83 protein-coding genes (2 of these 83 running past the window's edge) are annotated in these 115,343 nt (G+C 65.8%); 38 read left to right on the top strand and 45 right to left on the bottom strand.

The features are described from left to right. The 3 genes from Spa11_RS20495 to Spa11_RS23120 form a co-directional block, all read right to left on the bottom strand. Positions 1 to 649 carry the 5' portion of a PEP-CTERM sorting domain-containing protein gene (locus tag Spa11_RS20495; protein ID WP_145116277.1) on the bottom strand. It extends 356 nt beyond the left edge of the window, so the window shows 649 of its 1,005 coding nt (coding positions 1–649); the start codon lies at positions 647 to 649; the stop codon falls past the left edge of the window. Positions 650 to 801: 152 nt separating this feature from the next. Further along, the gene (locus Spa11_RS20490; protein WP_145116274.1) at positions 802 to 1,455 is read right to left on the bottom strand and encodes a PEP-CTERM sorting domain-containing protein; all 654 of its coding nucleotides are present in this window, start codon (positions 1,453 to 1,455) and stop codon (positions 802 to 804) included. A gap of 99 nt (positions 1,456 to 1,554) precedes the next feature. Then, positions 1,555 to 3,573 carry a glycoside hydrolase family 30 beta sandwich domain-containing protein gene (locus tag Spa11_RS23120; RefSeq protein WP_197529554.1) on the bottom strand — a complete coding sequence of 673 codons (2,019 nt, stop codon included), beginning with the start codon at positions 3,571 to 3,573 and terminating at the stop codon, positions 1,555 to 1,557. Between the two features lie 375 nt (positions 3,574 to 3,948). On the opposite strand from Spa11_RS23120, the gene Spa11_RS23115 reads away from it, so the two are divergent. The 5 genes from Spa11_RS23115 to Spa11_RS20465 all read left to right on the top strand — a co-directional run bounded on the left by Spa11_RS23115 (position 3,949) and on the right by Spa11_RS20465 (position 14,779). Next, positions 3,949 to 4,467, top strand: a complete 519-nt coding sequence (locus tag Spa11_RS23115) for a sigma-70 family RNA polymerase sigma factor (RefSeq protein ID WP_231933055.1) — start codon at positions 3,949 to 3,951, stop codon at positions 4,465 to 4,467. Beyond that, on the top strand, positions 4,464 to 5,900 hold the full coding sequence (locus Spa11_RS20480) for a FecR domain-containing protein (protein WP_145116271.1): 1,437 nt from the start codon (positions 4,464 to 4,466) through the stop codon (positions 5,898 to 5,900). The genes Spa11_RS23115 and Spa11_RS20480 overlap by 4 nt, the downstream gene beginning before the upstream one ends. 56 nt (positions 5,901 to 5,956) lie before the next feature. Continuing rightward, the gene (locus tag Spa11_RS20475) at positions 5,957 to 8,257 is read left to right on the top strand and encodes a glycoside hydrolase family 31 protein (RefSeq protein ID WP_197529552.1); all 2,301 of its coding nucleotides are present in this window, start codon (positions 5,957 to 5,959) and stop codon (positions 8,255 to 8,257) included. Positions 8,258 to 8,350: 93 nt separating this feature from the next. Continuing rightward, on the top strand, positions 8,351 to 11,152 hold the full coding sequence (locus Spa11_RS20470; protein ID WP_197529551.1) for a glycoside hydrolase family 2 TIM barrel-domain containing protein: 2,802 nt from the start codon (positions 8,351 to 8,353) through the stop codon (positions 11,150 to 11,152). 579 nt (positions 11,153 to 11,731) lie between these two features. Then, positions 11,732 to 14,779: a [protein-PII] uridylyltransferase family protein gene (locus tag Spa11_RS20465; RefSeq protein ID WP_197529550.1), complete on the top strand. Its 3,048-nt coding sequence runs from the start codon at positions 11,732 to 11,734 to the stop codon at positions 14,777 to 14,779. 296 nt (positions 14,780 to 15,075) lie between these two features. On the opposite strand, the gene Spa11_RS20460 is transcribed toward Spa11_RS20465, so the two are convergent. The 3 genes from Spa11_RS20460 to Spa11_RS20450 form a co-directional block, all read right to left on the bottom strand. Then, positions 15,076 to 15,528, bottom strand: a complete 453-nt coding sequence (locus Spa11_RS20460; RefSeq protein ID WP_145116264.1) for a DUF2262 domain-containing protein — start codon at positions 15,526 to 15,528, stop codon at positions 15,076 to 15,078. A 373-nt stretch (positions 15,529 to 15,901) separates the two neighbouring features. Beyond that, positions 15,902 to 16,414, bottom strand: a complete 513-nt coding sequence (locus Spa11_RS20455; protein WP_145116262.1) for a helix-turn-helix domain-containing protein — start codon at positions 16,412 to 16,414, stop codon at positions 15,902 to 15,904. 526 nt (positions 16,415 to 16,940) lie between these two features. After that, positions 16,941 to 18,017 carry a hypothetical protein gene (locus tag Spa11_RS20450; RefSeq protein ID WP_145116259.1) on the bottom strand — a complete coding sequence of 359 codons (1,077 nt, stop codon included), beginning with the start codon at positions 18,015 to 18,017 and terminating at the stop codon, positions 16,941 to 16,943. 301 nt (positions 18,018 to 18,318) lie between these two features. Between Spa11_RS20450 and Spa11_RS20445 the strand changes: the two genes are divergently transcribed. After that, complete coding sequence (locus tag Spa11_RS20445) at positions 18,319 to 19,713, top strand: flavin-containing monooxygenase (protein WP_145116257.1); 1,395 nt, start codon at positions 18,319 to 18,321, stop codon at positions 19,711 to 19,713. Positions 19,714 to 19,793: 80 nt separating this feature from the next. Here the strand turns inward: Spa11_RS20445 and Spa11_RS20440 are convergent, their stop codons facing one another. After that, positions 19,794 to 20,582, bottom strand: a complete 789-nt coding sequence (locus Spa11_RS20440; RefSeq protein ID WP_145116254.1) for an MBL fold metallo-hydrolase — start codon at positions 20,580 to 20,582, stop codon at positions 19,794 to 19,796. A 121-nt stretch (positions 20,583 to 20,703) separates the two neighbouring features. On the opposite strand from Spa11_RS20440, the gene Spa11_RS20435 reads away from it, so the two are divergent. Further along, complete coding sequence (locus Spa11_RS20435) at positions 20,704 to 21,783, top strand: extracellular solute-binding protein (RefSeq protein WP_197529549.1); 1,080 nt, start codon at positions 20,704 to 20,706, stop codon at positions 21,781 to 21,783. Between the two features lie 91 nt (positions 21,784 to 21,874). Here the strand turns inward: Spa11_RS20435 and Spa11_RS20430 are convergent, their stop codons facing one another. From Spa11_RS20430 to Spa11_RS20420, 3 genes are all read right to left on the bottom strand, one after another. Next, positions 21,875 to 23,251, bottom strand: a complete 1,377-nt coding sequence (locus Spa11_RS20430; RefSeq protein ID WP_231933054.1) for a DEAD/DEAH box helicase — start codon at positions 23,249 to 23,251, stop codon at positions 21,875 to 21,877. 536 nt (positions 23,252 to 23,787) lie between these two features. After that, positions 23,788 to 24,036, bottom strand: coding sequence for a hypothetical protein (locus Spa11_RS20425; protein ID WP_197529548.1), 249 nt, complete (start codon positions 24,034 to 24,036; stop codon positions 23,788 to 23,790). A 280-nt stretch (positions 24,037 to 24,316) separates the two neighbouring features. Then, on the bottom strand, positions 24,317 to 25,540 hold the full coding sequence (locus Spa11_RS20420) for an inositol-3-phosphate synthase (RefSeq protein ID WP_197529547.1): 1,224 nt from the start codon (positions 25,538 to 25,540) through the stop codon (positions 24,317 to 24,319). 310 nt (positions 25,541 to 25,850) lie between these two features. Between Spa11_RS20420 and Spa11_RS20415 the strand changes: the two genes are divergently transcribed. Next, entirely contained in the window at positions 25,851 to 27,041 is a 1,191-nt protein-coding gene (locus Spa11_RS20415) for an amino acid aminotransferase (protein ID WP_145116248.1), read from the top strand. Between the two features lie 324 nt (positions 27,042 to 27,365). Here the strand turns inward: Spa11_RS20415 and Spa11_RS20410 are convergent, their stop codons facing one another. The 8 genes from Spa11_RS20410 to fusA all read right to left on the bottom strand — a co-directional run bounded on the left by Spa11_RS20410 (position 27,366) and on the right by fusA (position 37,626). Next, positions 27,366 to 30,398: a hypothetical protein gene (locus tag Spa11_RS20410; protein ID WP_145116246.1), complete on the bottom strand. Its 3,033-nt coding sequence runs from the start codon at positions 30,396 to 30,398 to the stop codon at positions 27,366 to 27,368. Positions 30,399 to 30,490: 92 nt separating this feature from the next. After that, positions 30,491 to 31,429 (bottom strand): ABC transporter ATP-binding protein, encoded by a 939-nt coding sequence (locus Spa11_RS20405; RefSeq protein ID WP_197529546.1) that lies wholly within the window; start codon positions 31,427 to 31,429, stop codon positions 30,491 to 30,493. Positions 31,430 to 31,464: 35 nt separating this feature from the next. Continuing rightward, positions 31,465 to 31,851 carry a GntR family transcriptional regulator gene (locus Spa11_RS20400; RefSeq protein WP_145116240.1) on the bottom strand — a complete coding sequence of 129 codons (387 nt, stop codon included), beginning with the start codon at positions 31,849 to 31,851 and terminating at the stop codon, positions 31,465 to 31,467. A gap of 514 nt (positions 31,852 to 32,365) precedes the next feature. Next, positions 32,366 to 33,229: a hypothetical protein gene (locus Spa11_RS20395; protein WP_145116237.1), complete on the bottom strand. Its 864-nt coding sequence runs from the start codon at positions 33,227 to 33,229 to the stop codon at positions 32,366 to 32,368. After that, the gene (locus tag Spa11_RS20390; protein WP_145116234.1) at positions 33,222 to 33,908 is read right to left on the bottom strand and encodes a hypothetical protein; all 687 of its coding nucleotides are present in this window, start codon (positions 33,906 to 33,908) and stop codon (positions 33,222 to 33,224) included. Before Spa11_RS20390 ends, Spa11_RS20395 begins: the two co-directional genes overlap by 8 nt. 106 nt (positions 33,909 to 34,014) lie before the next feature. After that, the gene (locus tag Spa11_RS23665) at positions 34,015 to 34,725 is read right to left on the bottom strand and encodes a DUF1559 family PulG-like putative transporter (RefSeq protein WP_145116232.1); all 711 of its coding nucleotides are present in this window, start codon (positions 34,723 to 34,725) and stop codon (positions 34,015 to 34,017) included. Between the two features lie 74 nt (positions 34,726 to 34,799). After that, positions 34,800 to 35,432 carry a hypothetical protein gene (locus Spa11_RS20380; protein WP_145116230.1) on the bottom strand — a complete coding sequence of 211 codons (633 nt, stop codon included), beginning with the start codon at positions 35,430 to 35,432 and terminating at the stop codon, positions 34,800 to 34,802. A gap of 127 nt (positions 35,433 to 35,559) precedes the next feature. Next, positions 35,560 to 37,626 carry an elongation factor G gene (gene fusA, locus Spa11_RS20375; protein WP_145116228.1) on the bottom strand — a complete coding sequence of 689 codons (2,067 nt, stop codon included), beginning with the start codon at positions 37,624 to 37,626 and terminating at the stop codon, positions 35,560 to 35,562. A gap of 452 nt (positions 37,627 to 38,078) precedes the next feature. Between fusA and Spa11_RS20370 the strand changes: the two genes are divergently transcribed. The 10 genes from Spa11_RS20370 (at position 38,079) to recQ (ending at position 53,494) form a co-directional block, all read left to right on the top strand. Beyond that, positions 38,079 to 41,675 carry a hypothetical protein gene (locus tag Spa11_RS20370; protein ID WP_145116226.1) on the top strand — a complete coding sequence of 1,199 codons (3,597 nt, stop codon included), beginning with the start codon at positions 38,079 to 38,081 and terminating at the stop codon, positions 41,673 to 41,675. A 71-nt stretch (positions 41,676 to 41,746) separates the two neighbouring features. Next, a complete protein-coding gene (locus tag Spa11_RS20365) occupies positions 41,747 to 43,081 on the top strand; it encodes a hypothetical protein (protein WP_145116224.1) in 1,335 nt (444 codons plus the stop codon). A 267-nt stretch (positions 43,082 to 43,348) separates the two neighbouring features. After that, complete coding sequence (locus tag Spa11_RS20360) at positions 43,349 to 44,620, top strand: serine hydroxymethyltransferase (protein WP_145116221.1); 1,272 nt, start codon at positions 43,349 to 43,351, stop codon at positions 44,618 to 44,620. A 115-nt stretch (positions 44,621 to 44,735) separates the two neighbouring features. Next, positions 44,736 to 45,170: a response regulator gene (locus Spa11_RS20355; protein WP_145116218.1), complete on the top strand. Its 435-nt coding sequence runs from the start codon at positions 44,736 to 44,738 to the stop codon at positions 45,168 to 45,170. 42 nt (positions 45,171 to 45,212) lie between these two features. After that, complete coding sequence (locus Spa11_RS20350) at positions 45,213 to 47,051, top strand: tetratricopeptide repeat protein (protein ID WP_197529545.1); 1,839 nt, start codon at positions 45,213 to 45,215, stop codon at positions 47,049 to 47,051. Beyond that, positions 47,048 to 47,863: an alpha/beta fold hydrolase gene (locus Spa11_RS20345; RefSeq protein WP_145116213.1), complete on the top strand. Its 816-nt coding sequence runs from the start codon at positions 47,048 to 47,050 to the stop codon at positions 47,861 to 47,863. The genes Spa11_RS20350 and Spa11_RS20345 overlap by 4 nt, the downstream gene beginning before the upstream one ends. A 246-nt stretch (positions 47,864 to 48,109) precedes the next feature. Continuing rightward, positions 48,110 to 48,970: a matrixin family metalloprotease gene (locus Spa11_RS20340; protein WP_145116211.1), complete on the top strand. Its 861-nt coding sequence runs from the start codon at positions 48,110 to 48,112 to the stop codon at positions 48,968 to 48,970. 63 nt (positions 48,971 to 49,033) lie between these two features. After that, positions 49,034 to 50,437 carry a PhoPQ-activated pathogenicity-related family protein gene (locus Spa11_RS20335; RefSeq protein WP_145116209.1) on the top strand — a complete coding sequence of 468 codons (1,404 nt, stop codon included), beginning with the start codon at positions 49,034 to 49,036 and terminating at the stop codon, positions 50,435 to 50,437. 173 nt (positions 50,438 to 50,610) lie between these two features. Continuing rightward, a complete protein-coding gene (locus Spa11_RS20330) occupies positions 50,611 to 51,060 on the top strand; it encodes a hypothetical protein (protein WP_145116206.1) in 450 nt (149 codons plus the stop codon). A gap of 214 nt (positions 51,061 to 51,274) precedes the next feature. Further along, positions 51,275 to 53,494, top strand: coding sequence for a DNA helicase RecQ (gene recQ / locus Spa11_RS20325; RefSeq protein WP_231933053.1), 2,220 nt, complete (start codon positions 51,275 to 51,277; stop codon positions 53,492 to 53,494). An 80-nt stretch (positions 53,495 to 53,574) separates the two neighbouring features. On the opposite strand, the gene Spa11_RS20320 is transcribed toward recQ, so the two are convergent. Next, the gene (locus Spa11_RS20320) at positions 53,575 to 54,156 is read right to left on the bottom strand and encodes a Uma2 family endonuclease (RefSeq protein ID WP_145116204.1); all 582 of its coding nucleotides are present in this window, start codon (positions 54,154 to 54,156) and stop codon (positions 53,575 to 53,577) included. Between the two features lie 174 nt (positions 54,157 to 54,330). After that, complete coding sequence (locus Spa11_RS20315) at positions 54,331 to 56,160, bottom strand: mucoidy inhibitor MuiA family protein (protein WP_145116201.1); 1,830 nt, start codon at positions 56,158 to 56,160, stop codon at positions 54,331 to 54,333. Between the two features lie 320 nt (positions 56,161 to 56,480). Between Spa11_RS20315 and guaB the strand changes: the two genes are divergently transcribed. The 3 genes from guaB to Spa11_RS20300 all read left to right on the top strand — a co-directional run bounded on the left by guaB (position 56,481) and on the right by Spa11_RS20300 (position 59,853). Beyond that, positions 56,481 to 57,992 (top strand): IMP dehydrogenase, encoded by a 1,512-nt coding sequence (gene guaB, locus Spa11_RS20310; protein WP_145116198.1) that lies wholly within the window; start codon positions 56,481 to 56,483, stop codon positions 57,990 to 57,992. Next, positions 57,979 to 59,190 carry a hypothetical protein gene (locus tag Spa11_RS20305; protein WP_145116196.1) on the top strand — a complete coding sequence of 404 codons (1,212 nt, stop codon included), beginning with the start codon at positions 57,979 to 57,981 and terminating at the stop codon, positions 59,188 to 59,190. Before guaB ends, Spa11_RS20305 begins: the two co-directional genes overlap by 14 nt. Before the next feature lie 198 nt (positions 59,191 to 59,388). Beyond that, positions 59,389 to 59,853 (top strand): GNAT family N-acetyltransferase, encoded by a 465-nt coding sequence (locus tag Spa11_RS20300; protein WP_145116193.1) that lies wholly within the window; start codon positions 59,389 to 59,391, stop codon positions 59,851 to 59,853. Positions 59,854 to 59,867: 14 nt separating this feature from the next. Here Spa11_RS20300 and Spa11_RS20295 read toward each other — a convergent pair whose 3' ends face one another. From Spa11_RS20295 to Spa11_RS20285, 3 genes are all read right to left on the bottom strand, one after another. Next, entirely contained in the window at positions 59,868 to 60,254 is a 387-nt protein-coding gene (locus Spa11_RS20295; RefSeq protein WP_145116191.1) for a hypothetical protein, read from the bottom strand. Between the two features lie 15 nt (positions 60,255 to 60,269). Continuing rightward, positions 60,270 to 61,457 carry a DUF1559 family PulG-like putative transporter gene (locus Spa11_RS20290; protein ID WP_145117083.1) on the bottom strand — a complete coding sequence of 396 codons (1,188 nt, stop codon included), beginning with the start codon at positions 61,455 to 61,457 and terminating at the stop codon, positions 60,270 to 60,272. Positions 61,458 to 61,609: 152 nt separating this feature from the next. Continuing rightward, positions 61,610 to 62,794, bottom strand: a complete 1,185-nt coding sequence (locus Spa11_RS20285) for a DUF1559 domain-containing protein (protein WP_261342275.1) — start codon at positions 62,792 to 62,794, stop codon at positions 61,610 to 61,612. Between the two features lie 595 nt (positions 62,795 to 63,389). On the opposite strand from Spa11_RS20285, the gene Spa11_RS20280 reads away from it, so the two are divergent. Both Spa11_RS20280 and Spa11_RS20275 read left to right on the top strand, forming a co-directional pair. After that, positions 63,390 to 64,676 carry a PEP-CTERM sorting domain-containing protein gene (locus Spa11_RS20280; RefSeq protein ID WP_145116185.1) on the top strand — a complete coding sequence of 429 codons (1,287 nt, stop codon included), beginning with the start codon at positions 63,390 to 63,392 and terminating at the stop codon, positions 64,674 to 64,676. 171 nt (positions 64,677 to 64,847) lie between these two features. Continuing rightward, positions 64,848 to 65,822, top strand: a complete 975-nt coding sequence (locus Spa11_RS20275; RefSeq protein WP_145116182.1) for a hypothetical protein — start codon at positions 64,848 to 64,850, stop codon at positions 65,820 to 65,822. A 90-nt stretch (positions 65,823 to 65,912) separates the two neighbouring features. On the opposite strand, the gene Spa11_RS20270 is transcribed toward Spa11_RS20275, so the two are convergent. Further along, on the bottom strand, positions 65,913 to 66,632 hold the full coding sequence (locus Spa11_RS20270) for a hypothetical protein (RefSeq protein WP_197529544.1): 720 nt from the start codon (positions 66,630 to 66,632) through the stop codon (positions 65,913 to 65,915). A 389-nt stretch (positions 66,633 to 67,021) separates the two neighbouring features. On the opposite strand from Spa11_RS20270, the gene Spa11_RS20265 reads away from it, so the two are divergent. From Spa11_RS20265 to Spa11_RS20250, 4 genes are all read left to right on the top strand, one after another. Beyond that, on the top strand, positions 67,022 to 67,597 hold the full coding sequence (locus Spa11_RS20265) for a cob(I)yrinic acid a,c-diamide adenosyltransferase (RefSeq protein WP_145116180.1): 576 nt from the start codon (positions 67,022 to 67,024) through the stop codon (positions 67,595 to 67,597). Between the two features lie 110 nt (positions 67,598 to 67,707). After that, positions 67,708 to 68,046, top strand: coding sequence for a P-II family nitrogen regulator (locus tag Spa11_RS20260; RefSeq protein ID WP_145116177.1), 339 nt, complete (start codon positions 67,708 to 67,710; stop codon positions 68,044 to 68,046). Positions 68,047 to 68,109: 63 nt separating this feature from the next. Continuing rightward, a complete protein-coding gene (glnD, locus tag Spa11_RS20255; RefSeq protein WP_145116175.1) occupies positions 68,110 to 70,824 on the top strand; it encodes a [protein-PII] uridylyltransferase in 2,715 nt (904 codons plus the stop codon). An 8-nt stretch (positions 70,825 to 70,832) separates the two neighbouring features. After that, positions 70,833 to 71,579, top strand: a complete 747-nt coding sequence (locus Spa11_RS20250; protein WP_145116173.1) for an ion transporter — start codon at positions 70,833 to 70,835, stop codon at positions 71,577 to 71,579. On the opposite strand, the gene Spa11_RS23660 is transcribed toward Spa11_RS20250, so the two are convergent. Both Spa11_RS23660 and Spa11_RS20240 read right to left on the bottom strand, forming a co-directional pair. Then, positions 71,576 to 71,875 (bottom strand): type II toxin-antitoxin system RelE/ParE family toxin, encoded by a 300-nt coding sequence (locus tag Spa11_RS23660; RefSeq protein ID WP_145116170.1) that lies wholly within the window; start codon positions 71,873 to 71,875, stop codon positions 71,576 to 71,578. The genes Spa11_RS20250 and Spa11_RS23660 overlap by 4 nt on opposite strands. Continuing rightward, positions 71,868 to 72,083 (bottom strand): addiction module protein, encoded by a 216-nt coding sequence (locus Spa11_RS20240; protein WP_145116167.1) that lies wholly within the window; start codon positions 72,081 to 72,083, stop codon positions 71,868 to 71,870. The genes Spa11_RS23660 and Spa11_RS20240 overlap by 8 nt, the downstream gene beginning before the upstream one ends. Before the next feature lie 162 nt (positions 72,084 to 72,245). Between Spa11_RS20240 and aroC the strand changes: the two genes are divergently transcribed. The 7 genes from aroC (at position 72,246) to Spa11_RS20205 (ending at position 81,776) form a co-directional block, all read left to right on the top strand. Next, positions 72,246 to 73,385, top strand: a complete 1,140-nt coding sequence (gene aroC / locus Spa11_RS20235) for a chorismate synthase (RefSeq protein ID WP_145116165.1) — start codon at positions 72,246 to 72,248, stop codon at positions 73,383 to 73,385. 99 nt (positions 73,386 to 73,484) lie between these two features. Beyond that, a complete protein-coding gene (locus Spa11_RS20230; RefSeq protein ID WP_145116162.1) occupies positions 73,485 to 74,660 on the top strand; it encodes a hypothetical protein in 1,176 nt (391 codons plus the stop codon). A gap of 185 nt (positions 74,661 to 74,845) precedes the next feature. Beyond that, a complete protein-coding gene (locus Spa11_RS20225) occupies positions 74,846 to 76,147 on the top strand; it encodes a 2Fe-2S iron-sulfur cluster-binding protein (RefSeq protein WP_145116159.1) in 1,302 nt (433 codons plus the stop codon). Then, on the top strand, positions 76,144 to 77,148 hold the full coding sequence (locus Spa11_RS20220) for a cytochrome c family protein (RefSeq protein WP_197529543.1): 1,005 nt from the start codon (positions 76,144 to 76,146) through the stop codon (positions 77,146 to 77,148). Before Spa11_RS20225 ends, Spa11_RS20220 begins: the two co-directional genes overlap by 4 nt. 143 nt (positions 77,149 to 77,291) lie before the next feature. Then, positions 77,292 to 78,983: a cyclic nucleotide-binding domain-containing protein gene (locus Spa11_RS20215; RefSeq protein ID WP_197529542.1), complete on the top strand. Its 1,692-nt coding sequence runs from the start codon at positions 77,292 to 77,294 to the stop codon at positions 78,981 to 78,983. Between the two features lie 43 nt (positions 78,984 to 79,026). Next, positions 79,027 to 79,812 (top strand): hypothetical protein, encoded by a 786-nt coding sequence (locus Spa11_RS20210; RefSeq protein ID WP_145116152.1) that lies wholly within the window; start codon positions 79,027 to 79,029, stop codon positions 79,810 to 79,812. Then, entirely contained in the window at positions 79,809 to 81,776 is a 1,968-nt protein-coding gene (locus tag Spa11_RS20205) for a hypothetical protein (protein WP_145116149.1), read from the top strand. The genes Spa11_RS20210 and Spa11_RS20205 overlap by 4 nt, the downstream gene beginning before the upstream one ends. Positions 81,777 to 81,858: 82 nt before the next feature. Here Spa11_RS20205 and Spa11_RS20200 read toward each other — a convergent pair whose 3' ends face one another. The 6 genes from Spa11_RS20200 to Spa11_RS23355 all read right to left on the bottom strand — a co-directional run bounded on the left by Spa11_RS20200 (position 81,859) and on the right by Spa11_RS23355 (position 91,558). Beyond that, positions 81,859 to 83,586, bottom strand: a complete 1,728-nt coding sequence (locus Spa11_RS20200) for a hypothetical protein (protein WP_145383388.1) — start codon at positions 83,584 to 83,586, stop codon at positions 81,859 to 81,861. A 164-nt stretch (positions 83,587 to 83,750) separates the two neighbouring features. After that, the gene (locus Spa11_RS20195; protein ID WP_145116144.1) at positions 83,751 to 86,834 is read right to left on the bottom strand and encodes a multiheme c-type cytochrome; all 3,084 of its coding nucleotides are present in this window, start codon (positions 86,832 to 86,834) and stop codon (positions 83,751 to 83,753) included. A gap of 274 nt (positions 86,835 to 87,108) precedes the next feature. Next, entirely contained in the window at positions 87,109 to 87,744 is a 636-nt protein-coding gene (locus Spa11_RS20190; protein ID WP_145116141.1) for a PEP-CTERM sorting domain-containing protein, read from the bottom strand. A 215-nt stretch (positions 87,745 to 87,959) separates the two neighbouring features. After that, on the bottom strand, positions 87,960 to 88,700 hold the full coding sequence (locus Spa11_RS20185; RefSeq protein ID WP_145116139.1) for a hypothetical protein: 741 nt from the start codon (positions 88,698 to 88,700) through the stop codon (positions 87,960 to 87,962). A gap of 674 nt (positions 88,701 to 89,374) precedes the next feature. After that, positions 89,375 to 90,358, bottom strand: a complete 984-nt coding sequence (locus tag Spa11_RS20180; protein WP_145116137.1) for a dockerin type I repeat-containing protein — start codon at positions 90,356 to 90,358, stop codon at positions 89,375 to 89,377. Between the two features lie 924 nt (positions 90,359 to 91,282). Beyond that, positions 91,283 to 91,558 carry a hypothetical protein gene (locus Spa11_RS23355; RefSeq protein ID WP_231933052.1) on the bottom strand — a complete coding sequence of 92 codons (276 nt, stop codon included), beginning with the start codon at positions 91,556 to 91,558 and terminating at the stop codon, positions 91,283 to 91,285. 21 nt (positions 91,559 to 91,579) lie between these two features. Between Spa11_RS23355 and Spa11_RS20175 the strand changes: the two genes are divergently transcribed. Next, a complete protein-coding gene (locus Spa11_RS20175; RefSeq protein ID WP_145116135.1) occupies positions 91,580 to 94,345 on the top strand; it encodes a protein kinase domain-containing protein in 2,766 nt (921 codons plus the stop codon). 169 nt (positions 94,346 to 94,514) lie between these two features. On the opposite strand, the gene Spa11_RS20170 is transcribed toward Spa11_RS20175, so the two are convergent. The 7 genes from Spa11_RS20170 to Spa11_RS20140 form a co-directional block, all read right to left on the bottom strand. Continuing rightward, on the bottom strand, positions 94,515 to 95,561 hold the full coding sequence (locus tag Spa11_RS20170) for a bile acid:sodium symporter (protein ID WP_145116133.1): 1,047 nt from the start codon (positions 95,559 to 95,561) through the stop codon (positions 94,515 to 94,517). Positions 95,562 to 95,683: 122 nt separating this feature from the next. Next, positions 95,684 to 96,436, bottom strand: coding sequence for a DUF480 domain-containing protein (locus Spa11_RS20165; RefSeq protein ID WP_145116130.1), 753 nt, complete (start codon positions 96,434 to 96,436; stop codon positions 95,684 to 95,686). Between the two features lie 302 nt (positions 96,437 to 96,738). Next, positions 96,739 to 98,106, bottom strand: coding sequence for a porin (locus tag Spa11_RS20160; protein ID WP_197529541.1), 1,368 nt, complete (start codon positions 98,104 to 98,106; stop codon positions 96,739 to 96,741). A gap of 293 nt (positions 98,107 to 98,399) precedes the next feature. After that, entirely contained in the window at positions 98,400 to 99,140 is a 741-nt protein-coding gene (locus tag Spa11_RS20155; RefSeq protein ID WP_145116125.1) for a hypothetical protein, read from the bottom strand. 70 nt (positions 99,141 to 99,210) lie between these two features. Next, positions 99,211 to 99,828 (bottom strand): CvpA family protein, encoded by a 618-nt coding sequence (locus tag Spa11_RS20150; RefSeq protein WP_145116123.1) that lies wholly within the window; start codon positions 99,826 to 99,828, stop codon positions 99,211 to 99,213. Positions 99,829 to 99,884: 56 nt separating this feature from the next. After that, positions 99,885 to 101,810 carry an ATPase, T2SS/T4P/T4SS family gene (locus tag Spa11_RS20145; RefSeq protein WP_197529540.1) on the bottom strand — a complete coding sequence of 642 codons (1,926 nt, stop codon included), beginning with the start codon at positions 101,808 to 101,810 and terminating at the stop codon, positions 99,885 to 99,887. Between the two features lie 58 nt (positions 101,811 to 101,868). Beyond that, positions 101,869 to 103,017 carry a type IV pilus twitching motility protein PilT gene (locus Spa11_RS20140; RefSeq protein ID WP_145116117.1) on the bottom strand — a complete coding sequence of 383 codons (1,149 nt, stop codon included), beginning with the start codon at positions 103,015 to 103,017 and terminating at the stop codon, positions 101,869 to 101,871. Between the two features lie 405 nt (positions 103,018 to 103,422). On the opposite strand from Spa11_RS20140, the gene Spa11_RS20135 reads away from it, so the two are divergent. Further along, positions 103,423 to 104,703 carry an FG-GAP repeat protein gene (locus tag Spa11_RS20135; protein ID WP_145116114.1) on the top strand — a complete coding sequence of 427 codons (1,281 nt, stop codon included), beginning with the start codon at positions 103,423 to 103,425 and terminating at the stop codon, positions 104,701 to 104,703. 129 nt (positions 104,704 to 104,832) lie between these two features. Here the strand turns inward: Spa11_RS20135 and pepF are convergent, their stop codons facing one another. The 6 genes from pepF to Spa11_RS20105 form a co-directional block, all read right to left on the bottom strand. After that, complete coding sequence (gene pepF, locus Spa11_RS20130; protein WP_145116112.1) at positions 104,833 to 106,626, bottom strand: oligoendopeptidase F; 1,794 nt, start codon at positions 106,624 to 106,626, stop codon at positions 104,833 to 104,835. Between the two features lie 124 nt (positions 106,627 to 106,750). Next, the gene (locus Spa11_RS20125; protein WP_145116109.1) at positions 106,751 to 107,788 is read right to left on the bottom strand and encodes a beta-ketoacyl-ACP synthase III; all 1,038 of its coding nucleotides are present in this window, start codon (positions 107,786 to 107,788) and stop codon (positions 106,751 to 106,753) included. 274 nt (positions 107,789 to 108,062) lie between these two features. Further along, positions 108,063 to 108,752: a hypothetical protein gene (locus Spa11_RS20120; protein ID WP_197529539.1), complete on the bottom strand. Its 690-nt coding sequence runs from the start codon at positions 108,750 to 108,752 to the stop codon at positions 108,063 to 108,065. Between the two features lie 75 nt (positions 108,753 to 108,827). Next, positions 108,828 to 109,391: an orotate phosphoribosyltransferase gene (gene pyrE / locus Spa11_RS20115; protein WP_145116107.1), complete on the bottom strand. Its 564-nt coding sequence runs from the start codon at positions 109,389 to 109,391 to the stop codon at positions 108,828 to 108,830. A 309-nt stretch (positions 109,392 to 109,700) separates the two neighbouring features. Then, a complete protein-coding gene (locus tag Spa11_RS20110) occupies positions 109,701 to 111,008 on the bottom strand; it encodes a LysM peptidoglycan-binding domain-containing protein (protein ID WP_145116104.1) in 1,308 nt (435 codons plus the stop codon). A gap of 157 nt (positions 111,009 to 111,165) precedes the next feature. Then, positions 111,166 to 111,858 (bottom strand): endonuclease III domain-containing protein, encoded by a 693-nt coding sequence (locus Spa11_RS20105; protein ID WP_145116101.1) that lies wholly within the window; start codon positions 111,856 to 111,858, stop codon positions 111,166 to 111,168. 426 nt (positions 111,859 to 112,284) lie between these two features. On the opposite strand from Spa11_RS20105, the gene Spa11_RS20100 reads away from it, so the two are divergent. Further along, positions 112,285 to 112,956 carry a DUF2617 family protein gene (locus Spa11_RS20100; RefSeq protein WP_145116098.1) on the top strand — a complete coding sequence of 224 codons (672 nt, stop codon included), beginning with the start codon at positions 112,285 to 112,287 and terminating at the stop codon, positions 112,954 to 112,956. Between the two features lie 192 nt (positions 112,957 to 113,148). After that, a protein-coding gene (alaS, locus tag Spa11_RS20095) for an alanine--tRNA ligase (protein ID WP_145116096.1) crosses the window boundary here: on the top strand, positions 113,149 to 115,343 show its 5' portion. It continues 649 nt past the right edge of the window; 2,195 of the gene's 2,844 nt are visible here — the first part of the coding sequence; the start codon lies at positions 113,149 to 113,151; the stop codon falls past the right edge of the window.

Genomic DNA, 115,343 nt, shown 5'->3' with positions numbered 1-115,343 from the left:
GGATCACCACGGTGGCGTTGTCCTGGAACTCGGGCGCTAGGACGCCGGCTTGGGCGGTGACGGGCCCTTCGCCTAGGTTGAAGGTGTTGGTAGTAAACGTGTCGCCGTTGGCGGAGAACTCCAGTTCCTTGATGAAGACATCCGCGCCGCCATCAAAGAGTTCGTCGCCGTTCACGTCGACGTTGTAGGTCGCCTCGTAGTCGGGGTCGAAGATGGCGAACTGCCCCCGCAGCGGCACGGCCGCGGTGGCGCCGATCACCTTGAGGTCGAAGGAGTACTCGTAGTTGGACGGGTTGGTCGATCCCATGACGCCGTCGGCCAGGCGGAACTCGTCGCCGAAGAAGCCCACGAAGTTGCCGATGCCGGCGTACCAATAGTTCACCGCATTGGCGGCGTTGGTGGTGATCGAGTAGCCCTGGGTGCCCTCGGCGCCGCCCGTTTCGGTGATCTCCTCGATAAACTCGACGACTTGCGCGCCTCCGCTGTCGGAGGTGGAGTCGCCGGAGAACGAGAATCCTTTGCTCGCCGGCGCGCCGACGCCGGGGAAATCGTCCTCGTAGTTCACAGAGTAGAGGTTGACGACCTGCGCCGTCGCCGCCGTCGTGAATAGCAGCAGCGCCGATGCGATCGTGAGGGAGCGGTTCAACATGGGTTTGTCGCCTATTTGAGGAGGTCGTGCTGAGTCGTGAAGTGCTCTTGCCTTGTCCGAAGCGTCTACCGGAGGGAAGAGCGACGGCGTGAACCACCCCCACACGCCGTCGTCCCTCGCAACCGGGTTACCGGCAGCCAATCCAGGTCTTGTCAGCGTCGCCGCAGGCGTAGGGCAGCGACTGCGAGAGCCGTCAACATTGCGAGTGACGACGGCTCAGGGACCGGCGTCAGCCGCACGTTATCGACGTACATCGTCCCTCCATCACCGCCGCCGACTTGGAAGATCAACGTTGAGCTCTCCGAGGAAGCCGCAAGCACGGCGCGTTGCGCGGGGGTGATGTTCCATACCAACTGTCCCGAGGCGCCCGGCCCGACAGCGCCGGTGTAGGTGTAGCCGTCGAGCGACGTGTAGCCGAGGTCGGCGTTATTGATGACGGCTGACCATTGTGTTCCGAAGCCGAAGGCGCCCGGAGCCGTGGCGACATCGATCGAGACCTCGGCCGCGGTTGCGAGTTCGGCGGTAAGTGCGGTCGAGTCGGGGCTCACGAGCAGCTGGCCATAGCTGGGGGCGGCACCACCCGTAATGATCGCGGAGTAAGTCCCCTCGGTGACGCCGTCGGTCGTGCTAAAGCCGTTGAACGCGTAGGTGGCGTTCTCGGAGGTGTTGATTGTCCAGCCCTCGGCGTCGTTCTCGAACGACGCCAGTAGGCCGGCCGACGCCGTACCGGAGGCGAACCCAACCAGGGCGAGCCCGAGGGCGATCCGTAAGGCGTGCGATGGTGAGTGGCAAGAAGAGACGTTCATTAGGTGCAACTCGGTGGGTGAAGAGCGGAGGAGTGCAGGAGACTTGATGAGATGAGCGAGACGGCCTAGTGGCCAAAGCTGGATCAATGACGGAATCGGCTAGGGGGATCGAGGGGATCGGGAGCATGCTGGCCGTGATCGGAGGCACGACGCTCGTCGGGCATTGGCGACGAGCGTCGCCTTGAGGATCGCTGTCAGCACCAGGCTGCTCGGCTCGGGCGCCTGCGTGCTCGTTGAGAATGTCTGAGTGGTGGATCCGTAGGCGCCGGCCCAGGCGTTGTACTGGCCGGCGGCGTGCGTGGCGCCGAGGCCGTCACGCCAGACGGTGTAGTCGGCGGCGTCGACAGCGCCGTCGCCGTTGAAGTCGCCGAGCGTGGCGGGGTTGGGCGGGAAGACGTAGACCGCCATCGAACGAGCGGGGACGTTGACGGTGAGCCCGCCGCTGGCGTCGAAGACGCCTTCCTCGAGGTTGAGACCGCCCGTTACGGTGTAGACGGTCGCCTGCGACGCGACGTCGGCGCCCGCGAGCGAGAGCGTGACGCTCGCATCGTCGGAGAGGTCGCGATTGAGCAGCATCACGGCGACGCTGCCGTCGGCTTGCAGCGCGGCGTGAACGCCGATGTCGTTATGTGTGGCGCTGGACTCGACGAACCACTCGCCGGGCTCGATGAGTCGGTCGACCAGCGAGACGCCATAGTAGGCCGACCCGCGGTTAAGCGAGTTGCCGTCGTTGAGGAAGTCTTTGCCGAGCAGCTCGAGGTACTGCACGCTGGTGACGCCCAGCTTGAGCCAGGTGGCGTAGGCGTCGGCGACAAACAGCGACTCCGCCGCATTGGCGACCGACGGCGCCAGCGAGCCGAAGTAGTTGAACTCCGTCACCATGATCTCGGCGTCGGCGATGCCGTGCGCGGCGAGCGAGTCGCGCACGCCGGCGCTTGTGCCCGAGTCTTGAAACGGTGTCGAGCCGTTGATCATCCGCCCGAGCTTCGCCGGGACCTCCGACAGCAGCGTGGCGCCATTCGCGTTCTCGCCGATGTAGGGGTACCAGTGAACCATGACGAAGTCGATCTCGCTGGCCGCGTTGGCGAGGACCTCGTCGTTCCAGAACGGTTCGTTCGAGTTGCGGAAGTTGTTGTTGTTCAGGTCGGCGTACGACCAGCCGTAATCGTCGGGCGGGGTGGCGAGCACGGCGCCGATCTTGATTGTCGGATCGACCGCCCGCATCAGCTGCGCGTACTGGACGACCTCTTGCCCGTAGTGCGCCGGCGAGAGGTTCGGATGGTTCTCACGGGCGGTCCCGTTGTAGGGCACGTCGTAGTCGACGCTGTAGCCGTTGCCGCTGTCGTCGTAGTAGCCCGTGCCGAACGTCTCGTTGCCGATCTCCCAGTGCGTGATGCCGACGGGCTCGGCGCGGTCGATCGCCAGGAACGAATTGAGGCCGTCGTAGACGCCGTCGGCCGACGCCCAGCTCTGGTACTCGGCCGAGGTCGAGGCGCGGAGCCTGGCCCAGTAGCCGGCGGTCTTCCAGTCGTTGCCTTGCTGATCGACACCGAGAACGACGTCGTTGGCTGTGCCGTAGATTGCGGGGTCGGCGTTGGCGTAGGCGACCCAGGCCGCCGCCTCTTGGGGCTGCCCGCCGAAGTCGGGGACGCGCGACTGGCCGTCGACGATCTTCATCGCCGAGCCGTAGTTGACGGTGACGACCGCCTGGGCGTTGTCGGTGCGATCGAGCAGCCGCACGAACGTTGCGAAGTCCGATCCGGGGCCGACGTAGCCGAAGTTGTTGGGTTCCCCCCACCACGGGCTGAGGCCATTGCCCTGGATGCCGTTGCCGGAGCGCGTCACCGACCAATGGAAGACGTCGGCGTAACCCCCGCCGCCGTAACGGAGCGTGGTGACGCCGGCCTCTTCGATCCGCTCATCGAGCGAAGCGTTGGCGAGTTCGTTGTAGTAAGGGGAGGTGTGCATCCCGAGAGCGAGGGGCGAAACGGTCGCGAGCGGTTGGGTCACATCGACCGTCGCGGTGGCGACGATCTGGGCGTCGGCGCGACGGGGCAACAAGCCGGCAGCAGCCAAGGGGATCACGATGGCGGCGAGCCATCGCGTCGGAGCGATCAATACAGCGTTTCCCTGAGGAACCAGCACGGGTGGTTTCGCCCGGCGTTGGGGCCGGGTTTCAGCGGGTGCAAAGTCAAGAATCGACGACGAGGAAGCTGTCACAACGGAGAGCAGCACGCAGATAAGTCCGGCCGCCGTGGCTTGATTCGGGGCGGCGAGGGGGAACCCATGGCTCCCCCTCGACCGTCCCGGACACGACGACTTGCACAGGAATTAAGCCCGAGCCGATCCGATCTGACGAAAAAAATGAGAACCTCGTCAGATTCGCCCCATTTCGGCTCATATAACACGGAGACGGCTCGCGCCGATCACCGCGGCGCCGGGCCGCCCTGCATCTTTTCTCACGCGCTCATCCGCCAGCGGGAGTCGAGCTCATTGGACCGCGATCGACGATTTGTCGACCTGCTGACGTCGCATCAGCGCGACCTGTACGCGTACGTGTACGCCCTGATGGCGGGAGACTCCTCGGCGCCCGACGTGGTCCAAGACGCCAACCTCGATCTCTGGGCCCATAAGGAAGAGTGCGACCTGGAGCGGCCCTTCCTGCCCTGGGCGCTGCGTTTTGCATTCAACCGGGTGCTCGCCTACCGCAAGTCACGCGGCCGCTCGCGGCTCGTCTTCTCGGACGAGTACGTCCAGACGCTAAGCGACGCCCTCACCGAGGAGCCCCTCAGCGCCGATCAGCGCCTGGTCGCGCTCGGCAATTGCCTGGAGCACCTGGGCGAGGACCAGCGGCAGCTCGTCCGTGAACGCTACTCGGTGGGTTCAACGGTGAAGGGGCTCGCCGTCCGCTTCGGCGCCACGCCCGACCAAGTCTCGGCGAAGCTCTACCGTATCCGCAAGTCGCTCGCCGACTGCATCGAACGACGATTGGCGGGGGAGGGACTCCGATGAATCCCGACAACCTCACCGATCGTCTCGAGCCGGAGCGCCCCGAGACGCGGCTCCTGCAACTGCTCGACACGGTCCTCGACGGCTCGTACAGCGAAGCGGACCGCGCCGAGTTCTCCCAGCTGCTCGACGGGCGCCCCGAGTTGACGCCGATGGTGGTCGCGCAACTGCGCACCCACGCGCTGTTGAACTGGAAGCTCGCCCCCTCGACGGTCACGCCGCAAGGCGCCGACGTGGTTCCCGCCGCGGCTGGCGCGGACGGCGCCAGCGAGTTCGTCTGCGAACTGCGTGAACGGGACGAATCGATGGCGGAACGCCCCGCTCGACGGTCGCGCTGGCGTTTCGCCTCGCTCGGGGTCGCGGCGGCGGCGGCGACGCTGCTCATCGCCGGCTTTCTCAGGTCGTCGGCCGGCACGAGTGTCGGCAACGTCGTGGACGCCCAGGCGGTGGTCTTCGCGAGCGCCTCAACGGCGGTCGTGGGCGACCGCGTCGTCGCCGGACGCCTCGAGGTCGAATCGGGCCGCTTCGCGATGGAGTTCGAGAACGGCGTTAAGTTCGAAGTCAGCGGGCCCGCCTCCTGCGAGATCGTCTCGGGGATGCTCGTCAAACTCGACTCGGGTCAAGCGACCGCCGACGTGCCGCGCTGGGCGCGGGGTTTCACCGTCGAGACGCCCGACGTCGAGGTGATCGACCTCGGCACGCGTTTCGGCGTCGCCACCAGCAACGCCGGCAAGACCGACGTGGTCGTCTTCGAGGGCCTGGTGGACCTCAAGTCGTTGCGTTCCACCAAGCGACCGTTTCAGCGGCGCCTCACGCAGGGCGAGGCCGCCCGCATCGACCGCGACGGCGACGTCCAACGCATCTTCCAGGTCCACGGCGAGTCGGTCGGCAACAACTGGTCCACCGCCGACCTCCCCAACCAGCGGGCGATCATCACCGCCGTTTGGGACAACATGTACTCCACCAAGAACATTAGCTACTACCAAGTCTTGACCGGCGGCTTCGGTGAAGACGCGCCGGCTTACGTGGACCACCCGCACCAGTGGAACGGCGCCACGGGCGCGGGCCTTCCCAAGCCGCTGCTGGGCGGCGACTACGTCCGCACGATCAACGACTTCCGTTACTCCGGCGAGCAGGTGATCCATGTCGAGATCGCCCGCGACTCGACGCTCTATATCCTGTTCGACAACCGCACCCCGGCGCCCGACTGGCTCAAAGAGCAGTTCGCCAGCACCTCGCTGCAAGTCGGCCTCGACGAAGACGCTTGGTTCGGCAACCCGACGTTCAGCGTCGATGTCGGCCCCGGCGTCAGCATCGACAACGTCTTCACCGTCTGGAGCCGGCCGTGCAGCGCCGGCGACGTGATGACGCTCGGCTCGATGGGCGTGGGGAGCGAGGCCCGGGCCATGTACGGCATCGTCGCAACGCCCCGCTGATCGCCTGTCGCTCGGCGCCTGAGCGTCGCTGCTTCTCCTTTTGACTTTACGCTCCTGTGAACTCTCTTCGACGTTGTGACGCGGCGCTGCTCGGCGCCGCTTGGTTACTCACTTGCCTGACGCCATGCGCCGCCTCCGCGGGCGAACGGCTCGGCGACATCATCGATGTCGCGGCCGAATTTGCCGACCCCGGCGCGATACACTTCGTCGCCGATTCGCTCGAACGGTTCGACCCGAAGACCGGCGCCGGCGAGGTCCGCTGGAACCGCTACGTGCGGCAGCCAAGCCTTTCATTCAACAAGCTCGACGCGCCGCTCTCGCGCGCCCCATCGACCGAGTTCCCCGGCACGGAGTACGACCGCGACCCGGCGCTGCCCTTTGAAGTGACGTTCGTCAGCGACCGGGCCGTGCGGCTGCGCTTCGCCGCCCGAGCGGCCGAGTTGGGACCGGGTGATTCGCTGATGCTCGACGGCGCGCCGCCGCGTAGCGACGCGTGGAACGTCGAGGAAGACAAAGACAGCGTCACCTACAAAGGTCCCCACGGCGCGCTACGCATCTCACGCAAGCCCTTCCGGCTGACGCTGCTCGACGCCGAGGGGCGGACGCTCACCGAGACCCGCGCCCTCGGCGAGCCCGCGTCGTACTCGGCGCCGCCGGCGTTGTCGTTCATCCGCCGCGAGCGCGACCTGTCGCGTTGCTTCGCGCTAGCGACCTCGCTCACGCACGACGAAGGCATCTACGGGTGCGGCGAATCGTTCACGCGCCTCAACAAGCGTGGCCAACGCGTCGTCGAGTACGTCCGCGACGCGATGGGCGCCCAGTCGCCGCGGATGTACAAGCCGATCCCCTTCTACCTGAGCAGTGGCGGCTACGGCGTCTTCGTCCACACCAGCACGCCAACGACATTCGACTTCGGCCGCGACTTCGACGCCACCAACGTCGCGTATGTCGGCGACGAGACGCTCGACGTGTTCCTGTTCATCGGCGAACCCAAGGAGATCGTCCAAGAGTATACGGCGATCACTGGGCGCAGCCCGCGGCCGCCGCTGTGGTCGTTCGGTCTGTGGATGAGCCGCATCACTTACAAGAGCGAGGCGGAGGTCCGCGACGTCGCCCAGAAGCTGCGCGAGCATCGGATCCCCTGCGACGTGATCCACCTCGACACCGGCTGGTTCGAGACCGACTGGCGCTGCGATTATCAGTTCGCGCCGTCGCGGTTCGACGACCCGGCGAAGATGATCAGCGACCTGCACGACGACGGCTTCCGCGTCTGCCTCTGGCAACTGCCTTATTTCACGGCGAAGAACCCGCTCTTTGCCGAGGCCGCCGAGGCGGGGCTCTTCGTCCGCAACAGCGGCGGCGTCCTGCCGGCCGAGGACGGCGTGCTCGACTTCTCGAATCCCGAAGCCATCGAGTGGTACGAGTCCAAGCTAAAGGGCCTGCTCGACCTCGGGGTCGGCGCCATCAAGGTCGATTTCGGCGAAGACGCTCCGTTGCAGGGGCTCTATGCCTCGGGCCGCACCGGTTGGTACGAACGCAACCTCTACCCCCTGCGGTACAACCGGCTCGTCTCCGACCTGACGCAACATGAAAACGACGAGCGGATCATCTGGGCCCGCAGCGCGTGGGCCGGCAGCCAGCGTTACCCGCTCCACTGGGGTGGCGACGCCGAGAACACTTACTCGGCGATGGCCGCGACGCTCCGCGCGGGGATGTCGCTCGGCCTCTGCGGCTTTACCTATTGGAGCCACGACGCGGGCGGCTTTGTCGAACGCGCGCCGCGCGACCTGTACGCCCGCTGGCTGGCGATGGCGGCGCTCAGCTCGCACACCCGGTGCCACGGCGCCCCGCCGCGCGAGCCATGGGAGTACGACGAGGAGTTCGTCGACCTCTTCCGCAAGACGATCGAGATGCGCTACGAGCTCTTGCCGTACATCACCACACAGGGCGCCGAGGCCGCCTCGACCGGGGCGCCGCTCGTGCGCCCGCTGTTCTACGAGTTCCCCACAGACAGGACGAGCTGGCTTGTCGAGGACCAGTACCTGCTCGGCAAGGACCTGCTCGTGGCGCCGCTTCTCGAGGAATCGATGTCGCGCGACGTTTACCTGCCGCCGGGCGGTTGGATCGACTATCAGACCGGCGAGCGCTACGCGGGCGGCGGCTGGCGACGGCTGAGCGCCGGCGAAGTCCCGATTGTTGTTCTGGCGCGCGAGGGCGCCGTTGTCCCACGAGTGGCGGCCGCGCAAAGCACCGCCGCCATCGACTGGGACAAGGTGGAGCTCGTCCGTTTCGGCGCCGCTGGATCGACCGCCAACACGGTCTTGCCCGACGGCGGCGGAGTCAGCGACGGCCAGTAGAATACAATCGCTAACACCCCCTCTCTTCCACTAGACCTCTCCCACTCGGCAATGCCACATTCGTATCGACGCCGTCTACTAACTGCCGCCGTCGTGGCGATCGCCTTTGGTGTGGGCGTTGACTCCTTCGCTCGGACGATCGACTTCAACCTCGGTTGGCGCTTCAAGCGCGGCGATCATCCCGAAGCGAAGCAACTGGCGTTCGACGACTACTCGTGGGAAGAGGTCAACACGCCGCACGACTGGGCGATCGCCGGGCCCTTCGACGCGAACGAAAAGAGCGGGTACGCCGGCAAGCTCCCTTGGCGTGGCGTCGCCTGGTACCGCAAGTGGATCGCCGTTGATCGCCGCGAAGAAGGCTCGCAGGTCTATCTCGACTTCGACGGCGTCATGGCCTCGCCGAAGGTCTACGTCAACGGCCAGCTGGCCGGCGAATGGGACTACGGCTACACGCCCTTCCGCATCGACATCACGCCCTACGTGAAGTTCGGTCGCGCGAACGTCGTCGCGGTGCGTGTCGATACGACGGGGCACGGCACGCGCTGGTACCCCGGCGCCGGCATCTATCGGAAGGCGTTCTTGACCGTGAGCCCGCCGGTTCACCTCGTCAAGAACGGCACGGCCATCGTCACTTCCGACGTCTCGGCAGAGAAAGCGACCGTCACCATCGACAACGAGATCGAGAACCACCTCGAGTCCGACGAGCCGATCGATCTTGAAGTGACGATCTACGCGCCCGACTGGCAGGAGGTGGCGAAGCGCCGCCTCTCGGAAGTCGCCAAAGCTGGCGCTACGATCGAGGTCTCAACGACGTTGGAGCTGCCGCAACCACAGCTCTGGGACCTCGACTCGCCGACGCTCTACCAAGCGAAGACCTCGCTGTTGGTCGCCGGCAAAGAGGTCGAACGCCGTGACGTGCGGTTCGGCGTGCGGACGATCGAGCTGACGCCCAACGACGGCCTGCTGCTGAACGGTCAGCGTGTCGCCCTCAAGGGCGTCAACCTGCATCACGACCTCGGCCCTTTGGGCGGCGCGTTCAACCGCCGGGCCGCCGAGCGACAGCTCGAGTTCATGCAAGAGATGGGCGCCAACGCCATCCGCACCGCCCACAACCCGCCCGCGGCCGAGCTGCTCGACCTCTGCGACGAGCGCGGCGTCCTGGTGTGGGATGAGCTCTTCGACAAGTGGAACGAGACCGCCGACAAGCGGCCCGACGAACCGTTCGAGCCGTACTACGCCCGTCACGCCGCGGCGCTGGTGCGTCGCGACCGCAACCACCCGAGCGTGTTTGTCTGGTCGATCGGCAACGAGATCGTCGAGGCGCCGCACGACCCGCACGGGCTCACGAAGGAGCGCGTCGCCTTCGCGCGAGAAGCGATCCGCGCCCACGACGCCACCCGCCCCGTCGGCTTGGGCTGCCACATCCCGCACTCGACCGAGACCGGTGTGCTCGACGCCCTCGACTTCACCGGCTGGAACTATCAAGCACGCTACGAACGGGCGCGGAATCGGTACCCCGACAAGCCGATCATCTACAGCGAGACCGCCTCGGCGCTCTCGACGCGCGGCGCCTATCGATTGCCTATCGCCGGGGCGAAGTGCGACTTCCCCGACGCGCCCGTCGTCAACGCCTACGAGTTTTCTTCCGCGGCCTGGGCCGACATCCCCGAGGTCGAGTTCGAGCGCTTGCGCCGCGACGATTACCTGTTGGGCGAGTTCATCTGGACCGGCTTCGACTACCTCGGCGAGCCGACGCCATTCGAGCACGACGCCCGCAGTTCGTACTTCGGCGTCGTCGATCTGGTGGGCCTGCCCAAGGACCGCTACTACCTCTACCGCAGCCTGTGGCGGCCCCACACGCCGACCGTCCACATTGCGCCGCACTGGAACTGGAACGGCCACGAAGGCCAGAACGTGCCGGTGATCGTTTACACCAACGGCGATTCGGCTGAACTGTTCCTCAACGGCAAGTCGCTCGGCGTCCGCCGCAAGGGCGAACGACCATCGACGCCGAAGGACTTGGCCGCCGGCGCAACGCTCGAAGTCGGCGGCGCCAAGCTGACCGAAGCGGCAACATCATCCTCAACGTCCCTCGTTAGCGCTTCGGCTTCCGAGTCGTCCACGTGGTCCATGGTGCAGATCGGCGCCGCGAGTCACGTCCGGTCGATCGCCCTCGACTTCCCGCGCGAGTCGAAGCTGTACGGCTATCGGATCGAGGCGGCGAATGATGACGGCGATTGGCGCGAGGTCGCTTCGCACGTCGCGACGCATGAGCCGGCGTGGGGCGGCGTCAACGAGGCGATCCATCACGTCGATGTCCAGGCGAGCAAGCTGCGTGTCGTCTTCGGCGCTTGCCTCGATAACGTTGAGCCGAAGGTCTCGAGCATCCGGGTGTACGCCGACAAGTACGAGTCGCCCTACTACCTGCCGACGTACGACTACCGTCTGCGCTGGAACGAAGTTGCCTACGAACCGGGCGAGCTACGCGCCGTCGCCTACCAGGAGGGCGAGCCGATCGGCGAGGCCGTCGTCCGCACCGCCGGCGCGCCGGCGAAGCTGGTGCTGACCGCCGACCGCTCCACCCTCACGGCGGACGGACAGGACTTGGCGTTCGTCACGCTCGAGGCGGTTGATGAGCGCGGCACGCCGTGCCCGCTCGCCGACGCGTTGGTCGAGGTCGAAGTCACCGGCGTCGGCAAACTCGCGGCGGCCGCGGGCGGCGACCCGACGTCGATGCGTTCGTTTCAAGACTCGAAGGTCGCGTTGTTCAACGGCAAAGCGGTGGCGATTATCCGGGCCGACCAGGGCCTCGGCGGCGAGGTGACGGTCGAGGCCACCGCTGCGGGCCTGCCAAGCCAATCGATCACCCTCCAGACGCGCCGCCAGAGCCCCTGACGACCGGCGGAGGACCCGTCAGAGGGCCCCGGCGGGAGCGGCCCCGTAACACCCCCGTAGAGCCGCATAGAGGGCCCTTGCGGGCCCTCGCGAGGTGTCCCGGCGTCCACCTCGGCCCAGCCCGGAAACGCGCCCAAAATGGCTCTGAGAGCCTCTGGCGCGGGGGCCCTCTTCCCCGGGTTTTTGCGGCCTTTTTGCTTGCTAATAGCCACGTAGGGTCCGCTGTGCGGACCGTAGTTGGCGGTCGGCAGTCCATCGCAACTCCGCTTCCTAACGCGCGCGGCTCAAGCTAATGGGCGTGGCTCGAGCCGCGCCCGTTAGGAAGCGGAGTTGCAACCGAACTAAGCTCAACACGACGGTCCGCACAGCGGACCCTACCCCCTCTGCTCGCCCCGCGGTCGGCTACCTGCTACGATGACCTGCACGGGCGTTGGCCAGGCGGCCGCCCGGGCTTCTCCGACCGCGACGCACTTTCGATAGGGGCCGTTTCCGCACCCGGCCCGCCGCTTGGCTATGACCGCTTCCGACGCCCCCGTGGCAGCCGCTCTGACTCCCTGGGAACGGATCGCCCGTTCCGGTGTGCCCGACGATCTGGTCGGTCTGATCCAGACGCAATTCAACGTCACCGAGCCGCGTCTCGCCGACCCGACGATGGCCCTGCGGAACCTCGAACGGTTCCTCGCCGGGGCCCGCAACCCGCTCTCGACCGCCGCGCTGTTCGAGCGCGACCGCGACGCGCTGCCGCAACTCTTGCAGCTCCTCTCGTCGAGCCAATACCTCGCCGACCAGCTCGTCCGTGACCAAGAGTGCTACGACCTCGTCCGCATGACCGAGGGCCGTCCCGTCGCGCGCGAGGTTCTCGTCGATGAGCTCGTCAGCGAGGTCGGCGGGCTTACCGACTGGGCCCGCGTCAGCGCCGCCCTGCGTCGCGCGAAGCGGCGCGAAACCACCCGCATCGCTTACGGCGACATCGTCCGCGGCCAGAGCGTCGCGGTCGTCGCCCGGCAGATCTCTTACCTCGCCGACGCGATCCTCGAAGCGGCGCTGGTGTTCTTGGCGGGGCGACTCGAAGAACGCTTCGGCGTGCCGCTGCGGCGCGACGGCGAGCGGGCCCGCTTCTGCGTGCTGGCGATGGGGAAGCTCGGCGGCGTCGAGCTCAATTACTCCAGCGACATCGACCTGGTCTTCCTCTACGAAGAGGAGGGCCAGACCGATCACTCACGCCCGACGACCAACCGTGAGTACTTCGACCGCTTGGCGCGCGACCTCGTGAAGCTCGTCGGCGAGTCGTCCGAGCACGGCAGCTGCTACCGCATCGACATGCGGCTGCGGCCCGAGGGCTCGCGCGGTCCGCTGGTGCAGCCGATCGACGCGATGATCGCCTACTACGACACGCGCGGCCGCACCTGGGAACGCCAGGCGATGATCAAGGCCCGGCCGGTGGCCGGCGACCTGGCGCTGGGCGGGCGATTGCTCAACGTGCTCGAGCCATGGGTCTACCGCCGCTACCTGACGATGGCCGACATCGCCGGCATCAAGTCGCTCAAGCGCCGCATCGAGAGCCTCTCGACCGGCGAAGGGGACGACGCCAGCGACGTCAAGACGGGCCACGGCGGCATCCGCGACATCGAGTTCGTGATCCAGTTCCTGCAACTGCTCAACGGCGGCACGCTCCCCGAAGTGCGCACCGGCACGACGCTCGACGCGATCCAGCGCCTGGAGAAGGCAGGCTGCCTGACGCCGCAGGAGCGCATCCACCTGACGGAGAACTACGAGTTCCTCCGCAAGCTGGAGCACCGCTTGCAGATCGTCTTCGACCTGCAAACGCACACGCTCCCCGAAGACGCCGACGAGCTGCGTAAGGTCGCGGTGCGGATGGGCTTTACGGACAAGAAGGACTTAACGGCGCTCGAGGCGTTCCAGGCCGACTTCCGCCTGCGGACCGAGGTCAACCGCCGCATCCTCGACCACCTGCTTCACGACGCTTTCCACGACGACCATGTCGCCGAGCCGGAGGTCGACCTCGTCAACGACCCGGAGCCGTCGCCCGAAGCGATCGAGGCCGTGCTGGGACGCTACCCGTTCGCCGACAACAAGGCGGCTTACGCCAACCTGATGTCGCTGGCGACCGAGCCGATCCGGTTCCTCTCGCCAAGGCGTTGCCGTCACTTCCTGGCGTCGATCGCGCCGCGGTTGCTATCGGCGATCGCCCAAACGCCCGAGCCCGACGCGACGCTCGTCAACCTCAGCCGCGTCAGCGATTCGCTCGGCGGCAAGGCGGCGCTGTGGGAGCTATTCAGCAGCAACCCCGACTCGCTGCACCTCTACGTGATGCTCTGCGCGGCGTGCCCCTACCTGGCGGATATTCTGACGAGCAACCCGGGCATGATCGACGAGCTGATGGACAGCCTGCTCGTCGGCCGCTTGCCGACGACGGGTCAGCTCGAAGAGAGCCTCGCCGAGTTGACGCGCGGCGCCGAGGACCTCGACCCGATCCTCCACAGCTTCAAGCACGCCCAGCACCTGCGGGTCGGCGTCCGCGACATCCTCGGCAAGGACGACATTCAAGACACGCACGCCGCCTTGGCCGACGTGGCGCAGGTCTGCCTGACGGGCATCGCCGACCGTGAGTACGCCGCGCTGGTGGAGAAGCACGGTTCACCAACGATCGGACCGGTGGAGGAGCCACGCGACGACGAGTCGCCCGCCGCCGCTGAAGAACGGGCCGCGATCGCCGGCCGCGAAGGCGAGCCCGCCGAGGCGATCATCCTGGCGATGGGTAAGCTCGGCGGCCGCGAGCCGAACTACCACTCGGACCTGGACCTCGTCTTCCTCTATGAGGCCGACGGTCCGACGGTCCACCTGCGGCGCGCCCGCCGTGCGATCTCGACCACCAACGGCCACTTCTTCGGCGAGTTAGGACAGCGGATCATCAGCGTCGCCAACCGCCTCGGGCCCTACGGCCGGCTCTACGAGGTGGACGCCCGCCTGCGCCCGACCGGTCGCGGCGGCACCCTGGCGGTGAGCGTCAGGGCGCTGCGTGAGTACTTCGCCAGCGGAGCCGGCCAGTTGTGGGAACGCCTCGCGCTCTGCAAGGCGCGGGTCGTCTTCGGCAGCGAGGACGCGGCAGCCCGCGCGATGGCGGCCGTCAACGAGGCGGCGTACGGCCCCGCGTGGCGTCCCGAGCACGCTGACGAGATCCGCGACATGCGCCGCCGCCTCGAAGCGACCGCCAGCCCGCGGAACCTCAAGCGCGGCGCCGGCGGCACGGTCGATACCGAGTTCCTCGCCCAGATGCTCCAACTCCGCCACGGCGGCGACGACCCCTCGGTCCGCACGCCCAACACGCTCGACGCGCTGACGGCGCTCGAAGCGGGCGGCTACCTCGCCACGGAAGACGCCGACTTCTTCCGCCGCAGCTATCGTTTGGAACGCAGCGTCGAGTCCCGCATCCGCCTGATGAACTCCGCCGGCCGCCACGAGTTCCCCGACGACGAGCGCGAGCAACGCAAACTCGCCTACCTGCTCGGCTACGCCAGCGCCAAGGCGATGGTGAACGAAGTCGAAGACTGCCGCCAAGAAACGCGAGCCAGATTCGACCGCCTCTTCGAAGCAGCACGTAAGTAGGGTCCGCTGTGCGGACCGCACGACCGACTCTCCGAACTATGCGATCTTGCACAGAGTTAGCCGGGGTGCCATGCCCACACGCGGAGCGGATGGGCATGCTGGGGATCGGTCGGAGTCCGTATCTGATTCACATGCTCATCCCCTTCGGGTGTGAGCATGGCACCCGGCCAAGAAGCGACCGTTGTAGTTTAACGACAAAGTTCACGAGGCGGGCGCGTGTGACCTTGACTTCAAGACCGGCAGTGCCGCCCGCTCGCGTGCAACGCTTGGTTCGCCGGGGCGCGGACTCGGAGCCGTCAACCTGCCAAGCCGACTTCGGAAATCGTGTAGTCCTTGCGGAATCGAAGCTCGATCCAATGGCCGGCAAACATGTCATCATCGGCCCAGTAGAAGAACCCACTGCCATCAATATCGCGAGTGAGTGAATTCGGCGTTACCCGCTGAACAAACTCGCCGCGTTTCATGGGGGCGGGCGCGTCCTCTGGAGCCCAGGTGTCATTGTAAGGTTCAAGCAGCTCCTCCGCGATTCGCTCGCGGCAGACTGATTCAGAACGCCGAGCCCATTCCAGCATCTCGACGGCGGATCGTAGCAGCTCGTCGATATTGTGTGTTGGTTCGAGATCCATCCGAGTCGTGATGCCCAAGTTTATCGGGTATCCAGGGCGGAGTTCGACCTTTCCTTCCCAGCAGGACAGGTTAGCGGACCATGTGAGTTTGCCGAGAACCGAATGGGTGATGTCCGAGGCCATTCAAGAACTCCGCCGACGGACTTGGTTATAGGAAGTCTCTGCCTATCACCTGTAGACCGCAAATGTGCGGCCTGACGCTCAGGCTGGGAATCTCCGCAATTGAAATCATAGCTGAGGGTTGCGCGGTTGTCGCCCCATTCACTGCGTGAAAAGCTGCCCCTACCTAGCGCTCATGGAGACCCAACGCGCGTCGGTTGTCACAACCTCTGTCGGATTCGGGAGCTCCGAAAACGCGTCGGCTTCATCGTTCGATGCAGCCTAATGTTCAGCGAAGCGAAGCCTGCACTCGGGTTTTGATCCAAACACTTCCGGCTCTATGCTCTTGTGAGACTTAAGAGTTCCGGCTCGTTGAGAGCGGTCCGCACAGCGGACACTACCGGGCGGTCGCTCTTTCGTACAACGCATCGATCACGACGCGTAACGCCTCGGCTTCGCGGCTCTCGAGCACGATCCGGGCGCGGTCGATGGTTTGGCGGTTGGCGTTCATGAGCTCCGCCGCCATGCGAACGCCGTGGGGTGTAAGCGCGCCTCCGGCGCCGACGCGGCTCGCTAGCTCGCCGAAGTCGCTGGGGGTCCAGTCGTCGAAGAGGTCAGGCGCGGCCTCGACCGCTTCTTCGATCGCCGGGTTGGTGGCGGCGTCGAACTCGGCCCGCGCCGCCGACTCGTCGCCGGCGAACAGTTCGTCGGGCGTCACGCCGAGACCCTCAGCCAACTTTTGCAGGGTCTTGGCGTGCGGGCGTTTGGCGGCCCGCAGGACGCCGCGGAGCGTGCGGGCATCGAGGCCGGTCGCTTCGCAGACCTCTTCGTAGGTGAGCCCGTCGCGCGCCATCAGCCGACGCACGTTGTGCGCGACGATCGACCAGCGGCTGGCGGCGGGGAGGGCCATGCGGGGCGTCCGGGCAAGATGGGGTGTGTACGAGTATACACACCGCCAAACCCCGATGGCGAGCCACTGCCTGTAGGAGGGGTCTCCAGACCCCGATTACGGTCGCCAGGTGGAATCGGTAAGCAGTTGCAAGGCGAGCCGGGAGCGTCACAGGATTATGCAATGGCTAGCAGTTCAAGGTTGGGCAGTAGAAGAAGCGTTAGCGCGTTGTGTCCCCCTCCTTCTTCAGAGGGAGGGGCTAGGGGAGGGTGCAGAAGCGGGTACCAGGGTTCCAACCCCCTCCCCTAGCCCCTCCCCCGAAAGCGGTGGAGGGGGACACAAGGCGCTTACGCTTCTTGGATTTAACCACCGACCATACTTCGCGCCGCTAGCCCTTGCATAATCCTGGTCAGCGACCGGAGAGTGACGTGAGTACCCGCTTCACTCCGGTCGCTGACGCTCCCGGCTCGCCTCCTAGATGTCGTCGCTTATCACCCTAATCGCGTGGTGCGCTTAAGCGGGGGCTGGAGACCCCTCCTACAGAGTTTCACTCTGGGTAGAAAAGCCCGCGCAGGGCGTGCACGAGGCCCAGGACCTCGGGCTCGGTGTCCGCCGGGCTATCTCCCAGCGGCGCCAGGAGCCACCGCCCCTCGGGCCAGCGGACCGCCATCACCCGCGCGCAGTCCTCTAGCAGCTGGTAGACCCGCGCGCGGGTCACGTTGAGGCGTTCGGCCTGGGCCTTCACCGTCGGCGCGGGTTGGTCGAGACCCAGGCGCTCGGCGACCAGCTCGGTCATCGGCTCACCCAGGTCGCGGTCGATCTGTCGCACCAGCGGCCGGGCGACGTGCTCACGCACGTCGGCGACCGTCAGCCTGTCGGGCCGCCGCCCGTGCGCGATGATCCAGCGGCTCACTTCGGGGACGAACCGCGCCGTCAGGTCGAGTTGGAGGTCCTCGTGCAGCACGGCCGTCGAGACGGCCTCGTAGACGGCGCCGAAGACCTCGATGATCGCGTTGACGCGTTTTTCCCCGTGGGTCTTCAGCGAGCGGATGTCGCTCAGCGAACGGGCGGCGTAGTCCGATAGCGGCGTTTCCCAGATGACGGTCGGCAGCGGCCGCAGCGACGGCGCGACGCGCCCGAGCGCGTGCCCTCCGAAGCCGGCCTGGACGATCGCGTCGCACCACTCACGCCACACCGCGTCGGAGACGGCCCCCGGCTCGGCGCCCACGCCACGGCGTTGCGCCGGTTCGCTGAGTTTCAGGTCGTTCGGCATGCCGAACGGCTTGTCGGCCGACTCGGACTTGATTGCGCGGCGCAGCAGATCGAAGAATCCAAGGATCTTCTTCTGCCCCACGCCGGGCGTTTGCATTAAGTCTTCGAGTGGCTGCGCGAGCAAGTCACGCAGCGTGCGGCCGAGGAAGGCGATCGGCAACCGGCGGTCGGTCGGCAGCACCCAGAACGACAGCGGTTGGTCGAGCCGGCCATCCTGCGGCCCCGAGATGAGCGCGCGGCGCAGGCGCTCGTAAGTCCCTTCGAGCCGGTAGCGCTCGGCCAGCAGGCTGCTGCGGCGTGGTGGCGGGGGATTCGTTTCTTGCGGAGAGGCTTCCGGCGCTTTCCTGGCCATAGACGCGACGTTCCTCCGGCTTCTTGCCCTAGCCCCTCTCTCGATCCCACCACCGCAACCAGGAGAAAGGCCCAGCTCAGAATGCCGGTGCGAGAAGTGGCGGCCTGTCCCGTGCCGCCCGTGCCCAAGCATTCGGTCCGCACGGGTGAAAGTCAACGTTGAGCGCCGCCATTCGCGGCAGTTGGCGCCGCGCGGACGGCAACACGGCGCGATAACATAAGCGGGGTAAGTTAGGCGCCGCCCGCGATGAGCGCGCGGCGCCGCGTTGGTCCCCGTTGCTTCCGTGTTTCATTAAGACTCGATGCCTGTCCCTGCCGCGACCGCTGAGCCCGTCTCCCTCTCCGTCAATGAGACCGTGGAAGACCGCAAGGACCGCGTCTGCGTTATCGGCGCGGGCACGTCGGGCCTGGCGATGGTGAAGAACTTGCGCGAGGCGGGCGTGAAGGTCGATTGCCTCGAGCGCGAGGCGGACCTGGGCGGCAACTGGAACATCCAGCTGCCGTGCAGCCGTGTGATGGCGTCGACGCACCTGATCTCGTCGAAGAAGCAGACGGAGTACCTCGACCACCCAATGCCGGAGGACTGGCCCGAGTTTCCGAGCCAGCGCCTCGTGTTGGATTACCTGCGCAGCTACGCCGACCGTTTTGGCCTGCGCGAGAACATCGAGTTCGGCGCCGGAGTGCGGCGCGTCACCCGCTCGGAGGGGGCCTCTTCATCTCCAGACGGCTGGCTCGTTGAACTCGAGTCGGGCCAGCGTCGTCGCTACGGGCGTCTGGTGATCGCTAATGGGCACAACTGGGACCATGCGTTTCCGGCCTGGAGTGGCCGCGTCGATGCGTCGGCCCCCTTCGAGGGGGTTGAGCTCCACTCGGGGGAGTACAAGTCGCCCAACGCTATCGCCGGCAAGCGCGTGCTCGTCGTCGGCGGCGGCAACAGCGGCTGCGACATCGCGGTAGAGTGCTCGCTGCACGCCGCCGCGACGCGGTTGTCACTCCGCCGCGGCTACCACTTTCTCCCGAAGTTTTATCGCGGCCTGCCGATCGACGCGGTCGGGGAGAAGCTCCTGCGGTGGCGTCTGCCGCTCGGCCTCCGCCGTCTCCTCGCGCGGGCGATCATCTACCTAGTGCAGGGGCCGCGGCACGGCACGGGACTGCCGCGGCCGGATCACAAGTTGTTCGAGACGCATCCGACGATCAACTCGCAACTGATCTACCAACTCCGCCACGGCGACCTCGAGGTGCGGCCCGATGTCGAACGCCTGACATCCAGCGGCGTTCGCTACGTCGATGGCAACGAAGAGGCCTTTGACGCGATCGTCTACGCAACGGGCTATCGGCTCTCGTTCCCGTTCATCGACAACGCCGACCTCAACTGGCGTGACGGCCGACCGCGGCTGCATCTGAACCTGTTCCACCCCGAGTGTGACGACCTGTTCGTGCTCGGCATGATCCAACCCGACAGCGGGCAGTGGGGCCTCGTGGACCGCCAGGCGCGGCTCGTGACGCAGTTCCTCTTGGCGAGTGAAGCCGGCGCCCCCGCCGCAAAGTCTTTCCGCCAGCAGAAACGCGCCGCCGACAGCGCCGGGCCGATCCGCTACCTCGACACGCCACGGCATCGGTTGGAGGTCGAGCACTTCAGCTACGGTCGGAGGCTTGACCGTGAGTGGCGGCGGTTGCGGCGAGCGATTCGGCAATGAACGGCGAGCCGGGAGCGTCAGCGACCGGAGTGAAGTTGGCGCCCGCTTCACTCCGGGCGCTGACGCTTACGGCTCGCCTTCTACCGAGAGATCGTCATCACCATCCCGTCGCAGCCGTACTCCGCCGTCGGAAAGACCTCCCGCGCTTCGGCCAGCGCCCGCGCCTCGTCCGCCTCGCTTGCGCGCGGGTTGAAGTGCATCATCACGAGTCGTTTCGCCCCGGCGGCGACGGCCGTTCGCGCCGCGGCGGCGGCGGTGCAGTGGCCCGAGTCGTGGGCCAGCTCGGCCTGCGACGCGTCGAAGTACGCCTCGTGCAAGAGCAGGTCGACGCCGCGGATCGCTTCGATCGCCGCTTCGCCAATCGGGCGGGTGTCAGTGACGTAGCCGATGGACACGCCGTCGTGATCGATCCGCAAGCCGACGGAGCCACCGGGGTGATCGAGCTCGAAGGTCGTTAGCCTCGCGCCGCTGGCGAGCGTTAGTGATTCGCTCAACGTCTCGTATCTCGTGACCGGCGAGATCGGAAACAACGCCGGCGCTAAGAGGTGCTCCCGCACCGCGGCGAGCGTTTCGGGCGTCGCATGAACGACGGTCTCGACAGGTTCACTGCCGCGATGGAGCCAGAACAGGTACGTCAGGCCGACGATGTGGTCGATGTGTCCGTGCGTCAGCACCACGTCGAGACGATTGGACGTGAGGGCCTCGGCGCGCTGGTGCAGCCGGAACGCCCCGGTGCCGGCGTCGAGCACGAGGCCCAGCTCCGGCAAGAACACGCACGCGGTGTGGCGGCGTTCGGTCGGGTGGTAGCCGCCCGAGCCGAGCAGCTCGACACGCAGCACGGAGCGGTTTGGGGCGGCTAGCGCGGTCATGCGGCGAGGGGTGTGGCTGTCCCGCGGGGCGGTGGGCGGGCTATGTTTGTCGATCGGAGTCTATCGAAATCGGCGGCGGCAAGCCGCGCCGAAAACTAGCAGAATCGCCGTGGATGGTTCAATGAAGGGTCGCACGCTTGCCGGTTGGATGACGCTCCTCCTCGCTGTCGCTTCGGGCTGCGCCCCGGAGGTCCCCAAACAGGTCGTCGTCTACACGGCCACCAGCGCGGAAGTCGCCAAGCCGATCTTCGCCGCGTTCACCCGGCAGACCGGCATTGAGGTCATTCCCCGGTACGAGACGGGCGCCGGCAGCCTGGTCCGTTCCCTTGAAGCCGAGCGCGACGAACCCCAGGCCGACGTGTACTGGAACGACGAGCTGCTGCAAACCCTGCGGCTCAAGCAGGACGGGCTGCTCCGTCAGCAACCGCTGGCGGCGGACGCCAAGTACGACGCCGCCTACCGCTCGCCGGACTACGACTGGCGCGCCTTTGCCGCCCGGGCGCGGGTGATCATCGTCAACAAGAACCTCGTGAAGGAGCCCCGCTGGCCGAAGTCCATCGAGGAGCTGACCGACCCGCAGTGGTACGACAAGGCGGGCGTCGCCAAGCCGCTCGCCGGGCCGTCGGCGGCGCATGCCGCGGCGTTGTTCAGCGCTTGGGGCGAAGAGAGGGCGAAGAAGTTCTACACCGGCGTGAAGAAGAACTGCCGGATCGTGTCCGACGGCAACCGCGTCGCCCAGGACGTGGCGAGCGGCGCGCTATCGTTCGGCCTCACCAATTCCGACGACGCGATGGTCGTCAAAGAAGGCGGTGCGCCCGTCGAGATTATCTACCCCGACCAGCCGAAGGCTGAAGGCGCTAATGACCAGGCCAGTGACCAGGCGGCCCGTGACCAGGGTGGCGGCGCCACCGGCACGCTCTTCATTCCCAACACGGTGGCGATGATCGAGGGCTCTCCCAATCCCGAAGCGGGCCATGCGATGGCGGAGTTTCTGCTCACGTCGCTGGTCGAGTGCCGCCTGGTAATTGGCCCCACCGCGCAGATCCCATTGAGCCGCGACAGCAAGTCGGACAATGCGTGCCGTTGCCGGGTCAAAACACCCGACGAGGTGAAGGCGATGGCGGTCGATTGGAACGCCGCCGCCGCGGGGTGGGACGACGCCTCGCAGTGGTTGGCGGAGGAGTTCGGCGCGGCACGATAAACGCCCAACTACGCAAATAGCCCCCGGTCAATGACCGGGGGCTAAATGAGGCGGCGCGTTTTCAATCGCGATTGTGCTTACTACCCGCGGTTTACAACCCGCGGCGGTGCTTCGTCCGCCCGCGGCGACCAAACGGCGCGGGCTTCGGCGCGGCGGTTTCGGCGGGCGTTTCGGCGGCTTCCGCTTCTTCGTTCGCCTCGGACTGCACGCCGGCTCCGAAGAATTTGACGGCCGCTGCCGCGCGTTTCTCGGCGGGCCGTGCGGCCTCGAAGCCCTCGATCTTGTCCTCGATCAACACCTTGTTGATGAGCATCTCAATCCGGGTGAGCTCTTCACCTTCTTCACGGGTCACGAACGTGTAGGCGACGCCCTCGCGGCCCATCCGGCCGGTGCGGCCGACGCGGTGGACGTAGTCGTCCGACGACTGGGGGATGTCGTAGTTGATGATGTGCGAGATGCTGGTGACGTCGATGCCGCGGCCGACGACGTCGGTCGCAACGAGCAGGGTGATCTCCTCGGCGCGGAAGGCCTTCATCACGCTGTCGCGGGCGCCCTGCGGCAGGTCGCCGTGGATACAGCCGACCCCTTTCCGCTTCTTGCTCAGCCGCTCGTGGATCTTGTCGCAGCCTCGCTTGGTGCGGCAGAAGACGATTGTCTGCGACGGGTTTTCGCGCTCCAGCAACCGATTGAGCAGATCGAACTTGCGGTCGCCATCGACCGTGAAGAAGTGCTGCTCGATCATGTCAACCGATTTCGACTTCGGCGAGAAGTCGAGCATCGTCGGCTCGTGCATGTAGCGCTCGGCGAGCCGCTTGACGGGCGGCGCCACCGTCGCCGAGAGCAGCAGTGTCTGCCGCCTGTCGGGGCACTGGCGGAGGATCTTCTCGATGTCGGGGCGGAAACCGATGTCGAGCATCCGGTCCGCCTCGTCGAGCACGACGACCCGCAGCGACTTCAGGTCGATGGTCCGCCGACCGATGTGGTCGAGCACCCGGCCCGGCGTGCCAATCACCACGTCGGCGCCGCGCTCGAGCTTGGAGATCTGCGCCTTGATCGGCTTGCCGCCGTAGACGGCGACGCAGCGCACCTTACGTTCGCCGCAGAGCCGTTGGAACTCGCCGGTGACCTGGACGGCCAATTCGCGCGTCGGCACGAGGACGATCGCCTGGGGCGGCGCGCCTTTGCCGCGGTCTTCCATCGTCTCGAGGATCGGGATCGCGAACGACGCCGTCTTGCCGGTGCCGGTGCGGGCTTGGCCGAGCACGTCGCGGCCGCTGAGAGCGACCGGGATTACGCCGGCCTGGACCGGCGAGGGCGTCTCGTAGCCAATCGAGTCGAGCGTCGCCAGCATCGACTCCGAGAGACCAAGCTCATCGAACCGTGCGGTTACGGTGGGCTCGGTGGCGGAGGGATCGAGTTCGAAAGTGTCGTTATCGGTGAGTGTGTCTTCCAATTGAGCTGTCGCCACGGGTTCCTGCTATGCGGGGGGTCCTTGCGCGACGATTCTCTCGCTGCCTGCCAAATGGGGGCAGACGCTAGAAAAAAGCGGCAAACGAATGTGGGGGGGGAGGTTCTGCGTCCAACCACCGCCCCACGTCGGAGAACCGCGTCCAACGCCAGAAGGGCCCAGACAACGCAACCCGCGAGAGCGGCAACCTACAAAACTCACGCTCAGAAAAGCCTATGTAGGCCTTCTAAGTGGTTAAATAATAATCACTAGAGGCGTGAGAAGCAACGCCGCTAGGGCTGACGCCCGAGGGTCGGGGCTGAGGATCTGAGGGGCTAAGGGGCTAAGGGGCTGCGCTGCCAGCCGCTTTCGCATGCAGCGCTTTCCCTCAGCCCCTCGACCCCTAACCCCTCGCGTCAGCGCAGACAGCCGGCCGAGAGCCCGCGAAGGGGCCCCCGGCCGGACTGGTCGGATCGTCCTTGACCTCGCGCGACGCCTCCGCGCCGCGTGGATCAATCTGGCCGTTTGGATCGGTCCGTCGTTCGGACCTTCCGCGATCAGGCCTTCTTCGCGGTCGTCGGCTTCTTGGCGGCCTTCTTCTTGGTCGACTTCTTAGCGGCCTTCTTCTTCGGTGCGGCGGCCTTCTTGGTGGCGGCCTTCTTCTTGGTCGACTTCTTGGCGGCCTTCTTCTTCGGCGCGGCGGCCTTCTTGGTGGCGGCCTTCTTCTTGGTCGACTTCTTGGCGGCCTTCTTCGGCGCGGCCTTCTTGGCGACCTTCTTCTTCGCGGTCTTCTTAGGAGCAGCCATCGTAATTGAACTCCATCCCTGGCGGCGCCCAGTGGGTACTACGCCGCGCCCTCCGGGCGCGCTCTCATGTAAATGAGGGTGCGGCGTCTTCCATGTTGTCGGCGGACGACGTGAATTGCTTCACAGCCGTAGACCGCCAGGTTTGCGCGCATTCAATCAATTGACCTTGCTAGCCGTCAAGATGAATTGCAGCAATTCTACCACAGCGGGCAAGGCTAGCGACGGAAGGAGAGGCTAGAGTTTAGAGGACAGAGGCGAGGGAAAGCGCGCGGCTCGCCGCTTAGCGTGTGGCCCATTCAATGAGAGTTTGCGTCTCTTCAACAAACCCGCGCGGCGCGGCGCCGAGGGGGCTCTTGAAGAACGCCGCCAACGCGCCGATCGCGCCCTTCTCTTGGCGCCGTAGCGCGAGGTCCATCAGTCGTACGAGGTCGATCACCAGCGGCGCGGCGAGGGCCGAGTCGCAGCCCTGCCACGTGAACTGCAGAGTCATCGGAACCCCTAGAAATCCGCGGAAATGCACGTGGTCCCACGCCGTCTTCCAGTCGCCAAGGCTATCGATCGACTCGATCGAAACGTGGCTCTGCGGCGCCTCGCCGAGCAGTGAAGCGAGCAGCTGTTCCTTGCTCTGGACCTTCGCCTTCTTGTGGTCGAGGTCGGCCAACACGGCGCCGTCGCGATTGCCTAAGAGGTTATGCCCGACCCAACTATCGACGTGCAGATGACGCGCTGCGAACATCGGCGCGAGGGTCGACTTGAGGAGCGTCTCGCCCGTCTTTCCATCCGCGCCGCAGTGGGGCAAACCGGCGCGAAAAAATATTTTCTCGATTGCCTGACAATTCGCTCCGCGGGACGGCGTGAAGTTCACCAAGGCCGCGCCCGCCTCGACCGCGCCGAGCGCGTAGAGCGAACTCGCGCGCAGCGGGCAGCGCGCCGCGTCATCGCCTAACGGGCTGTCGCTCAAAGGATCGTCCAGCAGCGCGTCGAGCGCCTCGATCTCGGTCGGCAGTGACGCCTCATCAACGGGCGGCTCGGTCGAGGCGACGAGCACCATCACCACACGTTTCAAGTCATGCGCAGCGCGGAACGCGCGCAGGTCGGTGGCTACTTTTTGGACAGCCTCGCGCGGCGTCGCGCACGCGGCGACGTGCTCGGCGTCGGCGAACGTCTCGATAGCCCTGCCGCTCCGCACGAGCACACCCGGACGGATGCTAGCATCGACCGCCGCCAATTCGTCCGCGTAGCGCTCCGCCGCACCGACGGGAATAACGCGGCCTTTTTCCAGCTCCCGGGCCGATTCGACGAGCGTCCCGCCGCGGACCTCATGCCCGCCCAAGACAATCTGATCCCACGCCGGCAGATCGACGCCCGCCAGGGCAGCGGTCTCGGTCACCAAGCCATAAGCCGGCGCGTCGCCCCGCCGCAACGCCGCCAGGCCGACGGCGACCGTCGTCGCCACGCCCCCCCGGGCGCCAATGAGCCACACGCCCGTCTTCCCGTCCGCCATCGATTTCCCTTTTTCAATTTAGCCGCAGATGAACGCAGATGGACGCGGATGTCGTCCCGCCGGAGGCCAATATAGATCAGGTGAGCGGCAGGCCATTCAGATGGATAAGGCAAATAGAAGGAGGTCGGCGTCTCGATCACCCATCCGCTTCTATCTGCGTTCATCCGCGGCTTCCTTCCCCGCCGCTACCGACGAACCGGCCGTGGAACTAAAGTGTCGGGTTTCCGACCTTCCGCGCCGAGCCAGCCGTAGACAGGCCCTCTGACGCTCCCAGACGCCCTCCTATCGCCCCCGCTGCCAGGCCCCTCCCATGTTCGAGTCGATCGAAGCCGCCCCTGTTGACCCCATCCTCGGCCTCACCGACGCCTTCAAGGCCGAGACGCGGCCCGGGAAGATCAACCTCGGCGTCGGCGTCTATCAGGACGAGCACGGCGTCACGCCGGTCCTGCCGTCGGTCATCGAGGCGACGCGGCGTGTCACCGCCAGCGAGAAGACCAAGTCCTACCTCCCGATCCCCGGCGCCCCCGAGTACGGCGCCGCGGTGCAGCTGCTGATGCTCGGCAACGGGCACGAGGTCCTGGTCTCGAACCGGGCGAGCACCTCCCACACTCCCGGCGGCACCGGCGCGCTGCGGGTCGTCGGCGATTTCCTCAAGCAGAACTTCCCCGGCGCCACGATCTGGATGACCGACCCGACCTGGGCCAACCATCCGGCCATCTTCGCCGCGGCGGGCGTAAAGACCGGGACGCTTCCCTACTTCGACGCGGCGACCAACGGCTTGGCGTTCGAAGCCTTCCTCGACGCGCTGAAGAAGCTCCCCGCCGGCGACGCGGTGCTGCTGCACGGCTGTTGCCACAACCCGACGGGCATCGACCCCACGATCGAGCAGTGGCGTCAGATCGCCGCGGTGCTGGCCGAGCGGAAGGTGCTGCCGGTGCTCGACTTCGCCTACCAAGGCTTCGGCGACGGCGTCGAAGAGGACGCCGCCGGCCTGCGCGAGTTCTGCACGCCCGGCGCCGAGCTGATCATCTGCAGTTCGTTCTCGAAGAATTTCGGTCTGTACCGCGAGCGTGTCGGCGCCGTGACGTTCGTCTCGCAGGACGCCGAGCGCCGCGCGATCGTGCAGAGCCAGGTGAATCGGGTCATCCGCACGATCTATTCGAACCCGCCCGCCCACGGCGCCGCCTTGGTGACGACGATCCTAGCCGACGCCGACCTTAAGAAGCAGTGGCTGGGCGAACTAGAGCACATGCGCAACCGCATCAACGGCATGCGGACGCTGCTCGTCGAGAAGCTCGTGGAGCATGGCGCGAAGGCCGACTACTCGTTCATCCAACAGCAGCGCGGCATGTTCTCGTTCAGCGGCCTGTCGAAAGAACAAGTCGCCAAGCTCCGCGAACACGACGCGATCTACCTGGTCGGCTCCGGCCGCATCAACGTCGCGGGCATCACGCCGACGAATGTCGACGCGCTAGCGAAGGCGATCGTGTCGGTGCTCTAAGAGTAGCGTAAGCGCGCTGCATCCCCCTCCCTTCCAGGGAGGCAAATTTTCCGGAGAAGCAGGGGGGGAGGGTTAAACGTCTCCCCCTGCGAACGGATTGTTTACCGATCCTTTCTTCGATGCGCTCTTGCTAAGAGCGTGGCAACGCACTGTTGAATCGAAACCCTCCCCAAAAAAGGGAGGGGAATAAGTAGCCACCGTCTCTTCAAGTTCAAGGAACCGGACGCTAACGCGTGCCGGCTGATCCCGACGGCGTGCGTTATCAGTCGCGGGGCCTTAGCCCCCGGTTTGCCTCGGCATAGCTTTCACCACATCGCAGGCGGCTCACTTCGGCGCCGGCATCCAGAACGCGCCCGTCGGCCAGAAGTAGATTTCCTCAACGGGTTGCAGGGACATGACCGTTGCGGTCGGGCGGTTGTCGTCGGAGACACCCCCTGCACCGGGTTTACCGACCCGCGCCTGGCGTTTGACGGGCGCCGCCAAGGCACCGCCGCCGCACCACAGCGCCGGTATCCCGATCGGTGCAATCTGCTTTACGATCTCGCCTCGATACTCTTCAGCAAGCGGCAAATCGAATCCGTCCGGCTTCCAGCCGAACGGCTCGCCCGTGTACGGGTCGCGAATCTCTTCACGGCCCAAGTAGGACCCGACGAGCGGTTCCAGGCTCTCGGGATACTCGTCGTGTTCGAGGTGATAAGCAATCAGCGCAAGCCGCACGCGCTCGGCGCGGCGCCAAGCGACGCCGGCCATCCAACGTCGCAACGCGTCGGAGAGCACGTGTTGGTTGTTGAACACCTGACTCACGAGTCGACTTGTCCGCGCGCTGGCGATCGTCGTTAGGTCCCCGAAGTAGTAGGCGCCATGCTGGGGCACGTCGGGCGCCAGAACGCCGACGAGTTGAGCGTCGTCGATGGAATAGCGCTGAAGCCAGTTCAGGGCGGGCTTGTTCGACGTCAGGGCGCGCATCCCTTCGCCGAGATACGCCGCGTCGTACGCGGCCAGCAGGTCGAGCGCCTGCAGCGCCCGTTCGCGCTCGAAGTCGAGCGACTCGTTGGCGAGGTAAGCGAGCCACTGATCGACCCGAGGTCTCGGATCGGTGCCTTGAAGAAACTGCGGGCTCGCTTCGCCGTTGATGATCGCCTGCGCCTGATAGCGATCGTTCATCAAGTGCCCGATCGGCCCCACCGACATCGCCTCGGCTTCACGTAGCCCACGGATCGCTTTGCCGATACGCTCGGGAGTTTGGCCTTCTTCGTTCGCCCAATCGACAAACTCGTCGGCCAGGTAAACAGAGAAAGACCCCTCATGTAGCAGGCCCAGGTTCTCTCCCCCCTGTATCGAAACTCGCCGGCAAGCAAGGAGCCGCTCGAGCCGGCCGTCGAGGTCGATGGGTTCCTCGGCGTCGGTCGAATCCATCAGTGCAATCTTCTGCAAGTCGCCGCCGTGCCCCGACATCAAGCGGCATCGGACCCGGCTTAGACGCAGGAACGCGTCGAGGGCGTCGCCATCCAGTCTTCCGTGAGCGGGCCGGATAACGGTTCTAAGGCCAAAGTCGAAAGCCGGCTCCTCATCACCCTCATCTTCAACCTCGTCGAAAGCGACTTCCTCAGCTTCCAGCCGAGCATAGGCGTCCGCTACCTCCTTGCCTTTCCGCATCTCCTCCTGCGTTTGGCTCACAAGCTCGTCAAACCTCACACCGCTCCTTACGTGCCAAGAGCCGACTTGAGGGGGTACGCTCTCAACCCGGACCTCCGGGTGCATGAGAACTAGGCCACTGGTCGCGATGAGCGGCGTCGGCCTGTTGACTTGCGCGAGCCGTTCCGCCGGCACGATGGGGAGCAAGCAGGCGGCTGGCGCCAATAGCGCCGCGACCGGCGCCGCCCAGCGCCACCAGCCGCGGCGGTCGAACATCCAGTCGCTGACGCGCAGCCAAGCCGCGAGCAGCGCTCCGATGGCGAGCGGCAGGAGAAATGCCAGTGGCGGCAACTCCCACGCCAGGACCACACTGGACCAACCCAAGACCACAATTGAAGCGACGAGCGCCAGCATCGCGGCGATGACGTCGCTCCGCAGGGCGAGCGAGAAGAACTGCCCGTAGGCGTACGCCGTCAGCACCGCCGTAGCGGCGACGATGGCAAGTTGCTTGCCATCGATGAGTCCTTGCACGACTCGTAGAAAATCGACGCCGGCCGTAGTTGAGTACTGGTAGACAAAGTCGATCCTGCCCGGGACGCCGACCATGAACAACCAAACGCCAAGGAACACGGCGACCAGCAAGGCGGTGAACAGCCCAAGGATCGCCAAGCCGACGAGGTTCCGCGCCAGCCACAGCATACGCGGCCGGCCGGCGTGCTCGGCGAGGAAACGGTAGGCGTCGCGACGTTGGTCGGCGCGGAAGACCACCGCCCCCAGCAGCGCCGGCGCGAAGAGGAGCCCGACGCCGGAGAAGAACCGCCACGTGCGGTTGGCCTCGAGAAGCCCTTCCGGAATGAGGACGGATATGAACGTCAAGAACAACCCCAGCAGCATCGCCACAACGCCCGTCGCCCAAGACTGTCGCAGCGTCTGCCAGAAGTACCGCCCGAAGAGCCCCCATCCGAGCGAAGGCAGCCAATGTCGCCGGCGACTTGGCCCCTCAACATCCGCGGCGACGACCGCCCGGCGTCTCCGCAGCGGCGCCGGCCAACCCGACACGAGCCAACCGGCGACAAGCATTCCAACTCCCGCCAGCGCCAATCGCGCCGGCGCCGCAGCGTCGAGGCCAGCGGGCGTAAATCCCCGCACACTGGGGATGGTGGCGAAGATCCCCAGCTGGAGGCTCACTGAACCAAGCGCAATGCCAAGCACCGCTGCGACGAGTGGATTCGGGCAGGCGAGCGACGCCACGAGGCTCCACACGAACGCTTCCAGCAGAAAGAGCGACACCCGCGGCGCCATATTCACTGGTATCTGCTGCGAGTCGGCAATGTCACCACCGATCACGAAGGCAAGTAGCAACAGCGCGAGCGTGCAGAGCGGGATGATGACGGAGGCTGAACCGATCTTACCAATCGTCATCGCCAAAACATTGCGCGGCAGCCGCTCAAGGAGTTCCGCCGTCCCTTCTTCCTTCTCGACCGAGAAGAGCGTGGCGGCCGCCGCGACGGCGAGCATCATCCCGGCGCCAACGGCGATCACCGACAAGGGGTCGGCCGGATCGACACTACGGGGCGTGAACCACCATACGAGCAGCATCAACCCCATCGCGAGCACTGAGACGCCGGCCGCCAACACGCTCAATCGTCGGCACTCCTTCCAGAAGAAGCGCTTCGCGAGCCGCAGAGTGTTGGGGGCGCCGAGGGCGGTGGCGGTGGGCATCGTCGCCTCGCGGAATGCTTGGAAATGGTTGAGCGTGGAGCGACAATTGTGGGAGGCGTCTGGAGACGCCTCCCACAGACAAGATTAGTGGTTCAGCTAACGGGTAGCGGTTTGCGCTCGGCGGACTCTCCCGGCGCGGATGGCCCGTTCGATTGCAGGTACGCGACGAACAACTCTTCCAGCGACGGCGTCCGGGTGTCGACGGCGACGATCGCCTCGCTTTCGGCGAGCGACGACAGCGAGTCGTGATCGGCGACGCCGCGCAAGAGGACCTGCCATTGCTTGCCGCGGCGGCGGCTGAGGAGCACTTCTCCGGGCAGCTCGGGGAGGACGCCGCTGCTGCCGTGCATGGTGATCGTCGCTTCGACCGACGTGCGTTTGAGTTCGTCGAGCCGCTCGCACGCCAAGACTTGTCCCGCGCGCAAGATCGCGACGCGGTCGGCGACGCGCTCGACCTCTCCAATGAGGTGGCTGCACAGCAGCACGGTGCGGCCCTCGGCGGCGATATCGACCATGCTTTCGAGGAACTCGCGCCGCACTAAGGTGTCGAGTCCCGAAGTCGGTTCGTCGAGCACCAGCAGCTCGGGCTGATGCCCCATCGCCAGGGCCAGCGCGACCTTCGCGCGCATGCCTTTGGACATGTGCTTGATCTTCCGCTTCAGCGGCACGCGGTAGAAGTCGAGCAGGTTGCGGTAATGCTGCTCGAAGCCGTCGGCGTAGAAGCCCGCGGTGAACCAGCCGATCTCGGCGGCCGTCATCCACTCGTACAGCGTGGGCCGTTCGGGGACGTAGCCGATGCGCTGGCGGATGGCGTCGCCCTCCTTTCGGCTCGACAAGCCGAGCACCGTCAGCCGGCCGGCGTCGGGCGTTTCGAGCCCCAACAGCATCCGCACGAGCGTCGTCTTGCCGGCGCCGTTCTCACCGAGGAGTGCAAAGACGCTGCTCCGCGGCACGTTGAGCGACACGTCATCGACGGCCGTGTGGCGGCCGAAACGTTTGGTGACCCCTTCGATCTGGATCGCGGCGTTCACTGAAAGTCTCCGACGGGGTTCAGCGATGAAAGGGGTTATTGAGGAGGGGCGATCTTGTCGAGTTCACCGAGGACAAGGTCACGGGCCTCGTGGGGCGGCAGGCCCGCGTCGAGCGTTTCACGCAGCATGCTGCGGACACGTTCACGCAGCAACGACCGTCGCTGCGACTGGCAAGCGCGACGCGCGCCGGCGCAGACGACCAAGCCGATGCCCGGCGCCGGTTCGACGACGCCCTGCGTCTGCAGCTCGCGGTACGCGCGGGCGACGGTGTTCGGGTTGACGGCGATTTCTTTGGCGAGCTCGCGGACGCTCGGCACGAGGTCCCCGGTCGTCAGCACGCCGTCGGCGACCGCGAACGCCACCTGCCGGGCGATCTGGTCGTAGACGGGGACGCCGTTCGACGCGTTGACCTGGACGAACACGTCAGGAGTCGCCGGGGATGAGAAGGCCTGTGAACTAGTGTGCTACCACGGTAGTACACCAAAGCCTGAGGCGATGTCAAGCGAATCGCGCCACGATTATCTAACGAAAGAAAGGCGAGCCGGGAGCGTCAGCGACCGGAGGGAAGCGAGTACCCGGCGTCCCTCCGGTCGCTGACGCTCCCGGCTCGCCCTTGTCTCGCTTCAGGGTCTCAATCGCTCGGCTGCAAGAACCGGACGCTAAGGCGTGCCGGCTGATTCTTACCGGCGGCGCGACATCAGCCGCGGGGCCTTAGCCCCCGGTTCACCCTTCGCAACTCTCGCGCGCCAAAGGGCCCTAGGAGCCCCAAAAAGGGCCCCTGCGGCCCGCCTTGGAGTGTCCGGGTGTCCACCTGCGGCGAGGGGCAGAAACGCCGGGAAGGGGCCTCTACGGCCTCCTGCGGCGATGCGGCGGTTTTGCCCTTGTTTTACAGGGGTTTGAGCCTCGTAGGGTCCGCTGTGCGTCCGTGGTTAGCGGCTAGAAGCCAGAGGGTGTCTTCAGAGTGAGAGGGCGCACCTTACGCCCAACTAAGGTCCGCACAGCGGACCCTACTAACAGGACGCCAACTAGAAGCGTTGTCGCCGGCTCTGGCACGCTCACCGCGACTGCCGATAGGTGGTCACGCCACAATGTGTAATCGGCCGCATCGACGACGCCATCGCCGTTGCCGTCGGCGGATCGATCAGGGCCCGTCGCGCCATAGCTTTGCGACCAGAGATCGTAGTCGAGCGGATCGACGTTGCCGCTGTCGTCGAAGTCTCCTGGCAACGCGAAATCGAACGTCACCTCGGCCGCACCGTACGTGATGAGCGGAACTCCCGTCGTGTCGTCGCCCAGATAGACGCGGTAGGACGCCCAATGCCGCTGCGTCGTGAAGTCGGTGACGGCGTAGTAGTTGTGCGACATTCGCCCGCTCCACTTCCACCGCGTTGAGGACTGTGCCGTGCCCAGGATGGGGGCGAAGCCGTGCGCATCGATCGGCGCTTGATAGACTTCCAGCCCGGGTGAAGAGGCAAGCGTCTCGACCCAGATCGCCGATCCGCTGGGAAGATTGATGAAGCCGCCCGCGTTCCACCCGTATTGGGCGTTGTAGCCTTTGCCGTTAAGCATCGAGTACGGCGCGGCCGGGTCGAACTCATCCCCCTCCAGCAACGGCCTGAGCCGCGGGGTCACGACCGACTCATCGATCTGAACCACGAGCGAGCCCGCTTGGAAGAAGACATCGGCGTGCTTCATCGCGCTGGTTGTGCCGGGCGACCCGCCCCCAAGCTGGGGCGTAACCAAGGCCGCCCCGGCCGAAGCCGGGGCGACCAGAAGAACGATCCATCTTGCGTTACGCACGGCGACCTCCAATGCGAAGCGTCGCGCTAGTCAGAGCGATCATGCCCAGAGCGATCGTTGTTGGCTCGGGCACAGGCGTCGCCAGGAAGGTCCAGGTTGTCGTCGCCGATCCATAGAGGGGCGCGCCCATCGTGTCGGTAGGTTCAACGCCGGTCAGCTCGTCCGCTAGGTAAACCCGGTACGAGGCCTCGTACCGGGAGAGCGTGGGGTTGGCGACCGCATAGACGTTGTGCGTCATCATCCCGTTCCACCGCAGCGGCTCGCCATTCTCAAAGATCGGGGCGTAGGTCGGTTGGTCCACCATCGACTCGCGGCTGCGGTCGTAGGCTTTCAGCCCGGGCGTCGCGGAGGTCTGTTCGACGAAGACGGCTAGGCTCGAAGGCGGCGCCCAGATCGAGGCTGGTGTCCAGGCGTACTGGAAGTTGTAGGCCTTTCCTTCGAGCACCGACCACGGAGCCGATGGGTCAAAGGAATCGCCTTCATCGAGCGGTCGCAGCACGGGCGTGGGGACCGTCTCGTCGAGGTGGATCGAAAGCGACGAGCCATCGAAGTCGATGTCGGCGTGCTTCATGCCCGCCTGCATCATCGTGACCTGGGCCCCGCCCATTTGAGGTTGGACGATCGCCCCTTGCGTGGCGGTCGCGAGCGCAAGTGCGAATAGGGTCAGCGTGTATTTCATCGTTAGCCATTGGTTGTTAAGGAAAAAAACGGAGCCTCCATTCAGCCCTGTGGTATTGATCTGGGGCCAAGTGACGGCGTCGCGTTAGAGTTGATGAGCCGATCGACTACGGCTTCCCGGCGGCGCCGGGATTCCAACGGTCGATCTCATCGGCAAGGTCGAAGGTCGACTCGAACTCAGCGGTAGTGACATGACCGTCGACCCATAGGTAATTGCTCACGCCGGCGTGCCGACGAGGTGCGATTTCGGGTTCGCCCCCGGTGAGCCAGAAATGAGCCATCAGGTGGTCCTGTGCGCCATCAACCTCGGCGAAGAGCACCGTCCGACTCGTGGACGGAACGTTCTTCAGCCGCTTGTAAGTCGGTCCTTTCTCGTTCCACGGGAGGCCCAGCGCGGACTGGGTCTCGTAGGCTTCCAGTTCGAACCAGACGTTCTTGCCGTAACTCCACGCCGGATACCCAACGCGGATGTCCTCGGGGCAGCGGTAGACGCTGTCGACGAGGCCCGCGGGGTAGCTCTCGCGTTCGGGGTTGAAAGTTGGGTCGAGCGTCGCCGCAAGCGACCATGCCCACGGCGCTTCGCCGACGGCGTTGGCCGAGTGCGAACTGCGTGGGAATTGGCCGTCATGGATGTCGAGGTGCAGATGCACAGCGACCCCCAGCTCACGGAGCTGGTGGAGGCATTGTGATCGCCGCGCCGCGCCTCGGGCCGCCTGCACTGCTGGAAGCAGCAAGGCGATCAGGATCCCGATGACAGCGACGACAACCAGCAACTCGACCAGCGTGAAGCCGACCCGGCCGTCCTGCTTGCGCAGCATGGAGAGTCCTCCAGCGGGAGGAAGGTTGAGATAAAATCACTAGCCGCTTGCGGCTTGGCGATGTACGAACTAGCTCACACCAGCCATCGAGGCGGTGGGGCGTCCGGCTCCAGAGTCCACGAGCGCCAGAGCGGCGCGGGAGCGTCGGCGACGTACTCGGTCGCCTCGCAGGTCACCAGTTGCGGGCCGCCAAGAATCGGCGCCTCGCCAAACAGCATCATCACGTCGGCAATGCCTTGGCACGCCATCGCCTTGAGAATCGCCACCCCCGGCGCTGGCCGCTCACGCACCGGCGCCGCTTGCGGCTTAGTGGCACAACAGCTCTTCGCCTTACGGCAACAAGGCGGCAGATGCGAGTCGTCAGCCGCCTCATCGACCGGTATCTGCACAACGAACCGCAGGCCGCCGCGCCACTGGCTCACATCGAGCCCGGCGTGCTGGGCGACGTCGAGCGCGAACTCCGGCGGACGCACCCCCTCACGGCGGGCCCAGTCGAGCCGCTGGGCCATCGTGTGGCAGCAGCACGCGCTCCAGCAGTGTTCCGCCGTCCCGCAGCCACAGGGGCACGATTCGCAGGGGAAACGCTGGTCTTCGGCAACCGCCGGCCGCGTGTACACCGACAACCACGCTAGCGGCAACGGCGCGCCGCTCGCCACGACCACCGTGTAGGCGGCGAGCAGAGCGGCGATGACGCGGCGGGAACGCATAGGGGGAAGAGCATAGCCCAACCCCCGGACGGTTCCCACCGCGACGAATCGCCACGCGCGTCTAGTTAGCCCCCGGTCAATGACCGGGGGCTAACTGCGGAACTCGGCATCCATCGGAGAGATTCGCTCATTGCTCCCCGTTGTGCGGCCTAAACGACGCGATCACCTCCGCTTGCACGTTCGGCGGCGCCGCTTCGTCGTGGCTGTAGTCCATTGTGAAGGCGCCGGCGCCGGCGGTGAGGCTCTTGAGCCGCGTCGCGTACTCGCGCAGCTCGCCCAGCGGGGCGTGAGCGCGGACCATGCAGGCGTGGTCCGAGACGGCCGAGTCGTTGACCCGGCCGCGGTGCGTCGAGAGGTCGCTGGTGATGTCGCCTAAGTAACGGCTCGGCGCCGTGACCTCGACCTCGACGAACGGCTCCAACAGCGCGGGCGCCGCCTTCCGCACCGCTTCGACGAACGCCTTGCGGCCCGCGGTGATGAAGGCGATCTCTTTGCTGTCGACGTCGTGGTGCTTGCCGTCATAGACCTCGACGCGCACGCCGATCATCGGGTAGCCCGCGACGACGCCCTCGTCGAGCGCTTGGCGGACCCCCTTTTCGATCGCCGGCATGAACTGTTTGGGGATCGAGCCGCCCACCGTTGAGTTCACGAACTCAAAGCCCGTGGGGTGGTCCACCGGCAGCGGCGTGACCCGCAAGTAAACCTCGCCGAACTGCCCCGCGCCGCCCGTCTGCTTCTTGTGGCGGCAGTGGCCCTCGGCGTGCGAGGTGATCGTCTCCTTGTAAGCCACCTTCGGCGGGGCCGTCAGCAGCTCGATGCCGTAGTGCGACTGGAGCTTTTCGAGCACCACCCGCAGGTGCAACTCGCCGAGCCCGCGCAGCACCGTCTCGCCCGTCGCGGCGATACGCTCCATGACGAAGCACGGGTCTTCTTCTTGGAGCTTCGCCATGGCCGCGGAGAACCTCGACTCGTCGGCGTGGCTCTTTAGTTCGACGGCGAGGCCGTACATCGGTTTGGGCAGCGGCAATGGCACGAGGTGCGGCGGGTCCTCGGGCGTCGCGCCGTCGTGCAGCACGGCGTCGAAGTGGACGTCGTCGATCTTAGCGATGGCGCCGATCTCGCCGGGCCCGATCGCGTCGACTTCCCAGTGCTCCTTGCCCTGCAGACGCATCGGCCGCCCGATGCGGTGTGGCTTACGGTCGGCGTTGACGTACAGTTCGGTCCTAGCGCGGACGGTTCCCTGATGGACGCGGAACACGCACAGCTTGCCGAGGTGCGGGTCGGTCGTGACGCGGAAGACGTGGGCAAGCACCGGCTTGTCGGCGTCGAACTCGGTGGTGAAGGACTCCTCGCCACGCACGAACGGCCGCGGGTTCCCCTCCAGCGGGCTGGGGAGCAGCGACGCGGTGAAGTGCAGCAGCTTGTCGATCCCCGCGCCGGTCTTCGCCGACGCGAAGACGATCGGCACGAGCTGCCCGTCGCGCAGCGCCTTCTCGAACGCGTCGTGCACCGCCGCGGGATCGAGCCCCTCGGCGCCGACTTCGAGATAACGCTCCATTAACGCCTCATCGACGACGATCACTTGCTCGACGATATCGACATGCGCGGCCTCGGCAGAGCCGAAGGCAGTCGCATCGTGCGCGTCGGTCTCAAACACGTCGATGACATCCGAGCAATCGGGTCCCGGCAGATTGATCGGCACGCAGATCGCGCCGAAGGCGTCGCGCAGCTGCGCGACCAAGACCTCGAGATCGACTTCGGGAACGTCGATCTTGTTAATGAGGATCGCGCGCGGCAGGTTGCGCTCGGTGGCGACGCGCATCAGCCGGCGCGTCTCACTCTCGATCCCCTTGGTCGCGTCGATGACGACGACGACCGACTCCACCGCAGGGAAGCAACCGATCGAATGGCCGACAAAGTCCGAGAGGCCCGGGGTGTCGATCACGCAGACGTGGTGCCCCTCGTGGTCGAAGTGGATAACGCTGGGTTGCAACGAGTGGTGATGGTGGTGTTCCTCGGCCGTGTAGTCCGAGACCGTGTTCTCGTGCTCGATGTCGCCGAGTCGCGTCGTCACGCCGGCGTGGTAGAGGAGTCGTTCACAGAGGGAAGTTTTGCCCGCCCCCGAGTGCCCGCACAAAAGGAAGGTGCGGATCGACTCGGGGGCGGGCAACTGGTCGCCGTTGGGAACGTTCATCGCAGAGACCTCCGTCTAGACAGGAAGAGTGGTCGCCAAGGGCGACGCGGCTCGACCGATGCGGAGGAGTGATGGATGTGGGCGCTCTTTCGCAGCGATCGAGCCGACCGCCCACCTAGGTGGATGATAGCTGACTTGTAACAGGGAATGAAACAGCTACGCCCCGGCGAAAGCAGGAGCGTGGCGATTGGTCGCAGGGCGACGGCGTGGAACGCGTCTGCCCGGGGCTTTCCGAGGGCTACCGCCCTCGGCTGAGGCGCCTCCGGGTGGTTGACCAAGCGCGGTGCGTCTGAGCCGCCGGCGGTAGCCCTCGGAGGAGTACCGATCCCCGCCCGCTATCACCAACGACATCGCTGTCGGATCGGCGCTGGCGGGTCGGCATGGTCTCGAACGTCGCGATCGCCGTACAATCGCGGGGTCCCCCTCGGCATTGCCCACACCGCCCAAGCTCTATGCCTCGCCGACCCGCCCCCGAGCCCGCCGCCCCGCGCCGTCGCCGCTGGCTCGTGATCGCCGTTGTGGGGCTCGTGTTGGCGACGCTCGCTGGCCCAACGCTGCTCAGCTTCACGCCGATCCCGCTCTCGTTCATCGCGGGCGCCCTCCCAGCCGAAGCCGGCAGGCTCGGCGCACGCTCGGCGAGTCTGTCTTGGATGGGCCCCGTCGCCGTCGGCGGCATTGAGCTCCGCGACCCGCAAGGCAACGTCATCTTCGCCGCTGACCGCGTCGAACTCGCCGGCGGCCTGCTCGGCCTTACGGGGGGCAAGTCGGCGCCGCTCAACGTCCGCGTCGAGAACCCGCGCGTCGATCTCGCCATCGGACCGAGCGGCACGAACTTCGACACGGTGATTCAGTCGCTGCAGAAGAACGACCCCGACGACGACGCCGACCCCAACGACCAATCGCCGAGCGTGCAACGGCCGCTCAACATCCATGTCATCGGCGCCGCCGCGCGGATCACCGACGTGACCACCCGCGCGCAGTGGGTCGTCGATGACGTGAACCTCAACCTCGTTGATCCCGCGCGCGGCATCGACGCGATCGAGCTGACCGCCGCGGGCAAGCTGTCGGCCGTCACCGCGCCCGGCGCCGCCGCGCCGCCGCGCGGCGAGTTCAGCGTGCGGCTCGGCGAAGCGGCCGAGGGGGGCCGGCTGGCGCGCGTGCAAGTGAAGGGCGTTCCGCTGTCGCTCGTCGATCCGTTCCTCCAACGCGCCGACCCTACGGCCGCCATCACCGGCTGGATCAGCCTCGACGGCGACGCCGCTTGGCAGCCTAAGCCCGGCGCGCTGGCCAGCAGCACCCGACCCGCCGACGTGGTGCGAGCGCTGACCAGCGGCAACGTCCGCTCGGCCGGAGCGCTACAACTCCGCGACGTCGAGTTCCGCGGCGCCGCGACCCAGGGGGGCCCCGTGCGGCTGGCGACGGTCGATGGCCCGTGGCGCCTCGCCGCGGCGGGTGAGGCCATCGCCATCCAACAGCTCGACCTGACTAGCGAAGTCGGCAACGTCGCGGTGATTGGCGCGGTGACGCCGGATGAAGCCGACCGGTGGGCCACTGGCGTCGCCATGGCGCCGCGCGACCTGCGGCTGGCGAGCCGCATTGACCTCGAGCGCCTGGCCGCGGTCGCGCCGCAGCTGGTGCGTTTGCAGCAAGACGCCCGCGTCGACAAGGGACGGGTCGACTTCACCGCGACTTGCAAGAACGGCAACGTCTCGGCGCAGCTGGCGACGGGCGAACTCGCGGGCGTCGCCGGCGGCAGGCGTGTCGAGTGGCGCGAACCGCTCGACGTGCGTATCACCGCCCAGCAAGAAGTCCCCACCGCCGGCCTCGCCGGCTGGGCGCTCCAGTCGTTCAAGGCGGCGTCCACGTTCTTCAAGGCCGAGGCGTCCGGCGACGCCACTCGGCTCGAAGGCGAAGCGACCTTCGACCTCGACCGCCTCGCCGATGAGATCGCGCCGCTAGTCGACCTCGGCGACACGCGGCTCGCCGGCGCGGGCGAAGCGAACTTCGCCATCGATCGCAACGAAGCGACACGGCGCTGGCGGCTCACGGGCCACGGCGCCGTCAAGGACCTGTTCGTTGGCACGCAAGCAGCGCCGCTCGCTCAAGAGCCGTCGCTCGACGTCACGGCTGAACTCGTCGGCTCGCTCGACAGGCTCACCGCGCCCCCGGTGGGCGCCATCGATCTCACCGCCGGTGATGACGTCTTGGTAGTCACCCTCCCGGACAGCGCCGGCGCCGCGGCGCAGCCGTTCAAGGTGCGCCTGACCGGAGACGCCGCGCGCTGGCTCCGCCGTGCGGCGGTCGCGTCGCCGCAGATTCCTTTGCCCGAGTCGATCGACCTAGCCGGCGCCGTTGAGTTCACCGCGACCGGCAAAACCGGCGCGCTCGGCGGGGTGCTCGATCAGTTCACGCTGTCGACAAAAGACCTCGGCCTCGACACGGCGAGCCTTAGTGGCCCGCGCTTCCGATTCCAGAACGAACGCTTCGAAGCGAAAGGCTCCGCCGTCTGGGACAATCGTTCTCGTGAGATCCGAGTTCCCTTGGGGCAATTGATCAGCAGCGTCGCCTCGGCAGAGGTTACCGAGGTGCTGATCGCGTTAGACAACCCCGCGGCGTCCCGCGGCGTGGCGGAGTTCAAAGTCGACCTCACACGGCTCGACGCCTGGATGCCGCCGCGCGAGGGGCCGGCCCGCTACGCGGCTAGCGGCCTCATCGGCGGTAAGGCCAATCTCCGTGGCGTCCCCGAAGGCTTGCAGGTGGTCGTCAATGCGAGGGGCCAGCGTTTGACGCTCGTCGATCGCAACCCACCAGCGACCAGCGGCAACGCCGCCGCAGGCCCGAAGCAGGTCTGGGCCGAGCCGCAGATGAAGATCGACGCCGACGTGATGGTCACGCCGCTCGCCGCCCAGGGCGCGCAGCCGGCCAGCTACGCCGTCGATGTCCGCGACGCGCGCGTGCAAGCGCAGTCGCTGAGCGGTTCATTCGGCGGTCGCATCGCTGACCTCGTCGCGATGCGCGGCGTCGAGATGGGGGGCGGCATCGACTACGACCTCGAGAAGCTCACGCCGATGCTCTGGCCCTACGTCGGCGACGGCGTGCGACTCGTCGGGCGCGACCGGGTGACGTTCCGCGTCACGACCGACGAATCCGCCCCGGCCGGCGCCGCGCCGATTTCAAAACTCAAAGCCCGCTTCGAAGCGCCGTGGCAGAGCGCCGACCTGTACGGCCTGCCGGTCGGTGGCGGTCGCCTCGGCGCGACGCTCCAGCGCGGCCTCGTGCAGGTCGATCCGCTCGATGTGGCGGTTGGTGAAGGCCGCCTTACCGCGACCGCCGCTTTGACGCTCGACCCGCCCCCGGAAACGCTCGCGCTGAAGCCGGGCCCGCTGGTGACGAACGTCGCGGTGTCGCAGCAGGTGAGCGATCGCCTCCTCAAGTACATCGCCCCGGTGATGGCCGACGCGACGCGTAGCGAGGGCAAGTTCTCGATGTCGCTGAGCGACTTCGCGATGCCCCTCTCGCAACCGACCACCGGCCCGCCGAAGGGCCGTGCGGCGGGCGTGCTCACGATCCATCAAGTGCGGGTGCTACCGAGCCCGGCGGTCGCCGAATGGCTCACCATGGCCAGGCAGATCGCCAAGATGGCGAAGGAGGGCGTCGCCGCGGCGCCACAAACGAGCGACTCGCCGCTGGTGACGATCGACAACAGCCAGATCGAGTTTCAGATGGTCGATGGCCGCGTTTACCACCGCGGCTTGCAGTTCGCCGTTGGCGACGCGCTGGTGCAGTCGTCCGGCTCGGTGGGCGTAGACGAGACGCTCGACCTCGTGATCGCGATCCCGATCCTCGACGAGTGGGTCGATCGCCGCCCGACGTACCTCGGCCGCATGCGTGGGCAAGCGATCCGCATCCCAGTACAGGGCACCCTCAGCCGCCCCAAGATCAACCGCGACGCCCTCACGCAGCTCTCGAGCCAACTGCTCGAAAGCGCCGCCGCCGGCGCGATCGAAGGCGGCCTCAACAAGCTCTTGGAGAAGTTGAAGTCACGGTGATTAAAACAGCCGCAGATAACGCCGATGATAATTATTGTGGGAGGCGTCTCCAGACGCCGATTACGCGCACCATGCCGTTTCGGCTGAGACGCCTCCTACAAAATCGGTGGCTTATCGGCGCCATCTGCGGCTACTTCCTTCTCCCCAGCGTCGCCCTCGGCGCGTGGCCCGCGCCGCGGACGATCGACGAAGACCGCCTCGCCGATGCTGGCCTGCGAATCATTGATGCCGAGCACGCGACGCTCGTCACCGACTTCGCCTCGTCGCCCGAGGTGGAAGTGCTGCCGCAGTTGATCGACCTCGCGCTGCCGCATTGGCAGCGGCGCTTTCGGGTGAAAGACAAGAAGGTCGAAGATTGGCGTTTGCGGGTCTACCTCATCAAGGACGAAGCCAAGTTCCGCGCGCTGGGGCTGTGGCCCAATCAGAGTCAGGAGTTCCTGCACGGCCTGTCGCTCGGCTACGAGGTCTGGCTCCGCCAGCAGCCGACCGATTACTACCAGCGGCACCTGTTGCTGCACGAAGCGACGCACAGCTTCATGTCGACGCTGCTCGGTTCGTGCGGGCCGGGTTGGTACATGGAGGGGATGGCGGAACTGTGCGGCACGCACGCCTGGGACCCGCGATCACGTGAGTTGCGGCTGGGGGTGATGCCCAAGTCGCGCGAAGCGGCGCCGCACTGGGGCCGCGTCGCGCTGATTCGCAAGGCGATCGACGAAGGCAGGGCGCTCTCGATCGACGCGGTGATGAAGATCGACAACCGCGTCGTGCTGCCGAGCGAGTCGTACGCTTGGGTCTGGGCGCTCTCGGCGTTTCTCGACCGCCACCCCGCCTACCGCGACCGTTTCCGCCAAGCGCCCGGGTGGGTGCTGAGCGAGAACTTCAACCGCCGCTTCCGAGCGATGTATGCCCGCGACCGTACGCAACTCGACCAAGAGTGGCGGCTGTTCATTGAATCGCTCGACTACGGCCACGACCTTGCCCGCGAAGCCATCGACTTCAATCCCGGCCAACCCCCAGCCGCAGGCGGCAGCCAGCGGCTCACGATTCAATCCAACCGCGGCTGGCAGTCCACCGGCGTCGCAGTAACCGCAGGCCAACCCGTCCGCATCAGCGCCAAAGGCCGTTACATCATTGCACACGACCCCAGCGGCGCCCCGTGGCCCTGCGAGCCGAACGGCGTCACGCTCGACTACCACGCCGGTCGCCCTCTGGGCGAACTGCTAGCGACCGTCGATGCGGGCGACGGCGCCTTCACCGACTGGCGCCCCATCGGCCTCGCCGCCGACTACACCCCCCCCGCAACCGGCACGCTCTACCTCCGAGTGAACGACGCGCCGAACGCCCTGGCGGACAACGAGGGGTCGCTGGAGGTGAGGGTTAAGGCCGCCAAGCAGAATGACCAATGACCAAATCCCAATGACCAATAAAAGAGGGATCAGGGGCTAGGGGACAGGGACCGGGGAATCGTTCGTGCGGTAGCACGTCATTGGTCATTGGGATTTGGTCATTGGTAATTCCGCCCGAGGCGGCTGGGCGCTCGACAACCGCCCCCCCATCGCCGAAACTACCGGGTCTTCGGTGAGGTCGCGGTCGCCGCTTGCGGTTGAGCAGTTGGACGCCCTCCCAACCCCCCCCGCCATCGGCCCGTGGCCCCCTTGGCCTGCGAGAGACCTATGAATTTCATTCAAGAGAACGACCCGGCCGTCTGGAACGCCATCTCCGCCGAGATCGAGCGCCAGCAAGACGGGCTGGAGATGATCGCCAGCGAGAATTACACCAGCCCCGCCATCCAGCAGGCCGTGGGCAGCGTGCTGACCAACAAGTACGCCGAGGGCTATCCAGGCCGGCGCTACTACGGCGGCTGCGAGCACGTCGACGTGGTCGAGGACCTCGCCCGTGACCGTGCAAAGGAGCTCTTTGGCGCCGAGTTCGCCAACGTCCAGCCGCACAGCGGCTCGCAGGCGAACGCCGCGGTCTATCTCGCGCTGCTCGAGCCGGGCGACACGCTCCTGGGCCTCGACCTCGCCCACGGTGGGCACCTCACGCACGGCATGAAGCTCAACATGTCGGGCCTGCTCTACAACTGCGTCTCGTACGGCGTGCGGAAAGACGACTGCCGGATCGACTTCGACCAAGTCGCCAAGCAGGCGCGCGAGCATAAGCCGAAGCTGATCATCGCCGGCGCGAGCGCCTACCCGCGCGAGATCCCGCACGCCAAGTTCCGTGAGATCGCCGATGAGGTGGGCGCGAAGCTGATGGTTGACATGGCCCACTACGCGGGCCTCGTCGCCGCGAAGCTGCACGACGATCCGGTGGAGGTCGCCGACGTCGTCACAACCACCACGCACAAGACGCTCCGCGGCCCACGCTCGGGACTCATCTTGGCGAAACAGGAGTACGCCAAGGTGCTCAACAGCCGCGTCTTCCCGGGCGTGCAGGGCGGCCCGCTGATGCACGTCGTCGCCGGCAAGGCGATCTGCTTCGGCGAAGCCCTCAAGCCCGAGTACCGCACTTACATCCAGCAGGTGAAGGACAACGCCGTCGCGCTAGCCGAAACGCTCGCCGCCGGCGGACTGAACCTCGTGTCAGGCGGCACCGAGAACCACTTGATGCTGGTCGACGTCACCCCGCTGGGCATCGGCGGCAAGACGGCCGAGACCGCCCTCGGCGCCTGCGGCATTACGGTGAACATGAACATGATCCCGTTCGACGAGCGCAAGCCGATGGACCCCTCCGGCATCCGCGTCGGCACCCCAGCCCTGACGACGCGCGGCATGGGCGTCGAAGAGATGCGCACGATCGGCGGTTGGATGCTCGAATCGCTAAAGAACGCCGAAGACGCAGCCGCCCACGCCCGCATACGCGAACAAGTCCGCGAGTTCTGCACGGGCTTCCCGGTCCCGGCGGCGGAGCTGAACGCCGAGCTCGATGCGGTGGCCGGATAGAGGATCGTGAGTCCCACGACGGGACCCCGAGCCGAGGACAGCTCGGCTCGCTGGCCCCTGTCCCCTTGTCCCCGTCCCCCAGCCCCTTAACCCCTCAGCCCCTAGCCCCTCCCCTATGTCCCACCGCGTTCTGATCGCCGACGACAACGAGCCGAACGTCGAGCTGCTCGAGGCGTACCTCGCGGGCCTCGATATCGAGATCGCTATCGCCGTGGACGGGCAGGACACGCTCGACAAGGTCGCCGCGTTCAAGCCGCACGTGCTGCTGCTGGACGTGATGATGCCCAAACTCAGCGGCTTCGAGGTCTGCCAGCGGCTCAAGAGCGACCCGGCGACCAGCGGCGTGATGGTGCTGATGGTCACGGCGCTTAACGAGTTGGGCGACATCGAACGCGCCGTCGACGCCGGCACCGACGACTTCCTGTCCAAGCCGGTCAACAAAATCGAACTGGTGAAACGCGTCGAGAATATGCTGAAACTCTCGGCCGTCACCGACGAAGTCGAACGGCTGCGGCGCTATATTGAAGAGATGGAGCGTCGCGAGGGGTGACGCTCCAACCAGCCTAGCCCCACCGGGATGCGAGGACCCACCATGCGTCCAATGCTGTTGACGCTGCTGCTGTTGGTCCCGTTGTCATCGGTCTCGAGGGCCGACGAACCCAACGTAGCGGAACCCAACGTAGCGGAACTCGTCGAGCAGCTCGGCCACCCGCTCTACGCCGAAAGGCTCGACGCGCAGCGGCGTCTTCGCGACGTGGGGTTAGCGGCGTTCGACGCCCTGCGCGAGGCCCAGACCGTTAGCGACCCCGAAGTGTCGGACGCTAGTCGGCGCCTGCTCAATGAACTGACGGCGGACTGGGCCCGCCGCGACGACCCGCCGCTGGTGCGTCGCTGGCTCGAGGCGTACGACGCCGGCTACGCGGGCCGCGACCGTGAGATCATCAAAGGACTCTCCCGCGTCCCCGGCGAGCAAGCGGCGCCGGCGTTGGTGCGGCTAGCGCGGTTCGAGCCGACCGAGCTCGGCTCCGCCGAGGCGGCCCAAGCGCTGCTCGCTGTCCCCGAACGTGCTATCCGCCAGCGTCGCGAAGAGGCCATCGCCGCCGCCGTGACGAAGCTCACGAGCGAATACGGCCCCGGCCGTCGCCCGGCGGCGCAGTGGCTAGCGCTGGCGACCGAAGAAGCCGACGATGCGTCCGCCGTCGCCGAGTGGCGTCGTCACGCCGAAGCGCAGCGATCGCTGCTCGACGCCGACTCGCGCGACACGAGCGAAGAGGTCGTCGCGACGCTCGGCTGGCGGTGGCTGCGCGCGGCGCTCGCGGCAGGCGACGACGCCGAAGCGGTCGCCGCCATTGAATCCCTTGTTACGCTGTCCGAGGAAGAGACGCTCCCCCGCCTGGCGCGCGCGGTCCGCTGGTCCGCCGAGGCCGAGCGTTGGGACACGGTCGATGAGGTTGTCGCCAAGTACACCGAGCGGCTCAAGGGCAAGCGGGGACTCTACACACTCGCCGATGTCGCCGAGCGACACGGCGACAACGCCGAAGCCGAGCAACTCGCCGCCGAGGCGCTCGCCGCCGAGCCGAGCGACGAAGACGCGACGGTCGAAGACGTGCTGCTAGGTCCGCAGGTCATGGTCGCGAACGAGTTGCAGGAGATCGGCCGCCTCGACTGGGCCGCCGCCGAGTACCGTGCGGCCGCCAAGAGCGACGACCCACTCGACGACCCCCTAGATGGGCGTGCGGCGGTGGCGGCATGGCGTCTGACGGACCTGCTCTACGACGCCGGGCGGTACGCCAAGGCGGCCGCCGCGATCGAGCCGATCGTCGAGGCGATCGACCGCTCACGCCCCGCGCGCGGCGAGTTCGACAACCTCCCGCAACACGACACCGACCCGCCGCTATTGCCATCGTCGGGCGACTTGATCGCGCGGCAGCGTTTCAGCGCGGCGCTCGCCGCCCGCGGTGAGGGTGACCACGAGACCGAGATGACGCTGCTACGCAAAGCGATCGCCGCGTCTCCCAGCGACGCCGACATCCTGATCGCGATGCACCGCGTCGAGAACGCGCCTGAGGCTTTTGTCAAAGAGACTCGACGCCGCATCGACGAGATGCGCCGCGAGTTCGAGCGGGTCATCTGGGAGAGCCCCGAGGCGTCCGACGGGTACAACCAGTGGGCGTGGCTGGTGAGCAACACTTATGGCGACTTCGACAAAGCGGTCCGCTACTCACGCCAGTCGCTACGGATCGCGCCGGAGACGGCCGGCTACCTCGACACGCTCGGCCGCTGCCTGTTCTCCGCCGGCGAGATCGACGAAGCGATCGAGGTGCAACGCCGCGCCGTTGAACTCGAACCGCGGATGCAGGTCTTACGTCGACAGCTCAACGAGTTCGAGCAAGCCAAAGCGTCCACCACTAGCGAGGAGCCAACCCCGTGACGATCGCTATCGAAGTCGACAACGCCCGCCTCGTCTACGCCGCGGCCGGATCGCCGTACCCGCAGGCGCCGACGCTCGTCTTGGTGCACGGCTTCCCGCTCTCACGCGCGATGTGGCAAGCGCAGCTCGAAGGGCTCTCGCCCCGGTGCCGCGTCGTCGCGCCCGATCTGCGCGGCTATGGCGAGTCGTCCTTCGGCGATTGGCCGGCGGCGGGTGAGACGCCGTCCCTGGATCGCTACGCCGATGACCTCGAGGCGTTGATCGCGTCGTTGCAGGCCGACGGACCGGTGGTGCTCGTGGGCTTCTCGATGGGCGGCTACATCGCGCTGAACATGGCCCGTCGCTGCCCCGACGCGTTCGACGCCCTGGTGCTGATGGACACCCGCGCTGCGGCCGACGACGACACGGCTCGTGCGACGCGTCTCAAGATGGCCGACCATATCCACGAGTGGGGCGCCGCGCGCGTCGCCGAGTTGATGCGGCCCAAGCTGTTCGCCATGGACACCCCCGAGAGGATTGTCCAAGAGACTGTGGCGGTGATCTCCGCGACCGACCCGGCGGCGATCGCCGCATCGCAATTGGCGATGGCCGCCCGACCCGATTCGACCGGGCTGCTCGGCTCGATTGCGAAGCCGACGCTCGTCGTCGTCGGCGAGCACGACGCCATCAGCCCCTCCGCCGAGATGCGTGGCATCGCCGCCGCGATCCCCGGCGCCCGGTTCGTCGAGGTCCCCGGCGTCGGCCACATGGCGCCCGTCGAAGCCCCGGAAGCCGTGAACGCCGCCCTCGCCGAGTTCGCAGAATCCCTGTAATCGGCGAGCCGGGGACGTCAGTCTCCGGTGGGAAGCGGGTACCCGGGCCACACCGAGGACTAACGTCCCCGGCTCGCCGTCATTCCGTGGGGCTAGCACGATTGTTTGCCAGCCCCGCCGTCCCGGCGCATACTGCTGGATGTCCTTCCCCGCCTCTTCCCGCACGCCCCGGCTTGTTGCCTCGTGAACTGAACGGCCCCGCCGCTTCGCTCTTCTACCGTTCACGCCCTTTGCCGGAGTCCCCTCGTGCGTTTGCTCATTGCGATTGCCATTGGTCTGTTGTCGCTCGGCGCCGCTGCGCCGGCGTCGGCTTGCTCGGTGTGCGAAGCGCTGGCGGCGTGCCCGTGCGGCATGATGGCGTCGGACGAGCCCGGCGCGCCGTTCGCTTTCTATTCATTGCAAGGGAGCCAGTGGCCACAGCCCGGCGGCGATGGCGCCCCGGTCACCGTCACGTACAGCTACAACAACTTCCTCGACGGCGGCATGAAGGACCCGATGGGCGTCACCGTCCCGGCCGAGTACCTGCGGATCGTCACCGAGGAAGCGTTCGGCCTCTGGGCGTCGGTCGCGCCGCTGCACTTCGTCGAAGTCCCCGATGTAGGCACGCCCGTCTTCACGGGCAACACGGCCGCGTACAACGCCTACCCCGCGGATAGCTTCGGCCAGATCCGCCTCAACCACCGCTACATCAACGGCACTGACGCCGAGAACGGCTTCCCCACGACCAAGGCATTGGCGTACTTCCCGAGCAACGGCAATGGCGGCAACATCGCCGGCGACATCCACTTCGACAACGGCGACCCCTGGGCGATCGTTGGCACGCCGAGCGAGCCCGACGTGCTCGGCGTCCTCACGCACGAGATCGGCCACACGCTGGGCATCAACCACACGACGATCGAAGGCGCCGTGATGAACCCCATGGCCCTGCGCCGCATGGGCCCCGGCACCGGCGTGCTCACGCCCGACGACATCGCCGCCGTGCAAGCGATTTACGGAGAGGGCGTCGGCAGTGTGACGCCCCTCTTCCGCGTGCCGGAGCCTGCCGCGGCGCTCCTGACGCTGCTATCGGCCGCCGCCTGGTTGTCGTCTCCACGCCGGCGCGGGTAGGTTGCAGCGTCCCGCGACGCACTCGGCGCCTCGGGCGTTGCACTCTTGCCGGGAACGCCATCGATGCCGCTACTAAGATCGCTTTGTCTCGCCGCCGCCGTGCTGGCGCCGCTGGCCGGATTCGCCAAGCCCCGCGTCGCGCTCGAGGCGACCGCCAAGGCCACGCCGCTCGACGCTTATTGCGCCGCGGAGGACCCCGCCTTCAAGTGGGAAGTCGTCAAACGCTACGACGGCTTCGGCTACACGGGTCTTGTCGTCGATCTTACGTCCCAGAAGTGGCGGAACAGTGACGAAGTGAGCCGGCCCGAGTGGCGGCACTGGCTCACGATTGTCATCCCCAACAGCGCGAAGTCCTCAACCGCGCTGCTCTTCGTGACTGGTGGTTCGAACGAGCAAGAGGCCCCCGAGCGCGCCGACGACCGCATCATGGCCGTCGCGCTGGCGACACGGACCGTCGTCGCCGAGCTGCGGACCGTCCCCAACCAGCCGCTCCGCATCCTGCACAGCGACGACCCTTCGCGCGACCGCTACGAGGACGACCTGCTAGCCGCCAGCTGGATGCAGTTCATGGCCACGAAGGACCCGACCTGGCTCGCGCAGCTGCCGATGGCCAAGTCGGCCGTCGCGGCGATGACGGCCGTGCAAGAGGCTCTGCTTGAGGAAGAGGGCGCGCCGACGATCGAGAAGTTCACCGTCTCCGGCGCGTCGAAGCGCGGCTGGACCTCGTGGCTCGCCGCGGCGGTGGACGACCGTGTCGCGGCCGTCGCGCCGATCGTGATCGACGTCCTGAACATCGAACCCTCGATGAAGCACCACTTCGCGTCGTACGGCTTCTGGTCCGAGGCTCTCGGCGACTACGAGAAGCAAGGACTCGCCGAACGACTCACCTCGCCCAGTAGCGCCGCGATCCGCGCGATCGTCGATCCGTACGCCTACCGCGATCGGCTAACGATGCCCAAGTGCGTCATCAACGCGTCGGGCGACGAGTTCTTCCTCCCCGACTCGTCGCGCTATTACTTCGACGACCTCGTCGGCGAGAAGCATCTTTCGTATGTGCCCAACGCGGCGCACAACCTCAAAGACACCAACGGCTTCGAAACGCTGATCGCGTTCCACGCCGCGATCGCCCATGACCTGCCGCGGCCGAAGCTGACGTGGCACTCGGCGTACGACTCGCCGAAGCACACCGTCGAGTGCTCGATGGAGCCGACCGAAGCCGTCATCTGGCGAGCGGTGAACCCCGAGGCGCGCGACTTCCGCAAGATGAAGATCGGCGCCGCCTACCAGCCCACGCCGCTCGAGCCCGACGCCGACGGCGTCTACCACATACCAATCGAAGCCCCGCCCGAAGGCTTCTCCGCAACGTTCGCCCAATTCACGTTCGACATCGGCGCGGCCGTGCCCCTGCGAGTGACGACGCCCGTGTGGATCGCGCCGGACGTGGAGCCGTTCGCGAAGAAGGATTGAACCGCGGAGACGCGGAGGGCGCGGAGGAAACGCGGAAGAATTGAACCACCAAGGAACGAAGGAACTAAGAAAGCAGGGAAGGAGTGATTTTGTGGGAGGCGTCTCCGACGCCGATTACGGTCTCTTGGCATGTGCGGCCTGGCCAGCGATTTTTGGCGTCAGGAGTTAGAGGGATGAATCACGAAGCCATTGAGCCCGCCGAGAAGAAGCGAAGGAAGACCCCTTCAGCCATCATTTGGTTCACCTGGGCGTGCGCCGTATGGATTGTCGGAGACTTGGCTGCGGTTGCGTTACCTGCCTATCAGGCCGCCCAAGCAGTAAGAACGTTGCGTGCTATAGATTTCGCGTGCTCATTGCTAGCGGATTATCACGACACGAAAGCGGCGTGGCCGAAGAGTTGGGAGGACCTGCGTCAAGTAGGTGGGGGTAGGTCGTGGGGAGAAAACACTTGGCCGGACGATGAGGGCGAAGTACGAAATCGCGTGAAGATCGATTTTGACAAACTGCTCCACAACGCGGTCGAAGCAGTAACTCCAATTGGCTACTGTTACGACTACCAGGACCGCCCCGGCTACCTTCGTCTGAAGAGCCTCTCCGAATCGCCGAGCATCGCCCCAAAATAACGGTCGCCGCTCCGCGCTTCCTCTGCGCCCTCCGCGTCTCCGCGGTTATCCTCAGTTCCCACCCCGAAATCAGCCCGCCGACCTAGTGGCGTGCTAGGCACAAAATTGGATAAGATGTAGCCCTGTACAGCAGGCGGCGGCGAAGCCCCCCTTCGTTCCGTCGTTCCTTCGTGGTTCCAACCCTCAGTGCGTCCTCCGCGCTCTCCGTGCCTCTGTGGTTAACACCGAAGTCGACAACCCGCACACCAAAGCCCTCCGCGGCGCCCTCGAGCGCTTCTGGGGCTACAGCGACTTCCGCCCGCTGCAACGCGAGGCGATGACCGCTGTCATGGAGGGACGCGACTCGGTCGTCGTGCTCCCCACCGGCGGCGGCAAGAGCCTCTGCTTCCAGGCGCCAGCGGTGGCGATGGGCGGCATGGCGCTCGTGGTCTCGCCGCTGATCGCGCTGATGAAGGACCAGGTCGACACGCTCCGCAACTGCGGCGTGCCGGCCGCCTATCTCAACAGCACGCTCTCGACCGACGAACGCCGCCAAGTGCTCGACAGCGTCAAGAGCGGCAAGCTCAAGCTGCTCTACGTCGCGCCCGAACGGCTGCTGCTCGACGGCACGCTGACGATGCTCGCGAATAGCAACCTCTCACTGGCCGCGATCGACGAGGCCCACTGCATCAGCAGTTGGGGGCACGACTTCCGCCCCGAGTACCGCGGCCTCGCCCGGCTCAAAGAAGTTTTTCCCGACATCGGCGTCCACGCCTATACGGCCACGGCGACCGAAGCGGTGCGCGAAGACATCGCCAAGCAGCTTGGCTTACGCGAGCCCGAGATGCTCGTCGGCTCGTTCGACCGGCCGAACTTGACCTACCGGGTGCTCGCCGCGTCGGGCAAGCTCGGGCAGATCGCCGAAGTCGCCAAGCGCCATCACGGCGAGTCGGGCATCGTCTACTGCATCAGCCGCAAGGAGGTCGAGAAAACCGCCGCGGCGCTCGAACAGCTAGGCATCAAGGCGGCGCCGTACCACGCTGGTCTCGGCGACGAGCAGCGCCGTCGCACGCAAGAAAACTTTCTCAACGACCGCGTCGAGGTGATCGTCGCGACCGTCGCCTTCGGCATGGGCATCGACAAGCCCGACGTGCGTTTCGTCGTGCACGCCGGCATGCCCAAGTCGCTCGAAGCCTACCAGCAAGAGGCCGGCCGCGCGGGACGTGACGGCTTGCCGGCCGAGTGCCTGCTGCTCTTCAGCCGCGGCGACGCGGCGACCTGGAAACGGATCATCGAATCGCCGACCGAAGAGGCTTCGCCCGAAGCGGTCGCCGCCGCGCTCCGCGCGCTCGACGGCGTCAGCTCGTACGCCGGCGGCGTTGTCTGTCGCCACCGCGCGCTCGTCGAGCACTTCGGGCAATCGCTCGAGGGGGACGACTGCGGCGCGTGCGATGTCTGCCTCAGCGAGCTCGACCTCGTCGACGACCCGCTGATCCTTGCGCAGAAGATCATCTCCTGTGTCGCCCGGCTCGAGCAGCGTTACGGCGCCGACTACACCTGCAAGGTGCTCGCCGGCTCGAGCGAAGAGAAGATCACTAGCCGCGGCCACGACCGCCTCAGCACCTACGGCCTGCTCAAGGACTGCCGCACGGCCGACATCCGTGGCTGGATCGAGCAGCTCGTCGCGCAGGGCCATCTGGTGAAGGCCGGCGAGTACGGCGTCCTCCACATCACGCCCAAGGGCTTGCAGTTGTTGAAGGGGGAGGGCAACCCCCAACTCCTCAAAGCTGCCAGCAACGGCGCATCGTCGTCAGCCACGGGCGGCAGCCGGCGGGACCTCGAGAGCTGGGAGGGCGTCGATCGCGGCCTCTTTGAAGAGCTCCGCAAACTCCGCGGCAACATCGCCGCCGAGGCCAGCGTCCCCGCCTACGTCGTGTTCGGCGACGCCACTCTGCGCGACATGGCCCGCCTCCGACCTTCGTCGCTCGAAGCGTTCGGCCACACGCACGGCGTCGGCCAGCAAAAGCTCCGCCAGTACGGCGACGCGTTCCTCGGCGCGATCCGTAGCTACTGCGAAGAGAACGGCGTCGCGATGGACATCGAGACCGGCCAACCGTCGATTCGTCGCGCGGCGCCTCGCGCCGCCGGGCCCAATGCGTCGTCGCTCGCGGCGTTCCCGCTCTTCCGTGAAGGGGCGTCGATTGAACAAGCCGCCAAGAAGCTCGGCCGCGCGCGCTCGACGACCGTTGGCTATCTGAGCGACTACCTGAAGCACGAAACGGTCACCGACCCGTCGCCATGGGTCGATCGCCCCGTGGTGATGATGATCGAGAGCGCCATCGAAGAGGTTGGCCTTGGAGGCCTGCGCCCGATCCACGAGCGTCTCGGCGGCGAGGTGGACTACGACGCGATCAAGATCGTGGCGACGTGCGTCGCCAACCGCGAACGCACGTAAGCGGCGAGCCGACGTTGCGAGTCGTCGGTGTTGCGTAGGATCGCGGATTCACACAGACGATTGACACCGCCGGCTCGCCATTACTCGTCGGCGCTGAAATCCACCCGGCGGTAAACCTCCGCCAGCGGTAGCGGTTCGCTGGTGACGCTCAACTCCACCGTCGCCTCGAAGCCTTTCGCCACATCGAGCGTCCATCGATCCTCATCAACGCGGGTGTAGCGCTCGATCATCGGCTGGTCGAGCGACACCAGCACATACTCCTTGAGGCTCGCCACCTGCCGATAGTGGTCGAACTTCTTGCCGCGGTCGTACGTTTCGGTCGAAGGGCTGAGCACCTCGACAATCATCTGCGGGTTCAGCAGCGTATCGAAGTGGCCGTCCCCGAACTCCGGCTGCTCGCAGGTCACTGAGATATCGTGGTAGGTGTAGAGCCCTGTCCGCTCAACCTCGACCCGCATGTCCGACGTGAAAACAGTACACGGCTCATCGCGGAGTTGATAATGTAGCCAAGCGAAGAAGTTGCCGGTCACAGCGACGTGCTTGCGGCTCGCCCCCGCCATGGCGAACATCTCCCCGCGATAAAACTCGTGCTTCCGATCGGACGCACGTTCCGCGGCGAGGTACTCCTCAGGCGTGAGGCGGCGGATTGGAGCGGTGCTCATAGCAACGGGCGACCGGACGATAGGCAAGGCGTGTTAGCTACAGGATAGCTTACATGCCCGTTGCGGCCTATGTCGGGCCGGCGAGCCGGCGACGTTAGTCGTCGGTGTGAAGCGGCCAAAATAATCAATCGGCGGGCTCCACCGATGATTAACATCGCCGGTTCGCCGCCCGACTCACTTCCCGCCGACGATCTGCAAATTCTTGTCGTGCTCGATCGACATCGTGTAAGCGACCGTCTTCTCGCCCTCGGCGGGGACTTCGACACGCCACTCTAAGAGCCCGTCCTTCTCGCCGGCTTCTTTCGCCTTCGGGTCCGATTCGACAAGCGTCACCTTGATCGCTTCGCCTTCGCTCTTCGGCAGGCGGTCGCGGATTCGCACCTCGGTGGCGTCGTCGCCGAAGTTTTCTAGCACCAGTTCGTAATCGAACGAGGCGATGCGGTTGCCGCCTTGCACACGGTCCGACTTGTCGGCGAGCTTGCGGCTCGCGCGGAGCGACTCGTCGATGCCGAGGCCGACGGTGAACGACTCGCCGATCGTCGCCTGCGGGATCGAGCCGCGTCCGACGAAGCGGTCGCCGAGGAACGTCGCCGCGGGGCCAGCTAAGAGAACAACATCGCTGGTGTTGCTGAGCTTCGCCTCTTGATAAACGTAGCTCGTCAGCACCGGTGTGGCGACGCGGTAGAAGTCCGCCTCCATCGGCAGCGCGGCGATCTGGATCAGCTGCTGATCGCTGCGGCTGGGGAGCGAGGTCTTGTTCGGCAGTCGGTAGACAATGCTCAAACCTTCGTTGGACTCCATCGACTGCGAGGGCGCCGGCTTCGAGGCGTCGCCCGCCTGCAGGTCGAGCACCTGCACCGCGCAGGCGAGCGCGTTGAGGCTGAGGTCGAACTGGTCGATCCCCTCCGCGCCGTTGTACACCGCCCCGAATCCCCCACCGCCAATTCCGCCCGCAACGCCACCGTCGGCGCCGAAGAGATCGTCCTCGCTCGTGGCGGAAATCGACCTTCCGGCCATGGCGGGCGCGCTCGGCGCGTATTGGGCCATGTTGCCGCGATTGTCGGCGAGGGACTTCTGCTGGGCCGCGAGTTGGCGGCGAGATTGGGCTTGCTTCACTCGGTCGACTTCCGCGGCGGCGAGTTTCACCGTGAGCGGCTCTAGCTTCGGCGAAGTCGCCACGAGGGACGGCGTCGCGGTCGAGAGCGTCATCTCGACGTCGGTCCAGTCTTCGCCGCTCATCTGCGTCACCGACGCGTTGTACTCGAGCGTCACGCCCGAGCGGTCTTCCTTCGCGCGGACGTTGTACGACGGCGACCACTTGGCGCCCCCCACCAAGTACATTAACCGCACCGATGCGGCGCCCTTTTCCTTGCTGACGAACACCACCGCCTCGCGCGTCGTCTTCTCGCCGCCGCCGGTGAGGGTCGCCAGCTCGCGCTGGGCGAGCTGCAGCTCGGCTTGCAGGTCTTCCTCTTCCGAGATTGCCTCGAGCTCACGCTCCATCGCCGCTTCGCGTTGTGTGAACACCAGGTCGGTCAGCTCACGCAACGCCTCGGCGTTCAGCACGCCGCCGTTGAGGTCCTCGGTCGCCTTGGTGGAGGTGAACTGCTCCAGCTGGTTGAGGTAGTTCATCCGTTGGGAGATCATCGCCCGTTCACGCTGCAGCGCCCGCAGCTGCCGGCCGAGGTCCTTGATCTGCGCCTCGATCGCCTTGACCTCTTCGCGCGGCGCCGAGTCGGCCGGGCGGTTGCGCGTGCGGACCGAGCGGACCTCGACACCTTCGCCCGGCTCGGCATAGAGGCTCCCGGCCAACAGTTGCTCCGGCAGCTCGGTGACAACCGCCTCGACCAGCCCCGCGTCCTCCGGCAGTTCGATCACCCGGGTGACCAAGGCCTGCCCCTGGAACACGGTCACGGCCGTCACCTTGCCGGGGGCGGTGACGGTCTCGGCCGAGAGAGGGACGGCGGCTACGACGAGCAAGACCAGAGCGATGAGCCGAGACATACCGGACCTCGAAGGGACGTGGGAGGAAGAAAGCCGAGAAGCGAGCGGGCGGGCTCGCCCAGGGGCCTAGGCCGACAAGAGTTAAGTGCGTTACGGCCCCTTAGGGGGTTCAAGAAAACCGAAAGAACCCCGAAGTTTTCAGGACGTTCGTAATGGTCTCAGCCGCGGGCGGCAGCCCGCGGTAGGAAGTGGGTACCCGGCGCCCACCGAGGGCTCTCGCCCGCGGCTAAGGCCGTTTTCAACGCCCCGCTTGCTAGCGACGCGGTAAAAGAGAGAATGGGACGGCTCCAACCCATCTAAGTGTCAGGAGCCCTCCCGCGATGCCCGCCTCTGATCGCCTCCCTCCGACCCTCGCGGACAAGATCTCCGCCGAGGGGCTCACGTTCGACGACGTCCTGGTCGAGCCCCGCTACAGCGGGATCATGCCGTCGGACGTCGATGTCTCGACGCGGCTCACCAAGCGGATCCCCCTCGGGGCCCCGCTGCTCAGCTCGCCGATGGACACCGTCACCGAGCACCGCATGGCCATCGGCCTCGCGCAGTTGGGCGGTCTGGGCGTTATCCACAAGAACCTGTCGATCGAGGACCAAGCCGCCGAGGTCGAGAAGGTCAAGCGTTCCGCCAACGGCATCATCACCGGACCGGTGACGCTGCCGCCCGAGTCGCCCGTTGCGGCCGCCCGCTTGGCGATGAGCCAGTCGAATGTTTCTGGCGTCCCGATCACCGACGCTAGCGGCAAGCTCGTCGGCATCCTGACCCGGCGGGACCTGCGGTTTCTAGGCCGAGATGACCTGCCGATCGGCGAGGTCATGACCAAAGACAACCTGGTCACGGCGACGGGGACTGTAACGCTTGCGGAAGCTGAAACGATTCTGATGGAGAAAAAGGTCGAGAAGCTTTTGCTGGTTGACGACAACTACAAACTGACCGGCCTGATCACGATCAAGGACGTCGACATGATGCGCCGCTTCCCACAAGCGGCGCGCGACGATCGGGGCAGGCTGCGTGCTGGCGCCGCTGTCGGCGTCCACGACTACGAACGGGCCGCCGCGCTCATCGCGAAGGAAGTCGACTTCCTCGTGGTGGACAGCGCACACGGCCACTCGAAGAACGTCATCGACACCGTCAAGGAACTCAAGAAGCGCTGGGACATCGACGTCGTCGCGGGGAACGTGGCGACAGCCGAGGGGACGCGTGACCTGATCGCCGCTGGCGCCGACGCCGTTAAGGTCGGCATCGGACCGGGCTCGATCTGCACGACACGCGTCATCTCGGGGATCGGCGTCCCGCAGATCACGGCGATCGCCGCGGCCGCCCACGCGGCCCAGGGGACCGACGTCACCATCATCGCGGACGGAGGCATTCGCTACTCGGGAGACATCACCAAGGCGATCGCCGCGGGGGCCAACCTCGTGATGATCGGCGGCCTCCTGGCCGGCCTCGATGAGAGCCCCGGCGAGCGGATTCTCTACCAAGGCAGGACGTACAAGACTTATCGCGGGATGGGTTCGCTCGGCGCCATGGTCAAGGGCTCCAGCGAACGCTACCGCCAGAACGACAAGGACAACTCGGCCGGCAAGCTCGTCCCCGAAGGGGTCGAAGGGCGCGTCCCCTACAAGGGGGAGCTGCACCCCTTCGTCTACCAACTCGTCGGGGGTCTGCGGGCCGGCATGGGCTACTGCGGCACACGAACCATCCAAGAGCTGCGCACGGAAGCGCGGTTCATCCGGGTCAGCCCGGCCACGGTTAGGGAGAACCACCCCCATGACATCGCCATCACCCAAGAGGCGCCCAACTACAGCACCGAACACTTCGGTGGTGAGTCGGCCTGACGCGTCGCCGGCGCTCGCCGCCGCGGCGTACCGGTCGGTCGATCGGGCGACACGCAGCCTCCAGCGCGAGCCGCTCTGGCTCCCCGCGGGCTGGCTAGCGGTGGTGCTGATGCTCGCCGCCGCGGCGCCGAGCTTTGGAGCGCCCGGCTCGACCGACGGCTGGCGTGCCCGGGGGACGGCAACAAAGAGTCATCAAGCGTCGCGCCACTCGAGCAACGACTCGCTGTTCGCTACGCCCCAAGCGCCCGCGATCCGGCAAGTGGCTTATGAGGACGACCTCGCCGGTCCCGCGCTGCGGACCGCGGGGCGCATCCCGCACAACACGTTCTACGACGGCGAGTACCGCGTCGCGCAGAACCAGGGCGGCGACAACTCGCTGCGGGATTCGTTCGAGCGCCCCTTCGGCGTCCAGGACAACGAGTACCCCGCGGACGGCGGCCGCATGAGCCCCGAGGCGGACGAGGCCGACCGGCTCTTCGACGACATGCCAGCCGATGACATCCCGTTCGACGAGCCCGGCACGACCACCGAAGAGATCGAGCCCGGTCCGACGTTCGAGGACTCGCCAACCTTCGAAGACGAGACCAGCCGCCGCGCCGGGTCGGCGTTCGACGAGCCCGCGCCGCTCCCCGAGCGCGTCGAGGCCGAAGGCATGGACCCGCAGCGGGCCGAGCCTGTTGTCCCTGGTCGCACGGGATCAGGGACGATCGACCTGACGCGTGACGAAGCGATGAAGAACTGCTCGGACGAGCTCGCCGCCCTCAAGGCCAGCCGCCTCGACTCGATCGACCTCAACATCGGCGTCTCCGGCGCCGAGGGCGAAGACTTCCCTTTCCTCTGCTCGCTCGACGACGGCTCGGTCTTCGCCCCACGGCAGTGGTGTGAGATCACCTACATGTGGAAGGCCTCCGGCCTCTGCCACAAACCGCTCTACTTCGAGGATGTCCACCTCGAGCGTTACGGCCACTCGTGGGGCCCGTACGTTCAGCCGCTGGTGTCGGGCGCCCACTTCTTCGGTTCGTTGCCGGTGCTGCCGTACAAGATGGGCCTCCAGACGCCGAACGAGTGCGTCTACGCCCTGGGCTACTACCGCCCGGGCAGCTGTGCGCCGTACATGATCGACCCGATCCCGTTCACGTGGCGGGCCGCTCTCTACCAAGCGGGCGCAACCGTTGGTGTCGCCGGAATCCTGCCCTAGCGGGCGGCTACCGGAGGGGCTGAGAGGCTGAGGAACTAAGGGAAGACACAGGCGAGCCGTAAGCGTCAGCGCCAGGAGTGGTTTGGGGCTAGGGCTTTAGAAGACCTAGGCGTAATGTTTAGGGCCCGATAATTGCTACTGCGAAGCAGTCGCTATTTACCCTCAGCCCCTAATCCCTCAACCCCCTAGCCCCTCGCTTTGCACGTCCGCCCGATCCAATTCGGTTCGCTCGAGTACGCCGCTTACTGCGACTTGCGGCATCGGTTCCTGCGCGAGCCGCTCGGCTTGCGTCTGACGCCGCATGACGTGGAGGGTGAAGAGACGCAGCACCTCTACGGCCTGTTCACCGAGGAGCCGGGCAACGTCACCCATCTGATCGGCGGCTTGATCGGCAAGGCGGACGACGACGCCACGCCGCGGGCCGACACGGTCCGCTTGCGCCAAGTGGTGGTGAGCCCCGACTGGCGTAGCCAAGGTGCGGGCCGGCAATTGCTGCTCCAATCGGAACAGCTGCTCGTGAAGGAAGGCTTCCGCCGTTTCGCGCTCTACGCGCGCGAAGACGCGGTCGGTTTCTACCTCCGCAACGGCTACCAACCGACCGGCAAAAGGGCGGAGTTGATCGGACTGGAGCACGAACTGCTGGAGAAATACGCTGAAGGCTGATCTCTCGCGGCGGCTCAAGTAGACCCGCACTTGCAGCTCTTACCGTAAGAGAAAATCGCCACGCCGGTGCACAGAGTCGCCAAGCCCGCCAGCCAGAGCCGCTTCGCTGTGCGTGCCGAGGCTTCCAGCGCGTCCTCCATCTCACGCCGCAACGCCGCATCCTTCTCGAGCAGCCGGACGAGTGGGATCGGGTTTTCAGGGATCGGAACGCCGCGGAGCTTCGCTTCGGAGAGCTTCTTGTAGAGTCGCATCAAGTCCGCATCGACCGCCGTTAGTCTTGCGGCCTGCTCTTGGCTCCAATTAGCGGCCGGAGGAAACAGGGTGGTCCAAACGTAAGACAGGGCGACCAAAGCCAAGCCGAGAGTGATCGCGCACAAGAGCAGGCTCCGTTGCGCTGGCACAGTGATGATCTCTGGTTAACGGTTGGCTTGTGGGACGCCGAATTCCCCCTCCTGATCTCCTTCACTATCGTTGATGGAAACCGCTCGGGCGAAAAGGTAGGGATCAACGTCATCGCCAAACCAGCGGACACTCCCGTCCACTTGCGACGTGTTGACTCCGCCGACGTGGTTGCTGCGCGGCGAGACAAAACCACCACTGCCATCGTAGCCGCAAGGCATCTTCTGCGCCGCCGCTTCGGTCTGGACCTGGGTAGGACACGAAGCCGCGCGCACCGAGTCGTACTGGTAGATTCCGCCCGGCACGGAGTTCGGCGTGTTGGCGTTCGACGCGCCGGCTCGCTGCTCTTCCGGCGAGTAGACTTGCATCTTGCGGCTCCCGTCCAGCGCATCCGGACAGGAATAGGTGGCCACCCCGGCGACCTGCTGATGTTGATCGACGGCGAGCAGGGCGGTCCCGGCTAAACCGATCGCCCAGGCGCCGCGCTCGTCGATCTCCGACTCGAGCGTTCGGATCTCGGCGAAGATGACGGTCCGCGCCGTGCCGTCGGTGATTTTGGCGAGCTTCATGGGTCGCTCGGCAATGGCTCCGGGGTACCAACGCAGGCATTCGATGTGGATCGGGCTGACGTAGCCGGCGTAGTTCGACTTGCCGAAGCGCTTGTTGTTGTTCAGCGCCGCGTTCTGGAAGAAGCGGCCCTGGGACTGGTCGCTGGGGCAGAGCATCGTCGCGATCTGCACGGTCTGCGGGCCGATCGGGTCGGTGGCGACGCCTGTCTCGCCTGGCTGCTCGTCCACACCGAGCGTCAAGTCGAACCGGTCGTAGAGCGACTGCTCCTCCATGTACGGGAGCATCGGCACGAACATGCTGTAGAGATCGCCGGCGCCGGGGTAGCTACTGTTGTTGGTTCGGTAGACGAATCCGTTCCCGAACCGCCCCCCCGTAGGAGCGTCGGAGCCGAAGTTGCTAATTGCCGGCAGACCCCCGCGGGCCGACTCATGATTCAACGCAGCGAGCGAGAGCTGCTTGAGTTGGTTCTGGCAAGTCATCCGCCGTGCCGCTTCGCGCGCCGCCTGTACGGCCGGTAGCAACAGCGCGACGAGGATTCCGATGATCGCAATGACCACCAGCAACTCGACGAGCGTGAAGCCGCTTGACGGCTGTCGACGCGAAGAACGAAAGCTAGTTGGCCGAGAGGAAAACATCGTAAGTTCTTGCAGGCGTTAGTAGTTCGAGTGGCGAATGGTGGTGAAGGAAGGGCCCCCGGGAATGGCTCGGGGATGACGGCCGGACGGGGTGTACGACATTCCTTGATCCGTGGTTCATCAGGTCGATGTCTCCGTAGGCCCGTCGGTCGTTATTGAATGAGCCGGCCTTCGACTTCTCCTTCCCCATCGTCAATGCTAATCAGTCGGGCATAGAGATAGGCGTCGATGTCGTCCCGGAGGAACGTCACGCTGCCGTCGCAGTTCGCCGCATTGACGCCAGAGGGGTGGAGGCTGCGAGGAGAGGCGTACCCCGAGTTCTGGCCCCCCGAAGCGGAGCACGGCATTCCGTCGGCAAGAGCGCCCGTCGTGTCGGTGCAGCCGCGGATCCAGTCATAAGCGATCGTGTTGCTCTTCGAGTTGGGCGTGTTGACCGAAGACGCATCGCCATTTTGCAACACGGGTTCGTAGGCGTCGTTGCGGCGGATGCTCGGCAAGGGGTCGGTGCAGGCGAAGGTCACGGAGGCGTCAGGATTGTCCGGGTCCGCCCTGTGCATGTCCGCCGCCAGCAGCGAGGCGCCGGGCAAAGCGAGCGCCCAGACACCGCGGACATCTTCTTGATTGTCGCGGGTGCGCACTTCACCCAGGAGTAACGTCTTGCTCACGCCATCGGTGATCTTGCTCAACCGACGGATCTCCTCGCCGATAGCGCCACGGAACTGCCGGAGGCACTCGGTATGGACGGGGCTGATGTAGGCGGCGACGTTGCCCTTCGCGAACCGCCTACCCTGGTTGAAGGTCTGCGAGCCGAGACCACCACCGCCGGTTGCCTGAAAGAAGCGGCCCGATGCGTTGTCGCTCGGGCAGAAGAGGGCGCCGATCTCCGCGGCTTGAGGGTCGATCGGATTGTTCGAAGCATCGACCTGATTGTCGATCGCCCGGGTCTGGTCGAACTGGTCGTAGATCGCCTGCTCTTCCATGTAAGGGAGCGTCGGCACCACCCAACTCGTCATCGCGCCGGCGACGCCGAACACCCTGGCGTTCGCTGGGTTGACGATCAGCGCGCTGCCGTTGGCTGCGTTGGGGTTCGACTCCTCGAACTCCGAGATCGGCGGCAACCCGCCTTGGGCGGATTCGAAATTGATCATCGCCAAGGCCGTTTGCTTCAGCGCATTCTTACACTGCGTCCTTCGCGCCGCTTCGCGTGCCGCTTGTACCGCGGGCAGCAGTAGAGCGACAAGAATGCCGATGATCGCGATGACGACCAGCAGCTCCACCAGAGTGAAGCCGGTGCGTCGCGCTAGAGTCATCAACGAGACAGATCGGGGATAGTTCACGCCGGAACTCCTGGAGGGGTCGTGCGTGGACGCCGAGCGGATCGACGTCGTGAGGCGGTGGCAGCGTGAGCAACTCAACATGCTCGCGTATCCCCAAAGGGAATCGCGTCAAATAGCCGGATCGATTGTTCCTCACGGGCTGTCGCCTGTCGGTCCCGAACGGGACTTCAGACCGTGAGAGATGAGAATTCGACGCACGCAGGGCAGGACGAAGGGCCGACCTGCGAGAATCGTACGCGCTTTAAGCTAAGCGGGTATGCAAGAATCACCAAGTTCTAATGCTCGTTGCATTGCGCACTTACCCGCCTCTCTTTGCGCAGAGAAGCTTCGATTATCGCCGTTGAGCGAAAAAAGAGTTTGACGTTCATCTGCCACCTCACTAGCTTGCCATGTGGTTGGCGATTCTTGCCGGTCTTGGGTTCTGCTCAGCCGGCGAGTCGGAAGAAGAAGCAGGCAATTAGTTAGCGCTGTTCCGACATTCCCTATCGAGGGAGACGTCTCGCGCTATCCGCCCTCTTGCAGCTGCTTGTGGTGTCTTCTTCGTTCTAATGTCTTTCTGACGCGCCCCGCCTCCGGTCACCAGGATTGTGCCCCCATGCTTTCGATTAACCCGAAATGCGCGGTTAACTTCCGGCTGTCAGCTGTGCTGACGATGGTTTTGTCGCTTGCGAACGTCTCGGTGTCGCAAACGGTGGTTTACACCGACTCCTTTCAAAATGAAGAGACTTTGCTCACGAGTGGCGCGGTCAGCACGACCGGTTGGGTCTTCAATCTCGACCACCCGAATCAGAGCGACGCCCGCTTTGGATACGACTACTCGTTGCTGCAAATCCCCGAGGCGCCACGGTCGGCCGGCGGCGACGCTCCTCAGCGTGGGGTGGCGCTGAGGACGAACGTCGCCGCCGGGAACGTCGATTCGGCGGGCGTGTCGCTGGCGAACGCCGACTTCTCGGGAAAGTACATGGTTGAAGTCGATATGTGGCTCAACTGGTCGCTGGACGAGACGCAGATCGGTACGACCGAGCACGCAGGCTTATTCGTCGGCACGGACACCGTCGCGAATCCGGTGAACCCCGATTTTCCCTCGTCGCGGGGCGCCGGCATGATCTTCAGCAGCGATGGCGATTGCAGCAATTGCGACTTCATCCTCTTGAAGAATGAATCGGAACTCGACACCTTCAGCGGCCAGTACTCGGTCACCGACTTTGGCTTCGGAAATCAAAACGGCTTCGACAATACCGATATCAACACCGACCCGCTGAATGGCGAATTAATCGACTTGCCGGCGATCTTTCCGGAGTTCTCGATCCCGCTGAATCCCTCGTTCACTCAACCGGCAGGCGCCGTGGGTTTCCAGTGGCTTACGCTTACGGCGGAAGTCGATCCGAGCGGCGGATCGGGTCCCGGTCCAGTGAAAGGCACGACCAAGTTCACCGTCACGAATGCGTCGACAGGGACGAGCTTTGTCCTCGGAACCGTTGATAACACCATCCTCGACGATCCGGACGATGGCATCGCCACCGGCGAAGAGCCGGTCGATATGGAGGGCCAAGTTACGCTCGTGCTTGTTGACTTCTTCACTAGCGTCGGCCGCGACCTCAACGAGGCGACGGTTGTCTTCGACAACCTGGTGGTCACTCAACTCCCTGACGGGCTCGACGGCGACTACAACAACGACGGTTCCGTCGATGCGGCCGACTACACCGTCTGGCGAGACGGCAACTCTCCCGACAGTACGCAGGCCGGTTACGACTTGTGGGCGGATAATTACGGGGCGACCGCCCCGCCCAGTAGCGCGCAATCCGTCCCCGAGCCAGCCAGCATCGCCGCCGTCGCGCTCGCGATGTTGGGTGGCCTGATCGCGGGACGCCGTTGCAGCTGAGCTAGAACGCAGCGGAAGGGAAGAGCAGCAAGATTGGAGACAGGCGAAGAGGGGTCTTTAGTCAGGCGAGGCGTTGATTGGCGATTTGTCGACCTGCGGAGCGGCAGTTTGATCTTTGGGCGAGTGTGACGCGTCGTCGCTCCCCCTGAACCTTCACCCTGGATAGATCTCATGAAGCGAACGATGTGCGCCGCCTTGGCGGCGCTGGCCTCAGCAGCAGTTCCGGCTGCCGCGGCGCCACTGTTTACCGAGAATTTTGACACCAATGCAACAACACGCTGGTCCACACCGATCGTCGATGCCGAGATCGGCGTCTTTGACGGCAGCGTCATCTACGGCTTTGACTACACGCCGATTGGCATTCCCGCGGCGCCAAACGGGGGTGGCAAGGCCCTCTTCATGGAAGTGAACCTCAACAACCAGACGGGCGCCCAAGGCGAGTCGGTCGTGATCCTCGCCAACGACGTGACGTTGCCTAGCGGCAATTTCAAGCTGACCATGGACGTCTGGTTCAACGTCGAGTCCTCGAATGGCGGCACAACCGAGTTCGGCGTTTTCGGCGTCCACGCCGCTGCGCCGAATGACCCTACGAACGATGCGGTCACCGATGATGCCCCTTTCCAGTTCGGTATCAGCAACGGGAATGGCCTCTCGTGGATAGCGTCGGGCGATTCCGGGGCGTCGAATGACTTTGTGCGATTCGTCGACCCTAACAACGCTGGTGGCGGCAGTCAGCTCAACTTGGGCAATTACGACAGCCGACCACCAATCCCCGGTCTAGCCGACCAGAGCGGCCTGGGCCCGCGTAACACGTGGATCGAGGTGGGGATCGAGAAGACCGGTTCCACGTACATCTTCTCGATCAACGGCAGCCCTATCGATACCTACGAAGATGTCGGCGGCGTCCTGAGCGGTGGGACCATCATGGTAGGCTACAACGACGCCTTCAACTCGGTAGCCGACCTGAATCTCCAACCCGGCCCAGACCCGAACCCCCTCGTTGACGACGGGCTGTGGGAAGGCGACGAACTCTTCGGCAGCGCGCACTTCATCCTTATTGACAATATCGTACTCGTTCCCGAGCCCACCTCTGCGACGCTCGGCTTCTTGGCCTTTGCAGTCTTCGTGGCACGTCGTCGCTCCTAACCGAGCAGATTCTCTACCAAACGAACCAAGCCGGCGGCGGGATGTTCCCGCCGCCGGCTTGGTGTTTGTTTCGAAGCGATCGACGCTGGCTTACAGGCAGCCGTCCATCCCGAGGCGCATCTTGAGTTCTTCGAACTGCTCGACATAACGCTCGGTCGTCGAGTGGACGTGTTCCGCCTCGGTGATGAACCGCAGCTGCTCGTCGCAGTCGACGTGGTGGTCGATCAGAATGTTCTCGTACGCCGACAGTTCGTTGCCGTAGACGATCAATAGCTTGTGCTCGTCGAGCTGCACCTCTTGCGGCAACCGTGGGTTCAGCACGGCGACGCCGGTGCAGCCGTCGTTGAGCAGCAGGTCCTCGAAGTCCCACAGGATCGACTGCAGGATCGGCATGTCGATGTGCTCGCGGTACAGGTCGGTGTGACCGCCGCCCGAGCAGGTGTGGCTGGTCTCAAGCACGACATCGACCACCGGGCCCAGCGGCTCGAGCAGCTCCATGAACGTGTCGATCAGCTGCGACTTGGTCGCCGACGCCATCAGCACCGGCACGTCACTCCGCGAGTCCTCGTCGCGGTAGGTGTCGTGGCGGAAGCCCTGGCGCGGCACGACCTCCAGCCCGAAGCTCGGACGGATCGCGTCGGTGAGCTCGAACTTGCCGTAGCGCGAGACGGCGAGGTGCGCCTCGAGCTCGCGCTCGGAGACGGCCTCGAACGAGCTGGCCAGCGAAGCGGTCGCCGTAGCGACGCCGCCGCCGTTGGGCAGGTCCGAGTCGTCGAAGACGTTGTTGAAGAAGCTCTTGAGGAATCCCATGGGGGTCGCTCGGTCGTCGGGGGTCTCTACTACGGGATTGGCGTCGACAGGGCCGACGCCATCGGTCCACAGCAGCCCCGGCGTCGGGGCGTCCTGAACCGCACCCAACCGTAGGTCACGACAAGCTGCCGCCAGCAACGAACGGTTGCGTGCCCCCGAACTGCCCCGGCGGGGCGCGGCAAAACCGGCACGATCCGCCCCCGAATGCCACCCGCTGCGGGGGGCCGTGGATCGTGTGTTGAATCGAGGCAACACGGCTGCGCGACTGGGAGATTCGCCGGGCAACGACTAGGCTCCCTACACAGGGGGCGGGACTCCGTCAGGCAGCGCTTTTCCAGCCCACACACCAGCCCACTCACGATTAGCCCACTCACGACCACCCAGCCACGATGAAGATCTACACCAAATCCGGCGACGCCGGCGAAACGGGCCTTTTCGGGGGCGGTCGTGTCCGGAAGGACCACCCGCGGATCGCCGCCTACGGCACACTCGACGAGCTCAACGCTACGCTCGGCGTCGCCCGCGCCGAGCTGGCCCGCTCGACCGACCTCGACGCGGCCGCCGCCTCTGGGTTCGACGCCTTGCTCGGGACCCTACAGAACCGCCTCTTCGACCTCGGCGCCGAGCTGGCGACGCCAGACGCTCAGGAAAAAGGTCTCGAGGTCATCCAGCCGCGGCACATCGAGGACCTTGAGCGGGCGATCGACCACCACGAATCCCAGCTCCCACCCCTCCGGCAGTTCATCCTCCCCGGCGGGACGGCTGTGGCGGGCCAGCTGCACGTCGCCCGCTGCGTCTGCCGGCGGGCCGAACGAGAGATCGTCGCCCTCTCCGGCGTGCACCCGCTGCGGGACGTGCCGATCCGCTACGTCAATCGACTCAGCGACCTGTTGTTCGTCCTCGCCCGGGCCGCCAACCAGATGGCCGGCCAGGCGGATGTCCCCTGGGAAAAGGCCGCCGACTGAGGGCCCGCTGTCCCCCCGCGGTGCTTATGCTACGATCGGAGCCGTCCATGGTCCGTAGATACTAGCCGTCGGGCCGCCAGCTGGCGCCGCACGTTCCGCAGGGAATCGACATGAAGAAAATCGAAGCGATCGTCCGTCACTACAAGCTGGAAGACGTCAAGAACGCCCTCACCGAGCAGGGCGTCGCCGGCATGACCATCACCGAGGTCCGCGGCTTCGGCCGCCAGAAGGGCCACACCGAGATGTACCGCGGCACCGAGTACGCCGTGGATTTTGTGCCGAAGGTGAAGCTTGAGGTCGTCGTCGATGACGACCGGGTCCAAACCGCCGTGGACGCCATCCTCAAATCGGCCCACACCGGGCAGATCGGCGATGGCAAGGTCTTCGTCTACAACCTCGAGAACGCGGTCCGTATCCGCACCGGCGAGACGGGTGGCGAGGCGCTCTAGTCGACGGCCTTCACCCCCTCATTTCTCCCCCGTGGGTCCCGCCGCTCCGCCGAGGGTCGTGACTTGAGAGCGTCCGACCAGCGTAACGACGCCCCCCAGCCGATGGGGCCGGCGAACCCGCACGCGCGGATCCCGCCCTACATCGCCGAAGCCAAACACGAGCTCCAAACGGCTCGCGATAAGATACGGCTTGCGCACTCGCTAGGTCTCCCGGCGGTGCAGGTCTGTGCGCGGCTCACGTCGGCCGCCGACGCGGTCGTCGTGCGGCTGTGGCGCGCGGCGGCCGAGACGCTGTCGTCCGCTGACGCCGGCAGGCTGGCCAGCGAGTGTGTGCTGGTCGCCCACGGCGGGTACGGTCGCCGGCAACTGGCGCCGCACTCCGACATCGACCTGATGGTCCTCCACACGACGGCCGGCGCCGATGTAGCGGAGACGCTCTCTCGCCGACTCACGTCGGAGCTGTTCGACGTCGGCCTCGACCTCGGCCACAGCCTCCGCACGCCCGAGCAAGCGGTCCAGCTCGCCAAGCGCGACGCGATGATCGCCACCTCGCTCTTGGAGTCGCGCCACGTCATCGGGTCGCAGCCGCTCTACGAACGGTTTAGCGAAACCTTCCGCGCAGCCACCCAGCGCCGCGGCGCCGCCGCCTGCGCCGAGTTCGTCGAAGCCCGCCGCGGCGAACGCAAGAAGTACGGAGAAACCGTCTACCTCTTGGAGCCGAACATCAAGCGTTCGCGCGGCGGGTTGCGTGACATTCATTTGTTGCGTTGGCTGTGGTTTGTGCAGCTGGGCGTCAGCGATCTCGACCGCGTCTTCGCCGCCGGGGCGTTGTCGAAGTTCGACCACCACCGGCTCACCACCGCACGCGACTTTCTGCTGCGGGTCCGCAACGAACTGCAATTCGGCGCGACACAGGCGAGCGATACGCTCAACCGCCATGAACAGCTCCGCGTCTCCGCGGCGCTCGGCTACCAGGGCAGCGAGGCGTTGCGACCGGTCGAGCAGTTCATGCGCGACTACTTCCGTCACGCCGGCTTTGTCTGGTTCCTGGCCCGCCGAGTTTCGGACCTGACGACACGCCGCCGCACCGTTGCGCGGGTGATCCAGCCGGTGTTGTCGAAGTCGATCACCAACGATTACCGCGTCGGCTTCGGCGAGATCGCCGCCACCGAGGCGGGCCGCACCAAGCTCGCGACGAGTGTCGAGGAGGTGTTGCGGATGCTCGACCTCGCGCGGCAGCACGACGCCTGGATCGCCCAGGACACCTGGTACGCCGTCTATCGCAGCGCGCACGACTTGCCGGACGACCTCTCCGCCGCGGCCGCAAAGCGATTCATGAAGGCGCTCAAGAAGCCCGCCGGCCTCGCCGAGTACTTGCGTCGCGCGCATGACCTAACGGTGCTGGAGCGAGTGATCCCCGCGTTCCGGGAGGTCCGCTGTCTGCTGCAGTTCAACCAGTACCACAAGTTCACGGTCGATGAGCACAGCCTCCGCGCCGTCGAGGTAGCCGCGGCGTTCGCCGAGCGGCAAGACACGCTCGGCGCCGCGTATCGAGAGATTGGCGACCCGGCGCTGCTGAACCTTGCGCTGCTGCTGCACGATGTCGGCAAGGCCCGCGAAGGGGACCACAGCGTCGTCGGCGAGCAGATTGCCTTGGAGACCGCCGCACGACTCGGATTGAGTGACGAGCAGTCGCAGCGCCTCGCCCTGTTGGTGCGGCAGCACCTCAGCATGTCGCATCTCGCGTTTCGCCGCGACACGAGCGACCCCGCTGTCGTCGCCGACTTCGCCAAACTCGTTGGCTCGCACGAGACGCTGCGGATGCTGTTCGTGCTCACGTGCGCGGACATGGCGGCCGTCGGACCGGGGGTGCTCAACGACTGGAAGGTCAACGTCCTGGCGGACCTCTACTCCAAGACGGTCGACCGTCTCGACGACCGCGACCAGCCGAGCGACGACCGCCGCAGCGCCGTCCGCACCGCGGTGTGGGACTTGCTCAACGCCGACGAGCGCGAGTCGCCGCTTTATCACGAGTTGTTCGAGTCCCTGCCCGAATCGTTCTTGCCGACCCGGTCGCCCGGGGCTCTGGCGGGCGTCTTGCGACGCTTGGCGCGCGTCATGTCGGGCGACGCCCCGCCGGCCGACAGCGTCGCCAAGCACGGTGTCGACGCCTGGGGCGGCTACGAAGCGGACGACTCGACCGTCGAGATGGTCGCCGCCGTCGCCAATGGCGCGGGGCGCGGCGTCTTCTCCAGCATGGCGGGCGCCCTGTCGAGCAAGGGCCTCGGCATCCTCTCCGCCGAGACCGCGCTGCTCGCGCACGATGTGCTGCTACTCCGCTACACAGCCGAAGACCCCAACGCCGCCGGCAACGCCGCCGAGGCCAACCGCCGCGTGCGCGGCATCGCCACCGCGATGGTCCACTCGGTCGACAGCACCGAACCGCCAAAGCTCCCGCAGGTCTGGGGCGCCGACAAAGCCCGCGCCGCCCGCGCGCTGTCGGGCATGCCCAACGAGGTGCGGATCGACACGTCGCTCTCCGACGACTGCGCGATCATCGAGGTCTTTACGATCGACCGCGCGGGCCTCCTGTACGACCTCGCCCGCACGCTGCACGAGTGCGACCTCGTGATCCGCTTCGCGAAGATCGCCACCTCGCTCGACCAAGTGGTCGATGTCTTCTACGTCACCCGCCGCGACGGCGGCAAACCAGCCGACGACGAGCTGTTGGGCGAGGTCAGTCGGCGGTTGATGGATGTGATTGAAGGGGAAGGGTGACAGCGGCTATGTCGATCCGCGATCTACGCCGCCGCTTACGACCGGTAGTTGAGTCAACGCACACTCGATCGGGTCGTCTGTTCACCACTGTCGTGCAAGGCTTGATCGTCGTTTCGATGATCACATTCGCGATCGAGACACTCCCCACTTTATCGCCGAGCTGGCGTCATGCTCTGGAAGTGTTCGAGGCGGTTACCGTCACGGTCTTCGCGATGGAGTACCTCTTGCGATTGTTTGTCGCGAGTAGGCCAATCAAGTACGCCACATCGTTTTTCGGCGTTATCGACTTTTTGGCGATTGCACCGGCCTTGCTTGGGATCGCCTTCGACGGCAGGACAATTCGCGCGTTACGGCTCGTCCGACTGTTACGGCTCTTCAAACTGGCTCGCTACAACGCCGCCGTTCGCAGGCTGCACTTGGCTCTAAAGATTGCTTGGGAAGAATTGGTGCTCTTCCTAGCCGTGGCGCTGATTTTGTTCTTTGTCGCAGCGGCGGGGATCTATCAGTTTGAGCACGAAGCGCAACCGGAGGCGTTTGCTTCGATCTTTCATTCGCTCTGGTGGGCGGTAGTGACGCTCACGACGGTCGGCTACGGCGACGTTTATCCAATCACCGTCGGCGGACGCGTGTTTACTTTTTTCGTGCTGCTGGTGGGGCTCGGGGTTGTCGCAGCTCCGACGGCAATGGTGGCGAGCGCGCTCACGAGGGCAAGGCAGATTGAAGACGATCGTGAGATCGAAGAGGTGGGCGTTTAGTTAAGCCGTTCACGCCATTTAGAAGGATCGCGTGCTGTATGCAGGACGCCAGCAAAGTAGATCGTGTCTCCAGTAACTTCAAAGAGGACTACATATGGGAACCGACTGAGCTGAGCGTATCTCGCCTCGGCGAAGTAACGCCCGTAATGCTGCGGATTTCGTTGGATGTCGGCGACCTTTGATTTGGCCTCCCTAACTAGGGCGTCGCCAAGGCTCCGCGACCGGCGGTCGTACCAAGATGCGGCTTCTCGGATGTCGCAGTCGAAAAGCGGATGGAATGCGACTTGCTTAGCCACGGCTCAAGTCCACCCGTCTCCAGACTTCTTCTTCTGTCAGATTGGCGGACGGGTTAGCCTTCATCTCCGTCAGTCGCCGGGACGCTTCCTCCTTAACCCACTCGGGGAGCGGCAGCGGCTCGCCCGAAGCGCCGATGTCGTCCCAGAGTCGCTCGACAAGATCGAGCTTCTCGCCGATCGGCAAACCATATAACTCGTCGAGATTCATTGCGATCACTTGGAGACTTGAGGAAATGACACCATCCATTATCTGTCAGGCTCAAACCCCCGTCAAACTCGCCCGTGGCGGCCCCCCCGCCCGCCAACTAAACTAAAGGGCTTGCTCCAATACCCTGGCCCCTATCCCCTCAGCCCCTGGCCCCTCCCAAAGATGCTCCGCTACTGGACCGCCGGTGAATCGCATGGCCAGACGCTCCTCGCCCTGGTCGATGGCTTCCCCGCCGGCGTGACGCTCGACACCGCCGGCATCGACGCCGACCTCAAGCTCCGCCAAGGGGGCTACGGCCGTGGCGGGCGGCAACGCATCGAGACCGACACCGTCCAGGTCCGCACCGGCATCTGGCACGGCGTGTCGCTCGGTTCGCCGATCGCGCTGGAAGTCGTCAATAAGGACTACAAGCTCGAACGGCTCGAAGACCTCCCGCGCCCCCGGCCCGGGCACGCCGACCTCACCGGCAGCATCAAGCACCTCGGCGGCATCCGCCCGATCCTTGAGCGCTCCAGCGCGCGCGAAACCGCCGTCCGCGTCGCCGCTGGCGGCTTAGCGAAATTGCTCCTTAAAGAATTCGGAATCGAAACCATCGGCTACGTCGTCGAACTCGGCGGCGAGCGGATCGAACCTGTCGAGGGGACGATCGCCGAGCTCCGTGCGATCCGCGACAAGAGCGAGGTCTACGCCCTCAACCCCGAGCGTGACGAAGCGATCAAGGAACACATCAAGACGACCGGCAAGGCGGGCGATACGCTCGGCGGCGTCGTTGAAGTACGCGTTGATGGCCTGCCAATCGGCCTCGGGACGCACGCCCAGTGGGACCGCAAGCTCGACGGCCGCCTCGCGCAGGCAGTGATGGCGGTGCAGGCGATCAAGGGCGTCGAGATTGGCCTCGGCTTCGAGGCGGCCCGCCGCCCCGGCTCGAAGGTCCACGACCCGATCCACTTCGACGAGTCGCAGCGCGACACGCCCAACCTCGGCTTCACCCGCCCTACCAACAACGCGGGCGGCCTCGAAGGCGGCATGACCAACGGCCAGCCCCTTATCGTCCGCGCCGCCAAGAAGCCGATCAGCACGCTCGCCAAGCCGCTGGCAAGCGTGAACCTCCAGACAAAGGAGGAAGACGTGGCGAGCTACGAACGCTCGGACGTCTGCGCAGTTCCCGCCGCGAGCATCATCGTCGAAGCGGTAGTCGCGTTCGAGATCGCGGCCGCCCTGGTCGATAAGTTCGGTAGCGACAGCCTCGAAGAGATGAAGGCTCGCTACGAACTTTTCCTCCAGATGGCAAGGCAACGCTAGCGCGAAGTGGGAAGTCGGAAGTTGGAAGTGGGAATGACGGGCCGAACGGCCTGCTTCCCGTATCTCCCACTTCCAACTTCGCACTTCCCACTTCGATCTATGCTTCTCGAAAAGACCCAGCGCCGCCTCTGCCGCTTGCTATTCGTTCTCGGCTGCGTGCTGCCGACGCTAGCGGTGGCGGGTTTTACTTCGGGGCGGTTGCGGCCGTCTTATGCGGACGAGTTGCTAGCGGTGGTTGGTGAACGTCTCGGCGCCAGCATCGCCTATGAATCCCTGGCGACGCCACGGCCGGGTGTCTACGAGCTACGACGCGTCACGCTCGCTAGCGTCAACGATGGTCGCGAGTTCGCCACCTGTGACGCAGTGAGAGTGACGTTGGGCAACGGTGGCGTGCAGTTTGCCGCGAAGAGCGTCTCGGTCCGGCAACCCGCCGACGCTTGGGCCCTGCAGATGCTCCAGTCGGGCGTTGTCGCGGAAGGCCAGATCGCCACGCTCTCGGTCGATGGCTGCGACGACTACCAACGAGTGACCGCCTCGCTTGCGCGGGGCGTCGCAGAACTCGCTTGCGCAGGCGGCGACACGCTCGTCGCCAAGATCGATAATGGCGTCTGTAACGCCGAGCTTCAAGCATCGCGCCCCGTCGCCGTGGTCTGGATTCCTTGTCGGTCGCTGCACGCCATTGCTGTTCAGCGCCATAGCTTTGCCGGCACGCTTACCGCAACAACGCCGCTCGACGGCGGCCCCGTCTCCGGCGCCATCGACGGTCGCTTGGAACTTCACTCGATCGGCTTTGACTGCCTCAAAGCGGAGCGCGGCGCCGTCGACGCGTTTGAGCTCACTTGGCACGGCGAGAAGATTGAACGCTTCGCAGGTCGCCTCGACTTGCGCGATGGCTGGCTGGCTCGTCCGCTTGTCGAAGGCATGAGCCGTCATCTATCGATGGACGTGTTTCAACCCCTTTGGGATCGATACCAGGACCCCACCCAGCATGCATGGTTTGAATTTACCCAGCTGGCGTGCGAAGTCGAACTCGACAGGAACGGCCTCATCATCGTCGCCGGCTGTGGCGAGATCGACGGCGAGACACGCAGCGGCGCCGTCGCCCACGCCGTCGTCGAGCACGACGGCGAAGCCCTCCTCAAACAGCCCAGCCTGCGTCCGCTACCGGTGCAGCGCCTCGTACAAGCCTGGCGCCCCGATGAAGTTGCCGAGCTCCCGGCTACGGCCGGCGCTATTGAGATGGCGAGCCGTCTGCCGGGGATGTCGTCGAAGTAATCGCTAGCGAAGCTAGCGATCTGGCGAGCCGGCGACATTATTCGTCGGTGGAACCTGAGTACCCGCTTCACACCGACGACTAACGTCGCCGGCTCGCCTTTGTCTTGCTCGTGTTGCTGGCAAACCGCTTCGGGTGCTAAAAGACGACGCTCCCTGTCCGTCTTCCGTCCCGCCCCATTGCGTCTATGCCTTCACCCGGCGACCCGCTGCTGTTCTACAGCGGCGCCGCGATGTGCCTCGTCGTCGCGGGGCAAGCGGCGATTGGCGCGGCGGGAGTATGGCGTTCGCGCCTCCAGCGGCGATTGCAAAGCGACGCCGACGCGGAGGCGTTTCGCATCGAGGTCCACGCCGCCGCCGAGTCGGCTCGCGCGCGGCTCGCACGCAAGCTCGCTTGGGACGGCCGCCGCCCGCTGCGCGTCTCGGCAGTCGTTGATGAAACTGCCGACGTGAAGTCGCTGTTCCTCACCAGCCCCGACGCCCGGCCGCTGCCGCGTTTCATCCCGGGTCAGTACCTGACGCTCTCGCTTCCGGCGGGGCCGGGCGGCAACGAAGTGGTGCGTTGCTACTCGCTCTCGGACCGACCGCGGCCCGAATACTACCGCCTCTCGATCCGCCGTCAGGACGCCCCGCCGAACCCACCCGACGTGCCCGCCGGGGTCGCGAGCTGTTGGCTGCACCGCCACGCGCGCGTCGGCATGACGATCGAGTGCGAGGCGCCCAAGGGCGCGTTTTTCTACAACCCCGGCGAGCCCCGGCCCGCCGTACTGATCGGCGCCGGCGTAGGCGTGACGCCGCTGGTGTCGATGCTAGAAGCGGTGCAGCACGCGCGCATCAACACGCCGACCTACGCCTTCTTCGGATTCCGCGACGGCGCCTCGCATCTCTTCGCCGACGCCGTCAACGCAATCGCCGAGGCCAATCCACTCGTGCGGCCGCATTACGCCTATTCGAAGCCCTCAGAGAACGATCGCCTCGGCGTCCATTATCACTCGCGCGGCCATGTCTCGCTCGAGCTGCTGCGACGTGAGCTCCCCTCGAACAACTTCGACTACTACCTCTGCGGACCCGGGCGCATGATGCAAACGCTTGTTCCGGAACTGCTCGACTGGGGCGTCCCGGAGGACAGCATCCACTTCGAGGCGTTTGGCCCCGCCAGCGTCACGACGAAGTCGGGCGCCTCGCTAATCGAGAAGGCGCTCGGTAGTCCGGTTTGCTTCGGTGCAGGGACGACGCCAATTGTCTGGGACGGCGCCAAGGGCTCGCTGCTCGAAATGGCCGAGGCCGCGGGCGTGCCGATCGGCGCCGGTTGCCGCGCGGGCAACTGCGGCGCGTGCCGAGTTCGCATCCTCGACGGCAAGGTCAACGCACTCCGCAAGCCGGGCGTCGTGCTCACCTCAGGCGAATGCCTGGCGTGCATCAGCCTGCCCGAAGGACCCGTCGTGCTCGACGCCGACGCCGTTCCGGCAAAGGGGGGAAGGAACCCGTGAAACTTACACGCTTACAAGCGGCGTTGTTCCTCACGATCGTCGTGGCGTGCGCCACGGCGGCGATCGCGCAGCCGCCACAGGAGCAGCACTTCGATCCGGCTAAAGTCATCGGCGCCGATGGGTGCAAAAAGTGCCATGCGGCCGAGGTCGATCAATGGCTGCGTACGCCGCACGCCCAAACGATCGATACGCTCCATCGCAAGCCCGAGGCCAAGGCGATCGCCGACCGGCTCGGCATCCGCAGCGTCAAACGCAACGAGACCTGTGTCCGCTGCCACTACACCGAGCGCGAAGAGCGCGGCCGCGTGCGGATCGACTCGGGCGTGTCTTGTGAGTCGTGCCACGGCCCGGCGACGGACTGGGTGCAACTACACGCCGAGTATGGGCCCGGCGTGACACGTGAGACGGAATCGCCCACCGCCCGCCAACAGCGACGGTTGGCGAGCATCTCGGCCGGGATGAACAACCCCTCGAATCTCTACCTGATCGCCCGGCAGTGCCTCGACTGCCACACGACGCCCGACGAGCAGCTTGTCGACGTGGGCGGCCACCCTGCCGGCAGCACCGACTTCGAACTCGTCGCCTGGTCACAAGGCATGGTTCGGCACAACTTCGTTCGTTCGAACGGAACGACGAACGAGCCCAGCGCCTTACCACGCGTGCGCGTGATGCACGTTGTCGGCCTGATGACCGACCTCGAATACAGCCTCCGCGCCGTCAGCAAAGCCACGGGCAGCGGAACGTTCGCCCGCACCGCCGCCGCCCGCGCCGCCGCGCGCAAGCAAGCGCTGTGGGAAGTACAACGGCGTCTCGATGACCCAATGATCCAGCCCGCGCTCGACGCCGTATCGACACTCGAACTCAAACTCGGCAACGCCGCCGAGATCAACAAGGCCGCCGACGCCATCAGCGACGCCGCCTACGCGTACGCCGAACGCGCCGACGGCGCCCGCCTCGCCGCAATCGACGACCTGCTGCCACCACCGAACAAATACAAGTAATCGAACCTGTAGGAGGCGTCTCCAGACGCCGATTACGCGCACCACGCCGATTCGGTATGGACACCGTAATCGGCGTCGGGAGACGCCTCCCACAACAGACCTTCCCTATCGTACTACCCACCTACCGTCCTAACCCACTCCTCATGCTCGAAGTCGCCCGACCACGCCCGGAGCGCTGGGACAAGCCGCTAGACGCGGCCATGTCAACGCGCATGGTCGATCGGCTCTTGGGCGTGCCGCCATTCGTGGCGATGGACCCTGCGGCGTTCCCTCGCTCGACGCCGTTACGTGAGATTCTGCGCAACGACACGCGCGTTGTGCCATTCAAGCCTGGCGAGATCGTTGTCCGGGAAGGGGACTACGGTTCGTCGGCGCTCCTCGTGCTCGATGGGCTGGTTCGAGCCACGCTCGAAAGCCTTCCTCCGACGACGCTCGGCCGCACGCCGATGCGCCGTGGCGCCGCAATGGCCCGCGCCGTCGCCCGACTGCTTAAGCGTCAGGGCCCGCCGGAAGTTCGTGCGATCGATTCGGTGTCCGTATCGCCGACGCACCCCGGCGTCGGGGTGTTCGTGCAAGACCTGCCGGCTGTGATCGAAGCGACTCGCGCCGTCGCACTCGGGCCGGGCGAGCTGTTCGGTGAGCAAGCGGCCATCACCCGGTCGCCGCACACGGCGACAATCATTGCCGAGACCGACTGCGTTCTCCTAGAGATTCGCTGGCAGGGTCTGCGGGACTTGATGCAATGCACCCCGGCGTTGCGGCAGCACATCGACTTGCTCTTCTATCAGAACCATCTCGATGGTCATTTGCGTAATACGCCGCTGCTGGCGAATCTCGACGCGGCCGCGTTGGCGCGGGTCAAGGACTCCGTGTCGTTCGTGTCGTTCGGCTCGTTCGACTGGTCGGCGACGGCAAAGCTCGACGCGACGTCGGATCCAATCGAACGCCTCCGTCGCGAACCGATCGTTGTCGAGGAAGGGACGCCGGTTGAATCCGTACTCCTGGTGCGCGGCGGAGTGGGACGGCTCACCAGCGCGCTGGGCGAGGCGCACCGTACGATTGCTTACCTGGGTAAAGGCCGCACGCTTGGCGCCGAGGAGCTTTGCCTCGCCGACGAACGGAACGAGCCGGCGATCTGGCGTCGCTCCTTGCGCGCCGTGGGGCGGCTCGACGCGATCGCGATTCCGCCCGACGTATTCCTGACCGAAGTGGCGCCGACGATCTCCGAATCGCAGCGTAGCCGCTGGCGAGAGCGATCACGGCATGAAGACTCAGTCTATCAACCTTCGCCCGGCGCCCCCTCTTCACGGACGCTCGATTATCTCGTCGATCGCCGGCTCGTGAACGGCACGCAGTCGATGGTCATCGACCTCGACCGCTGCACGCGCTGCGACGACTGTCTCCGCGCCTGCGCCGCCACGCACGACGGCAACCCGCGTTTCACGCGCGAGGGCCTGCTCCACGATCAGTTGCAGTTCGCACAGGCGTGCATGCACTGCGTCGATCCGGTCTGCATGATCGGCTGCCCCACCGGCGCCATCCATCGTGACGAAGAGACCGGCGCTGTGCGGATCAACGACGGAACGTGCGTCGGTTGCGGGACCTGCGCCAACAGTTGCCCATATAGCGCGATCCAGATGGTCGAGATCCGCGAGCCGGCTGGCGCTATCGTGATCGACGAAGCGACCGGTCAGCCGCTGCTGCGTGCGACGAAGTGCGACCTGTGCGTCGACGTCCCCACCGGCCCGGCGTGTCAGCACGCCTGCCCGCACGACGCCCTGGTCCGCGTCAACCTGACGACGCCGACGACGCTCGCCGCTTGGAGCCAACATTAACCGCAAGGCCCAGGTCCGCCGCCGCTACCGCAACGCCACGCTTGTGATCGGCGTCGCCATAGCGTGCGCGCTGTGGGCGTCGCAGTTGAACGCCTCGCTGGCCCGAACGGCCTACGCGACGGGTTACGCGATGTACGGCGCTGTCGTCTTCCTGGCGGCGTACCAACTCCGCAAGAAGCTCCCCGGCTTTCCGCTGGGGACAAGCAAGGCGTGGTTGCAGGCCCACCTCGTAGTGGCGTTCGCCTCCAGCGTCTTGTTCTACTTGCATATCGGCGGCCGTTGGCCCAATGGCGCCGTCGAAGGGACGCTCGCCATGCTCTATGCCGGGGCCTTCGTCAGCGGCGTCATCGGCTTCTACCTGACTCGCACTATCCCCAAGCAGCTGGCCCGCACCGGCGAGCAGTTCATCTTCGAGCGTATCCCGCGGCTCCGCAGCGTTGTGCAAGGCGATGCGCGTGCCGTGGTGCTCGAAGCCGTCCACGCCACGGGCGCGACGACGCTTGCCGACTTCTACGCCGACCGACTGCACGGCTTCTTCCGTCGCCCACGGGCGCTGCGTTACACGTTGCGTCCGACGACGAAAGCACGCAAGCGGCTCTTCAATGAGTTGAACGCGGTCGATCGCTACCTCACGGAACCCGAACGTTCGGCCGCAGAGAAGCTGTTCGGTCTGGTACGGCGGAAAGACGACCTCGACTTCCATGCCGCCAAACAAGGCGTGCTGAAGGCGTGGCTCTTCGCCCACATCAGCCTGACTTGGGCGTTGCTGCTGCTCGGCGCCGGCCATGGCGTGATGGCGCTGGCGTTTCGCGGAGGGCCGACGCCGTGAAACGCAAGCAGTACGACCGACCGCACGACCTCTGGCAATGCGGGCTCGAGTCCGCAGGCACGCCGTGCGCCGTAGGCCCCAGTTGCGGTGGCCGTTGCCCCACGCTGGGCGAGTGCACGCCGATCCGTGACGGCGACCGCTGGCTCTGCAACCGTAGCGATGGCCGCGGCGGTCCCTGCGAAGGCGGCCCAAGCCCCGACGGCGCTTGTTGCCAAGTCAAACATTGCAAACCAAAGCGATCGCTCCGCGCGATCCGCGGCCGCTGGTTGCGTGGGGCGGCGCTCTTCACGGTGGGCGCGGTGCTGATGTTGTTAGGCGGCAGCCTGCGAAACGATCTGTTGGCGCCGGGCGCCTTGTCATCGCACCACGCTCAAGTGATCGCTCGCGCGGAATGGTCCAACCGTTGCGCGACGTGCCATCCCGGCGCGAATGAAGGGCCCACAGCGTGGTTTGCGATGGCGTGGCACGGCAGCGGTAAGGCGGGCGGCGTGACGCAGTCGGCGTTGTGCCTTGAGTGCCATAGGGAGATGGCGACGGCGGGGCGTGAGCCGTTGCTGGCGCATGGTCTACCGACCGATGCATTGCCGCGCGCCGCTAAGCCGCGAGTGGCGTTGGTTTCGGCGGCCAGCTTTTCGCTGCCGTCCGTTGCGACGCCGGCGCATGGCATGTCGGCGAGTGAGCCACTCGCCTGCGCGGCGTGTCATCAAGAGCACCACGGCGCCAAGCATGATCTGAAGACCATCACCGACGCCCGTTGCCAAGCCTGCCACGCCGAGCAGTTCCACAGCTTTGCGACCGACCACCCCGACTTCGGCGCCTGGCCCGTCGCGCGGCGGACCCGTATCGCGTTCAACCACGCATCGCACAGCGAGCAGCACTTCACCAAGGCGAATCAGAAGTTCGACTGCCGTTCGTGCCACTTAGAGGACGCGGCGGGCGACCTCACCCTGCGGGTAGACTACCACGCCAGCTGCGCCGAGTGCCACGACGCCGACATCAACAACAGCTTCGGCGCCGGCCTCGCGATGCTTTCGCTGCCGACGATCGACACCGAGGCCATCGACGCCGGAAAATGGCCCGAGCGCGCCACCGGTGACTTCGATGGCGACCTGCCGGCCTTCACCAAGCTGTTGCTCGCCGCCGATCCCGCAGCTACTAAAGCCATGAAGACGCTTGGCGCCGACTTCTCGTTCTTCGATGTCGATCCCGATGACGAGGACCAAGTCGCCGCCGCCGCGACTCTCGTCGGCGCCCTCAAGCGGTTGCTTGCCGAGACCCAAGAAGAAGGGCACGGCGCTATCGCCTACCGCCTACGGTCGCTCGTCGGCGACGACGCAAAGCCCGACGCCGACTATGTTGGTCGCCTTCCCGTCGAGCTCATCGACCGCATCCAAGCCACTTGGCTCGGCGACGCGGCGCCGCCGGAGCAGTTCGACGCGATCGAAGACCGTCGCACCGGCGGCGGCTGGTTGGTGGACGACGATCGCCTCGCGCTGCTGTATCGCCCAACGGGCCACGACGATCCACTCGTGCGGGCGTGGCTCGACGCGATCGTCGCGCTCCCTGCGGAGCACGCCGACATCCGCGACGCCTGCCTTGCCGAGTTCCGTCGCCCCGGCGCGCCGGGCATGTGTTTCGAGTGCCATAGCATCGACCAGACATCGACCGGCCTCGCGATCAACTGGCGTGGTCGCGACCGCCTCACCGAGCCCCGCGGCTTCACGAAGTTCTCGCACCGTCCGCACCTCGTGCAACCCGAACTCGCCAACTGCACGCATTGTCACCGCATCGATTCGACCGCCGACCCCCGCAGCGCCTACGCCAGCTACGACGCTTCACGCCCCGCCAGCGAGTTCGCGGCGATCTCCAAGTCGAGCTGCGTCCAATGCCACCAGCCCCACGCGGCGGGCGACTCGTGCACGAAGTGTCACAACTATCACGTGCAAGCCATTAAGCCCCAATGACCAATGAGTTGAGCTAGAAACCGCAATGGTGCGGCAGCATCTCATTGGTCATTGAGGCTTGGTCATTGGTCATTTGCTGCTTTCAGAACTTCCACCGGTACTCGCACCGCACGCCGCTGATGTCGTCGGAGTTATCGAGCATGCCGACCATTGCGTCGGCGCGGATGAGCGTGGCGGTGGAGAGCTTCTTCTGCCAGCGGGCCCCGACGCCGACTTGGTCGCCCGCCGCGACGCGGTTGCTTGCGATCGACATGGTCTTCAAGGCCGCCATCTCGAGGATCAGCTGTTGATCGAACGCCGGCGATAGCAGGTCCACACCGATGGCGGCGCCGTACGTGTTGTTGCCGGTGGCGTCGAGCGTGGGGTAGCCGGTGAGCAAGTCGCTCTGGAACAGGATGCCCGTGTTGAACAAGACGCCGCCAAACGCCCCAGCCCGCGCGAGCGGTTGCGGCGTATCGAAGCCGGCGAAGACGTTGAAGTACGGCATCACGTTGTAGGGGTTCTTCGTGAGGAAGGTGTTCTCGATCAGCAGCAGCACGCCATCCGCGGTCCGCTGGCCGTCGTGCGGGTCTTGACCGGCGTTGACGATCGCGCGGACCGAGTTCGACACGAGGTTCGCGTAACGCCGGGTGTAGCTGACGCCGAGGTTGTGGTAGCTGCGGCCGCCGTTCTCTTGATCCTCAACAAAGCCATAGCCGAGTTCGAAGTAACCACCCCGCGCTTCGATGAACGTCGTCGCGCCGACGAGGGCCGCGGCGTCTTCGTCGAAGCCGAAGGCGCCCGACGAAATGCGGTCGATGCCGCCGAAGAACGTGACGTCGAAGTTCGACCAGTCGAAGAGCGGCGAGTTCTTCGCCGGCAGCGTCACGGCGCCGCCGACGATCGCGTCCTGCATCCAGATGCCGTTTTGGAACACCAGCGGCACGAGACCGAAGGTTATCGGCATATCGAACGACGCGTAGCGCCCCTCGATGCCGCCGAGCATCTGCCCGAGGTCTCCCTCGAAGAACAGCGTGTCGGTCTCGGCCTGGAAGAAGTCGAGCTCTTCGATGTACTCGCCATCGACGACACGCATGAACCGGGCGTCTTTCTGGAACGGCCCGAGGAAGCCGTGAACGCGCTCGGTCGAGGTGAACCAGTAGTCGAGCTCGAGGTTGAGTCGGTGGGCAAGCACCGTCTGCTCGTCGTTGACGAGGTCGTTCTGCGCGAGTCCGGCGCGGTAGTCGCCGTAAACGTAGAACTTCGGCACGACCAAGTTCGTGGGCCCGATCACCTCGCTGCCGATCGCCCACGGCCCGGGACCGTAGAAGGGCATGCCCCATTCGACGAGCGGCCTTTGCGTGGGGACTTCGTACTTGCCGTTGTAGACGCCCACCTCACCGCAGCCGTCGTACGGCGCGAAGAAGGCGTCCGCGCTGAAGTCGCCCGTATCGACCGCCGTCTCGCAAGCTCGCGGATCGATGCAATGCGGGTGCTGTTCGACCGGCGGCAGTGCAGCTTCTTTTTTTCCCTTGCTCTTGTCGTCAGGAGGGCTCTTCTCGTCGACAGGCGCCACGCACTCATAGCCATGCGTCGAAGGCGCCGACCCCTCGGCGGGCGGCGGAGGAAACAAACCAAACCGCCCCACCACCGGCTGCCCCGGCGAAGAAACCCCACAAGACCAAGCCACCCGCAGCGGTTCACCACTCACAACATCGTTCGACCGGGAGCCGTCGATGCGAGTCGGCGGAGCAAACAACGCGTCCTGCGCGCGTACGCCAACACTAGCCCCAACCAGGGCCAGCGTCATCACAGCGGTTCGCAGCGCCAACGTCATCCGTGCTTATCGGTGTTTTCCGTGGTTCATAATCTTGTGGGACGCGTCTCCAGACGCCGATTACGGTGTCCTGGCCGAATCCCGGCGTGGTGCGCGTCATCGGCGTCTGGAGACGCCTCCTACAAAGCCTTGTCTCTGGTGAGGGTTTCCTTCGTGATTCAATAAACGTCGAATTCAACGCTCTGCGGATGGATGTCGATGGTCCCCTCGGTCATCGCTCGCAGCATTTCCGGCGTCGATTCGCAGAGCCGCATAAAGTACATCGGCTCGGTGCGGTTCCGAAGGCGGAAGCTGAGACGGTAACGCCCCGGCTGCCGCAGCAGCTCGGCCGGCACCGTGTACTTCACCCGCTTGCGCCCCAGCGGCGCCAGCGAGCGGCTCTCCATGCGGATAAACGGCGGGTGGTTGAGCACGCTGATCGGCTGCGCGCCGGGGCGGAGCTGCGCGACCTGGTCGAAATCAAGGTTCACCGGCAGGTAGAACTCGCGGTCGGTTCCCGTGGCGCCGGTGATCAAGAACATCGTTTGCAAGTTGAACAACTGCTTGTCGAACGGCGCGCGGCCTTCACGGACATCGACCGAGTGGATGTCGCAGAGGTCGCCGTTCGAGTCGGTATAGCCCGACTCCCACACCCGGCGCCCGTCGGGGGCGATCAGCACCACATTCGCCCACAACTGCGGCTGCGCGCCGAGCGACGCGGTCGGCAGATTGTGCCCCTCGTTCATGTTCGTGACGACGTAGTCGAACACGAGGTCACGCCCGGCGGTCGGCTGCTGGCGGAAGAAGGGGCCATCGACCTTCGAGCCGTTCTCCATCACCAGCTCGCGGTAGCGCCGCTTGGTCGCCAGGCGTTCGAGGTTGTCCTCGATGATCTCCCGCGCGTCGTAGCGGTCGTCGATATCGGCCCAAACCGGCGGGAACCACTGCGCCGTATCAACACCGTTGTCTTCTTGCTCTTCGATCTTCTCTTCGAACTCATCCGTCCCCCAGCCCGCCCGCCAGTCGTAGTGCATCCACTCTTCGACGGTCCACTTCTGCGCGTCCTTATGCTGGGGGAAGACGCCGGGATGCGCGATCGAGTAGCCCGGTCCGTAGAAGACGTGGCTCGATTGCCGGCGGTGGTTGTTGACGGCCTTGCCGTTGATCTCCGCGATCGGGCCCATGTTGTAGCCGCCCGGCAGGCCCGGCACGCGGCCCATGTGGCACTCTTGGCAGGTGACGCCCTTCTTGCACGCCGGCGACGCACGGTACTGCTCCCACACCACCTCGAGCTTGACGCCCGGGTGGACCGCCACCTGGTGGCAGCTCGTGCAAGCCTCGGCGACGGTGAGCTGATCGAAGAACCGACCCTCGGTGTGCATCTCGACGCCGGGGCCTTTGTCTTCGGGCGATGTCTTCACCTTGAACTCTTTAGCCTTCGCGACCACTTCCGCGACGCCGTCACCACCGACGCCGCCGTAGACCGGCGCGTAGATGTCGCCCGGCTCGATGCGGCGTTCCCCGTTGCTCTTGCCCCAGCGCTGGTTCACCCGGTGGCAGACGATGCACGTGACGCCCTCGCGCGCCGACATCGCCATGTGCCCTAGCGGCATGCTCCGCGGCTCGTTCATCGCCACCGCGACCGGCGAGTGGCAGCGCGTGCAGAAGTGGCCGACCGTGCCGTTGCTGAGGTTGGTGATCGTCTGCTCGAACTTATGGAACATCGGCGAGACATACGCGTAGGCGTGGCTCGAGACGCTCCACTCGTCGTAGATCCGCTGATGGCACTCCGCGCATTGCAGGGCCGACGGGTAGTTGTGCTTGGCGAACAGCTCGCGGTGCGACTCGTCCGCCGACTTGCCGCCGGCCGCCTGTTTCGCCTCGGCCGCCGCCTGGGCGCCGCCGCCGGGGTGCGCGGCCTTCGGCGGGGTGAACAGCGAGCTCGGCGGCGTCGTTGATGGCGATGTGGTTGGCTGCGGCGCCGGAGCGATCGGCGCAGGTTGAGGTGCAACGGGCTCCGCGACGGGCTGCGGCGCGATGAGCGCTTCTTCCGTCGTTGCCGGCTCGTCAGGCGTCGGCTCGGGCTGCGGTGTTGGCGGCTCGAAGACGCGTTCCTGCTGCGGCGATTCGATCACTTCCGAAGGCGGAGGCTCGGGCGTGTCGAGCGGCGCCATCGAATCGGTCGTCGCTTCGATGTCCTCGGCCCCTTCCGGGACCACCGAGTCGAAGCGCCCAGTCCACGCCGGTTCGGTGGGCTCGGGGAGCGTCGGTTGCTCAGCTGGCTCCGCCGCCGGAATCTCGGGACGTGGCTCGGTCGTCGGCGTTAGTTCTGTCAGACCGGCATCGTTCGAGACCGCTGGCGCCGCTGTTGAGTCGGTCGGATCGGGAGTTACGACACCGGGCGGGGCGAAGGCGGGGCCGGCATCGAAGCCGCTGTGCAACTGCCGCTCGGTGGCCGGGTCGCTCGTGTCGGGATAAGGCGACTTGGGTGCGGTATCGACGGGCCACGGTGTGCTTGGCGCGGTCGATGCCGGCGGCTCCTCGGCGTCGGTCACCGCGTCGGCGGCTTCGCCTTGCGGCGCCTCACGGGCGGGCTCAATCGGTGAGGCCTCCGTCGTGGGCTCAATCAATGCCTCAGCGGGTGGGGCCTCAACGGTTGGGGCCGCGGGGGCCTCTGCCGGAGTCGCGGCCGCCCCGTCTTCGGGAACGAACCACGAGTCGGGTGACACGAGCCAGCCGTCCTCCGCGGCTTCCGTTTGGGCGACGCGCTCCGCGACAACACCCAGCGGCATCGCCGTCCCGCGCGAGGCGAGGCGGATGCCGGTGAGTCGGCCGGCGGGCTGATCACCCTCTCGAACCGCCGTCAGCTGGTGAGGCGGGGTCAGCTTCGGCAAGCTAACGCCGGGCGATGTCTTGCTGTGCGATGGTGGCGACGCTTCCGTCGCGGCGCGGACGGCGGGCGGCAGCATCGACACGGGGAGCTCGTCCAGCGCCGTGGGGCAGAGCCCCGCGATCGCCGCGTACTCCTCGACCGTGAGGCACGTGTCGATCGTCGGGCACGGGGGCCGCTCGGCGATAGCGTCCGCCACAACCGAGGGGGTTGGGGCCCGGTGCGAGTCCCCGGCTACCACGGTCGCCGTTCTTGGGTGAGTCGCCAGCCACACGGCCCGGCCCGCCATCACGATGGCGACAACGCCCAACACCACCAGCGTCCAACGACGGGCGGCCTCTCGGTCAGTGGTGCGGTTGGCGTGGCGGTCCATCGGCGGTGGCAGAGGAATCGATCCCTTGATTCCCGCCTCGATCGCCACGCAGCACCCGCTAGCACAGCCGGCGCCACCGCTACGATCGGACGGTCTCCCGAAGACTGGATCGACGCCCGCCCGCCCGCCAGCCCGCGGAACCACCCATCACCCGGCAGGTCCCCCCAGACCGCAAAGTCAGCAAGCCAAAAAACAAAAGAGGCCCGCGGGTCAAACCCACGGGCCTCTTTGTCGTTTTCAACTTTTATCGAGCTGCTACGAGAGCAGCGTCAACTCAGACGCGACGGCGAGCCGCGAAGCCAACCAGAGCCAGACCGGCGAGCACGCAGGTGGTGGGCTCGGGGATGAAGCTGACGACACCGTTGCGAACAGATCCTTCAAAGATCTGCCCGGTACCGCCCGAGTTGCTGAACAGGAATACGCTGCCGTTGGCGTCGCCAGACAGGGTAACCTGAGCGATCGGGAAATCGGTGCCGCTGGGGATCACCACGCCCGGAGAAGGAGCCCAGGCGATGTTAATACCAGCGGTATCGATCTGCTTGGGGCCGTTCATGCCGAGTTCCGTCGAACCACCGACGACTAGCGTGCTGGACGACGTATTCAGCGTGAGACCACCAATCGAGACAAACGTATCGGCCTCGACATCCGGGAAAGCGCCGATAAGCGCGTCATTCGGCGCCGTCTCTCCGCCGAAGGTCGCCTGCTGGAAGATCGAACCGCTATCCAGCTGAACTACCATCTGCTGACCGAAAAGCTGCTCGTCGAAGCTGATCTGGATGGCGTTGACAACAGTGCCGGCGGGGGCGCCGCCAACAGTGCGTTGAACAACTTGGGGACCGCCGCCGATGATGGCGGCGTTGGCGACCGTAGCCGTCACAGTGAACAATGCAGCGAGAAGGATTTTACGCATGGTTGTTTTGCTCTTGTATTCTTGAGTGAATTGCGTGCTTGGGAATGCCCGAGATCGTCTCGGATATAGCTGAAGTTAAACTCTTAATGAGATAGTGGACTTGGTGTCACACTCACTGCGGCATTAGCAACCCATCTCCCTAGTAATGCATTTCATTCCCTGCCATCGAAGCGACGGCCCGCGAAGGGGCCATCGCCGATGGCAACAAATAGACTTCAGGCCGAGCGACGGAAGCTCAGGCACGCAACACCGATCAAGCCAAGCAGAGCGGCGGTCGGTTCAGGAACAGCGACAGCGGACGAGCTGCTCTGACCCCAAGTGCTGAGCAGGCCGGTCAACTCATCGTCGCCGACGCCCGGAGCGGTCGGCTGCGTACCAGTCCAACCAGCGGGAACTGGCGGAACCGCGGCGCCCCAGTTCGAGAGCAGAAGGGTGAGGTCGCCGTCACCAACGGCGCCACTTCCATCAAAGTCACCGGCGAGAGGATCAGGACCACTGCCAAGGTCCACCGCACCGGTGTTTAGACCTTCTTCGAGTAGGCCAACCGAGCCCACCACACCGAAGGCGGTGCCGGTGCCGGTGCCGGTGTACGTGAAGTCGAGCAGCTTGTGGCTGCCGGCAGCGACGTCGCCCGAGCCGTACGAGGCGAACAGGCGGTTGTTGGGCAGGTCGAGGCCCAGGCCCGTGGTGTCGCCGGCGATCGGCGAACCAGCGATGTACGGGTTGTCGCCAGGGTTGGCGGTGTCGAAGACCGCCGAGTTGATCGTGGCGCCCGTCAGGGTCGCGCCCGTCAGCTCAAGGGCGATTTCGGCGCCGATCGAACCGGCGTCCGTCGTGATGATGTTGATCGAACCCATGCCGCTGCCGTTATCGACAACTTCAATGGTCGGTAGCGCCAGAGCCGGCGCCGCCATGGCGCCGAGTGCGGCAACACAAGCAATGCTCTTCCAGGACATTCGTTTCTCTCCACCCACTTGAGAAATGAGATTTACCAGAGTTGCCGAGCGGGAAGTTGCTCTAGCCCTGCGGAAAACTCAAAGAAAGGAAAATCGACAATCGGGATCTGAACTGCGGCGCCGGTGACCAGTCACCCGGACCAGTCGCCAATCGCTGTTAGCAGTGTCCTACTGCTGGGATGCTCATCAACCGACTTTAGTCAGCGAACCGACGTTGGTCAGCGGTGAGAACTCGTCCGTGCCGCGTAGCCGTTAGTTTGGTGTCTCTTCGTTTGGTGTCGTGCTCGGCCTTAGGACGTCCCTCGATTGAGGCGACCGTCTGTTGTCGGTTGAGCAAGGAAAACCTCCGGGGCCGTCCTTACGCGTATTCAACTCGGCGTCGCGACCCCTTTCAAGCTTGTTGTCCGAAATTGGTGAGTTTTTTGCGCTATCCTCACAATTGCCGATTCACCAGGGCGAATGGGCGCTGTCAGGAAAGAGCCCTGTGCCCCGCGAAGGCCTATTCACCCCAAAAAAGCTTGAGGCAAAACCCTTCTCGCAAGGAATCGAGTCGTTCGGCCAGGGGGCCGGCTTCGACTGCCGAGCGGCAAGGGCGATCGCGGCGGATCGCTGGGACAAGTCCTCGGGGGCGGACCCCCGATCAGCATCGAATATGTTCGGAATCCCCCGAACTGTCAAGCAATCCCTCCAAAGAGTTTCGCATTTCCCCGCCGCCCGCAGCTAGCTCTGCGACGGCGTGCGAGCAGCAGTAAGGAAAAACCCGTCAAAAAGACGCTAGCAGGTTCGGGGATCGAAACGGCGGCCGCCGGGGCCGAAACCGTCCCGTAGTTGTTACGCCAGACGTTCCAGTCGGCCCCGTTGACGACCCCGTCGCCATTGCCATCGGCGCTGGTGAGGGCGGGGACGGTTTGGTTCAGCCTGTCCCGCCAGAACGTGTAGTCCGCGGCGTCGACGCGGCCATCGCCGGTGTAATCGCCCGTCGCAACGCCGAAGCCCAGGTTGGTGCGGACCGAAGTGTTGATCGTGTTCTCGAGCGTCGTATCGCCCGGTGTGGAGATTGAGCCGATGCTCGTGAGCAGTGAACCTTGAAGTTCACCCGTTGCCGTTGCGAACGCGGGCGTGGCGCCGGCGGCGAAGGAGCCGCTGGCGACGGTGACGCCCGTCGCCCATAGCGGGTCTTCCAACGCCCACGGCACGTCTTGAACGCTGGTGAGCGATGTGATGTTGGGGCCGAGGAAATTGGTGTTTGCCACGCGCCCGGGGAAGTTGGGCGAGCCGTTGTCGAGCGTGCCGACGCCGTAGAAAACGCCTTGCTGGCCGGCGCCGGCGGGGGTGATTTGTTGGTTGTAGGTGAGCTGGCGGTAGGAGCCGCGGTCCCGATTGATTTCGAGCGAGAAGCCCGCGTTGTTGGTGGCGCTGCCGTTAACGCGGCCGCGTGGTAGCTCGTTGGTGACCGAGGCGTTGATGCCCGACAGCGGCGCGGTGAGCGAGAAGAGGCCGAACTCGTCGGTCTTCGCGAACAGCTTCCACGTGCCGCCCGCGGAGGGGTTGGCGCCGGTGTAGTTGACGTCGAGCCGTAGGTCGATCGTGCCGGCTTGCGTCGTCACGGCGGCAAGCGACGCGGCGAGAGCGATCAGCAGCGTGAGGGGCTTCGTCATAGGGGTCTCTATTTGGCCCCCGGCTACCGACTTAGCCCCCGGTCAATGACCGGGGGCTAAATGCGGTGGTAGACCGGGGTACGAATGGTGTGCGGTTCGATGGCGGCGTCTCTTCGCCATAATCCCCAGATTAACCGCCGGCGGCCCGATTCGGCGAGCATCCGGCCTAGCGAAACAGCCGCTTTGCGGGGGGTTTGCAGGGGTTGTCGCGGTTGGCCGGACGGCGGGGCGCGGTCGTGCGGCTGGAAGGGGTTCGTCCGGGGCGCCGCGCGCTATTCCGGAGGCCGAAAACGGCAGATTTTCGCCGATCGGCATGCGCCGACCCGCCGTTGGGAAAACTTCTGAGCTAGGCTCGAAATTGAGCCAAATTGCTTTGACTCGCCTCGTCCAAGAGGAGTAACACAACACTTGTCGAGACGACAGGAAGAGGGAGGGCTGGCCAGCTCGCTCTTCGCAACTCCGGCGACTCGCTGCGGCGATCCTGGAGCCATCTCCTCACGGAGTGGAACTGCCTCGACCGTGATTGCGTATCAGGAGGGGAAGCGTCCCTCGCTGTGGGTTCGCCGCCTCTCATCACACCTGATCCTGGAGAACCGATAACCGCTCGTTCGTTTGTTTTCGTCCGTGTTCCTGCGGCCGGTAGCCCTCGCAAGGGGCTGTGTGCCGCCTGTAACGTCGGGCGTGACGGCGACCGACGGCGCCGCGAGGCGCCCGATCAACCGCGACCTTCACCGAGGCGTGCTCGCCTGCCCGGTGGCCCTGAAAAAGCCGCCCGGCGTCCTCTCCCTGCGAGAGGGTTTGCAGCCGCCCGCTCAGAGCCGAAGCACGGCGCGGGCTGATCAGGAACTTTGCTAAGCGCCGGCGACGTCGCCGCACGCATCCCGCGAAACCATTCCCAATTCCTCCAGCAGGAGCTGAACGAACTTATCCAATCGCAACGCGGCGCATGACGCCGTTCTTGTTGAGATAACCAACCCACGGGCTGGCGACGCATTTCGGCGTCGCCAGCCCTTGTTTTTTAGAAGCCGCAATGACCAAGCCCCAATGACCAATGAGGGGGCTGCCGCCCCGAGCTGCGCAGCAGCATTGGTCATTGGGGCTTGGTCGTTGGTCATTGGTCATTCGAAGCATTTGGTCATTGATCATTCGCACAGCGGCCGCTTGATCGCTTAAGATTCCACCCACGACCGGCGTCGCCATCTCTAGAACTCACTCGTAGCCATGGCCCAGCTCACCACGTTTGTGTTCACCGACCTGGTGGGCTCCGTGGCGCTCAAGGGCCGGATGCCGGGCGGCGATGCGGCGGCGCGTGACGCGGCTTACGTCGAGCGGGTGTTGCAGCCGCATCGGGCGCTGATCGAGGCGGGCTTGGCGGCCGCGGAGGGGCGTGTCGTCTCGACCGCCGGCGATGGGCATTTCCTGGTGTTCCCGGACACAGCCCGGGCGACGCGCTGGGCAATCGACGTGGTGCGTGCCCACCACGAAACGCCGATCAACGCCGGCGAAGACGCCCCCACCGCCGAGGTCCGCATTGGCATGCACGCCGGGGCGCCGCAGCCCGATCCGCACGACCCCGACAACTTCGTCGGCCGGGCGGTCGATTACGCCTCGCGCCTCGCCGACCACGCCCAGGGCGGGCAGATCCTCGTCTCGCGCACCACGGCGGCGCTGATCGAGGACGGCGTGCTCGACGGCGTTTGGCTCCACGCCCACGGCGCCTGCGAACTCCGCGGCATCGGCTCGGCGGAGCTCTACGAAGTGCTCTACACGGGCCGTTCGCCAACGCTCCCGCGTCGCAGCCCGGACGAAGAGTTCAACGACCAGCCGCCGCGCGAATGGAGCGTCCTGCCGCGGACGATGGGCCTCACCGAGTACGCGGCTCAGTCGGGGAGCGCTTCGACCCGGCGGCGATCGCCCTCTGATTCGGCGACCGCTGTGCGGCAGCGGCGGATCGGCAATTACGAGCTCTTGGAGCTGATCGGCGCCGGCGGCATGGGCAACGTCTACAAGGCCCGCCACGCGCAGTTCGACCGCCCGCGGGCCGTGAAAATCATCCGCCCCGACCTTGTGGAAGCGGGCGGCGACTCGGTCGTGCGGCGGTTCTACCAAGAGGTCCGCGCGACCGGGGCGCTGGAGCACCCGAACCTTGTGGTGGCGATCGACTCGTCGAGCCCCGACGATTACGAGCACTACCTCGTGATGGAGTACGTCGATGGCGTCAGCGTCGATCGGCTGCTCGACGCCGAGGGGCCGCTGCCGGTGGCCGACGCCTGCGAGATCGCCCGGCAAGCGGCGCTGGGCCTCGAGCATCTGCACGAGCAGGGCCTCGTTCATCGCGACGTGAAGCCGTCGAACCTGATGGTGGCGCTCACCAGCAGCCCGCACCTGCAAGTCGGCGAGAGCGGCAGCTACCGCAGTTCTGGCGCCCCGCTCTCATCGGCGAGGAAGCTGGCGGTGGTGAAGCTGATGGACCTGGGGCTCGCGCTGCTGGTCGGTGGCGACGAGGAACGGCTCACCCGCTTCGACCGCGGCGGAATGGGGACGGCCTACTACATGCCCCCCGAGCAGTGGCGCACCACGTCGGTCGATATCCGGGCCGACATCTACAGCCTCGGCTGCACGCTCTACTGCCTGCTGATGGGTGAGCCGCCGTTCTCGAGGTCCGACCTCAAGCCCGAACGCGCCCACGCCACCGCGCCGATCCCGCCGCTGCGGCCCGCCTGCGGCGCGCCGCGCGAGCTAACCGCCCTGGTCGAGCGGATGCTCGCTAAGGACCCCAAGGACCGCCCGCAGACGCCGCTCGAAGTGGCCGAGGCGCTCGCGCCGTTTGCGGTTGGCGCCCATCTGGCGGAACGCGTCACGCGGCTCAAGGTCGATGGCGCTGTGGAGCGTCGCCTCAGCCGCGCCGAGACACATCCCGACCGCATCGATACGCAAGAAACCAGCGCTCGCCTCAACCGCACCCTCATCGGCAGCGCGGCGTTGGCGACGCCGGGCAAGCGGTTCGGCTGGCTGGTGGCGACGATGGCGGCCGCGGCGGCCTGCGCGGCGGTGCTGGCGGTGTGGTTGTTGCCATCGACGGGGAACCCGGCGCTGGTGGCCGAGAAGCTCGAGTCGGTCGCCGGCCTGACGGCGCGAGAGCTTTCGATCGCCATCGACCGGCGTATTCAGATCCTCCAGTCGGCGGCGGACGACCCCCGTCTGCAAGGCTGGCTGACAGGGCAGGGGCCCAACGCGCCCGACGCGCCCGCGCTCGGGGACCGCCAACACCCGCTTCAGCAATGGATCGTCGATCAACGCAGCCGCGGCGACGAGAAGCTCGGCTTCCGCTCTAGCAGCTGGTTCGTCACCGACGCCAAGGGCTTGCAAGTCGCTCGGGCGCCGTACTCGCCGGCCTCGATGGGTCAGCGTTACGCCATCCGCGACTACTTCCACGGCCAAGGGACCAACCTGCCGGACGACATCGAGGAGGACGACATCCAACCGCTGCGCGAGCCGCACCGCTCGGCGGTCTATGGCAGCACCACCGCGAAGGGTGATCTGAAAGTGGCGTTCTCCGTGCCGATCTACGGCGACTCACAAGAGGCCGGGCGGCAACGGGTGATCGGGGTGCTGGCGATCTCGTCGTCGCTAGGCGATTTCGCCGAGTTCAACGAGCTCGAGGCGACCGGCGGCCACGAGATCCTGCTGGCGGATACCGGCGCCGACGACATCGAAGACGACCTTCGCAAAGGGCTGGTGCTGCACCATCGGGAGCTGTCGTCCTACAGCCGGCCGAGCGACCCGGTGCGGCTCAGCGAGAGTCTGCTGACCGCGACCGCCAATAGCCGCAGCGCGACGCGCGGCAATTTCCTCGGTTCGTACGACGACATCCTCGGTCGACCCGGGTTGAAGTACCTCGGCGCTGTCGCGGAGGTGGCGCCTAAGACGTTGGGCGAAGACCCGCGCGGGCCTTGGGTGGTGATTGTGCAGACGCCGGCGCCGTAAGTCGGTCCGAGGGGCCGCCGCGGGCTGCCGCCTGCGGCTGAGGCGATGCGAGAAGCGTCAACCAACCCGTTGCATCGAGAGCCCTCGATGCAGGTCGTGGGAGCGCGCCGCGAACGATGACCAAGACGCTGTGGGACCCCCGTCGTGCGTTCGATCGGAGCCTTGGACGTTAACCCTCGCTGCGTGCTGCAATCGCATGCACCGCTCCCGCGACGACGTGTTGCATCAGCGTTACGGCGAGGATCACCAGGATCGCGACGGGTTGGTCGCCGAGCGTCGCGCCCACGAGCCCCAGCGCGAGCCCCGTGTTCTTCATCCCTAGCGAGTAGGCCCACGCCACGCGGCCGCGCCTCGACACCCGCCCTAGCAGCGACAGCGGCCACGCCACCGCGGCGCCGGCGACTGGCAGCGTCACGGCCGCGACGAGTGTCGTCCCCAATAACCGCCAGTCAGGCTCAGCGAGTACGTTCGGGAGGGCCGTCGCGGCGTTGGCGTAGTTCAACAGCAGCAGCGCCGCCGCCGAGGCGATGGTGAGCCGCGGGGCGAGCTTCTCGACGCGGCGGCCGCCCAGGGCGGCGTGAAGCCCGAGCCCGAGCAGGGTCGGCACGAGCACCCAGACGACGAACACCGCCCCGCTGAACCGCGAGACGAGCAGGTCGGCCTCGGCGGCGCTGGCGCCGGCGAGGGTCTGGCCCATCAGCCCGAGCACCAGCGGCGTCACCCAGGGGCAGAGGCAGATCGACAGCACGACGAGGCCCAGGGCCCACGCCAGGCTGCCGCCCGACTGGTGCGTCCAGGCGACGGCGGAGTTGGCGACGGGCATCGCCCCGGCGAAGGCCATACCGGCCCCCAGGGAGGCCGCCAGGGGCCCAGGAAGGCACGCCGGCGCGAGGATCGACCAAAGTGCCACCACCACGACAGGAGGCCCCCAAACGCCCGCTAGGGCCGTCAGAAGGGCTACTGGGTGACGGGGCAATTCCCGCAGCTTGCCGACGTTGACCGCCATCGCCCCGGTCAGCAGCAAGACGCCGACCATCACGAGCGAGAAGCTGACGCCCTCCCCGCTGCGGAGGCCCGTCAGCCAGGTCCCCGGCGCGGGGACGAGAGCCGCCAGGACGTACGACCCCAACAGCAGCCACACCAGCCACCGCCGCAGCCACGCCGCCAAAGAGGCGCCGGGCGGCGGGGGCGAGTTGTCGGGGGTCGGTGAGGGCATGCGTGGCGACTCGAAGGCGAGCCCCCGATGTTAATCGGGGGTGCGAAGCGGGTACCCGGTTCCACCCCCAATGAACATCGGGGGCTCGCCGACTTTTTCGGTGCTCACACCGCTAGCCTAGTTCAACCCTCGACGCGCTGCCGCAGCCGCTCGACCTCGTTCCGGAGTTCGCTGATCTGGGTGGTCAATTCTTCCCGGAGCGTCAGCAGCTCCAGCTCCCAATCGCCTCCCGTCGCCGGACGGGTATCGGCTGGCCCACCTTGTGAGCCGTCGGCGCTAGCCGCGGGCGCCGCCACAGCCTGTCGCGACGCTACCGGGGTCGCGCCTCCGACGCCAAACTCCCGACACACCTTGTCGCGTTCGTTCTCGGAATAGAACGTGTGCGTCACCACCGCGCCACGGCCGGGGGGGCTGAGGTACTCAACGAAGCCCTTGGCGACGAGCGCATCGACGATCGGCGTCAGCTCAGAGAGCCCGGGGATGGGCTCCATCCGCGCCGCACGGCCGCGGAGGTCGCCCACGGTCTGCGCGCCGCGGAGCAACAACTCCGCCACCACGGCCAGCTCGGCCTTCTCAACGCCCAGCCACTCGTACATCCGGTGGCGATAACGCTCGACGCGCGAGTCGCCTTGAACGAGCGTCAGCGCCCCCTTCTGCCGCAACGAGTCGGCGGCGCGCTCGACCTGATCGTCGTCGAGCTCCATCTGTGGGTAGCGGTTGTTCTTCTGGTTGCACCCCGTTCGCAGCGCGTTGAGCGACAACGGATAGGCGTCGGGCGTGGTCTTCGCCTTCTCGACGAGAACGCCTAGCACGCGGCGCTCGAGGGAACTGAGCGGGCCGGGATGGGTGGGGCCGGAGTCAATGGCTGTGGACATGGAGAGCGCCTGTTCTCGGGATCGGGTTCCTGGGGGGGGGAACGCGTATCGTAAGGCGCTGTGGCAGGAGTCAGTAGACAGGGGTCAGAAGTTAGGAGTCAGCGAGCCGGGAGCGTCAGCGACCGGAGTTGCGACGGAATCTCGCTTCACTCCGGTCGCTGACGCTCCCGGCTCGCCTACGCTTCGCTCTGTAAATCCTGACCACTGACCCCTAACTGCTGACCCCCTGAAACAAAAAAGCCGCGGGCCGCCCTTTCGGACGGCCCGCGGTCGTTAGCTCACTGCTCGCAGCGTCGCTCGGATCAGAACGTGAAGATCGCGTCCATGCCGAACTTAGCGCTGTTGAACTCTTCGGCGTCCGCGAAGCCGACGTTGTTGGCGGCGGCGTCGCTGGCGGTCCAGTCGTAGCGGATCTCGGGGCGGATCACGACGTTGGCGTGCGGGCGGTAGTTGAGGCCGTAGGTCATCTCTTGGTACGAGAAGCCGTCGGTCTTCCACCACTCGAGCCGGGCGCCAACGGCCCAGCAGTCGTTCATCGTGTAGAACAGGTACTGGTTGATGCCGACCTGATCGTTCGCCGTCACGTTGCCGTTCTGGTCGTCGATGTCCACCAGGTCCGACTGCAGGACGTAGTTCAGGTCGTCGGTCAGGGCGAAGTCCACCACCACCGAGTGGCTGTAGCCGTCACCACCCGCACTGCGCTTGCCGAAGTTGCCGGCGGTCAGCATGTAGGTGAAGGTGATGTCGTCGGTGAGGCCGGTGCTGAAACCACCGAGGAAGTTGCTGCCGTCGTTGAAGCTGTCGAAGCCCGTGTCCCAGCCCGCGGTCCAACCGCCGTACAGCGTGACGTCGTCGAAACCGTTGTAGGTCGCGATGGCGCCGGTGTGCGTGAACGGCTCGCTGTTGAACATCGTGAACGCGTGGCTGTAGAAGAAGTTATCCGGGGCGGTAACGACTTCGTAACCGATCAGCGTGAAGAAGTGGCCGACCTTCACCGACCAATCGCCCCAGGCGACTTCGCCGTACAGCTGCGGCATGGCCCAGCCGTAGCCGGCGCCCTCGTCCCAGCCGTTCTGGAAGTCCCACGAGCCGGCCGGGTTGCCGAACGACTGGGTCTTGATCGCGTCGGTGCCGTACATCAGGTCGGCGCGGAAGCCCCAGTCGACGCCGCAGCAAGGCGCCTCGGCGACCTTCTCGGCGTAGAACCACTGCTGGTGCAGGTTCAGGCGGCCGGGGTGGTCGTTGAACGCGAAGGCGTCGTTGTCGTCACGCGAGAAGCGGGTGTTCTGCGTGTGGAAACCGATCTGGGTCCAACCGCCGAACGTAATCGGGCTGCAGCCGCACGGGTCGAGGTAACCCTGGAGCGTCCAGGGGTCGCCCAGGCAGCAGTCGCCCAACAGGCCGCACGTCGAGCCGCAACCGCAGGCGTCGCCGCAGCCGCCGCCCAATCCGCACGACGGATCGCAACCGCAGTCGGAAGCACAAGCAAAGCCATCGTCACAGCCACAGCTCGGGTCCGCACAGCCGCACGATGGCTCGTCGCAGCAGCCGGTCGTCTCTTCACAACAAATCAACTGGTAGTCGAACGCCGACTCGATCGCCGTTTCGGCGGACGCGGTCGCGCCACCGAAGGCGACCAGAGCAACGCCCATGGTCCATCGCAGAGTCATTACCATCAGCTCCTTCTGGGGGGAAAGCTCGCGTCCGTTCGAGTTGGCGAGCGAACGGGAAGTGCGATCGCCGGACGACGCACCGCACGTCGCTCGGCCCGAATTGGTTCGCCTGATCGATCGTGTTAATCGACGCGCAGAGTCGGGGACGTGTACGTCCAGAGCCGCCGCGAACCGCGAAAAGCGGTGATAACGGGCGTAAGATGAGAAGCTTTGCGGGATATACCGAAACGCCGGTCGGTGAGACCCGACGACCGCGCAAAGGCCAGCCGGCAAAGTCGCCGCAGTTTATCTCAGCCGCCGGCCGGGGCGGGGGGAGGGAAGTCGAAACCGGTGACCCGCCAAGCGACGGCTCCGGGCCTTCCCGACGGGGAACGCTCGAGTTCGACCTGAACGGTCGCGGCCTCTTTGCCGGCACGTGCGGGGACGTCGTACCGCAGGTACGCGACGACCCGCCGGAACGACAGGCTGCCGATAACGTTGGGCCCACTCAGCCGGGGCGTTTCGCCCCCGGCGACGCGCTGTACGGCGTCCTTTGCGGCGAAATCGTCCAGCCGCTGCTTCGCCTCTTCGTTGCCTTCGTAGAGAACCTTGGCCAGCTCGGGAGTCGGTCGGCGGTCGGCGTAAGGGACCATCAGCTCCACGGCGCCGACGAGGTCCTCCTCGGCGATCAGCTCGATAAACCGATCGGCGACGGCGGTGGCGGACGCCATATGGAGCCGCTGCGTCATGGGCCGCTGCGCGAGCAGCGCGCCGAGGACCAGCAGCGAGAGGGCGAGCCCCGCCATGGCGATCCCCTGGCCGCTCTGCGCGTCGGGGTCGCGTCGCACCCGATGGGCGGCCACGCCGCACAAGACCGCCGCCACGGCGGGCAAAAAGGCCAGCCACGGCGTCGCCAGCGCGAGCAGCGACGCCGCCGCAAGGACGGCGCCGATCACCGCCAGCGAACTGACCGGCCGGTAGGCGACCACTTCGTCGTCGAGCGTGTCGGAGAGACCCATACCGCCGGTTATCGATTGGGGCCGATCATCCATGCCAGGCTTGAATCTTTGCTTGAGTCGGTAAGGCGGAGCTGCTGCGAATGAGGGAAGGGGGCGGAGAGAATCAGCCCCGCTTCATGATCGCCGTGTCCGCCGCGGCGTACGCCTTGCGGTGCTTGCCGTGCTCGGCGACGAAGATCTTGGAGCTAAAGCCCGCGCCGCCGAAGGCCTCGGGAGCGAGCACGGAGTCGCACAATCGCAGCCAAGCGATCGTCGGCGCCATCGGGGCGAACTTATCCGCCATCGCCGACTCGGCCGCTTCGGGCGAGTCCCCGTACTCGTAGGCGCTGCTGAGCACGTCGTAGCCGAGCGGCGCCGCGTGGAACGTGGACATCGCGAAGCACATCATCACATACCCGGCGAACGCCGCCAGCGCCGCGCCGCCGAAGTTGTCGACTTGATCGGGGAAGTTCACCCGGTTCTTCGACAGGTAACCGGCGACGAGCTTCAGAACGCCCACGACGATCGCGAACACCAACCACAGCACGAAGAAGTCGAGCAGGTAGGTGTACGAGCCGTCGGTGCGCTCGTCGATCATCACGACCAGCGGCTGATGGACGCCGAAGGCCGTGATCCCGCCAATGACGATCGCCAGCAGGTTGACCAGGTTGCTCCAGATGCCGTGCTGCACCATCATCGCGAGCGTGGCGAAGAAGATGATGCCGGCGATGGCGTAGAACATTGGGAGAGGCTAGAGGCTAGAGGCTAGAGGCTAGAGGCCTTCTTGGCGTGGGGGGGCTAGGAGCCGGAGAGGACGCGTTGCAGTTCTTGGAGGGAGGTGACTCCCTTGGCCACGAGGAGGATTCCCTCTTCTTGGAGGGTCCGCATGCCGGCGGCGCGGGCGGCCTTGCGCAGCACGTCGATCTTCGGTTCCTTGAGCAGCTTCTGGCGGAACTGGTCGTCGGGCTGCAAGAGCTCGAAGATCGCGGTCCGGCCGCGGTAGCCCAGGCCCGAGCAGACCTTGCACGGCTTCTCGATCTCCTCGCCCTTGGGGACGCGGTAGAACTTCGTCACTTTGCCCGCCGGGATGCCGAGCTTTTTCAGTAGCGCCGGGGTGGCCTCGTACTCGACGCGGCAACCGGTGCAGAGCTTGCGGATCAGACGCGTGTTGAGCACGCCGATGAGTTCGCGGGCGAACTCCTTGTGGGGCGTCTTTTTCTGCAACATCCGCAGGCACGCCTCGGCGGCGTCCTGGGCGTGGCACGACGTGACGACAAGGCGGTCGAGGTCAATCTCCTCCATCAACAGCTTAGCGGTCTCGGCGTCGACGAAGTCGCGGACCACCCAGACGTTCGGGTACTTGCGCGAGAGGCTGGGGATCAGCTGGGAGGGCGAATCGCCCTTCGCGGCGTCGTAGAAGCTCGCCGGGACGTTCTCGATCTCGGTCTCGGGGGCGGCCGCGTCCTCGATGGCGACGAAGTCGCGCATCAGGCGGTCGCAGTCCAGCAGCGCCACGTCGAACATCGTTGTCAGGCCGCCCTCGGGCATCGCCGACATGACGACCAGACCGCGGTCGGCGTTCATGATCTCCAGCCACTGGTCGCGGAGCTTCTCCCGCATGCCGAGCTGCTCGAGCGTCTTGATGCCCGATTGCTTGGTGCTGCCGTGGAGCGTGACGATGACGCGTTCGCCGGTCTTGACGCCTTGGCTGGTGAGCTCGCAGGCGTACTTCTTGTTTTGGTAGGTGGCGCCGAACTCGCCGTCCTGCTTCTTGCGCCGCTCCGAGACGTTGAGGTTCGCCAGTTGCTTCATCACGGCGAGCATGACGTCGCCCGACTCGCGGTCGCGGGGCTCGCCGTTGTGCCAGACGCCGTCGATCATGTGCCGCGCGGTGACGACCTCGGCCGAGTAATCGAGCAGCACGCGCGCCGAGCCGCGGGTGACCATGTCGGCGACCAGTTCTTTGACGTGCACGTAGCCGGGCGACTGCCGGGCGGTGAGCAGGTTCGCTTGGTTGGTGCGTTCGTCGCCCCCCTGCGCGACAAGGTCCACCTCGGGGCCGCGGAGGTAGTCGGCCTTCTTCTCCGAGCCGATCTTGAGGCCCACCAAGGCGCCCGCTTCGGAGACTTGGTGACGGAACCAGCTGCCGGTGAAGACCGACTGGTGCGGTTCGACCGATTTGTTGTGGTGGACCGCGTAAGCGACGAACGGCACAAGCCAAGCCAGCGACAGCAGGATGATCCCGATCACGTAGTTCGGGATCAGCAGCATCACGACAAAGGCAATGACGAACGGCGCGACGATCGCCGGGTTCCAGGCGTTGTGGTTGAGGTTGAAGATCTGGGCGTCGCGATTGATCCAGTCGGCGGAGCGGACCCAGACGAGTAGCAGCAGCGCGACCGGCAGCATCTTCAGCCAGTTCAGTGACGCCTCACGCTGACGGAAGATCGAGTGAGTGTCGTCCCACTTGTCGATGCCCGTGCGGGCGACAGCGGGCAGATCGCCGTCGGCGCCGTCGGCCGGCGGGGCGGCGTCCGCCGCTTGGTCATTGGCTTGATTGGCGCCGCGCTCATCGCGGCCGCCACCGGCCATCTCGTTACGGATGTTCTGGGTCTCTAAGACTTCGCCGAGCCCCACTTGCGCAGAGGCCACGCCGACGCCAAACGTCAAACCCACGGCAAACGCCATCGCGAGCGCCGCGCGCCGCCAACTGACTCGAACCATTCCCGATGCCATCAACTCGGTTGCCTTATCGAAAGAACGCTACAGGGAAGGTTGTGAATTAAAGGATGCCGCCCTGGTTCACGGAGATGCCCTTGAGGGCCATCTTGAGGGCCTCGCGGTTGGGCGCGACCTCCATCGCCGTCTCACGGTCGATCAGTTCTTTGTCCACGAGGCCCTTGAGGCTCTGCGTGAAGTCCTGCATGCCGTCCTCGGCGCCGATGCGGATCGCGTCGCCGAGCTTCTCGTCTTGCTCTTCGAGGATAAGTTTGCGGATCGTCGGCGTGAAATTCATGATCTCGACCGTCGGCACCCGCGACACGCCCGGCTTGATGCTCTTGAGCAGCTTCTGGGCGACAATCCCCTTCATGTTGAAGGCGATCGCGCTGCGCAGCGCGGGGTGCATCTCCTGCGGGAAGAGGTCGAGGATACGGCCGATCGTCGACGGCGCGCTCGAGGCGTGGATCGTCCCGAACACGAGGTGACCCGTCTCCGCGGCGTGGATCGCCGTCATGAACGTCTCTTTGTCACGCATTTCGCCGACCAGGATGATGTCCGGGTCTTCACGAACCGCGTGCTTCATCCCGACCTCGAAGTCGATGACATCGAAGCCGATCTCACGCTGGTTGATCAGGCACTTGTCCTCGGTGAAGACGAACTCGATCGGGTCTTCGAGCGTGAGGATGTGCTTGCGGTAGTTGGCGTTGATCCAATTGAGCATCGAGCCGATCGTGGTCGACTTGCCCGAGCCCGTAACGCCCGCCAGCAGGATCATCCCTTGGTCGTAGACGCAGAGGTCCTTCATCGTGGGGGGGAGGTACAGCCCCTCAAAGTTGGGGATGAAGGCGTTGACGCGCCTCGCCACCAGGCCCATGTGCCCGAGCTGCTGCAGCAGATTCACACGGAACCGCCACGTGGTCTCGTCCACCTTCACCGTGTGGGCGAAGTCGGCGCCGCCGTCACGCTCGAAGATCTTGCGGTTGCGGTCGTTCATCAGCGGCAAGAGGAGACTGACCATCTCCTCGTCGCTGATCGGTCCGCGCTGCAGCTCACGGATGGTGCCGCCGACGCGGACCAAGGGGGGTTTGCCGACTTTCAGGTGGAGATCGCTCGCCTCGTACTTAACGCAGGCACGGAAGAGCTTGTTGACCTCCAGCTCGGTGTTGATCGGCATGAAACCGCTTTTGACGGCGTCGGCGACGATCGACATGGCGTTTTGCCCTCTTCGCGGTGGGATGTTCCGGGGGCGGAGCGGGCCCGCGCCCTTCCGCCAGCCGCCCGACGGCGCATACCCCCAGCGGGGCCGGCCAGCGGCGGCAAGCTTGCAGTCTAACCAGAACTCGGGCCGCTTGCACCTTTCCCAGGCGGGCACTGGCGGCTTTCCCGAACGGGAAGAGTGTCCGAGCGGCCAGCGGTTTCCCGCGGAGGGAAGAATCCGCCGCCGGCGTAGCGAAGCCATTCAGCAGGCCGATCCGTGAAGCCAAGGCCCAGCTCCGCGGGCTCTCGGGCCCGGCGGGCGGGTCCGCCTAGTGTTTGACCTGCCCGCGTAATCCGTACAAACTCACTCTAGAGCCGCTGATCGATCGCTCTTCCCGGAACACGTTCGAGTCGCCTAATGAGCCGCACCATCGCCGTCCTTCTCGCCGGGCTACGGCTTTCTTTTGTAGCAGGGGCCCTGGCAGCTGCCGCCGTTGCGCCGGCGGCGACTCTCACTCTTGAGTTCTGGGGCAATCAGCTCACCGAGCCCGTGCCGTCCCCGGGATTCAACTTCGGCGCCGCAGTGGATACCGACGGGGCGACCGCGATCGTTGGGACCCGCCTGGGCGGCAGCGATAGTGGGATCGGTTCCGGCTCGGTGTATACGTTCAACATTGCCACGGGGATGTTCGGACCCGAGTTGGTCCCATCCGACGGGCTCGCGGGCGATCGCTTCGGCGATGCGGTCGCGATTGGCAGACCATACTCGCTAGTCGGAGCCTTCAACGGCCACGATGGCGCTGGCGCCGCCTACGTCTACAATCGCTCTGGCGAGCAGGTGAACAAGTTAGTCGCAGCTGATGGCGCCGCCGGGGACCGCTTTGGAGACTCGCTAGACACTGCTGGGATTCACGCCCTCATTGGCGCTCCTGGCGACGATGACTTTGGCAACGCCAGTGGCGCCGCCTATTTCTTCAACGCCATGACGGGGGTGCAGCTTCACAAGTTCGCGCCTGGAGATTTAACAGCCTCCGCTCAGTTTGGCTACGCAACCGCGCTCGACGAATCTATCGCGGCAGTTACGTCGCGACTTGATGATGGCACGCCACTCGGCACAGGTTCGGTTTACTTCTTTGACTGGACCACCGGCTCGCAACTAGCCAAGTCCACGCCGAGCAACGCCACGGCCGGGGACCGCTTCGGCGAGTCAATCGCACTGGACGACAACGTTGCTCTGGTGGGCGCTTCGCGCGGCAACGGCGGGACTGGCGCCGCGTATCTGTTCGACGCCACGACCGGTGACGAGTTGCATGTTCTCACTCCCGGTGACGGCGCCATGGGGTTCAACTTCGGCGTCTCGGTGGCGATTGAGGACGGCCTCGCATTGGTCGGCGCCAGTAGCGCCACGGCTGACGGCATCGTTACCGGCGCGGTCTACGCCTACGACGTGGCCACCGGTCTTGAGATCGGCCGGCTCGTGCTGATTGACCGCGAGCAGGGCGACAACCTCGGCATTTCGCTGGCCTACGAGAACGGCACGATGATCGTCGGCTCTTCGTTCGACAGCGACTTCGGCCTCCGCGCCGGCGCCGCTTACTTGCAAGACATCGTCCGCGTTGATATCCCCGAGCCCTCGTCAGCGCTTCTGCTGTTGACGCTTATCGCAGGGTCCGCTGTGCGGAACGGTCGCCACGACTAACGTCCCCGGCTCGCCGTCAAAATTGCTTGCGCAGCAACATGAGCCGTCGGCGCTAGCCGCGGGTGGCCTTACGCATACGCATGCCATCGCGTACTACGAGCCCGGTGAGAACGGTCCGCACAGCGGACCCTACAAGAGCCCATCCAGTTGATCGACGAGGTTCTCGAAGTGATCGAGCGCCGTCTGCACGGGCTCGGGGCTCTCCATATCGACTCCGGCGTCTCGCAAGAGGTCGAGCGGGTGCTTGCTGCAACCGCCCTTGAGGAAGCCGAGGTACGCGTCGAGCGCCGGATCGCCGCCGGTCAGCACACGCTGCGACAGCGCGATCGCTGCCGAGAGGCCCGTCGCGTACTTATAGACGTAGAACGCGTTGTAGAAGTGCGGGATCCGCAAGCACTCCAGTTCTAGACAATCATCGACGACGAACTGCTCGCCGAAGTACGCGTCGAGCAGCTCGCGGTAGACCTTGCGGAACGACTCCAGGGTGAGCGGCTCGCCCGCCTCGGCCATCGCGTGCGTGCGGTGCTCGAACTCGGCGAACATCGTCTGACGGATGATCGTGCCGCGGATGGCGTCGATGTCGCGGTTGATCAGGTAGGCGCGCTCCTCGTCGCTCTTGGCGTTCTCCATTAAGTAGCGGCTCAGCAGCTGCTCGTTGAACGTGCTGGCCACTTCGGCGACGAAAATGGTGTAGCTGTAGTACTCGAAGGGCTGGGACTTCGACGAGTACCAGCTGTGCATCGAGTGGCCCGCCTCGTGCGTCAGCGTGAAGACGTGGTCGAGCACGTCTGGCTGGTAGTTCATCAAGATGTACGGCAGCCCGTCGTACGAACCGGCCGAGAACGCGCCGGAGTTCTTCCCCTTGTTGGGATACCGGTCGCACCACCGCGCGGTGGTAAGGCCCTTCTTGAGGACGTCGCCGTACTCCTTGCCGAGCGGTTCGAGCGAGGCGATCACCGCCTTCACGGCTTGGTCCCAGGTGTGCCGCTTGTCGAGTTCTGACAAGATCGGCACGTAGGTGTCGTAGTGGTGGAGGTCCTTGAGCTTCATCTTGCGGCGACGCAGCTCGAAGTACTTGTGGACCGCCGGCAGCTTCGACCGCACCGCGCTGACGAGGTTGTCGTAAACGCTCACGGGCACGTTGTCGCTGAACAGCGACGCCTCGCGCGCCGACGGGTAGTTCCGCGCTTGCGCGTAGTAAACGTCGGTGAGGATCGATCCCTTGAGCGACGCGGCGAGCGCGTTCTCGTGGTCGGCGAACTCTTCGTAGAACTGGTGGAACGCGGCCTTGCGGACTTTGCGGCTGGGAGAATGCAGGAAGACGCTGAAGCTCGACTGGTTGAGCTCGGCCTTCTTGCCCTGCTCGTCCTCGACTTCGCCAAACTTGAGGTCGGCGTCGGTGAGCTGGCGGAAGATCTGGCCCGGCGAGCCCGCCATCTCGGTCTGCATCGCCAGCAGGCGCTCTTCGCCGTCGCTGAGCGTGTGCGGCTTGTAGCGCGCCATGCGCTCGAGCTTGAGCTTGTACGGCGCCAACTCCTTGGCGGCCATAAGCTTCTTGAGCTTCGCGTCGGAGAGCGAGAGGATTTCCGGGCGGATGTAGCTCGCGGCCTGCGCGGCGCGGCTGGCGGCGTTCTGCAAGCGGCCGACCATCGCCTGGTAATCGCTGTTGGCCTGGTCCTCGGTGGTCTTCAGCATCGCGTAGTAGCCGAGCCGCTCGCCATCGCGGTCGAACTTGCCGTCGAACTTGAAGCACTTGGCGAGCTCCGCCGGCTCCGCGAGCTTCCCCTTAAAGGCGGCGTACTTGGAGATCTGCTTCTCCCAAACGACAAACGCCTTCTCCCACGCGGCGTCGGTGGCGAAGAGCGAGTCGAGGTTCCAGGTGTCGGCAACCTTGACCTTATCGCGAGTCGGCAGCTTCTTCATGCGTGCTACTTGTTCTAAAAAGGATTCACCACAAAGGAACTAAGGAACGAAGGAAATCAAATAATGAAACGCCTTCGTCGTCCTCCTTTGTTCCTTCGTTCCTTCGTGGTTCAAAAATACTGAATCACCACTTCCAAAGTGCCGTGCCCCAGGAGAGGCCGGCGCCGAAGCCGCACATCATCAACTCATCGCCTGACTTGACGAGGCCCGCACGAACCGATTCGTCGAGGGCGATCGGGATCGATCCCGCCGACGTGTTGCCGTAGCGGTCGAGGTGTTTGACGACGCGCTCGCGCGGCACGCCCATCGAGTCGGTCGCCGCGTCGAGGATGCGGGCGTTCGCTTGATGCAAGAGCCAGAGCTTGACCGCTTCTTTGTCGCGGCCCGCGGCGGTGAGGACGTGTTCGAAGGTGTCCTCAAGCAGACGCACGGCCCATTTGAAAACGGGCCGGCCGTCCATCTCCATCAGCCACGGGATGCCCCCCTCAACACCAGGCTCCGCCGGGCAGTCGAGCGAGAAGGGCCGTTCGACGCCGCCGACGCGCCGCGTCAGCAGGTCGGTCCCGCCGCCATCGGCGCCGAGCGTCGCGGCGAGCAGGCCCTGCTCAGAACTACCACGCGTCAGGATCACCGCGCCGGCGCCGTCCCCGAAGAGCGGGAAGGTCTTCTTGTCGTCGGGATTGAGGACGCGCGTGTTGGTGTCGGCGCCGATCACCAACACGTTCCGCATCGACCCCGTCGCGACGAACTGCGCGCCGGTGATCAGGGCGTACATGAACCCCGCACAAGCCGCTACAAGGTCCATCGCGGGGCACTTGAGGCCGAGCTGCTGCTGCACCGCGGTGGCGGTCTGTGGCAACAACCGATCGGGTGTAAACGTCGCCAGGAGGATCAGGTCGATGTCGGCCGGATCGATTTCCGCCGCGGCGATCGCTTGCCGTGCGGCGCCGGCGGCGAGGTGGCTGGTCGAGAGCCCCGGCGGGGCGTGGCGGCGCTCGTGGATGCCGGTCCGCTGCGAAATCCACTCGGGGTCGCAGCCGAGGCGCCCTAGGTCTTCGTTCGTGACAACCAAGTCGGGCACGCAGCTCCCCGTCCCGGCGATGCGGACACCCGTGAGCTGGAACAGGGGGCCGCGTTGAAGGTGTTGCAGAACGTCGGACATGCGGGGCGGGGGAGCAAACTCGCGAAGCTAGGGCGAATCGAGCAACCTACGGGGAGAAGGCGGGGGGCGGCAACCCCGAGACGCTTGCGCAGCGAGCCGCTGGGAGCCATGGCGTCCCGCCCACGGCAGAGGTGGGTACCGACTTTTCAGTGCCTCCAGAGTCGCCAGCAGAGTCGCTAGTCAGCGGGCGCCAGCTGCCCTGCGACTCTTTACTAAGAAGTGAGCTAGTACCCGCTGCGCCGGGGGCAGGGACTCCACGGCTCGCGCCTGAAGGCTAGGCCGCTTTGCGGCGGCGGGGGCGGCCCACGCGCTCGTAGAGCCATGCTCCGCCGCGTTTGCCGATTTGGCGGACGGCGCCCATTTCTCGCAGGGCGTAGGCGGCGCGTTGGGCGAGCCAGCGTGGGGCGCCCATCGCCGTGGCGAGTTCGGCGGTGTCGAACTCTTTGGGCAGTTTGCCGGGGACCAACTGCCAGAGGTCCGCCGCCTTCGTGAAACGCATGACCGCGCCGACGCTCGACAGCCGCTGGTCCTCGACGACGTGATCGTTGGCCCGCCAACGCCGTTTACGGCCGTGGCCGGGGCAGCGGACCTCTACGACTTCTACCAGCGGCGTCTCGATCGTGAGCCGCGGGTGGGGGAACGTCCGTGTGAAGTGGACCAAGTCATCGAACAAGTCGTAGGTCGCGCCGCGCTTGGGGCTCCATCGCTGGCTGACGATCTCGCCGCCGGGACGGTCGAGCTTGATGATCCGCCGCCTGGCGACGATCGGCTTGACCACGAGCACTCGGTGTTCTTCGCAGAGCGTGCGGATCTTATCGCGGATGGCGGCGAGCCCTGCGTGTTGGACTTCGATCAGCAGGTCGCCGCGCACCGCGTCGATGCGGTAGCGCCCACGCCGCACCTCGACCTCGCCGTCGTCGCCGGCGTAGTGGGCTTTAAGCTGTTGGTGGAGGCTCGTTTCCATTGAGGCGCAAATTGGAAGGCGCTAGGCGCTAGTTGTTGAGCAGGCGTCCGAGAACTAGCGCCTAGCGCCTCTTAACTAACGCCTCACCCCAAGGTCCTCAACCGTGAACAGCGTCGTCAGTTCGTAGCCCGCGGCCTTAAACGCCTCGCGGCCGCCTTCGAGGCGATCGACGATCGCCAGCACGCGCTCGACCTTGAGCCCCTCGGCTTCGCACAGCTCGATGGCCTTGAGGCTCGACGCGCCGGTTGTCACGACGTCTTCGACGATGACGAGCGATTCGCCCGAGCTATAAGGGCCTTCGACCTGCTTCCCTTTGCCGTGCTCCTTCGGTTCTTTGCGGACCATGACGCCGCGGAGCGAGTAGCCTTTGATGCCGGCGGTGGTGAGGATCGCGGCGGTGATCGGGTCGGCGCCGATGGCCATGCCGCCCACGAGCTTGGGTCCTTGACCCATCTTCAAACGCATCTCGCCGATGAGGTCGATCATCCCCTCGCCGATGAGTCGAGCGCCCCGGGCGTCGAGCGTCACGCGACGGCAGTCGAGGTAGTAGGACGCCTTCTTGCCCGAGGCGAGCGTGAAGTCGCCGAACTCGAGGGCGGCGTTCTTGATCAGCTTGGCGAGCGCGTCGCGGTCGTACATCGGGGAGGGGAAAGGGGCTAGGGACTAGGGGCTAGGGGCAGGCGAGCCCCCGATGTTAATCGGGGGAGGGAACTAACGGACGCCCTCACGCTGCATCGCCTCAACGCGGCTCTCGAAGTGATGCTGCTTGTCGAAGACGTTGCCACCCTCGTCAGTGTAATGGTTTCCCAGCACCCCAAAGAGGGCGTCATACCCCCGGCACCCAGACGCCGCCGCCAGGACGGCCAGCAATCCGAATAGAAACCGCCGTACACCCATGTCGACAAGCCCTTTGACCGATTGCGGAATCCCTCCCCTTCAACGCAACTCTCACCTTCTTACGGTCACCGCCGAACCCACCGACAGGATGTCGTAGAGGTCGGCCATGTCGTTGGAGGCGATCGTCAGGCGGCCACGAGCGCCCAGCGGCGGCGTCGGGCCGGCGCTGAGCTCGACCTGCTCGCCCGTCGGGTTCTCGAGGACGACTTTCTGGCCCTCACCAACCACGGGCTGATTGGGGGCGTCGAGGCGCTTCTGGCCGACGCGCCACTCGCCGCTGGTCGGCGCCTGGCCTTCGACCTGGACCGGGAAGCGACCGGCGTAGCGGTCGTCGAGCAGCAGCACGACTTCACCCCGCGCGAGGTCCACCTCGGCATTGAAGGGGCCACGGATCACTTTGAGTTGCTGGCCCGGCTGGACGGCGTCAACGGTCTCTAAACCGTTGATCTTCGCCAAGAGTTGCCAAGGGACGTCGTAATCCTCGGCGATCGTCGCGAGCGTCTCGCCCGGCTGGACGACATAAGCAGGCTCAAGCCGGTGCTCGTTCGAGTAGACAACCGACCCCGCGAGCTGGCTCAAGAGGTCCTCAACCTTGGCGTACTCTTCGGCAGAGAGACCCGGCTCGGCGCGCCACTGCGAGAGCATCCGGTGCGCGCGGGTCAGCTCGTCGCGCTCTAGCGCCATCTCGACCGCCTGCCACGCGGCGGCGAAGCCGGGCGCGGCGGGGGGAACCGTCGCTGTCGGTCGCGTCGTTGGGGACGCGGTTGCTTCTGTCAGAGTTGCTTCCGGTGGAGTCGGTGCGGACGACAAAGTCTCCGTCGTCGGGAACGGTGACTCGGGAGCTTCGGCAACTTGCGATGGCTCAGGCCTGGTCGCGCTGTCCTGCACGGCCTGCATCGATGGGACGCGGCCGTTGATGGTGGGCGATGTGACGGTCGTTGCGTCCTTGCCGTATTGGGCTGTGGGGATCGACGCCGGGAGGGCTAACGCTTGGTGGTTAGCCGTGGGTTGGCTGTTCGACGTCGGAAGCGTCGGCTGCGGCGGCGTTGTCGCAGGCGTATCGCCGCTAGGCATCGCGGGCATCGCGGGGAACCCAGACGCGGCGGCTTCTGGTTTGGTCTCCACCGCGGCTGGGGCCGAATCGGCCCAACTCGGCGCCGTCCGCGCAGCGAGCGTCGTGTCGGGTGTCGAGCCGGAAGCACCTCCGTCCCAGGCGGGCGGCTCTTCGCTCGTGATCTCGGCGCCGTTCCACTCGCTGTTGAACGCAACGGGGGGTGGGCCTTCGTTGATCTTGCGCGCCAGAAACACGCCGAGCACGGCTAGCACGGCGATCGTAGCGAGGGGGCGGATCGTGCTCATCGGGGATCGTTTGAGCTGAGTGAGCCAGTTGAGAGCGCGCCGAACTGAAAGCGCGCAGAACCACTTTGCGGCGGAAAGTAGGCGAATGGCCGAAGTGCGGCCATGCCAGTTACCGGTCTGTAGCTAGCAGGCGAGCCGGCGATCTTTGAGTGACTCGCTATTCGAGCGGCCCGCTGTTTGGCAGCAGTGCTTGCAGCGGGCAACCCTCGCACTTCGCTCTCGAAGCATGGCAATGCTCGATGCCGACACGCACCAGCAGCGCGTGCGTCTCGGCGTAAGTTTTGACGTCGTTCGGCAATCGCTTGCGCCAGAAGGCGGCGACCTCGTCGTACTTCGCCGTCGAGTCGCCCCAACCATGCCGGCGCATGACGCGGCGCTTGTAGGCGTCCACGACGAAGAGCGGCGCGCCGCCGGCGTAGAGCAGGATCGCGTCGGCCGTCTCGGGCCCGACGCCGTGAACGCCCAGCAGCTGCGAGCGGCGTTCGAGGGCGATCTTGCGATCAACCACGCCATCGAGCAACGCGTCCATCGAACCGCCGTGCGATTCGACGAGGAACCTAGCAAACGCCTTGAGCCGCTTCGCTTTGACATTCGGCGGGCCGGCGGAGCGGATGATCTGCGCGAGCGCTTCAGGTTCGATCGCGTCAATCGCCGTGAACGACATGGCGCCGGCTGATTCAAGATTCGCGATCGCCCGCACGACGTTCTTCCACGAAGTGTGCTGCACCAGCACCGCGCCGACCGCGATCTCCCACGCGTCAGCAACACCGGAGCGAGTCGCCGCAGGCCACCAGCCTTGCGGGCCGTAGGCGTCGTGGAGCAAGCGGTATGCGAGTCGGATCGTGGACACAAGCGATAAGGCTTATTGCTGGATTCAACGCGATCAGTTTTTGAACCACCAAGGAACAAAGGAACGAAGTTTTCTTGCTCGGAAGCAAACCGATTCTCAAACAGAGCCTTTGTTCCTTCGTTCCTTTGTGGTTCTCTCTTCTGATTCGTCGGTAGTGTTCGTCGTCTGAGGAGATCGGGTTCCCTTCGGCATAAAAGTCAAGCCGCATTTTTCGACTTCTGCGACCTTCGCGTTTCTCTCTTTGACCTCTTCGCGTCGAAGGTATAATCGAGGCAGCGGGCACGGAGGACCAACCGACGATCACGCAATGGTCGGCTTAGCTCCGGCAATGATTGCGGGCCCGCGTTGTATTGAAAGAGGCGTCGTGTTCCTTGTCGAACGCGACGCTTCGTCCATTTCCAAAGCTACTTACCGAAGGCCCGGGTCGTGCTGTCAGTCCGTCCAAAGATCGCCGAGCTCGTGATGCAGCTCTACGGCCGAGCGCTCCACCCGGAGCTGTTCGAGGTCTTTGCGCAGAAGCGGCTGGAACGCGGCAAGGTGGCGCCGCCGCCGCGATCGATCGCCGCCAGCGACGGGGTAGCCCCTGCTGGCGTGAGTGGCGAAATCGACCCCGAGGCCGACGGCTACGAGGCGATCGTCGCCATCACCAGCGCCGGGCATGTCGTCCACTGGCGTCACCGTGGCCTGACGCTGACCGAGGTGTGCGCGTCGTCACACCAGCCGCTGCCACAGCGTCGGCGGTTGATGTCGCACCGCGTGGAAGGCGAGCGGAGTGACCGCGTCGAGTGCCGGGGCGGCATCGTCTACGAGACCTCGCTGGCGCTCGAGACGGCGTCTTCGGAGGCGTTGTACGCCTACCAGCACGAGTTCGACCTGATGAACCTCCAGGGGGGCGCGCTCCCCTTGGGCGAAGGGGGCGATAGCAATGGCCTCCTGCACCGCTTCGAAGCCAGCGGCCGAGCCGGCCTCTCGATGGGCGCCCTCAGCTTCGTCGATATCCAGTCCCGTGACCGCTCGTTACGGGTCCGGGCGTTGCACACCTTCCCTGACGACTGCGCGATCGTGAAGACCGAAAGCGTTTTCCGGCTGCCGGGGTAACGGAAATCCCAATGACCAAGTCCCAATGACCAATGCGGGCGGAGCGGAAGCTCCTCATTGGTCATTGGGGCTTGGTCATTGGTGATTTCACTTCGTAGGTGGTCCCCGTCGCGGAAAGGGGGATCGATCCGGTAGACTGTCCGGCTTGGCGGCGTTTCTGCCCACTGCCCACTGCCGACTGCCTGCTCCCCAATGAAAACCGACGAGCTCCGCGAGAAGTACCTAGCGTTCTTTGAGTCCAAGGGCCACACGCGCGTCGCCAGCGACGTTCTGGTGCCGACTTGGGACCCCTCGGTGCTGTTCACCCCGGCGGGGATGAACCAGTTCAAGGACCACTTCCTTGGCAAAGTGAAGCTCGAGTACACGCGCGCTGCGACCTGCCAGAAGTGCCTCCGCACGGGCGACATCGACAACGTCGGCCGCACGCCGCGGCACCACACGTTCTTCGAGATGCTGGGCAACTTCAGCTTCGGCGACTACTTCAAGCGGGACGCCATCCACTGGGCGTGGGAGTTTCTGACCGACAAGCGCTGGCTGGGGCTGCCCAGCGCACAGCTCTCGGTGACGGTCTACAAGGACGACAAAGAGGCCGCGAAGATCTGGAACGAAGAGATCGGCCTACCGATGTCGCGGATCAGCTTCGAGGAAGAGGACGAGAACTTCTGGCCCGCCAGCGCCCCCAGCCAGGGGCCCGACGGCGTCTGCGGCCCGTGCAGCGAGATCTACTACACGGCGCCACTCGCCGAGGGTGGCTTCGCCGAGCCGCTGGAGATCTGGAACCTCGTCTTTACGCAGTTCAACCGCGTCGGCGACCCGCCGAACAACCTCCAGCCGCTGCCGAGTAAGAACATCGACACCGGCATGGGCCTCGAGCGCACCGCCGCGGTGCTGCAGGGCGTGCCGACGAACTACCACATCGACTCGCTCTTCCCGCTGGTGCAGGCCGCAGCCGAGGTGTGCGGCGCCAAGTATGAGCTTACTAGCGAAGACGGCCGCCGCCTCCGACGCATCGCCGACCACGTCCGCGCGTGTACTTTCGCCGTCCACGAGAACGTCTACCCCGGCCCGAACAAAGAGAAATACGTTGTTAAACGGCTGCTCCGCCGCGCGGTGCTCGACGGGCATCAGATCGGCGTGCACGAGCCGTTTCTGCACAAGCTCGTGCCGATGGTCGCCGAGTTGACCAAGTCGGTTTACCCCGAGCTGCTGGAAACCTCCAAGCGCGTCGCCGACGTCATCCAGAAAGAAGAGTCGAACTTCTTCGGCACGATCGACGGCGGCCTTAATCGCATCGAGCGCGTCTTCGACGACATGCGCCAGGGCAACCGCACGACGGTCGATGGCGGCGTCGCGGCCGAGCTGTACCAGACCTTCGGCGTGCCGCCCGAGTTGTTCGAAAGCCTCGCCGCCGAGCACAACTTGGCGTTCGACTGGGACGGCTACAAACGGGCGATGGAGGGGCACAGCGAAGCCTCTGGTAAGCTCGTTCATACCGTGATGGGCGCGAAGGGACCGATCGACTCGCTCAAGCAAGCCGTCCACTCGACGAAGTTCCTCGGCTACGACAAGACCGAAGCCGACGTCACCGTGGTCGGGATCGTCGCGGGCGTCGCGCCGGACGATCGCCTGTGCGACACGATGGAAGAGATCGGCCACGAGAACCCCGTGCGCCTCGTTCTCGACCAGACGCCGTTCTACGGCGAGAGCGGCGGTCAGGTGGGTGACATCGGCGTCATCAAGGGCGATGGCTTCGAGTTCACCGTGCAAGACACGCAGAAGGACGGCAACCTGTTCGTCCACCTCGGGCATCTGAAGTCGGGCGTTGTCCGCGAGGGCGTGAAGGCGAAGGCCATCGTCGATACCTCGCGTCGCGACGCGATCCGCCGCGCACACTCGGCCACGCACCTGTTGCATTGGGCGCTACAGAAGACGCTCGGCTCGCACGCGCAGCAGCAGGGATCGAAGGTCGACGCCGACTGGCTGCGGTTCGACTTCACGAACCTCTCGGCCGTCGAGCCCGAGCAACTGGCGACGATCGAAGCCGACGTCGAAGCCTGTGTCGCCGCCGCCGGCGCCGTGCAGTGCGAGACACTGCCGCTCGCCGACGCGCGCAAGCAAGGCGCGATGATGCTCTTCGGCGAAAAGTATCCCGACCCGGTGCGGATGGTCTCGATGGGCCCGCTCGCCGATGGCTCATCGTTCAGCCGCGAGCTATGCGGCGGTACGCACCTCACCAGCACCGGCCAGGTGGGCGTCTTCGAGCTGCTTTCGGAAGAAGGCGTCTCCGCCGGCACACGCCGCATCACGGCGCTGACTGGTGAGCGTGCCGAAGCGAACCGCAAGGAAGTCGAAGCCGCGCTCGCTGAAACGGCGAAGACGCTCGGCGT

The organism is Botrimarina mediterranea (genome assembly GCF_007753265.1).
GTDB classification, from domain to species: domain Bacteria; phylum Planctomycetota; class Planctomycetia; order Pirellulales; family Lacipirellulaceae; genus Botrimarina; species Botrimarina mediterranea.
Note: the sequence above shows the minus strand (reverse complement) of the source record. Positions and strands in the feature narration are given on the sequence as shown.

What these genes read in the sequence shown, in the direction of transcription:
- Spa11_RS20410 (WP_145116246.1), bottom strand. Translation starts at nt 30,398, where the DNA reads ATGCCCACCGCCACCGCCCTCGGCGCCCCCAACACTCTGCGGCTCGCG.
- Spa11_RS20145 (WP_197529540.1), bottom strand. Translation starts at nt 101,810, where the DNA reads ATGGTTCGAGTCAGTTGGCGGCGCGCGGCGCTCGCGATGGCGTTTGCC.
- Spa11_RS20160 (WP_197529541.1), bottom strand. Translation starts at nt 98,106, where the DNA reads ATGACTCTGCGATGGACCATGGGCGTTGCTCTGGTCGCCTTCGGTGGC.
- Spa11_RS20120 (WP_197529539.1), bottom strand. Translation starts at nt 108,752, where the DNA reads ATGGAAACGAGCCTCCACCAACAGCTTAAAGCCCACTACGCCGGCGAC.
- Spa11_RS20425 (WP_197529548.1), bottom strand. Translation starts at nt 24,036, where the DNA reads ATGGCTGCTCCTAAGAAGACCGCGAAGAAGAAGGTCGCCAAGAAGGCC.
- Spa11_RS20230 (WP_145116162.1), top strand. Translation starts at nt 73,485, where the DNA reads ATGCTTCTCGAAAAGACCCAGCGCCGCCTCTGCCGCTTGCTATTCGTT.
- Spa11_RS20490 (WP_145116274.1), bottom strand. Translation starts at nt 1,455, where the DNA reads ATGAACGTCTCTTCTTGCCACTCACCATCGCACGCCTTACGGATCGCC.
- Spa11_RS20315 (WP_145116201.1), bottom strand. Translation starts at nt 56,160, where the DNA reads ATGTCTCGGCTCATCGCTCTGGTCTTGCTCGTCGTAGCCGCCGTCCCT.
- Spa11_RS20180 (WP_145116137.1), bottom strand. Translation starts at nt 90,358, where the DNA reads ATGACGAAGCCCCTCACGCTGCTGATCGCTCTCGCCGCGTCGCTTGCC.
- Spa11_RS20270 (WP_197529544.1), bottom strand. Translation starts at nt 66,632, where the DNA reads ATGGGATTCCTCAAGAGCTTCTTCAACAACGTCTTCGACGACTCGGAC.
- Spa11_RS20240 (WP_145116167.1), bottom strand. Translation starts at nt 72,083, where the DNA reads ATGAATCTCGACGAGTTATATGGTTTGCCGATCGGCGAGAAGCTCGAT.
- Spa11_RS20335 (WP_145116209.1), top strand. Translation starts at nt 49,034, where the DNA reads ATGCCGCTACTAAGATCGCTTTGTCTCGCCGCCGCCGTGCTGGCGCCG.
- Spa11_RS20170 (WP_145116133.1), bottom strand. Translation starts at nt 95,561, where the DNA reads ATGCCCTCACCGACCCCCGACAACTCGCCCCCGCCGCCCGGCGCCTCT.
- Spa11_RS20215 (WP_197529542.1), top strand. Translation starts at nt 77,292, where the DNA reads ATGCTCGAAGTCGCCCGACCACGCCCGGAGCGCTGGGACAAGCCGCTA.
- Spa11_RS20150 (WP_145116123.1), bottom strand. Translation starts at nt 99,828, where the DNA reads ATGTTCTACGCCATCGCCGGCATCATCTTCTTCGCCACGCTCGCGATG.
- Spa11_RS20135 (WP_145116114.1), top strand. Translation starts at nt 103,423, where the DNA reads ATGAGCCGCACCATCGCCGTCCTTCTCGCCGGGCTACGGCTTTCTTTT.
- Spa11_RS20440 (WP_145116254.1), bottom strand. Translation starts at nt 20,582, where the DNA reads ATGACCGCGCTAGCCGCCCCAAACCGCTCCGTGCTGCGTGTCGAGCTG.
- Spa11_RS20355 (WP_145116218.1), top strand. Translation starts at nt 44,736, where the DNA reads ATGTCCCACCGCGTTCTGATCGCCGACGACAACGAGCCGAACGTCGAG.
- Spa11_RS20370 (WP_145116226.1), top strand. Translation starts at nt 38,079, where the DNA reads ATGCCTCGCCGACCCGCCCCCGAGCCCGCCGCCCCGCGCCGTCGCCGC.
- Spa11_RS20415 (WP_145116248.1), top strand. Translation starts at nt 25,851, where the DNA reads ATGTTCGAGTCGATCGAAGCCGCCCCTGTTGACCCCATCCTCGGCCTC.
- guaB (WP_145116198.1), top strand. Translation starts at nt 56,481, where the DNA reads ATGCCCGCCTCTGATCGCCTCCCTCCGACCCTCGCGGACAAGATCTCC.
- Spa11_RS20320 (WP_145116204.1), bottom strand. Translation starts at nt 54,156, where the DNA reads ATGAGCACCGCTCCAATCCGCCGCCTCACGCCTGAGGAGTACCTCGCC.
- aroC (WP_145116165.1), top strand. Translation starts at nt 72,246, where the DNA reads ATGCTCCGCTACTGGACCGCCGGTGAATCGCATGGCCAGACGCTCCTC.
- Spa11_RS20225 (WP_145116159.1), top strand. Translation starts at nt 74,846, where the DNA reads ATGCCTTCACCCGGCGACCCGCTGCTGTTCTACAGCGGCGCCGCGATG.
- Spa11_RS20260 (WP_145116177.1), top strand. Translation starts at nt 67,708, where the DNA reads ATGAAGAAAATCGAAGCGATCGTCCGTCACTACAAGCTGGAAGACGTC.
- Spa11_RS20275 (WP_145116182.1), top strand. Translation starts at nt 64,848, where the DNA reads ATGAAGCGAACGATGTGCGCCGCCTTGGCGGCGCTGGCCTCAGCAGCA.
- Spa11_RS20190 (WP_145116141.1), bottom strand. Translation starts at nt 87,744, where the DNA reads ATGCGTAAAATCCTTCTCGCTGCATTGTTCACTGTGACGGCTACGGTC.
- Spa11_RS20165 (WP_145116130.1), bottom strand. Translation starts at nt 96,436, where the DNA reads ATGTCCACAGCCATTGACTCCGGCCCCACCCATCCCGGCCCGCTCAGT.
- Spa11_RS20380 (WP_145116230.1), bottom strand. Translation starts at nt 35,432, where the DNA reads ATGCGTTCCCGCCGCGTCATCGCCGCTCTGCTCGCCGCCTACACGGTG.
- Spa11_RS20435 (WP_197529549.1), top strand. Translation starts at nt 20,704, where the DNA reads ATGAAGGGTCGCACGCTTGCCGGTTGGATGACGCTCCTCCTCGCTGTC.
- Spa11_RS20330 (WP_145116206.1), top strand. Translation starts at nt 50,611, where the DNA reads ATGAATCACGAAGCCATTGAGCCCGCCGAGAAGAAGCGAAGGAAGACC.
- Spa11_RS20390 (WP_145116234.1), bottom strand. Translation starts at nt 33,908, where the DNA reads ATGAAATACACGCTGACCCTATTCGCACTTGCGCTCGCGACCGCCACG.
- fusA (WP_145116228.1), bottom strand. Translation starts at nt 37,626, where the DNA reads ATGAACGTTCCCAACGGCGACCAGTTGCCCGCCCCCGAGTCGATCCGC.
- Spa11_RS20290 (WP_145117083.1), bottom strand. Translation starts at nt 61,457, where the DNA reads ATGTTTTCCTCTCGGCCAACTAGCTTTCGTTCTTCGCGTCGACAGCCG.
- Spa11_RS20185 (WP_145116139.1), bottom strand. Translation starts at nt 88,700, where the DNA reads ATGTCCTGGAAGAGCATTGCTTGTGTTGCCGCACTCGGCGCCATGGCG.
- Spa11_RS20420 (WP_197529547.1), bottom strand. Translation starts at nt 25,540, where the DNA reads ATGGCGGACGGGAAGACGGGCGTGTGGCTCATTGGCGCCCGGGGGGGC.
- Spa11_RS20460 (WP_145116264.1), bottom strand. Translation starts at nt 15,528, where the DNA reads ATGGCCTCGGACATCACCCATTCGGTTCTCGGCAAACTCACATGGTCC.
- Spa11_RS20450 (WP_145116259.1), bottom strand. Translation starts at nt 18,017, where the DNA reads ATGGCCAGGAAAGCGCCGGAAGCCTCTCCGCAAGAAACGAATCCCCCG.
- Spa11_RS20250 (WP_145116173.1), top strand. Translation starts at nt 70,833, where the DNA reads ATGTCGATCCGCGATCTACGCCGCCGCTTACGACCGGTAGTTGAGTCA.
- Spa11_RS23355 (WP_231933052.1), bottom strand. Translation starts at nt 91,558, where the DNA reads ATGGCGACGCCGGTCGTGGGTGGAATCTTAAGCGATCAAGCGGCCGCT.
- Spa11_RS23665 (WP_145116232.1), bottom strand. Translation starts at nt 34,725, where the DNA reads ATGCTGCGCAAGCAGGACGGCCGGGTCGGCTTCACGCTGGTCGAGTTG.
- Spa11_RS20280 (WP_145116185.1), top strand. Translation starts at nt 63,390, where the DNA reads ATGCTTTCGATTAACCCGAAATGCGCGGTTAACTTCCGGCTGTCAGCT.
- Spa11_RS20110 (WP_145116104.1), bottom strand. Translation starts at nt 111,008, where the DNA reads ATGAGCACGATCCGCCCCCTCGCTACGATCGCCGTGCTAGCCGTGCTC.
- Spa11_RS20455 (WP_145116262.1), bottom strand. Translation starts at nt 16,414, where the DNA reads ATGGCCCTCCCCGCCGCCAGCCGCTGGTCGATCGTCGCGCACAACGTG.
- Spa11_RS20480 (WP_145116271.1), top strand. Translation starts at nt 4,464, where the DNA reads ATGAATCCCGACAACCTCACCGATCGTCTCGAGCCGGAGCGCCCCGAG.
- Spa11_RS20445 (WP_145116257.1), top strand. Translation starts at nt 18,319, where the DNA reads ATGCCTGTCCCTGCCGCGACCGCTGAGCCCGTCTCCCTCTCCGTCAAT.
- Spa11_RS20365 (WP_145116224.1), top strand. Translation starts at nt 41,747, where the DNA reads ATGCCGTTTCGGCTGAGACGCCTCCTACAAAATCGGTGGCTTATCGGC.
- Spa11_RS20350 (WP_197529545.1), top strand. Translation starts at nt 45,213, where the DNA reads ATGCGTCCAATGCTGTTGACGCTGCTGCTGTTGGTCCCGTTGTCATCG.
- Spa11_RS20155 (WP_145116125.1), bottom strand. Translation starts at nt 99,140, where the DNA reads ATGGATGATCGGCCCCAATCGATAACCGGCGGTATGGGTCTCTCCGAC.
- Spa11_RS20125 (WP_145116109.1), bottom strand. Translation starts at nt 107,788, where the DNA reads ATGTCCGACGTTCTGCAACACCTTCAACGCGGCCCCCTGTTCCAGCTC.
- Spa11_RS20360 (WP_145116221.1), top strand. Translation starts at nt 43,349, where the DNA reads ATGAATTTCATTCAAGAGAACGACCCGGCCGTCTGGAACGCCATCTCC.
- pepF (WP_145116112.1), bottom strand. Translation starts at nt 106,626, where the DNA reads ATGAAGAAGCTGCCGACTCGCGATAAGGTCAAGGTTGCCGACACCTGG.
- Spa11_RS20140 (WP_145116117.1), bottom strand. Translation starts at nt 103,017, where the DNA reads ATGTCGATCGTCGCCGACGCCGTCAAAAGCGGTTTCATGCCGATCAAC.
- Spa11_RS20175 (WP_145116135.1), top strand. Translation starts at nt 91,580, where the DNA reads ATGGCCCAGCTCACCACGTTTGTGTTCACCGACCTGGTGGGCTCCGTG.
- Spa11_RS20265 (WP_145116180.1), top strand. Translation starts at nt 67,022, where the DNA reads ATGAAGATCTACACCAAATCCGGCGACGCCGGCGAAACGGGCCTTTTC.
- Spa11_RS20195 (WP_145116144.1), bottom strand. Translation starts at nt 86,834, where the DNA reads ATGGACCGCCACGCCAACCGCACCACTGACCGAGAGGCCGCCCGTCGT.
- pyrE (WP_145116107.1), bottom strand. Translation starts at nt 109,391, where the DNA reads ATGTACGACCGCGACGCGCTCGCCAAGCTGATCAAGAACGCCGCCCTC.